Consider the following 97,414-nt stretch of genomic DNA (forward strand, 5'->3'; position numbering starts at 1 on the left):
AGCGCTACATCGCCCGAGACCTCTACCGACGCCTCGAAAACCCACCCCAACCACTTGACGCACCATAGGAGCGTCCCACCCCGCCCACCCCCCACCCCACCCCCACCCCCACCCCGGGCGCAGATTCACGGAAAGAGTGGCTATCCGAGGCCGGATAGCCACTCTTTCCGTGAAACAGGGGCAGCGAGGGGTGGGGAGGGGGCGGGCGGGGTGTGGGTGGGTGGGGAGGGGGAATGCCCCGGTATGCGGCTCACCGGGGTGTCGCGGGGGTCGGCCTGGACCGGGCTCTCGGTCACCACCACGCTGCCCAACCCGAGCACCCGGCCGGGCCTGCGCCTGCCGGGTCGGGTGACGTTGGCCGCCGACGGCGAGGACGTCCTGGTCCGGCACATCCGCCTCGGGCTGGTCACCCAGGTCGAGCCGGAGGACCCGGGGGCGCCGCGCCGGCTGGTGCAGTACCACCAGTGGCCGATCGCGGGCCGGTTCGTGGTGCCGGGCGGGCGGCGGCGGGCGGTGGACTTCGCCGTGCCGCTGCCCTGGGCGACGCCGGTGACGGTGTTCGGCGGGGTGCCGTTGATGACGTTACGCACCGGGCTGCGGACCGAGGTGTCCGTCGACCCGGACCTCGACCAGGGCGAGATGGTGCCGGTCCTGGTGCACCCGCTGCCCACCCAGCAGCACCTGCTCGCCGCGCTGGACACGCTCGGCTTCGTGATGCGGCAGGCGGGACTCCAGCAGGGCCGGCTGCCCGGGGTGGCGCAGACGCTGCCGTTCCAGCAGCGGCTCGGCTTCTGGGCCGCCCCGCTCTACGCCGGCCCGATGACCGAGCTGGAAGTGATCATGCTGACCGACTCGGCCGGCATGGAGGTGTTGTTCTGGCTGGACCGGCGGCTGTCCCTGGCCGGGGTGACCCACCAGAGCATCAGCCGGTTCCGGGTCTGGCACACCGGAGCGGACCAGCGGGACTGGGTGGCCACCGTGGACGGCTGGCTGCGGCACGCCATCGACCGGCACGCCGCAGCCGCCGCGCACGCGGACTGGTCGGCCACGATCCGGGAGTCGGCGCACGTCAGCCGCCATCCCGACCAGCCGGTCGCCCCCGGCTACGGCCTCGGCGGCACGGCCGGCAGCGGGGGCGTCGGCGGCGGTGGCGGCGGCGACGGCACCTGAGGTGTCAGGCGGAAACGGCCGGACGGAGCCGGGCCCGTGCGTCCGGCCACTCCGGCGCGAGCATCGAGTACTGCACGGTGTCCCGCCAGGAGCCGTCGGGGCGCTGCCGGTGGTGCCGCAGCACGCCCTCCCGGGTCGCGCCGAGCCGTTCGATGGCCCGCTGGGAGCGCTCGTTGCGGATGTCGGTGTGCCAGACCACGCGAACCGCGTCCAGCTCCTCGAACGCCCGGGTGAGCAGCAGCAGCTTCGCCTCCGTGTTGACGCCGGTCCGCCACCACGGCCGGCCCAGCCAGGTGTACCCGATCGCCAGCGACCGGCGGACCGGGTCGATCTCGTACCAGGAGGTGGTGCCGACGACGGTGCCGGTGCGGGCGCAGCGCTGCGCCCAGTACACCTGCTCGCCGTCCTGCTGGGCGTCGAGGTAGCCGGCGATGATCCGCCGCATCCCGGCGACGTCGGTCGGCCGCCGATCGCCCAGGTGTCGCCAGACGTCCGGGTCCCCGGTCGCGGCGTTCAGCTCGTCGGCGTGCGCGAGGTCCAGCGGTTCCAGCACGACGTGCTCGCCGCGCAGCACCACCGGATCCCGCCAGGGCGAGCGGGCCGGCCGCAGGTACGCGGGCACCGGCGCGACGACGCCGGCGTCCGGTTCGGGCCGGCCCGGCGTCAGTCGCAGCGGCAGGACCCCGGCCCAGTACGGCAGCTCCGCGTCGGTCGGCTCGTCGTTGACGCCACCGGTGCGCATCCGCACCGACACCTCCCGCAGGGGCAGCGCCAGCACCGCGGTCTCGGCCAGCTCGCGCCGGTTCGGCGGCCGGCTCTCGGTGGACCGGCCGGCGGCCACCTTCTCCACCAGCGCGGTCAGCACCCGGGCCTTCTCGTCGGCGTCGTCGACGAGGCGGGCGGTGCCGTGCGCGACGACCGAGCGGTAGTTGGCGCTGTGGTGGAACTGGGAACGGGCGTAGACCAGCCCGTCGAGGTGGGTGACCGCGACGCTGACCGGCAGCCCGTCCGCGCCCCGGGCGGCGAGCAGCGGCCGGCTGCCGGTGGAGCCGTGCAGGTAGAGCGTGTCGTCGAGGCGGACGTGCAGGGTCGGCAGGACGCGTGGCTCGCCGTCGGAGGTGAACGCCAGCGCGCAGTGGTACGCCTCGTCGAGCAGCGCGTGGGCGGTGGCCCGGTCGTAGTGCATCCGGTCGCGGGTGCGGGTGGCGGTGGTGCGCTCGGTCCGGGGGTACATGCGATCTCCCGATTTTGTTCTAGTACAATCTCCAAACTGTGTCAGCACGTTATCAGATCAGCGGTGCCACGTCGGCGGCCATTTCGGCGAGCGTGGAATCCGCCGTCCGCGCCGGCGCGCTCGCCCCGGGCGACCCGCTGCCCGCGGTCCGGGCGCTCGCCGGCGAGTTGGGCGTCAGCCCGGCCACCGTCGCCCGCGCGTACCAGGAACTGCGACAGCGTGGCCTGGTCGTCACCGCCGGCCGGCACGGCACCCGGGTCCGACCCCGCCCGCCGGTGGCCGCCCGCCGCGCGGCGCTGCTGCCGCCACCGCGCCCCGACACCCGCGACCTCGCCAGCGGCCACCCCGACCGCCGGCTGCTACCACCGCTCGGGCCGCACCTGGCCGCGCTCGCCGCCGGATTCGGGCCCGCCACCGGGTACGCGGACGCCGCCGTCCTGCCCGAACTGGCCGCCGCCGCCCGGGAACGGCTCGCCGCCGACGGGGTGCCGGCCGACGAGCTGACCGTGACCGGCGGCGCGCTGGACGGCATCGAGCGGCTGCTCGCCGCTCACCTACGGCCCGGCGACGCGGTCGCGGTGGAGGACCCCGGGTGGGCCAATCTGCTCGACCTGATCGCCGCGCTCGGGCTGCGTACCGTCGGGGTGCCGGTGGACGACGAGGGCCCGACCGTGGCCGGGGTGCGGGTCGCGCTGGCCGCCGGCGTCCGGGCGCTGGTGGTGACCAGCCGGGCCCAGAACCCGACCGGCGCGGCCGTCTCCGCCGACCGGGCCGAGGCGCTGCGCACGCTGCTCGCCGAGCGGGCCGACCTGCTGCTGATCGAGGACGACCACGCCGCCGAGCTGGCCCGCGTACCCCTGCACCCGCTCGGCGGGGTGACCCCGGCGTGGGCCCTCGTCCGGTCGGTGAGCAAGCCCTACGGGCCCGACCTGCGGCTCGCCGTGCTGGCCGGCGACGAGGCCACGGTGGCCCGGGTGGCCGGCCGGGCGCAGGTCGGCGCCGGTTGGGTCTCCACCGTGCTGCAACACCTGGTCCTGGCGCTCTGGCGCGATCCGGCCACCGCCGCGCTGGTGCGGCGCGCGGCGGACGGCTACGACCGGCGGCGGGACGGACTGGTCACCGCGCTCGCCGCGCGCGGGCTGGCCGCGCACGGGCGCACCGGGATCAACGTCTGGGTGCCGGTGCCGGACGAGACGGTCGCGGTCACCGCCCTGCGCGACGCCGGCTGGTCGGTGGCGCCCGGCAGCCTCTACCGGATCGCCGCGGCGCCCGCCGTCCGGATCACGGTGAGCACGCTCGACGACACCGACCTGCCGCCGCTAGCCGACGCACTCGCCCACGCGGTGCGGCCCGTGAAAGGCGGGGCCCCCTATTAACGCCTTCGGTATAGCAGGGGCCCCCTCTTAACACGCGCGCTGGCAGATGCCGCGTGCCGGACGGCGGAAAGGGTAGAACGGTCCGCATGGCCGAGACCGAGAACGCGCCCGGCGCGCAGGAGTTCATCCCGCCGTCGGCGGACACCATCGACGCGCTGCGGACCGCGGCGGCCGGCTGCCGTGGCTGCGAGCTGTACCGGGACGCGTCGCAGACCGTCTTCGGTCGGGGTGACGAGAGCGCCCGGTTGGTCTTCGTCGGCGAGCAGCCGGGCGACGTGGAGGACCAGCAGGGCCTGCCGTTCGTCGGCCCGGCCGGCCGACTGCTGCGTAAGGCGGTGGACGACGCCGGCCTCGACCCCGGCCAGATCTACCTGACCAACGCCGTCAAGCACTTCCGCTTCGAGCTGCGCGGCAAGCGGCGCATCCACCAGACCCCGGACCGGGTGCACATCACCGCCTGCCGGCCCTGGCTGGTCGCCGAGTTCGCCCGGCTGCGCCCGGAGATCGTGGTGGTGCTCGGCGCCACCGCCGCCAAGGCGCTGCTCGGCCCGACGTTCCGGGTGACGAGACAGCGCGGCGAGCTGCTGCCCTGGCCGGCCGCCGCCCAGCATCCGGAGGACTTCGCGCGGGTGCCGGTGGACCGGTCCGGCGCGGTCGCCGACGCGCCGGACACCCGGCTGCTCGCCACCATCCATCCGTCCGCCGTGCTGCGCGCCGACAACCAGGACATCGCGTACGAGGGCCTGGTCGCCGACCTCAAGGTGGCGGCCGGCGTGCTGCGCTGAGGTCGGCTGCGTTCTTCCGGTTCCCGATTCGAGCGGCGTCCCCGGCATGGACATGCCTACCGGCGCTTGTGGTTCCGGCGCGATCCGGCGGTCTGGCGATCCGGCAGTCTGGCGGTCCGGTCGTGCCGGGAGACCTGTCACCTGAATGCGATATACCTCTGCGTCATTATTATGACTCAGAGGCATACGACGTCGAGGTGATGTCTTCCCGGCCCCTGACACGCCGACCGCACGAACCGCACCCCATCGGCGTGTCGAATCCTGGGAGGCGCGTTGTGCTCAGGCCGGGTGCTGTTCCTTGAGTGCGGCGACGAACGTCTGGAAGGTCTCCGAGGCGAACACCAGCGCCGGCCCCTTTCGGTCCTTGCTGTCCCGGACCGCGACGACACCGGGGAGATCGGCAGCCACTTCCACGCAGTTGCCGCCGTTGTTGCCGCTCTTCGTGCTCTTGTGCCAATGCGCGCTGCTCAGGTCCATGATGCTGCCGCTTCTCTGATCAGGTTGGCCGATTGGGTTCGAGGGAGAGCCTCTCCTACTATGCGTGCCCAGCGTTGCTCCAGGATGCCGACATCCTCCCGGTCCTCAATGATCTGCGCCCTCACCTGGGCGTCGATGTGAGCGACCCGAGTGCCGTCGGGCATCTCGGCCATCGCAAACGGACCCCCCATTCCTGGGTACAGCGGTGAGCCGAGAGGGACAATGTGCACCCGCACAGAGGTCAACTCGGTGCAGGCGAGGATGTGCAGGCACTGCTCGCGCATCACCGAACGGTCCGAGTTGGCCGGACGACGAAGGACCGCCTCGTCCATGACGGCGACAAAGAGCGGAGGCCGGGACCGGCGCAGGATCGACTGGCGCTCGATCCGGGCGGCGGTCAGCGCCTCGACCTCCTCCAGCGTCAGTGACTCCATCGCCAGTGTCGCCCTGGCGTACGCCTCGGTCTGCAACAGCCCGGGCACCCAGGCCAGTTCGAAGCCGCGGAGGGCGAGGGCCTCCCGCTCGATGTCGGCCCACGGCCGGAACCATGACGGCTCGCGTCTCTTGAGTACGTCCGGCCACAGGTCCTTGACGTCCTTGCCGAGGATGGACGCGACCCGGGAGCGGGCCACCGGGCGCGGGATGCGCCCACGGCTGACCCACCGCTGTGCCGTCTTGGGGTCCACGCCGGTCTGCGCGGCAAGGCTCTCCGCAGTCTCCCCGGCCTCGGCCATGGCCGCGATGAGTCCGTGATTCACGGCATCTCCTCAGTGGACGTCCCCGACGTCTCTCGAACATACATCAACGCAGTGTGAGGGTCCTATCACCACGCGGCATCCTGCCGGAAGGCGGCGATGCGGAGGTGCGGAGATGCCCAGGTGGAAGTGGTTCCAACGCGAGAACGAGCCGGTCGACGTGGTGCAGCCGGCCACGGCCTATCCCGACCGGGCCGGCGCCCACGCGAAGCGGACGGAACGGCCCGGGTCGCCACCGGCGCGAGGCCGGTCGGGGGACGCCGAACCCGACCGGCCCGACCGTGGTTGAGCGGCGGCGGGCCGAGCCGCCTCCCGCCCGCTGAGGAGCCGACGGGTCAGGCGCGTCCCTGCCAGGTGCACAGGCAGACCCGGTTGCCGTCCGGGTCGGCGAGCATCCAGAAGTTCGGGGCCTCCGCGTCGCTGACCAGCGTGCCACCGGCCGCGAGCGCCGCCTCGATGCGCGCCGCGACAGCGGCCGGGTCGACCCAGACGTCCGGATGCCAGCGCTGCCGGGGCTCCTCGCCGCCGGACGCCTGGAACCAGATCGTGGGCAGCGCGCCGGCCGGGTCGCGTACCTCGTCGTCGGTGGCGTCCGCGCCGCCCGGTCGCTCCCACGCCAGGATCGCCCGCCAGAACGGCGCGACGGCGGCGTGCTCCGGGCTGTCCAGCGCGAACTCCAGGCGGGACAGCCCGGCCGGGGACGGCGACAGGCCGGCGTCGGCGGCGAGCGCCGAGATCGTCCGGGCCAGGCGCACGTCCCGCCCGGTGACGCCGCCCGCGTCGTGCGACCACAGCCGCACGTCCACGAAGGTGTAGCGCAGGTCCAGGTCGGGATGATGGTCCACCCGCTCGGCCTCCGCGCCGACCGCGGCCACCAACGCCAGCCCGGCCGCGAAGTCGGGGGTACGGATGCGGGTGTGCAACGCGCCCAGCAGGTACGTCCACCCGTCCAGCCCGGCGTCGGCGATCTGTGCTCCGGTCAGCGTGGCCATCGGGTCATCCTGACGCGTGTCCCGCCGACCCGCCACCCCGGGGCACACAGGTTGCGAGCGGCGCTGTGCCGGCCGGGCACGCGCTCACGGCCCTCGCTGCGTTCGCGCATGTGGCCCCTGTCCAGGGTGGGTGAGCGGTGCCAGACTGGCCGCCATGGAGCAGCATCTCTACCAGCCCGTGCACGACGAGTTCCGGGACCTGTGCCGTCGGTTCCTCGCCCGGGAGGCGGTGCCGCACCACGAGCGGTGGGAGGCCGAGGGCGTCGTCGACCGCGCGGTGTGGCGCAAGGCGGGCGCGGCCGGGCTGCTCGGCCCGGACGTGGACCCGGCGTACGGCGGCGGCGGGCAGCGTGACTTCCGGTTCAACGCGGTGCTCGACGAGGAGATCATCGCGGCCGGCTGCACCGGGCTGGGCTTCGGTCTGCACAACGACGTGGTGGCGCCGTACCTGACCGAGCTGACCACCGCCGACCAGCGCAAGCGCTGGCTGCCGGGCTTCTGCTCGGGTGACCTGGTCACCGCGATCGCGATGAGCGAGCCGGGCGCGGGCAGCGACCTGGCCGGCATCCGCACCACCGCGGTCCGCGACGGTGATTCGCTGGTGCTCAACGGCCAGAAGACGTTCATCACCAACGGCGAGCTGGCCGACCTCGTGGTGGTGGTGGTGAAGACCGCCCCGGAGCAGGGCGCGCACGGGGTGAGCCTGGTGGTGGTGGAGCGTGACACGCCGGGCTTCGGCCGGGGGCGTCGGCTGGCCAAGGTCGGGCTGAAGGCCAACGACACCGCCGAGCTGTTCTTCGACGACTGCCGGGTGCCGGCGGAGAACCTGATCGGCGCCGAGAACCAGGGCTTCTACCACCTGATGGCCAACCTGCCCCGGGAGCGGCTGAGCATCGCGGTCGCCGCCGTGGCGGCCTGCGAGAAGCTGCTCGCGCTGACGCTGGAGTACGCCCGCTCGCGGGAGGCGTTCGGCCGCCCGATCGGCTCTTTCCAGCACAACCGGTTCCTCCTGGCCGAGCTGGACACCGAGGTCACCATCGCGCGGACGTTCGTGAACCACTGCGTCGCCGAGCACGACGCGGGTCGGCTCTCGGTGACCGACGCGGCGAAGGCGAAGTGGTGGACCACCGAGTTGCAGACCCGGGTCGCCGACCGGTGCGTGCAACTGCACGGCGGGTACGGCTTCATGGCGGAGTACCCGGTGGCGAAGGCGTGGCTGGACAGCCGGGTGCAGACCATCTACGGCGGCACCACCGAGATCATGAAGGAGATCATCGGCCGCGGCCTCGGCCTGTAGCGAAACCGGGTGCCGGCCGGTCGGTCCGGTGCGGAAGGATGGGGCACCCGTCCCCACCAGGAGCGCCATGGCCACCGACCTGACCGCGCCGGCCCCGCCCCGGCCCGATGTCGCCGCCATCCAGCGGCGTACCCTCCGGCTGCTCTTCCTCACCCAGATCGTCGGCGGCCTCGGCGTGGCCATCGGCATCTCGGTCGGCGCGCTGCTCGCCGCCCGGATCGCCGGCACCGCCCTGGCCGGGCTGGCGCAGAGCGCCGGGGTGGTCGGCGCGGCGCTGCTCGCCGTGCCGGTGACCCGGCTGATGGCGGCGCGCGGGCGGCGCCCCGGTCTGGTCCTGGCCTACCTGGTCGGCGCGACCGGCGGCGTGCTGGTGGTGGCCGCCGCGGTGACCCGTCTGGTGCCGCTGCTCTTCGTCGGCATGCTGCTGTTCGGCGGCGGCACGGCGGCCAACCTCCAGGCCCGCTACTCGGCGGTGGACCTCGCCGAGCCGGCGCGTCGGGGCCGGCAGTTGTCGCTCGTGGTCTGGGCCACCACCATCGGCTCGGTGGCCGCGCCGAACCTCGCCTCGTTCGCCGACGACGCCACCCGGGGCTGGGGCGTGCCGACGCTGGCCGGGCCGTTCGTCTTCAGCGCCGTCGCGTTCGTGCTTGCTGCCGTCGTACTCTTCGCGTTGCTCCGGCCGGACCCGCTGCGCACCGCGCGCCGGCTGGCGGCGGCCGAACCGGCCGCTCCCGCCGGCCCGGACCGGGCGGTCACCCGCCGCGGCGGCATGGTCGCCGCGTGGCGGACGGTACGCCGGCGGCCGGCCGCCCGACTCGGCATCGCCGCGGTCGCGGTGGGGCACCTGGTGATGGTCGCGGTGATGTCGATGACCCCGGTGCATCTCGGCGAGTGGCACTCCGACGCGGACGTGCTGCGGGTGGTCGGCATCGTGCTCAGCCTGCACATCGCCGGCATGTACGCGTTCTCGCCGGTGGTGGGCTGGCTGACCGACCGGCTGGGGCGGCGGCCGGTGATCCTCGGCGGCGTGGCGCTGCTGCTGGCCGCGTGCGCGGTGGCCGGCACCGCCGGGCACCACACCCCGCCGCTCTCGGTGGGGCTGGCGCTGCTCGGGCTGGGCTGGTCGGGCACCATGGTGGCGGGCTCGACGCTGCTGTCGGAGTCGGTGCCCGCCGCCGACCGGCCCGGCGTGCAGGGCCTGTCCGACCTGCTGATGGGGCTGGCCGGGGCGGGCGCGGCGGCGGTGAGCGGGTTCGTCATGCGGGCCGTGGGGTACCCGACGCTCACCCTGCTGGCGGCGATCGCGGTGGTGCCGCTGGTGGCGCTGGCGGTGCGGCGTCCCGGCGCGGAACCACTCGACGAGGAGGGCTGAACACGTGCGGCTGACCGACTTCTGGACGCGTCTGGAGGAGGCGTTCGGGCCGGGCTACGCGGCCAGCATCGCCAGCGACCAGGTGCTGTCGCAGCTCGGCGGGCGGACCGTCGAGCAGGCGCTCGCGGCCGGTGAGGAAACGCACGTGGTGTGGCGCGCGGTGGTCGCCGCGTATCCCGACCGCGTGCCCGCACGACTACGCTGAGCAGCCTTTTCTCTGGTTCCGCGTGTCGCTTGCCCAGTCGTACACCTGTTCGGCTATTGTCCACAGCGGGGTGCTCGTCCACAGCTCACGGCCCGTCGGCTGGTTTTCTGTCGGACCCAGCGCCTAGCGTGTCCCGCGTGACGCGAAGCTCAGGAAAGACGCCGGCGAAGGCAGGGGTGGCAACGATGGCGGCAGGTCCTGACCGGGAGAAGGCGCTAGACCTTGCTCTCGCTCAGATCGACAAGCAGTTCGGCAAGGGTTCGGTGATGCGGCTGGGGGAGCGGCCCGTCGTGCAGACGGCGGTCATCCCCACCAGCTCCATCGCGCTCGACGTGGCGCTCGGCGTGGGCGGTCTGCCCCGCGGCCGGGTCGTCGAGATCTACGGTCCGGAGTCCAGCGGTAAGACCACCGTCGCCCTGCACGCGGTGGCCAACGCCCAGCGGGCCGGCGGCATCGCCGCGTTCATCGACGCCGAGCACGCGCTCGACCCGGAGTACGCGAAGGCGCTCGGCGTCGACACCGACGCCCTGCTGGTCTCCCAGCCGGACACCGGCGAGCAGGCGCTGGAGATCACCGACATGCTGGTCCGCTCCGGCGCGATCGACATCATCGTGATCGACTCGGTCGCGGCCCTGGTGCCGCGCGCCGAGATCGAGGGTGAGATGGGCGACAGCCACGTCGGCCTCCAGGCCCGGTTGATGAGCCAGGCGCTCCGGAAGATCACCGGCATCCTCAACAACACCGGCACCACCGCGATCTTCATCAACCAGCTCCGCGAGAAGATCGGCGTGATGTTCGGCAGCCCGGAGACCACCACCGGTGGTCGGGCGCTGAAGTTCTACGCCTCGGTCCGGCTCGACGTGCGCCGCATCGAGAGCCTCAAGGACGGCACCGACGTGGTCGGTAACCGCACCCGGGTCAAGGTCGTGAAGAACAAGGTCGCCGCGCCGTTCAAGCAGGCCGAGTTCGACATCATGTACGGCAAGGGCATCTCCCGCGAGGGCTCCCTGATCGACGTCGGCGTGGAGCAGGCGATCATCCGCAAGTCCGGCGCCTGGTACACCTACGACGGCGACCAGCTCGGCCAGGGCAAGGAGAAGGCCCGCGAGTTCCTCCGCGAGAACCCGGACGTGGCGGCCGAGATCGAGAAGAAGATCCTGGAGAAGCTCGGCGTCGGCACCGGTGGTGCGGGCGACGCCGCCGGCGGCCCGGAGTTGCCGCCGGTCGACTTCTGATCCGCTGACCAGTGGCAGGACGACGCGCCCGTACGGGACGGGGTTGGGATGCCAGCCCACCCCGTACGGGTGACGCCACCGGCGCGCCCCAGCCCCGCCGTGGCCGCCGTGGTCGCGCGGCGGAGTCCGATCCGGGGGAGGCTCCGGCTCCGCCGCGCGACGAGGCCGAGCTGGCCCGGGAGATCTGCCTGCGGCAGCTCGCCACCCGACCACGGACCCGGGCCGAGCTGGCCGGCGCGCTCGCCCGGCGCGGCATCTCCGAAGAGGTGGCCGAGCAGGTCCTCGACCGTTACGACGAGGTCGGCATCGTCGACGACGCGGCCTTCGCCCAGGCCTGGGTGAGCAGCCGGCACACCGGCCGTGGGCTGGCCCGCCGGGCGCTCGCCAACGAGCTGCGCCGGAAGGGCGTCGACGACGAGCTGGCCGGCGCGGCGCTGGACGGGATCGACGAGGAGGCCGAGGCGGAGACCGCCCGCGCCCTGGTGGACCGGAAGCTGCGCACCGCCCGGGGCGAGCCCGATGCGGTGTTCCGGCGTCTGGTCGGCATGCTGGCGCGTAAGGGCTACCCGGCCGGCGTGGCGATCCGTGCGGTGAAGGACGCGCTGGCCGCGCAGAGCGCCGAGGCGGCGGAGTTCGCCGAGCACATCGACGCCGACGCCCTGGCCGACGCGGAGAACGACCTCGACGCCCGCCGGCACGACTGAGCGTCCGGGCTCGGACGCGATGGTCCGGCGCCAGCGGCGTCCCGGGCGCCATGGCAGAAGGGGTGCACACCGGTGCTGAAGGCGTGTCTGAACGGCGGGCGGCGACGGGACGAGCACCCCGCCGTCCCGCTCACCCCGGCCGAGTTGGCCGCCGACGCCGCCCGTTGCGCGGCCGCCGGGGTGGCCGCGGTGCACGTGCACCCGCGTGACGACAGCGGCGTCGAGTCCCTCGACCCGGCCGTGATCGCCGCGGCGGTCGACGCCGTCCGGGCCGCCTGCCCCGGCCTGCCGGTCGGGGTCAGCACCGGCGCCTGGATCGTGCCCGACCCGGCCGAGCGGGTGGCCGCGGTGCGCGCCTGGACGGTGCGGCCCGACTTCGCCTCGGTCAACGCCCACGAACCGGGCGCGGCGGCGGTCGCGGCGGCCCTGCACGAGCGCGGCGTCATGGTCGAGGCCGGCCTCTGGACGGTGGCGGCGGTCGACGCGTGGCGTCGCTGGCCGACTCCGACCGGCCGGGTCCTCGTGGAGTGCATGACCGAACCGGCGGAGGCGGCGCTCGCCGACGCGGTGGCGATCCTCGCCGCGCTGCCGACCGGGTGCCCGCCGGTGCTGCTACACGGCGAGGGTCCGGCCACCTGGCCGGTGTTCGCCGAGGCGGTCCGTCGGGGCCTGCACACCCGCATCGGCCTGGAGGACACGCTGCTGCTCCCGGACGGCAGCCGCGCGCCGGACAACACCGCCCTGGTCGCCGCCGCCCGGCAGCACGCCCCGGGGGATGGGGTCTGAGCAGCCGGGAAACGTCACGCTAGGATGACAGGCGGCGAGGTTTGTCCGGCCCTGTCCGGCATATTCTCAGCAATCCGTGACGGCTCAACTTCTCTCCGTCCGGGTGGTTTGATCATGACTCCTTGACCGAACGGGTCCTCGCGACCTAGCCTCGCCATACAGGCTCACTTTGCCCGACCAGCGCAGGCTAAGCGCACAACATAGATCGCGTAACAGAACAGCATCATTTTGGCCAGCTTCACCGGCCCTTGACGGCAGCTCCGGACCCGGTCCGGAGCGTCCGACAACTGCAACCGGCCGCCGGCGGTTCCCCCCGAAGGGGCACCGCCGACGGAAAGCTGCCCACAGCCAGCCGCTCCGGTCGGGCGTCCAGAGTCGCAGGCGCGTGCCCGTCGGCGCGTGTCCTGCGGCGCCGACGTTCAGGGGAGGCGGCCATGGCGCGGCGGCACAGGTTCACCGGCGGTCTGCGATGAGCGCCTTCGACGTCGTCCTCCTCGTGGTGGTGCTGCTGCTGGTCGTGGTGGTGGTCGGCGCCGTGCTGTTCGGTGTGCGGGCGCTCCAGCGGCTCAGCGTGGCCCCGGCACCGGAGGACCCGGCCTTCATCGCGGAGAAGGACCGGCAGGAACAGTCCCTGGCCGCGTTGCGTACCGCCGCCGACGAGGTCAACAGCACCATCGACGTGGCGAAGTCGGCCGCCTCCGCGGCCCGGGCCGAGGCGGCTGGCGCGAAGGCCGAGGCGAAGGCCGCCCGGGCGGAGGCACGACGGGTGCTCGACGACGCCCGCGCCGAGGCCGACACCGTGCTGGAGCGGGCGCACAAGCAGGCCGAGGCGGACGCCGAGCAACTGCGTACCACCGCCCGACGCAGCGGCGAGCGGGAGGTCGCGGTGCTCGCCGCCACCACCCGCGAGCAGGCCGCCGAGGTGGAGCGCCGGGCCGCCCGGATGGACGAGCGGGAGCGGCTGCACACCGAGGAGGTGGAACGGCTCGCCGAACGGGAGCGGCAACTCACCGCCGCGACCGCCGCGCTCGCCGCCCGGGAGGCCGCGCTGGCCGAGCGCGAACGGGCGCTGACCGAGGTGGAGGAGCAGCGCCGCCGCGAACTGGAGCGGGTGGCCGGGCTGACTGCCGACGCCGCCCGGGCCGAGCTGGTCGAGTCGATCGAGGGACAGGCGAAGCGGGAGGCCGCGCTGCTGGTCCGGGAGATCGAGTCGGACGCGCGGGGCACCGCCGAGCAGCGCGCCCGGCACATCGTGGTGGACGCCATCCAGCGGGTGGCCAGCGAGCAGACCGCGGAGAGCGTGGTCAGCGTGCTGCACCTGCCCGGCGACGAGATGAAGGGCCGGATCATCGGCCGGGAGGGGCGCAACATCCGCGCCTTCGAGTCGGTCACCGGCGTCAACCTGATCATCGACGACACGCCCGAGGCGGTGCTGCTCTCCTGCTTCGACCCGGTCCGCCGGGAGGTCGGCCGGCTGACGCTGGAGAAGCTGGTGCTGGACGGCCGGATCCATCCGCACCGGATCGAGGAGGTCTACGACCTGGCCCGCCACGAGGTGGAGGAGCTGTGTCACCGGGCCGCCGAGGACGCCCTGGTCGAGGTGGGCATCACCGAGATCCACCCGGAGCTGGTCACCCTGCTGGGCCGGCTGCGCTACCGGACGTCGTACGGGCAGAACGTGCTCAAGCACCTGGTGGAGACCGCGCACATCGCCGGCACCATGGCCGCGGAGCTGCGCCTGGACGTGGCGACCATCAAGCGCTGCGCGTTCCTGCACGACATCGGCAAGGCGCTCACCCACGAGGTGGAGGGCAGCCACGCCATCATCGGCGCCGACCTGGCCCGCAAGTACGGCGAGGCCGAGGACGTGGTGCACGCCATCGAGGCGCACCACAACGAGGTGCCGCCGCAGACCATCGAGGCGGTGCTCACCCAGGCGTCGGACGCCTGCTCGGGCGGGCGGCCCGGGGCCCGGCGGGAGAGCCTGGAGGCGTACGTCAAGCGGCTGGAGCGGATCGAGGAGATCGCGGCCGGCAAGCTCGGCGTGGAAAAGGTCTTCGCCATGCAGGCGGGCCGGGAGATCCGGGTGATGGTCAAGCCGGACGACGTGGACGACATCGGCGCGGCCGTGCTGGCCCGCGACGTGGCCAAGCAGATCGAGGAGGAGCTGACCTATCCGGGGCAGATCCGGGTGACAGTGGTGCGCGAGTCCCGGGTCACCGAGATCGCCCGCTGACGCAACGACGACGGGCGGGTGGGGAGAACCCCGCCCGCCCGTCGCGTGTCCGTCGGATCAGATGAGCTGCGTGGCGCCGGCGCCGCCGTCGGTCTGGGTCGACGGCACCGGCTTGGCCGCGCTGCGCGGCAGCCGGCTCAGCCGCTTCTGCAACCACCAGGCCAGCACCGACAGCAGGCCGCAGATGCTGATGTAGATGGCCGCGATGATCAGGTAGGTCGGCACGTAGGGCAGGCCGAACGCCAGCCGGCCGCCGATCTGCTTGCCGGCGAAGAGCAGCTCCGGGTACGTGATGATGAAGCCGAGCGCGGTGTCCTTGAGCAGCACGACGAGCTGGCTCACGATCGCCGGCAGCATCGAGCGGAACGCCTGCGGCAGCAGGATCAGCCGGAGCACCTGGTTCTTGCGCAGGCCGACCGCGTACGCGCCCTCGGACTGCCCGTACGGCACCGCGTTGATGCCGGCGCGGAAGATCTCCGCCAGCACCGAGCCGTTGTAGAGCGTCAAACCGATGACCAGCGCCCAGAACTTGTCGATCGGCCAGCCGTACTGCAACGGCACGTAGTAGCCGAAGAAGATCAGGATCAGCAGCGGGATGGCCCGGAACAGCTCCACCACGAACGTGGCCGGGCTGCGCAGCAACCACTTGTCGCTGAGCCGGGCGCCGGCGAAGACGGCGCCGAACAGCAGCGCCAGCACGGTGGCGACGGCGGCGGCCTTGAGCGTGGCCCAGAGGCCGGAGAGGATCTCCCGCTGCACCGCGACGTACTGGAACTGCTCCCACTTGCGGGCCTCGAACTGGCCGGTCTGGTCGAACTTGTAGATCACGAACGCGACCAGGGCGACGATCGCGGCGATCGACACGACGCCGAGGACCCGGTTACGCAGCCGGGCCTTCGGGCCGGGAAGGTCGTAGAGGACGCTGCTGCTGCTCATCGGGCCACCGCCCACTTGCGCTCGAGGATCCGCTGGAGCACCACCAGCGGGATGATCAGGACGAGGAAGCCGATCACGATCCAGGTGAGCACGGCGAACTGCGGCTCACCCCGCTCCGACATGTACGCCGGGATGGCGCCGGCCTCCAGCACCGAGAAGCCGGCGGCGATCGTGGTGTTCTTCAGCATGGCGATGAGCACGCTCATCATTGGCGGGACCATGGCCCGCAGCGCCTGCGGCAGCACGATCAGCGTCAGCACCTGGCCGAACGTCATACCGAGTGCTCGGGCGGCCTCGGCCTGGCCGGTGGCGACCGTGTTGACGCCGGAGCGGATCACCTCGCAGATGAACGCCGAGGTGTAGACCGTCAGCGCGATGCAGGCGCTCGGGAAGTAGTCGATGTTCACGTCCAGCTTCGGCACCGCGAAGACGAGGAACGCGAACACCAGGGTCAGCGGCGTGTTGCGGACCAGGTTGACGTAGGTGGCGCCGAACGCCCGCAGGGCGGGGATCGGGGACACCCGCATGGCGCCGAGCAGCGTGCCGAGGACGAGGCTGCCGACGCCGGCGATCAGGAACAGCTTGACGGTGTTGAGGAACCCCTCGCGGAACAGGCTCGCGTTGTCCGTCAGGACGCGGAAGAACTCGCCCATGCCTCGCTCTCAGTCTCTCGGACACCGACCGGGCGGGGAGGAGGACCTCCCCGCCCGGCGCGACGTCGGGTGGCGGACCGTCAGTACCGCTCGAGCTGCGGCGGGGTGGCCGGCGAGCCGGACTTGCCCAGCGTGCCGTCGTAGATCTTCTTCCAGGTGCCGTCGGTGAACGCGGCCTCGATCTGGTCGTTCACGTAGTCGCGCATGGCCTTGTCGTCCTTGGGCAGGCCGATGCCGTACTTCTCGGTGCTGAACGGCTGGCCGACGACCTTGAGCTCGTCCGGGTTCTGCGCGGCGTAGCCCTTGAGGATGGCGTCGTCGGTGGTGACCGCGTCGACCTTCTTGTCGAGCAGCTGCGAGACGCACTCGGAGTAGGTCTTGAACTCGACGATGTTCTCCGGCTCGGTCAAACCCTCGTCCCGGACCTTCTGGATCGGGGTGGAGCCGATGGCCGAGCAGACCTTCTTGCCCTTGAGCGTGTCCTTGCCGGTGATCGACGACTCGTCCTTGCGGACCAGCAGATCCTGACCGGCGACGAAGTACGGGCCGGCGAAGGAGACGTCGTTCTTGCGCTTGTCGGTGATCGAGTAGGTGCCGACGTAGTAGTCGATCTCACCACCCTTGATCGCGGTCTCCCGGTTGGCCGACGCGATCTCCTTGTACTCGATCTTCGCCGGGTCGACGCCGAGCGTGCTGGCGACGTACTGGGCGATCTCGATGTCGAAGCCGCAGCGCTTGCCCTGGGCGTCCTTGTAGCCGAGGTTCGGCTGGTCATACTTGACGCCGACGACGACCTTGCCGGCCGACTTGACCTTCGTGAAGGTCGGGCTGCCGGCGATGGTGGCGTCCGTCTTGGGGGTGAAGGTGACGCCCGAGCTGGTGCAGTTGTCGGACTGCGCCCCGCCGCTGGCGTTGCCGCCACCGCTCGGGGCCGGGTCCCCCTCCTTGCCGCAGGCAGCCGCGGAAAGGGCGAGCGAGGCCATCATGGCCACCGCCGCCACGCGCTTCATACGCATACACATCTCCTTCTTCGACGGAGCCGCCGGGACGACTCCACTACGGACGCTCAGTGCGTGAGGATCTTGGAGAGGAAGTCCTTGGCCCGCTCGCTGCGCGGGTTCGCGAAGAACTCGTTCGGCGGCGCGTCCTCGACGAGCTTGCCGTCGGCCATGAAGATGACCCGGTTGGCCGCGTGCCGGGCGAAGCCCATCTCGTGCGTGACCACCACCATGGTCATGCCGTCGCGGGCCAGCGAGGTCATCACGTCGAGCACCTCGCCGACCATCTCCGGGTCGAGCGCGCTGGTCGGCTCGTCGAAGAGCATCGCCTTGGGCTGCATGGCCAGCGCGCGGGCGATCGCCGCCCGCTGCTGCTGGCCGCCGGAGAGCTGGGCCGGGTACTTGTCCGCCTGGTTGGCGATGCCGACGCGGTCGAGCAGGGCCAGGCCGCGCTCGCGGGCGGCGGCCGGCTTCTCCTTGCGGACCTTGACGGGCCCGAGCGTGACGTTCTCCAGGATGCTCTTGTGCGCGAAGAGGTTGAACGACTGGAACACCATGCCGACCTCGCTGCGCAGCTTGGCCAGGGGCCTGCCCTCGGCCGGCAGCGGCTGCCCGTCGAACGTGATGGTGCCGTTGTCGATCGGCTCCAGCCGGTTGATGGCGCGGCACAGCGTCGACTTGCCGGAGCCGGACGGGCCGATGACCACGACCACCTCGCCCCGGCCGACGGAGAGGGACACGTCGTCGAGCACGTGCAGCGGCCCGAACCACTTGTTGACCCCGTCGAGCACGATCAGCGGGTCGCCCGTCGTCACGATCGTCCACCGTCCCTGTCGTCCGTGCCGGAACAGGGGGTCGGTCGACCCCCGGTTGGGCAACTGTAGGCGGGGTGATGTGGCGGAACGCAACTCAGTTGGTCACGGAGCGGTAACACCGGTCACCGGTGTGCCGGCGGGTCCCAATTCCGTCCCGGCCGGGGCGCCCGATTGGCGACGCCGCCATCTCGCGGAGATCATGGAGCGATGACGTTCCGGCTCACCGAGTACGCCCGTGGCGGCGGCTGCGCCTGCAAGATCCCGCCCGGTGAGCTGGAGGCGATGGTCGCCGGGCTGGGCCCGAGCGGCGGCGCGGCCGAGCTGCTGGTCGGCCTGGAGAATGGCGACGACGCCGCGGTGGTCCGGCTGGACGAGCGTACCGGCCTGGTGACCACCGCCGACTTCTTCACCCCGGTCGTCGACGACGCGTACGACTGGGGCCGCATCGCCGCCGTCAACGCGCTCTCCGACGTGTACGCCATGGGCGGCACCCCGCTCGTCGCGCTCAACCTGCTGTGCTGGCCGCGGGAGGTGCTGCCGCTGGAGCTGGCCCGGGAGGTGCTGCGCGGCGGGCAGGACGTGGCCCGCGAGGCGGGCTGCCACCTGGCCGGCGGGCACAGTGTGGACGACGACGGTCCGAAGTACGGCCTGGCGGTCACCGGGTTGGTCCGCCCGGACGAGTTGATCACGCTGGACGCCGGGCGGGCCGGGCTGCCGTTGTCGCTGACCAAGCCGCTCGGCGTCGGCGTGCTCAACACCCGGCACAAGCAGACCGGGGAGCGCTTCGCGGCGGCGGTCGACTCGATGACCCGGCTCAACCGGGACGCCGCCCGCGCCGCGGTGGCCGCCGGCATCCGCTGCGGCACCGACGTGACCGGCTTCGGGCTGCTCGGGCACGCCTCGAAGCTGGCCCGCGCCAGCCGGCTCACGATGGTGATCGACACCGCCGCGGTGCCGTACCTGGAGGGCGCGCGGGAGGCGCTGCGCGACGGGTACGTCAGCGGCGGCACCCGACGCAACCTGGAGTGGGTGACGCCGTGGACCGACTTCGGCGACGTCGACGAGGCCGAGCGGCTGCTGCTGGCCGACGCGCAGACGTCGGGTGGGCTGCTGGTGGCCGGCGAGGTGCCCGGCGGCACGGTGGTCGGCGAGCTGCTGCCCGCCTCCGACACGTTGATCCGGCTGCGCTGACCGGCGTGGCAGCGGTGCGGACGCGACACCGTACCCGATAAACTGTCATCTTCCCGCTACTCAGGGCAACGTCGCCCAGGGGAAATTTTGCCCGGAATGGTCACAGACCGGTAACTTGCCCCCGGTCGAGGTCAAATGCCCCCCACCATCGTCAGTAAGGCCCGATCCGGAGGCCGGTGGGACGAGCGCAGCGAGGAGGCGGCATGACCGAGCTGTGGAACTGGAGAATCGACGGCAGCGCGCCGGTGGAGGTCTACCCGGCGTTGGCCGAGGCACTCGGCCGGGTGGTGATGCCGCTCGCCGTCGCCGACCCGGTCCGGCTGCCCGCGTACGCGGTGGTCTGCGACGTGTGGGAGGCGCCCGGGGCGTACGGCACCGTGGTCGACTGTTACGGCGTGCCCGAACGCCTGCCCGAGCTGCCCGCCATCGCGGCCCTGGCCCGGGTGCTCGGCCGCAACTGCCTGATGCGCGACGACACGCTCGACGCCGGCCGGCACCTGCTGGTCGCCCCGGACGGCACGATCCGCCCGGTGCACCTCGACGTGGTCGAGACCGACGACGGCGAGGTGCTCAGCGACCAGCGGCTCTGCACGCTCGCCGACCCCGGCTGCCGGGGCTGGTCGCAGTGCCACCGCTCCCGGTGGGCCCCCGACTCGGTCGCCCCCGCGCTGGCCGCCGCCTGACCGGCCCCCACCCCCACCCGCCGGGCGGGGCACGGGGGTGGGGCGGTCCGGGTGGCCCGGATACGCTGTCCGGGTCATGACTACCGCAGCCGCGGGCAGCCCGCGCACCTACCAGGTGCGCACGTACGGCTGCCAGATGAACGTGCACGACTCCGAGCGCATCTCCGGCCTGCTCGAAGACGCCGGCTACGTGCGCGCCGCCGAGTCCGCCGAACAGCCCGACGTGGTGGTGTTCAACACCTGCGCGGTCCGGGAGAACGCCGACAACCGGCTCTACGGCAACCTCGGCCACCTCCGCCCGGTCAAGACGAAGCACCCCGGGATGCAGATCGCAGTCGGTGGCTGCCTGGCCCAGAAGGACCGCGGCGAGATCGTCCGCAAGGCGCCCTGGGTGGACGTCGTCTTCGGCACGCACAACATCGGCTCGCTGCCGGCGCTGCTGGACCGGGCCCGGCACAACGCGGCGGCCGAGGTGGAGATCCTCGAGTCGCTGGAGGTCTTCCCGTCCACGCTGCCGACCCGGCGCGAGTCGACGTACGCGGGCTGGGTCTCCATCTCCGTCGGCTGCAACAACACCTGCACGTTCTGCATCGTGCCGTCGCTGCGCGGCAAGGAGAAGGACCGCCGCCCCGGCGACGTGCTCTCCGAGGTGCGCGCGCTGGTCGCCGAGGGCGTGCTGGAGGTGACGCTGCTCGGGCAGAACGTCAACTCCTACGGCGTGGAGTTCGGCGACCGGTACGCGTTCGGCAAGCTGCTGCGCGCCTGCGGCGACGTCGACGGGCTGGAGCGGGTCCGGTTCACCAGCCCGCACCCGAAGGACTTCACCGACGACGTGATCGCCGCGATGGCCGAGACGCCGAACGTCTGCCACTCGCTGCACATGCCGTTGCAGTCCGGCTCCGACGACGTGCTGCGGGCGATGCGCCGCTCGTACCGGTCGGAGAAGTACCTGGGGATCATCTCGAAGGTCCGGGCGGCGATGCCGGACGCGGCGATCACCACCGACATCATCGTCGGCTTCCCCGGCGAGACCGAGGCGGACTTCCAGCAGACCCTCGACGTGGTCCGGGAGGCCCGGTTCTCGTCGGCGTTCACCTTCCAATATTCCAAGCGCCCCGGCACCCCGGCCGCCACCATGGCCGACCAGCTCCCCAAGCAGGTCGTGCAGGAGCGCTACGAGCGGTTGATCGCCTGTGTCGAGGAGATCACCTGGGCGGAGAACAAGAAGCTGGTCGGCGAGACCGTCGAGGTGCTGGTCGCCGTCGGCGAGGGGCGCAAGGACGAGCGCACCGGCCGGATGTCCGGCCGGGCCCGCGACGGCCGGCTCGTGCACTTCGCCACCGGTGACCTGGCCGGGCGGATCCGCCCCGGCGACATCGTGCACACCACTGTCACGTACGCCGCCCCGCACCACCTCAACGCGGACGGGGCACCGGTGGCGCACCGGCGTACCCGGGCCGGCGACGCGGCCGAGGCGGGACGCGCCCCGCGTACGCCCGGGGTGCTGCTCGGGCTGCCGACGGTCGGCGCGCCGGCCGAGTCGCCCGCCCCCGCCGGCGGCTGCGCCGCCCACTGACCCCGCCCTGACGTTAGGCGGGGCCCCTTTTTAACATCTCGCGTTAAAAAGGGGCCCCGCCTCTACCGAATGCGTTAAGCGGGGCCCCCTCCTTACACCATCAGCAGGCGGTGCCGTTCAGCTTGACGGTGGCGGGGGTGGCGGCGGTGCCGTTGGCGGTGAAGCCGACGGTCACCGAGGCACCCGGCGCCAGCGACGACGCCCAGTTCGGCGCGGCGGCCGTGACCGTGGTGCCGGACTGCGTGACGGTGGCGTTCCAGCCGCTGGCCAGCGTCACCCCGGACGGCCACGTCCAGGTGGCCGACCACGGGTTCAGCGCGGCGGTGCCGGTGTTCTTGACGGTCAGCTCGCCCTGGAACCCGCCGGCCCAGGCGTTGGTCTGCTTGTAGCTGGCGGTGCAGCCGCCGCTGGGCGCCGGCGTCGTCGGTGCCGGCGTGGTCGGTGCCGGCGAGGTGTTCGGGGTGCCGGTCGGGGACGGGCTGCTGGTGCTGCCGCCACCCGTCGGCGGGATCAGGTACGGCTGGAGGATGGCCTGCTTGGCCTGGTTGACGGTGGTCCAGTCGTCGTTGGCGATGCCGCCGGTGTCACCCGAGTTCGGGTTCCACGACCAGTAGGTGAACGACATGCCGTTGACCCCGGTGCCGGTGTAGGCCATCAGGTTCTCCAGCCAGACCTTGTCCTTCGGGTCCTGGAGCGTGGTGCCGAACTCGCCCATCATGATCGGCGCGATGTTCTGCTTGTAGAGGTAACCCCAGTACTTGTCCCAGATCGCCGGCATGTTCGCCGGGTAGCTCGGGTCGTCGAACCAGGCCTGCCGGTAGACCGAGGTGGCGTACTCGTGCGGCGAGTAGACCAGCCGGTTCGCCACGTTCAGCCGCACCGGGAACTGCCCGGCCTTGGACAGGTTGCCGCCCCACCAGCCGCAGTCCTCGTCGTTGCTGGGGTCGTTGTCCCAGACGTTCGACAGGCCGCCGCTCGGGCAGCTCACCCCCTCCACGAAGATCAGCCAGTTGGGCTGCACGCCGAGGATCGCGTTGCCGGCCCGCTCGGCGGCGAGCCGCCAGTCCCGGGCGGTGTCGCCGCAGCCCCAGCAGGCGCCGGTGGCGGCCGGGTTGGTGCCCTCGGCGTGCGGCTCGTTGTGCAGGTCCGCGCCGATCACCGTCGGGTTGTTCGCGTACCGCTGGGCCATCGTCTTCCAGTCGGCGATCCAGGTCGCCTCGGACACGCCCGAGGTGTACCAGAGCGGCGACTGCCCGGCCGAGGTCGGCCGGTGCCGGTCCAGGATGACCCGCATCCCCTTGCTGCCCGCGTAGTCGATGACCTTGTCCAGGATCTGCAACGGGGAGAGCCCGATCAGGTCCGGGTTGACGAAGTCGTTGATCCCGGTCGCTGTCGCGCCGGGCTTGATGGAGTCGTTCGAGTACGGGATGCGCAGCGTGTTGTAGCCCAACCGGGCCATGGTGTCGAGCTGGCCGCGCCACGGGTTGCTCGACCACAGGCCGTGGAACGTCTTGTTGTCGGTCTCCATGCCGAACCAGTTGATGCCGGTCAGCCGGACGGTCGCGCCCGTGCTGTCGACGATCTTGTTGCCGTTGGTGTGCAGGTAACCGGTGCCGGTGCCGCCGGCCGCGGCGACGGCCGGGGTGGTGCTGACGGCCGCGGCGACGAGGATGCCGGCCGCGGCGGTGGCGAGCGCCGTCAGGGCGCCGCCGAGGGCGGTGCGTCGGTGCATGGGAGCTCCACTTCGGATGCCCGCGCCGCTCGGGCGCCGCGGGCGGCAGGACCAGGAGGCCCGACCCGCTCGTCATCGAGTACGCGGACAGCGTCCGCCGGGCCGGTCACGTGGACGGCCAACCGCGGGGGAACACCGGCGCTCCTCGACGGCGATGATCACCCGTCGACGCCCTGCGCCGGCATCACAACCTGACTCCGCCGCCCATTCTGATCAGCCCACCTCGATGCGTCAACACACCACCGCACCCCCGCCCCCCTTTCCACGCTGATTCACGGAAAGAGTGCCTATCCGGCGTGGAATAGGCACTCTTTCCGTGAATGTGCTCGCGCGGGGAGGAGGGAGAGAGAGGGAGGGTCAGCCGGCCTGCTCGGCTAGCTGGAGGAACTGGCGCTTGGACGCCAGCGCCTGCTCGGCCTCCTTGATGCGGCGGGTGTCGCCGGCAGCCTGGGCCCGGGCCAGCCGCTCCTCGGCCTCGGCCACCTGGGCGCGCATTTGCGCCAGCAGCGGATTGTCCTCCTTGGAGGTGCGCCGCCACGCCGAGTCCATCACCTGGCGGACCTTCTCGTCCACCGTCCGCAGCCGGCGCTCCAGGCCGGCGGCCGCCTCGCGGGGCACCCGGCCGGCCTCGTGCCACTGCGCCTGGATCTCCCGCAGCTTCGCCTGGGCGCCCTTCGGGTCGCCGTCGACGTCGAGCGCCTCGGCCTCGACCAGCAGCGCCTGCTTGCGCTCCAGGTTGACCTTCTGCTCGTTGTCCCGCGCCGAGAAGACCTCGCTGCGGCGGGTGAAGAACTCGTCCTGCGCGGCCCGGAACCGTTCCCAGAGCTTCTGCTCGGCCTCCTTGGCGGCGCGCGGCGCGGCCTTCCACTGGGCCATCAGGTCCTTGAGCTGGCCGGCGGTGACGCCCCAGTCGGTGGACTCCTTGAGCTTCTCGGCCTCGGCGACCAGCTCCTCCTTGACCGTCTGCGCCTGCTTGCGCTGCTGGTCGAGGGAGGCGAAGTGGGCGCCCCGGCGCCGGGTGAAGCCGTCCCGCGCGGCGGCGAACCGCTTCCACAGCTCACCGTCGGTCTTCTTGTCGACGCCGCGGATGGTCTTCCACTCGTCGAGGATCTCCTTGAGCCGGTCGCCCGCGGTCTTCCAGCCGGTCGACTCGGCGGCCAGCTTCTCGGCCTCCTCGACCAGGGCGGTCTTGCGGGTCAGCGCCTCGCCCCGGGCGGCCTCCCGGGCGGCCTTGGCCTCGCCGGCCTTCTCCTCGGCGACGGCGGCCAGCTTGTCCAGCCGGGCGGCCAGGGCGTCGATGTCCCCGACCACGTGCGCCTCGGGAAGTGACGCGCGGATCCGGCGGATCGTGGTCAGCGAGTGGCCGGCATCGGCCGCGCCCGAGTTGAGCCGGGCCTCGGTGAGGTCCACCTCGGTCACCAGGTCGGCGAAGCGCCGGGCGAAGTGGGCGAGCCCTTCCTCCGGGGCCCCCGCCTGCCAGGATCCGACCACCCGCTCGCCCTCGGCGGTCTTGACGTAGACGGTGCCGTCCTCGTCGACCCGTCCGAAGGCAGTCCAGTCGCTCATGTGCCCATCCTCGTTCTCCCGGCGCCGAGGGAACAGCCCTCGGTCGCCGCCACGGCGCAGCAAACTTTCTCCCGGCATTGTCACAGGTCCGCCCCCGTCCGTGTCGAGCGCCTGTCGTCGACCGTGACCATACGGTGTCGTACGCCCTCGATGACCGGATCGGCGCGGGACGCACCGGGGTGTCCCGCTAGGTTGGGGTCGTGCCCCTGGTCGCCGCCGCCGTCTGCCCCCATCCGCCGCTGCTCGTGCCCGAGCTGGCCGGCGCCGCCGCACCCGAGCTGGACGATCTGCGGGCCGCCGCCGACGCGGCGGTCGCCCGGCTGCTCGCCGCCGAGCCCGATGCGATTCTGCTCGTCGGCGGGGGACCGGAGACCGTCCGGTTCAACGCCGCCGACTCGGGCTCTCTGCGCGGCTTCGGGCTCGACCGGCCGGTACGGCTGTGGAAGATCTCCTGCTCCGGCGGAGAGGTCCTGCCGCTGAGCCTGACCATCGGCGCCTGGCTGCTGAACCGGTCCGGCACCGGGCTGCCCCGCCTGGCCCGGTCGGTGGCCCACGACGCCGCACCGGCGGAGTGCGCGGCGTTCGGCGCGAGCCTGATCACCGACGACGATCCGCGGGTCGCGCTGCTCGTGCTCGGCGACGGGTCCGCCTGCCGGGGCGTCACCGCGCCGGGGTACGACGACCCGCGCGCGCCCGCGTACGACGAGGTGGTCGCCGCGGCCCTGGCCGGCGCGGACGCCGACGCCCTGCGCGGCCTGGACCCGGTGCTCTCCGCCGAGCTGCGGGTCGCCGGGCGGGCGCCCTGGCAGACGCTGGCCGGCGCGGTGGGCGCGGCGGGCGGCGACTGGCGCGGCGAGCTGAGCTACCACCGGGCGCCCTACGGCGTCGCCTACTTCGTGGCGAACTGGGAGCTGTCATGACCGTCGTCGCGGTGGTCGGGCCGACCGCGGCCGGCAAGTCGGCGCTGAGCATCGCGTTGGCGCACGCGCTCGACGGCGAGGTGGTCAACGCCGACTCGATGCAGCTCTACCGGGGCATGGACGTCGGCACCGCCAAGCTGACCCCGGCCGAGCGGGAGGGCGTGCCGCACCACCTGCTGGACATCTGGCCGGTGACGGAGCCGGCCAGCGTCGCCGAGTACCAGAAGCTGGCCCGCGCGGCGGTCGACGACATCCTCGCCCGAGGACGGGTGCCGTTGCTGGTCGGCGGCTCCGGGCTCTACGTGCGGGCGGTGCTGGAGCAGTTCGAGTTCCCCGGCACCGACCCGGTGTTGCGGGAGCGGCTGGAGGCGGAGCTGGCCGAGGTCGGCCCGGCCCCGCTGCACGCCCGGCTCGCCGCGGCGGACCCGGTGGCGGCGGCCGGCATCCTGCCCGGCAACGGCCGGCGGATCGTCCGGGCGCTGGAGGTGATCGAGCTGACCGGCGCGCCGTTCACCGCGTCGCTGCCGGAACCCACGCCGTACTACCCGTCCGTGCAGCTCGGCGTGGACCTGGACACCGCGACGCTGGACGAGCGGATCGCGCTGCGGGTGGACCGGATGTGGGCCGACGGCCTGGTCGACGAGGTGCGCACGCTGGTCGGCGCGGGGCTGCCGGCGGGCCGGACGGCCAGCCGGGCCCTCGGCTACCAGCAGGTGCTGCGGTTCCTGGCCGGTGAGCTGACCGAGACGCAGGCGTACGAGGAGACGATCCGGGCCACCCGCCGCTTCGTCCGCCGGCAACGCTCGTGGTTCCGGCGCGATCCGCGCGTGCACTGGCTCGACTCGGCCGCCCCCGGGTTCGTCGACACGGCGCTGCGGATCGCCGTCGGGCATCGGGGATGATGGGACCGTGGAGTTCAGCAAGGGGCACGGCACCGGCAACGACTTCGTCATCCTGCCCGACCCGGACGGCACGCTCGACCTGACGCCCGGCCTGGTCGCCGCGCTCTGCGACCGCCGGCGCGGGCTGGGCGGCGACGGCGTGCTGCGGGTGGTGCGCGCCGCGAAGCACCCCGACGGCGCCGCGCTTGCCGGCGAGGCCGAGTGGTTCATGGACTACTGGAACTCCGACGGCTCGTTCGCGGAGATGTGCGGCAACGGGGCCCGGGTCTTCGTGCGCTACCTGCTGGAGCGGTCACTTGTCGCCCCGTCGGGCGGGACGCTGCCGATCGCCACCCGGGCCGGTCTGGTCCGGGCCCGCGTCGAGGGCGCGGACGTGGCGGTCGAGATGCGCCGGCCCCGCCTGCACGACGCGGCCACCGCCACACTGGGCGGGCTGACCCTGACCGGCGCGGCGGTGGACGTCGGCAACCCGCACCTGGTGTGTGCGCTGCCCGCCGCGTTGGACCTGGCCGCCCTCGACCTCACCCGCGCCCCCGAGGTCGATGCCGCGACGTTCCCGGCCGGCGTCAACGTCGAGTTCACCACGCCCGGCGAGCCGGTCGACGGCACCGACGGGCACGTGCTGATGCGGGTCCACGAGCGGGGCTCCGCCGAGACGCTCTCCTGCGGTACCGGCGCGTGCGCGGTGGCGGCGGTGGCGTTGCGGGACATGGGCCGGGAGAACGGCGTCGTGGCCGTGGACGTCCCGGGCGGCCGCCTGACGGTCACCGTGACCGCCGACTCCTGCTGGCTGGCCGGCCCCGCCGTGCTGGTCGCCACCGGCACCCTGACCCGCGCCGCACTGCGTCCCTGACCCGCGCTTCCCCGTCCGGCGCCGGTCGCCCGGGGCGTTGCCCCGCACGGGGGCGTTGCCCCGCACGTTGCCCCGCACGGGGGGGTGTTGCCGCAGCCGGGGCGCTTGCCTCCCACGGGGGCGTTGCCCAGCCGGGAGCGTTTGTCTCGCCGGGTGCGTCGCCCGCCCGGTTGCGTCGCCCCGCCCGGGTGCGTCGCCCCAGCCGGGGGCGTGGCCCGCCCGGGTGCGTCGCCCCCGGCCGCGTCGCCCCCTGGGGGCGGGATTGGTGACGCCGGGTAACGGCCCGGGAGACGGATGGGCTCAGGAGCGATATACCACCTGGTCATATTTATGACGCAGCGGTATATCGCTGCACAGTCGCACCTCTGCCGGCCGCGACACGCCGGCCCACGACACGCCGGCGGCAGCTTAGGCAAGCGACCAGACGGCGCGGCATGCAGCGAAGGCGGGCGTCCAGCGGTGAGGGCGGCGGCGAAGGGCGGGCGGCCAGAGATGGCGCGGCATGCAGCGAGCGGGCGTGGCATGCAGCGAAGGCGGGTGGCGAGGCGGTGGGGGCGGCGGCGGAGGCGGGCGGCCAAGGGTGGGTGGCAGCTGAGGCGGGCGGTGGGGCGGCGGCGAAGGCGGGCGGGGAAGCCGCGGCGGTCGGGGTGGCGCCGTCAGGGGGTGGCGCTGGCGTTGGCGGCGATCTCGGGAAGGTCGGCCGGGCCCGGGTCGGCGGCGGGCGGCGGCGTGACGGCCGGGTTCTGCGCGGCGGCGCGCACCGCGGCGGCCACCGCCGGGGCGACCCGCGAGTCGAACACACTCGGCACGATCACGGTGGGGTTGATCTTGTCCTCGCCGACCACGTCGGCGATGGCGCGGGCCGCCGCGATCGCCATCTCCTCGGTGAACTCCTCGGCGTGCGCGTCGAGCATGCCGCGGAACACGCCCGGGAAGGCGAGCACGTTGTTGATCTGGTTCGGCTGGTCCGAGCGGCCGGTGGCGACCACGGCGGCGTGCTTGCGAGCCTCCCGGGGGTCCACCTCCGGGTCCGGGTTGGCCAGCGCGAAGACGATCGCGTCCTTCGCCATCGCGGCCACGTCGTCGCCGGTGAGCAGGTTGGGCGCGCTCACCCCGATGAACACGTCCGCGCCGCGCACCGCACCGGCCAGGTCGCCGGTGTAGTTCTCCCGGTTGGTGTTCTCGGCCAGCCACTGCCAGGCCGGGTTCAGGTCGGGCAGCCCGCGGTGCAGCGCGCCCTGCCGGTCGTACGCGATGATGTCGCCCACGCCCTGACGCAGCAGCAGCTTCATGATCGCGGTGCCGGCCGCGCCGGCGCCGGAGACCACGACCCGGACGTCCGCGAGCTGCTTGCCCACCACGCGCAGCGCGTTGGTCAGCGCGGCCAGCACGCAGATCGCGGTGCCGTGCTGGTCGTCGTGGAAGACCGGGATGTCCAGCGCCTCGCGCAGCCGGGCCTCGATCTCGAAGCAGCGCGGCGCGGCGATGTCCTCCAGGTTGATCCCGCCGTACGCCGGCGCGATCGCCTTGACGATCGCCACGATCTCGTCGGTGTCCTGGGTGTCCAGCACCACCGGCCAGGCGTCCACGCCGCCGAAGCGCTTGAACAGCGCCGCCTTGCCCTCCATCACCGGCAGCGAGGCGGCCGGCCCGAGGTTGCCCAGGCCGAGCACGGCCGAGCCGTCGCTGACCACGGCGACCGTGTTGCGCTTGATGGTGAGTCGCCGGGCGTCGGCCGGGTTCTCCGCGATCGCCATGCAGACCCGGGCCACCCCCGGGGTGTACGCCCGGGACAGCTCGTCGCGGGTGCGCAGCGCGACCTTCGGGGTCACCTCGATCTTGCCGCCCAGGTGCAGCAGGAACGTCCGGTCGGAGACCTTGCGCACGTCCACCCCGTCGAGCGCGGTGAGCGCGTCGACGACCTGGTCGGCGTGGCCGGCGTCGGCGGTGTCGCAGGTGAGGTCGACGATCACGTTGGTCGGGTCGGAGTCGACCACGTCCAGCGCGGTGACGATGGCGCCGGCCTCGCCCGCCGCGGTGGTCAGTCGACCGATGGAGGAGGCGTCAGCGGGCACCGCGATCCGGATCGTGATCGAGAATCCGGCACTCGGCAGTCGGGTGATGGCCACGAGAAAACAACTCCTCCGTCGACGCTGAGCGGCTCGACTGGCATTTCTACCCGCCCACCCGGGCCGACCGGCATCCGGCCCCACTACCGGTGGGTAGCGCCACGGGCATAACGCGGGTGCGCCCGGCGTTGACACGTGTCAGGATTGCTGTCACGCGCCGAAAATGCTCGGCGATGCACATAACGGACAGGAGACGCGGTTTGCGCGAGCAGGAGACCTTCCACCCCTACGAGGACGACGAGCTCGACACCACCACCGGTGAGTACGAGCTGTCGGAGCGGCAGGCACTGCGGCGGGTCCCTGGCCTCTCCACCGAGCTGACCGACGTCACCGAGGTCGAGTACCGCCAGCTCCGGCTGGAGCGGGTCGTCCTGGTGGGCGTCTGGACGGAGGGGAACCAGTCCGACGCGGAGAACAGCCTCACCGAGCTGGCGGCGCTGGCCGAGACGGCCGGCTCGCAGGTGCTCGAAGGGCTGATCCAGCGCCGCAACCGACCGGACCCGGCGACGTACATCGGTCGGGGCAAGGTCGACGACCTGGGCGCGGTGGTGCTCTCCACCGGCGCCGACACGGTGATCTGCGACGGTGAGCTCTCCCCGTCGCAGCTGCGCAACCTGGAGCAGCGCACCAAGGTCAAGGTGGTCGACCGCACCGCGCTGATCCTCGACATCTTCGCCCAGCACGCCAAGAGCAAGGAGGGCAAGGCGCAGGTCGAGCTGGCCCAGCTCGAATACCTGCTGCCGCGCCTGCGCGGTTGGGGTGAGACGCTCTCCCGGCAGACCGGTGGTAGCGGTCGCGGCGGTGGCGCCGGCGGCGGCGTGGGCCTGCGTGGCCCGGGTGAGACCAAGCTGGAGACCGACCGCCGTCGGATCCGGCACCGCATCGCGCGGCTGCGCCGCGAGATCAAGGGCATGACCACGGTACGCCAGACGAAGCGCGCCCGGCGCTCCCGCAACGCGGTGCCCGCGGTGGCCATCGCCGGCTACACCAACGCCGGCAAGTCCAGCCTGCTCAACCGCCTCACCGGGGCGGGCGTGCTGGTGGAGAACGCGCTGTTCGCCACGCTGGACCCGACCACCCGCCGGGCCACCACCTCCGACGGGCGGCTCTACACGCTCTCCGACACGGTGGGCTTCGTCCGGCACCTGCCGCACCAGATCGTCGAGGCGTTCCGCTCGACGCTGGAGGAGGTCGGCGACGCCGACGTGGTGGTGCACGTGGTCGACGGCACCCACCCGGATCCGGAGGAGCAGGTCCGGGCGGTCCGCGAGGTGCTCGCCGAGGTGGGCGCCGACCGGCTGCCCGAGCTGCTGGTGGTCAACAAGACCGACGCCACGGACGAGGAGACGATGCTGCGGCTCAAGCGGCTCTGGCCGGACGCGGTCTTCGTCTCCGCGCACAGCGGGCGCGGGGTCGACGAGTTGCGCGAGGCGGTCGAGCGGCGGCTGCCCCGGCCTGCGGTCGAGGTCCGCGCGGTGCTTCCGTACGACCGGGGTGACCTGGTGGCCCGGGTGCACCGTCAGGGCGAGGTGCTCAGCACCGCGCATCTGCCCGAGGGCACGCTGCTGCACGTGCGGGTGGGTCAGGCGCTCGCCGCCGAGCTGGCGCCCTACCGCGCGGGTGACCGGCTCGCCAACGACGATCGGGTGGGCGCCGGGCGGTGACCGTCCGGCGTCACCCGCCCGAAACCCGGCTCGTGCGACACTGAGCGCCATGCGGCACGTTGTCTCCTCGGTCACGCTCGCGCTCGGCCTGGTCGGCGCGGTCGTGGCGCCGGCCGGGCCGGCCACGGCGGCCCCCGCCGCGGCCCCGGTGCTGGCCGCGGCTCCCAAGAAGAAGTGCACGGTCGCCGACGACCGGCTCCGCGAGCTGTCCGGCCTGGTCGCCACCGGCAACGGGTACGTCGTCATCAACGACGGCTCCGACGACCCGAGTCGCAAGCGCGTCTTCTACCTGGACGCCAAGTGCAAGGTCGACAAGGAGATCCGATACTCCGGGGACGGCCCGCTCGACACCGAGGACCTGGCGCTCGGGCCGGACCGCAAGACGCTCTGGGTCGCCGACACCGGCGACAACATCGAGAAGAAGACCCGGCGGGAACGCGTCGCGGTCTGGACGATGCCGCTGTCCGGGTCGAAGGATCCGGTGCTGCACCGGCTCGCCTACCCGGGCAAGGAGCCGCACGACGCCGAGGCGCTGCTGGTCGGCGACGACAACCTGCCGCTGGTGATCACGAAGGAGCTCTCCGGCAAGTCGGAGGTCTTCACCCCGACCGCGAAGCTGAAGGCCGCCGGCGACCCCGAGCCGATCCCGATGAAGAAGGTCGGCGAGGTCACGCTGCCGAAGACCAACACCGAGAACAAGTACGGCGGAACGGGACGGTTGCTGGTCACCGGCGCCGCCCGCTCGCCGGACGGCGCCAAGGTCGTGCTGCGCACGTACGCCGACGCGTTCGAGTTCGACGTGGCCGGCGGCGACATCGTCAAGGCGTTGACCAGCGGCAAGCCGCGGGTGACGCCGTTGGCCGACCCGTTCGGCGAGGCGATCTCCTACACCTCCGACGGCAAGTCGTTCGTCACCGTCTCCGACGGCGGCTCGCTCGACCCGACCGACCCGATCGACATCCTCGGCTACACGCCGGCCACCACCGGGGTGGAGGCGTTGCCCAACGGCGGCAAGGTCGAGACCCGGCCGGCCGCCGAGAAGTCCTGGCTGGAAGGGCTGTCGCTCGACGAGATCACGTACCTGATCGCCGCGGTCGGGGTGCTCGGTGCGCTGCTGGTCGGCGCCGGCGTCTTCGGCATCCTGCGGGCCCGGCGCAGGCCGGCGCCCGTCGCGCCGGCCGACGAGTCCGAGCGCAGCGACGAGTTCCCGGTGAGCGGCGGCTTCCCGCCCGGCAACCGGCCGGACGCACCACCACGCGGCGGGGTCTACGGCGGCGCGCAGGGCGGTGGCGTCTACGGCGGCGCCGCGGCCGGGGAGCGCCCGGCCGGCGGGGTGTACGGCGGGGGCCGCCCCCAGGGCGGCGCCGTGTACGGCGGCGGTGCCCAGGGCAGCGGTCGGCCCCCGAGCGGCGGCGCTGCGCCGGGTGGCGGCCGTGGCCAGGTCGGCGTCCCCCAGGGCGGCGGCGGTCCGCAGGGCGGCGGTGCCTCTCCGGGCGGCGGCCGACCGGGCGGTGGCGCTTCCCCGGGCGGCGGCGACCGGTCGGGCGGGGGGCGTCCCCAGGGTGGCCGGCCGCAGGGCGGTGGCGGTGCCCCGGGCGGTGGCGTCTACGGCGGCGGTGGCGGTGGCACCGGCGGCGAGCGGGGCGGTTCGGGCGGCGGCGTCTACGGCGGCGGCGGGGGAGGCGGCCAGGGTGGTGCGCGTCCGGCCGGCCGCAGTGGCGGTCCGGGTGGCGCGGGTCACCGCGGGCAGCCCGGTGGTGGCCGGCGGGGTGACGGCGGCCGGGCCGAGCCGCCGCGACGCGACCCCCGGGATCCGCGCGGCGGTCGCCGCGACGACGGCTACGGCGAGCGCGGTCAGTACGGGCCGGTCCCCGGCGGCCGGGAGCCCCGGGGCGACCGCTACTGAGCACGACGCGAACGAGGGGTGACCGGCCACCGGTCACCCCTCGTGCGTCAGTCGGCCGGTCAGATCCGGCGCAGCACCGCCACCACGCGGCCCATGATGGTGGCGTCGTCGCCCGGGATCGGGTCGAAGGCCGGGTTCTGCGGCATCAGCCAGACGTGCCCGTCGCGGCGGCGGTAGGTCTTCACGGTCGCCTCGCCGTCGAGCATGGCCGCCACGATGTCGCCGACCTCGGCGTTGGGCTGCTGCCGGACGACCACCCAGTCGCCGTCGCAGATCGCCGCGTCGAGCATCGAGTCGCCCTTGACCTGGAGCATGAAGACCTCGCCCTCACCGACCAGCTCGCGGGGCAGCGGGAAGATGTCCTCCACGGCCTGCTCGGCGAGGATCGGCCCACCGGCGGCGATCCGGCCCAGCATCGGCACGTACGCCGGGGCGGGACGCTGCGCGCGGGCGGCCTCGTCGTCGACGTCGCTCGGGGCCCGGACGTCGACCGCGCGTGGCCGGTTCGGGTCGCGGCGCAGGAAGCCCTTCTTCTCCAGCTCCTTGAGCTGGTAGGCGACGCTGGACGGGGAGACCAGGCCGACCGCCTCGCCGATCTCGCGGACGCTCGGCGGGTAGCCGTGGCGCTCGACCCAGGTGCGGATGAACTCCAGGATCCGGCGCTGCCGGGCGGTGAGGTCGACCGTGGCCGGGTCGGGGAAGGCGCTGACCACCGGTGTGACCGGACGCACGGCGGGCTGGGCGGCCCGACTGCGCGCGGCGCGGGGTCGGCGGGTCGCCGGCGGCCCCGCCCCGTCGATCGGCTGCGGGTTCTTCTGCCGGCTGGCCCGGTCCTCGGTCACGTCCGTCCTCCCTGGTCGGCGCTGGGTGCCTCGTCGGCTCGTGGTGCGTGTGGTCCGACCGTATAGGTGAGATCGGCCATTTTCAAACATCTGTACGACCTGCTGTTGGCGTGTCGCGCCGAAATCCTGGATTTCCGAACGCTTGTTCTGATAAATGGTACGCCGCACTCGAACGGGTGTTCCATCCCGACGCCCCGTGACCGGGGGTGCCGGGTCGGCGTTGGGCTCCTCGACGGGTGACGCGCCGGACACGCCGACCAACTTGACCTCACTGGGGGGACGGCATACGGTCAACCCCTAGATGTAGTAGTCACACGGGCGTAAGTTGCCTACAGGTTGGGTTTCCACTACCGAACGCACTCCCGCACCGCACATCCGGCGACGGTCATCCACGATGGCTCCGCCTGGTCGACGCGTGCCCGGGAGTCGGTAGGTGTGCCCGTGGTCGATGAAGGAGGTCGGGCGATGCGGTGTCCGTACTGCCGGCACGCCGACTCCCGGGTCGTCGACTCGCGGGAGGCCGACGACGGCCAGCTCATCCGGCGGCGGCGGTCCTGCCCGGAGTGCGGCAAGCGGTTCACCACCGTCGAGGAGGCGGTGCTCGCGGTGGTCAAGCGCAGCGGGGTGACCGAGCCGTTCAGCCGCACCAAGATCATCGGTGGGGTGCGCAAGGCGTGCCAGGGCCGGCCGGTCGACGACGACTCGATCGCGCTGCTGGCACAGAAGGTCGAGGAGACCGTACGCGCCAAGGGGGCGGCGGAGATTCCCAGCCACGACGTGGGGCTGGCCATCCTCGGCCCGCTGCGTGACCTCGACGAGGTGGCCTACCTGCGGTTCGCCAGCGTCTACCGGTCGTTCGACTCGCTCGCCGACTTCGAGCGGGAGATCGAGACGCTGCGGGCCGCCGCGCGCGCCCGGGGGGGCGCGGACACGCCGGCGGGCGACACCGCCGGCGCGATCAACTGACATCTCTGATTCTGACAGGTTCGACCAGGCGCGGTGGGTGACCGTGCCGACGAGGGGGCGAGGGCGTGACGACCAGCAAGTCACGGAACAAGGCGGGGGCGGGGCTGAAGACCGAGCGCGTCTGGACGACCGAGGGGGTGCATCCCTACGACGAGGTCGCCTGGGAGCGCCGCGACGTCGTCATGACGAACTGGCGGGACGGCTCGATCAACTTCGAGCAGCGCGGGGTGGAGTTCCCCGAGTCCTGGTCGGTCAACGCGGCCAACATCGTGACCACGAAGTACTTCCGGGGCGCGGTGGGGACCCCGGAGCGGGAGTGGTCGCTCAAGCAGCTGATCGACCGGGTGGTCGACACCTACCGCACCGCCGGTGAGGAGTACGGCTACTTCGCCTCCCCGGCCGACGCCGAGGTGTTCGCGCACGAGCTGACCTGGATGCTGCTGCACCAGGTGTTCAGCTTCAACTCGCCGGTCTGGTTCAACGTCGGCACGCCGTCGCCGCAGCAGGTCAGCGCCTGCTTCATCCTGGCCGTCGACGACTCGATGGACTCGATCCTCGACTGGTACAAGGAAGAGGGGCGGATCTTCCAGGGCGGCTCGGGCGCCGGGGTGAACCTCTCCCGCATCCGGTCCTCGAAGGAGCTGCTCTCCTCCGGCGGCACCGCCTCCGGTCCGGTCAGCTTCATGCGCGGCGCGGACGCCTCCGCCGGCACCATCAAGTCCGGTGGCGCCACCCGGCGGGCCGCCAAGATGGTCATCCTCGACGTGGACCACCCGGACATCGAGGAGTTCGTGGCGACCAAGGCGCGCGAGGAGGACAAGATCCGCGCGCTGCGGGACGCCGGGTTCGACATGGACCTGGGCGGCGCCGACATCGTCAGCGTGCAGTACCAGAACGCCAACAACTCGGTCCGCGTCTCCGACGAGTTCATGACCGCGGTGGAGAACGGCGGCGGCTTCGACCTGCGCGGCCGGCTCGACGGGCAGACCATCGAGACGATCGACGCCAAGAAGCTGTTCCACACCATCTCCCAGGCCGCCTGGGAGTGCGCCGACCCGGGCCTCCAGTACGACGACACCATCAACGACTGGCACACCTGCCCGGAGACCGGGCGGATCACCGCGTCGAACCCGTGCTCGGAGTACCTGCACCTGGACAACTCCTCGTGCAACCTGGCCTCGTTGAACCTGATGAAGTTCCTCCGGGCCGACGGCGGCTTCGAGGTGGAGAAGTTCGTCCGGTCGGTCGAGTTCGTCATCACCGCGATGGACATCTCGATCTGCTTCGCCGACTTCCCGACCGAGAAGATCGGCGAGACCACCCGCGCCTACCGGCAGCTCGGCATCGGGTACGCCAACCTGGGCGCCCTGCTGATGGCCACCGGCCTGCCCTACGACTCGGAGCAGGGGCGGGAGGTGTCCGCGGCGATCACCTCGCTGATGACCGGCACCGCCTACCGCCGCTCCGCCGAGCTGGCCGGCATCGTCGGCGCGTACGACGGCTACGCCCGCAACGCGGAGCCGCACAAGCGGGTCATGCGCAAGCACGCCGCCGCCAACGACAGCATCCGGCCGACCGGCACCGTGGGCACCGCCGTGCAGCGCGAGGCGACCAAGCAGTGGACGCTGGGCAACAAGCTGGGCGACAAGAACGGTTGGCGCAACTCGCAGGCCAGCGTGCTCGCCCCGACCGGCACCATCGGCCTGATGATGGACTGCGACACCACCGGCGTCGAGCCGGACCTGGCGCTTGTCAAGTTCAAGAAGCTGGTCGGCGGCGGCTCGATGCAGATCGTCAACCAGACCGTCCCGCGCGCGCTGCGCAGCCTCGGCTACCCCGAGGAGCAGGTCGAGGCGATCGTCGAGCACATCGCCGACCACGGTCACGTGGTGGACGCCCCCGGCCTGAAGCCGGAGCACTACCCGGTCTTCGACTGCGCCATGGGCGAGCGGTCCATCGCGCCGATGGGTCACGTGCGGATGATGGCGGCGGTCCAGCCGTTCATCTCCGGCGCCATCTCCAAGACGGTCAACATGCCGGAGCAGGCCACCGTCGCGGACGTCGAAAAGATCTACTTCGAGGGCTGGAAGCTCGGCCTGAAGGCGCTGGCGATCTACCGGGACAACTGCAAGGTGGGTCAGCCGCTCTCGGTCGCCAAGCCGAACAAGGCCGTGGTCGAGGCGGCCGTCGAGGCCGCGGTCGAGGCCGCCGCCGTCGAGAAGGTCGTGGAGAAGGTCGTCGAGTACCGCCCGGTGCGCAAGCGGCTGCCGAAGAAGCGCCCGTCGCAGACGGTCTCCTTCTCGGTCGGCGGCGCCGAGGGCTACCTCACCGCCTCGTCCTACCCGGACGACGGCCTCGGCGAGGTCTTCCTCAAGATGTCGAAGCAGGGCTCGACCCTGGCCGGCGTGATGGACGCCTTCTCGGTGGCCATCTCCATCGGTCTCCAGTACGGCGTCCCGCTGGAGACGTACGTCAGCAAGTTCACCAACATGCGCTTCGAGCCGGCCGGCATGACCGACGACCCGGACGTGCGGATGGCCGCCTCGGTGATGGACTACATCTTCCGTCGCCTGGCGCTGGACTTCCTGCCGTACGAGCGCCGCGCGGAGCTGGGCATCTTCACCGCCAAGGAGCGGGCCGCCCAGCTCCGGGCCGAGGCGGAGGCGGAGGCGAGCGGTGCGGACCTCACCGCGATGGCCGCCTCCGCCCCGGTCGAGGCGCCCGAGCCGAAGATCGGCCCGGTGGCCCAGCCGGCACAGGAGACGGCGAATGTCGCCGCCGCCAAGCCGGCGCCGGTGGTGGGCTCCAGCACCGAACTGCTGGAGGCCGTGATCGGCAAGGCCGCGGACGCGCCGCTCTGCTTCACCTGCGGCACCAAGATGCGCCCGGCCGGTAGCTGCTACGTCTGCGAGGGCTGCGGCTCCACCAGCGGTTGCAGCTGACAGTTCCACCGCACGTCCGGCGAGCGCGGCAGGGGGTTCCCTGCCGCGCTCGCGGCGTTCGTGCCCGCCCGCGCGGTCGGGGAGCACATGGCCGGGGACGCCTGTCGAGCTGAGCGCGGAAACGACTCACCGGCGCCCCGGACGCCGGCCCGGTCGGCGCCCGGCCCGATCCCACCAGGCAGTGGGGACAGTCACAGACCCCGGGCGCGCGGCGAACTGCGATGCTCGGGGGATGAGTACCGCCGACACCTACCGGATGTTCGCCGACCGCGAGGCGCGCGACGTGTCCCCGGCGTACGAACGGTTGTCGAGGGCCGTGGCGCGCGACCCGGAACTGCTCGCGATGCTCGACACGTTGCCGCCGGCGAAGCGCCAGCCGAACCTGCTCTTCGGTGTGGTCCGGTTGCGCGGCGGCCCGGTGGACGACCCGGCGGCGTTCCGCGCGCACGTGCTGGCGCACTGGCCGGAGATCGCGGCGCAGATGCGGGTCCGGGCCACGCAGACCAACGAGGCCGGCCGCTGCGCGGTGCTGCTGCCGGTGCTCGCCGCGTTGCCGCAGCCGCTGGCGCTGCTGGAGGTGGGCGCCTCCGCCGGCCTGTGCCTCTACCCGGACCGGTACGCCTACCGCTACGGCGACCGACGGATCGGCGACGGCGAGCCGGTGCTCGACTGCACGCTCACCGGCGTCACCCCGCCGGACCGGCGGCCGGAGGTGGTGTGGCGGGCCGGGCTCGACATGAACCCGCTCGACGTCACCGACCCGTCGGACCTGGCCTGGCTGGACGCGTTGATCTGGCCCGAGCACACGCACCGGCGCCGACGGCTGCGCGCGGCGGCGGCGGTCGCCGAGGCCGACCCACCGCTGCTGGTCCGCGGTGACCTGGTCGACGACCTGCCGGCGCTGGCGGCTCGCGCCCCGGCCGGCGCGACGCTGGTGATCTTCCACAGTTCGGTGCTCTACCAGGTGCCGCCGGCCCGCCGGACGGCCTTCACCGAGCTGGTCCGGACGCTGCCCGGGCACTGGATCGCCAACGAGGACCTGACCGTGCTGCCGCGGGCGGGCGTCCCCGACCCGCCGGACGGCGGCTTCCACAACCTGCTCGCGCTCGACGGCCGACCGCTGGCCTGGACGCGGGGCCACGGGCAGGCGGCCACCTGGTTCGGCCCGGTCCGGCCGTGACCGCGCGCCCGGCCGCCGTCGACGCGTTCACGCGGGAGGTGGCGGCGCTCGGCTGGGTTTCCGACCTGCTGGTGGCCGGGTCGCTCGCGACCGGTGACTACCGACCCGGCGTCAGCGACCTGGACCTGGTCGCGGTCGCGGACGGACCGGTCGACGCGACCCGACAGGACGAACTGGCCGCCCTGCACCGCCGGTTCGACGCCGGCCCCGCCGCCGGGTTGAACCTGGGCTGCGTCTACGTCGAGGCCGCCACCGTCCGCGACCTCGGGGCACGCCATCCCACCTGGACGCACGGGCAACTCGTCCAGCGGATCCTCTCCGGCATCACCCGGGCCGAGCTGGTCCGGCACGGCCACGCCCTCCTCGGCCGGCCACCGGACGCGGTGCTGCCACCCATGACCGACGACGACGTGCGCGCCGCGGCCCGCGCCGAACTGACCGGCTACTGGGCCTGGGCGGCCCGCCGGCCGTGGTTGTGGCTGGACCCCGACCTCGCCGACCTCGGGCTCACCTCGATGGCCCGGGGACGGCACGCGCTGCGGCACGGCGACCTGATCGGCAAGAGCACGGCGATCGCCGCCGTCGCCGCGCCGTCCTGGCTGATCGACCAGGTGGGGGCCCGCCGCCGGGGCGAGCGGGTCACCTCACCCCGGCTCCGTACCGCGCTCATCGCCTGGTCGGACGCTCGCCGGACCGTCGCCACGGCCCGGCGCGAACCGGACCGGCCGGCCGACCCGAGCGGCGGCTGACCGCCGACCCAGCTCAGCTCGGCAGCGAGTCGACCGCGGCGGCGAGCACCCCGCGCAGGTCGGCCTCCGCGCCGGCCGGCAGCGTCTTCGGCTCGACCACCTGGTACGCGACGCGCACCTCGTACCTGTCACCCCGCCAGGCCCAGCCGTCGAACCGGGTCTCCCCGCCGTCCCACGGGCGCACCGCCACGCAGGAGTTGTCGCCCGGCCCGTCGCCGGTCAGGTCGCTCCCGATCCGGGCGCACCGGTCCCGCCGCCACCGGTCGTCGTACATGCCCTCGGCGTCGACGGCCACGGTGACGGCCAGGTCGCCGCGCATGGCGGTGCCACTGGTCAGGTCGACCGCGCACTCCCGGGAGCCGCTGCGGTCACCGAGGTTCGCCGAGGCGCTGGGTGACGCGCCCGGCGCGAGCCGGCTCAGCAGGTCGGCCGGGAGCAGCGCGCAGGGGTCGCGCAGTTCGTCAGGCGTCGCCGTCTCGTCGGTGCCGCAGCCGGCGACGGCCAGCAGTGCGCCGGTAACCACGATCGCCGCGGCCGATCTCGTCATCTGTCCTCCTTGGACGGTCGCGGCGACGGTAACAGCGCCACGCCACCCCGAATCGCGCGGTCCACACCCGCCCACATCCCGACCACCCACCCACCCACCCACCCACCCGTCCGCCCTGTTTCGCGGAAAGCGTGGTCATCCGGGCCCGAATGGCCACGCTTTCCGAGAAAGTGAGCGTGGGGGTGGAGGGATGGGATGGGGTGGGGCGGAGCGGGGCCGGTAGGGTCGCGGGGTGGTCGAACCGCGTTGGCTCAGCGAGACCCGGGACGCCTACGACACCGTCGCCGAGGACTACGCGCGGCTGCTGCCGGACGTGGTGGAGCCGCCGCTGGACCGGGCCGTGCTGACCGCGTTCGCCGAGACGGTGGGGCCGGGTCGACCGGTGCTGGAGGTCGGATGCGGCACCGGCCGGGTCACCGCCCACCTGCGCCGTCTCGGCCTCGACGTGGCCGGCGTCGACCTGTCGCCCGGCATGGTGGCGGTGGCCCGCCGGAACCACCCGGGGCTCTGCTTCGAGGTCGGCTCGATGACGGCGCTGACCGCGCCGGACGCGTCCCTGGCCGGCCTGGTCGCCTGGTACTCGATCATCCACCTCCCGCCGGTGCTGCTGCCCGAGGTGCTCGCCGGCTTCCACCGGGTGCTCGCTCCCGACGGTCACCTGCTGCTCGCCGTCAAGGTCGGCGACCGGCTCGACCGCCGGGAGCAGGCGTACGGCCACGCCGTCGGGTTCGACGTGCACTGGCTGCCGCCGGAGCGACTGGCCGAGCAGCTCGCCGCGGCCGGGCTGGCCGCGCGGGCCACGGTGGTCCGCGAACCGGTCGGCGCCGAGCGCCAACCGCAGGCGTTCCTGCTCGCCCAGCGCCCGGCGGCCTGACCCGGTCCGTCAGCGTTTCCGTGGCGTCACCGACACCTGCTCGGCGATCGCGATCACCTGCTCCACGGTGAGCCGCAACGGCGCCTGCAGGTCGACCACCGCGCCGCCCGCCACCTCGGTCTGCAGGAACCACATCTCCTCGGTGCGAACCAACCGAGCATCGCGCCCACCGATCGTTACCGGTCGCTCCTCCACCGCCCCCATCACGGTGTGCATCAGGTCCGGGTCGCGGCCGGCCACCACCTGGACGGTGAGCGTGTCGTCGGGAGACGCGCCGCGCAGCGTGAGAATGGTGTCGTCCTTGAACGCGGCGATCTGCCATCCGCGGGGCGCGAGCCGCACCCGCAGGGGCACCGGCTGCGGTTCGTCGACGAGGTCCCGGGCCAGCCGCAACAGCGCGTCGTCCTCGGCGAACCGGCCGTTGCCGGTCAGCGACACCCACTGACCCGGCTTCCGTTCCCACACGACATCGAGTCGGCGCGGTTCAGCGGGATCCGGTTCCTCGAAGAGTTCGGCCGGCCGGCCGGCGATGGTGACCGTACGCCACGTCTTCGCCAGTCGAGCCGGCCGGCTGGCCCACACGAAGAGGTAGACGTCGTCGGCGGCGCTGCGGGAGAGGTAGACGGCGAGGAACTGACCGGGGGCGTAGCTGTAGACGGGTGGCCCCAGCGCCGCCGGCCGCGACCGCAGCGTCAGCGGGAACTCGGGCACGGTCACCGCCACCAGCGTGATCGGCTCCGCCGTGCGGTCGGCCGGGCGGCCGATCGGGCCCGCCGTGAGACCGACGCCCGCCGCGCTCGCTACCGTCGCCGCGGCGGCCGCCACCAGGAGGGTACGTCGTCGCAGCGGCAGGACGGCCGGCCGTGCCGGAGCGGCCGTGAACTCGTTGACGAGGCGGTTACGTGCCTGGCTCAGCGTTTCCGGGGACGGCGCCGGGGCGTCCGGCCCGTGCGTCCGCAGCAGCGTGATCTCGTTCATGTCGGCTCCTCCACGGTGAGCGCGAGACGGGTCAGCCGGCGAGCCCGGTGCAGGCGGGACCGGACGGTGCCCACCGGAACGTCGAGCACGGCCGCGATCTGCTCGTACGACAGGTCCGCCCAGGCGGTGAGCAGCAGGACGTCCCGGTCCCGCCGGTGCAGCGAGGCGAGCGCCGAGGCCAGGTCACGCCGCAGGGCCTGGGCGTCCAGCCGGTCGATCGCGTCCTCGACCCCCGGTGGCGCCGGCTCATCGGCGGCGAACCGGGCCAGCGCCCGGTAGCGGCGCTCCTCCGAGCGCACATGCCTTCGCAGCAGGTTGGTGGCGATCCCGAACAGCCACGGCCGCACCCCGACGTCCGGCCGGTAGCCGGCCCGCTGCCGGAACGCCACCAGGAACGTCTCGGCCAGCAGGTCGTCGGCCGGCGGACCGATCCGGCGGGCGAGATAACGGTGTACGGCGACGGCGTGCCGGTCGAACAGCGGCGCGAACCGGTCCGGCGTGGTGACGGAATCGCGGATCAGGTCGTCGTCAGGCGGCCGGGCCGTAGGCTGTCCCCGTTCGTGGGCCTGGGCCCGATGCATGCTTGTCACATCCGTTCATGCCCGATCGCCGCGATCCGGTTCACGGCGCACCGCGCGCCGGCCGTAGTGTCCCTCCAGGACGGCCTACGAGGCGGGAGGCGCCAGCGTGAGCATCACCCTGTTCACCCTCGGCGGGACCATCGCGATGGCCGGCGCCGGCGCCGGGGGAGTGGTCACCCGGCTCACCGGCGCCGACCTCACCGCCGCCGTACCCGGGCTCGCCGACATCCCGCTCGACGTGCGCGACGTCGAGGCGGTGCCCAGCGCCGCGCTCGCGTACCGGCAGATCCTCGACCTGGTGGACGCGGCGGCTGCGGCGGTCGACGGCGGGGCGACCGGCGTGGTGGTCACCCAGGGCACCGACACGCTGGAGGAGACCGCGTTCCTGGCCGATCTGGTCTGGTCGCGCGCCGCGCCGCTGGTGTTCACCGGCGCGATGCGCAACCCGACGCTGGCCGGCCCGGACGGGCCGGCGAACCTGCTCGCGGCGGTCCGGGTCGCCGCAGCGCCGGCCGCGCGGGACCTCGGCGTGCTGGTCGCGATGAACGACGAGATCCACGCCGCGCGGTTCGTCCGCAAGACCCACAGCACCGGTACGGCCACGTTCGCCTCGCCGGACGCCGGGCCGCTCGGGCACGTGATCGAGGGGCGGGTACGCGTGCTCACCCGGCCGCCCCGGCACGCGCCGCTGCCGGCGGTGGGCCGCGACCGGCTGGCCGCGATCCGGGTGGCGCTGCACACGGTCACGTTGGACGACGACGTGGCGCTGCTCGACGCGCTCGCCGCCGGTCGGGACGGGCTGGTGGTGGCCGGGTTCGGGGTGGGGCACGTGCCGCCGGCGTTCGCCCCGGCGCTGGGCGCGCTGGCCGGACGGATGCCGGTGGTGCTGACCTCGCGCGCCGGGGCCGGGTCGGTGCTGCGGGACACCTACGGCGCGGTCGGCTCGGAGCGGGACCTGCGGCGGCGCGGGCTGGTCGACGGCGGGCTGCTCCACCCGTACAAGGCGAAGGTGCTGCTGCGGCTGCTGCTCGCCGCCGGCGCGGACTCCGGCGCCGTCGCCGAGGCGTTCGCGCTTCACGGCTGAGGGGTGTTAAGCGGGGGCCCCGCCTATGCGGAAAACGTTAACCGGGGGCCCCTCCTTACACTCCAGCGGTGAGTGACGAGCTGGCGGACCGTCCGTTGACCGAGCCGCACCCGTCGCGGCTGCCGCTCGCGCATCCGGGGCGGGCGCGGATCCTGGCGGCGCACGCCGCCGCGCTGGCCGCCGGGGAGGCCGGCTACCCGGATCCGGAGACCGGCCTCTTCGTGCTCAGCGCCGGCTTCCTGGCCCGCCGGGGCACGTGCTGCGGGCGAGGATGCCGGCACTGCCCGTACGTGGCCGATTAGGGCCTTCCGTCCCTGTCGTCCGCGCCGTACGGTGTCCGACGGAACTCCGGCGGGCCGGCCCCGCCGCCGACCGCGGAGGTCTTCCCGTGCGCGCCCGTAGTACCTGGCTGGCCGCCTCGGCCGTCCTGCTCGCCGCCGGCTGCGCCGACGACAGGTCCCCGGTGGCCGTGCCGGCGCCCCCGCCACCGGCGGCCGAGGTCGCCGCCGCCTCCTCCGGCGGGGCGTGCCGGCTGCTCGACTTCGGGGTGATCGCCGAGCACACCGGCGGCACGTTCGACGTGGCCGCCGCCACCGACCAGGGCGACACGCACACCTGCGTGGTCCGTGCCCAGGGCGCGGTGCTGCCCGAGTTGACGCTCGCGGTGACGGACACGTCGATCGACGCGGCGACGTTCACCGCCGACGTGCAGCCCCGCGGGGCGACGAAGGTCACCAAGCTCGGCAAGATCGCTTACTGGCGGACGCTGCCGAGGACCGCGCACAGCGGCCCGGCCGCCGAGGTGGGCTGGCTGGCCACCGAGGACCGGCTCGCCAGCCTGCGCTGGACCAGCCCCGAGGGGACCGCCGCGGCGGAGGTGGCGCAGGCGACCGGAAAGCTGGTCGCGCTGGCCAAGGTGATCGACACCCGGCAGTTGTGAGCCCCGCCGGGCCGGTCAGCGGGCCGTGGTCCGGCCGGTCAGCTCAGCGGGCCGTGGTCCGGCCGGTCAGCTCAGCGGGCCGTGGTCCGGCCGGTCAGCGGGCCGCGACGAAGACGCGGGAGGCCACCTCGCGGGGCAGCCGCACCCGGTCGCCGGAACGGTCGATGGAGACACCGTCGCGCTCCTGCGCCACGGTGACGGTCGCGCCCGGGTCGACGCCCGCCGCGTGCAACTGCCGGAGCACGTCCGCGTCGGTCTGCACGCTCTCGCAGATCCGCCGCACCACCACCGAGCCGGACAGGCCCGGGAAGGCCAGGTTCCGCTCGCTCTCGACGGTCTCGGCCGGCGGCTGGCCGGGGTCGCCCAGCTCCTCCAGCCCCGGGATCGGGTTGCCGTACGGCGACCGGGTCGGGCGGTTGAGCAGGTCGTAGACCCGCTTCTCCACCGCGTCGCTCATCACGTGCTCCCACCGGCAGGCCTCCTCGTGGGCCTCCTCGTAGGGCATCCCGATCACGTTGACCAGCAGCAGCTCGGCCAGCCGGTGCTTGCGCATCACCGAGACCGCGGTGCCGCGGCCCAGCGCGGTGAGGGCCAGGTGCCGGTCGCCCTCGACGGTGAGCAGGCCGTCGCGCTCCATCCGGGCGACGGTCTGGCTGACGGTCGGGCCGCTCTGCCGCAGCCGCTCGGCGATGCGGGCGCGCAGCGGCGGCACACCTTCTTCCTCCAGCTCGAGGATGGTGCGCAGGTACATTTCGGTCGTATCGACCAGTGAGTGAGCGTTTATCTTTATCACCCGTAAGCGAGGAACGAACCGGAATCTCCAGTGTCTCACGAGCCGCCCTTGAGCTGCCAACACCACGACCGGCCCCGGCCCGGGCCGAGCGGTCCGGGCCGCATCGGCGCCGGATGGTGTTGACTGGGCCGCATGTCCGGAACCGCAGAGTTGTTGGTCGAGCCGGACCGGCTCGCCGCCGAACTCGACCGCGCCGACCCGCCCGTCCTGCTCGACGTCCGCTGGCGGCTGACCGGCCCGCCCGGCCGCGACGACCACGCCGCCGGCCACCTGCCCGGCGCCGTCTTCGTCGACCTGGACACCGAGCTGTGCGGGCGTCCGGGCGCCGCCGGGCGGCACCCGCTGCCCGACCCCGCCGCGTTGCAGGCCGTGCTGCGGGCAGCCGGCGTCCGCGCCGGTCACCCCGTGGTGGTGTACGACGGCGGCGACGGGATGTCCGCCGCCCGGGCCTGGTGGACGCTGCGCTGGGCGGGGCACCGGCCGGTGCGGGTGCTGCACGGCGGCTTCCCGGCCTGGGCCGCCGCCGGCCTGCCGGTGGACACCGCGACGCCCGAGCCCATGCCCGGCGACGTGACCGTCACCCCGGGCGCGTTGCCGGTGCTCGACGCCGGGCAGGCCGCCCGGCTCGCCGCCGCCGAGGACGCGGTGCTGCTCGACGTGCGGGCCGCGCCGCGCTACCGGGGCGAGAACGAGCCGGTGGACCCGGTCGCCGGGCACGTGCCGGGCGCGGTGAACCTGCCCGCCCCGGAGTACGTGACCCAGGGCCGGTTCCCGGCCGCGGAGGCGCTGCGCGCGCGGTTCGCCGAGGCGGGGGTGCGCGGGGACGCGCCGGTCGGGGCGTACTGCGGCTCCGGGGTGACCGCCGCGCAGACGGTGCTGGCGCTGCACCTGGCCGGCCGGCCGGACGCGGCGCTGTACGTGGGCTCGTGGAGCGGCTGGGTGGCCGACCCGGACCGTCCGGTGGCGACCGGTGGCGCCGCGGGTCGGTGAGTGCGCAGTTGGTGGGCGCGTCCGCGCGCACGTGCGACGATGGCCGCATGCCCGACGACACGGTGGTGGTGTGGGACTCCGCCCTCCTCGCCTACGACATGGGGGACCACCCCCTCGACCCGGTCCGCGTCGAGCTGACCATGGCGCTCGCCCGCGAGCTGGGCGTGCTCGACCGACCGGGCGTGCGCCTGGTCAGGCCGGAGCCGGCCGACGACGCGCTGCTCACCCGGGTGCACGATCCGGCCTATCTGGACGCGGTCCGGGCCGCGCCGGGTGACCCGCTCTTCGCCGGCTTCGGGCTCGGCACCTCGGACAATCCGGTCTTCGACGGGATGCACGAGTCGAGCGCGCTGATCGCCGGCGCCACCGTGGCCGCCGCCGAGGCGGTCTGGCGGGGTGAGGCGCGGCGCGCGGTGAACGTGGCCGGCGGCCTGCACCACGCCATGCCGGCCCGGGCGGCCGGCTTCTGCGTCTACAACGATCCGGCGGTGGCCATCGCCCGCCTGCTCGACCTGGGCGCGGAGCGGATCGCGTACGTCGACGTGGACGTGCACCACGGCGACGGGGTGCAGGAGATCTTCTACCGGGACCCGCGGGTGCTCACGGTCAGCCTGCACGAGACCCCGCTGGCGCTCTTCCCCGGCACCGGTTTCCCGGACGAGACCGGCGGGCCCGGCGCGGAGGGCAGCGCGGTCAACGTGCCGTTGCCGCCGGGGGTCGGCGACGCCGGCTGGCAGCGCGCGTTCCACGCGGTGGTGCCGTCGGTGCTGCGCGCGTTCCGGCCGCAGGTGCTCGTCACCCAGTGCGGGGCGGACGGGCACCGCAGCGACCCGCTGGCCGACCTGCACCTGTCCGTGGACGGGCAGCGGGCCACCTACCGGGCGTTGCGGGCGCTCGCCGACGAGCTGTGCGAGGGCCGCTGGGTGGCCACCGGCGGCGGCGGTTACGCGCTGGTCGAGGTGGTGCCCCGGGCCTGGACGCACCTGCTCGCGGTGGCCACCGGTGAGCCGCTGGACCCGGCCACGCTCACCCCGCCGGGCTGGCGGGAACTGGCCGCGCGCCGGCGGCCCGGGCACGACATCCCGCTGCGGATGACCGACGACGTCGATCCGGAGTACCAGCCCTGGCAGCCCAGCGGCGAGCCGAACGCGGTGGACCGGGCGGTCGCGGCCACCCGCAAGGCCGTCTTCCCGCTGCTCGGGCTCGACCCGCACGATCCGCGCGACTGAGCGGCGGTGGGGAGGACCGACCGGTGACCACAGTCGAACAACCGGTGGACGTGCTGCTCAGCGACGGCACGACCGTCCAGCTCCGGCAGATCCGCCCGGACGACGCGGCGGCGATCGTGGCGATGCACGCCCGGTTCTCCGAGCGCACCCGCTACCTGCGGTACTTCTCGCCGTATCCGCGCATCCCGGAGCGGGACCTGAAGCGCTTCGTCACGGTGGACCACCGCGACCGGGAGGCGTTCGTGGTGCTGGCCGGCGAGCGGATCGTGGCCGTCGGCCGGTACGAGCGGCTCGGTCCCGCCTCGCCGGAGGCCGAGGTGGCGTTCGTGGTGGAGGACGCCTACCAGGGGCGGGGCATCGGCTCGGTGCTGCTGGAGCACCTCGCGGACGCGGCCGGCCGGCACGGCATCGGGCACTTCGTCGCCGAGGTGCTGCCGGCGAACGGGACGATGCTGCGGGTCTTCGCCGACTTCGGTTACCAGGTGCAGCGCCAGTACGCCGACGGCGTGGTGCACCTGAGTTTCCCGATCGCGGCGACCGAGGCGACGCTCGCGGTGCAGCGTGGCCGGGAGCACCGCACCGAGGCGCGGTCCATCGCCCGGCTGCTCGCCCCACGAGGCATCGCCGTCTACGGCGCCAGCACCACCGGCCAGGGCGTCGGCGCGGCGCTGCTCGGGCACCTGCGGGACGGCGGGTTCACCGGCGCGCTCGTCCCGGTGCACCCGAGCGCGGCGACGGTGGCCGGGCTGCCGGCGTACCGGTCGGCGGCCGACGCCGGTCTCGACGTCGACCTGGCCGTGGTGGTGGTCGCGCCGGACGCGGTGCACGACGTGGTGCGGGACGCCGCCCACGCGGGCGCGCACGGGCTGGTGGTGATCTCGGCCGGGTTCGCCGAGGCCGGCCCGGCCGGGGCGGCGGCGCAGCGGGCCCTGGTCCGGGCCGCGCACCTGGCCGGCATGCGGGTGGTCGGCCCGAACTGTCTCGGCGTCGCCAACACCGACCCGGCGGTACGCATGAACGCCACGCTCGCGCCGGCGCTGCCGGCGCCCGGGCGGGTGGGCGTGTTCAGCCAGTCCGGCGCGTTCGGGGTGGCGTTGCTGGCCGAGGCGTCCCGGCGCGGGCTCGGGGTGTCGAGTTTCGTCTCGGCCGGCAACCGGGCCGACGTGTCCGGCAACGACCTGTTGCAGTTCTGGCAGGACGACCCGGGCACCGACGTGATCACGCTCTACCTGGAGACGTTCGGCAATCCGCGCAAGTTCGCCCGGTTGGCCCGGCACATCGGCCGGAGCAAGCCGGTGGTGGCGCTGGCGTCGCTGGCCCGGTCGCCCGGGGTGGGCGAGGCGCCGGCGCTGGACGCCGCCGCGGTGAGCGCGCTGTTCGCGCAGTCCGGCGTGCTCCGGGTGGACACGGTCGCGGAGCTGCTCGACGTGGGTGTGCTGCTGGCCCACCAGCCGCTGCCGGCCGGACGGCGGGTCGCCGTGGTCGGCAACTCGTCGGCGTTGACGGGGTTGGCCGCGACCGCCGGCGCCGGGCAGGGGCTGACCGTCGTCGACGGGTACCCGCACGACGTCGGGCCGACCGGCGGCGCGGCCGCGTACGCCGCCGCGCTCGCCGCCGCGGCGGCGGACGACCGGGTGGACGCCGTGGTGGCGGTGTTCGCGCCGCCGCTGCCCGGTCAGCTCACCGATCCGGAGGCGGATTTCGCGGCGGCGCTGCCGGACGCGCGGGCCACCGGCAAGCCGGTGGTGGCGACGTTCCTCGCCGGGCGGGCGCCGACCGGGGTGCCGACGTACCCGAGCGTGGAGGAGGCGGTGCGGGCGCTGGCCCGGGTCACCCGGTACGCGGACTGGCTGCGTCGGCCGCCGGGTGTGCTGCCCGAGCTGGCCCGGGTCGACCGGGCGGCCGGGCAGGCGGCGTGGGGCCCGGACGGGGCGGATCCGGCGATGCTGCTCGCCGCGTACGGGATCGACGTGGTGGCGTCCGTGCCGGCCGGTTCGGCCGAGGCGGCGGTGGCGGCGGGGGAGCGGCTCGGCTGGCCGGTGGCGCTCAAGGCGGCCGCCCCGGGGCTGCGCCACCGCCTGGACCTGGGCGCGGTCCGGCTCGACCTGGCCGACGCCGGGGCGGTGCGCCGCGCGTACGCCGAGATGGCTTCGGGGTTCGGCGCGGAGGTGCTGGTGCAGCCGATGGTGCCGCCGGGTGTGGCGTGCGTGGTGGAGCTGGTGGAGGATCCGGCGTTCGGCCCGGTGGTCGGGTTCGGGTTGGGCGGGGTGGCGACCGAGCTGCTCGGCGACCGGGCCTGGCGGGCGGTGCCGCTGACCGACCGGGACGCCGCCGAGTTGGTCGACGAGCCGCGCGCCGCGCCGCTGCTGCACGGGCACCGGGGGGCCGCCCCGGTGGACCGGGCGGCGCTCGTCGACCTGCTGCTGCGGGTCGGGCGGCTGGCCGACGAGCAGCCCCGGGTGCGTGCGCTGCGGCTCAACCCGGTGCTGGCCCGTCCGGACGGCATCTCGGTGCTGCACGCCACCATCCGCACCGGCCCGGATTCACCGCGCCCCGACACCGGCCCCCGCCGCTTGTAAGGCGGGGCCCCCGGTTAACGCCTCCGGTGGAGAAGGGGCCCCTTCTCACCGGGGATCACGCGCGACAGGCCCCGGCGAACCGCCGGGGCCTGTCGGGGCTTGGTGCTCGGGTCAGCAGGCGTACGCCTCGAGCCGGTTCGCCCGCTCCGGGTCGCGCAGCTTGAGCAGCGTCACCTTCTCGATCTGCCGGATCCGCTCCCGGGACAGCCCGAACTCACGGCCCACCTCGTCCAGGGTGCGCTGCCGGCCGTCGTCCAGGCCGAAGCGCAGCCGGATCACGGCCTGCTCCCGCTGGGAGAGGGTGGCCAGCACGATCCGCACCTCGTTGCGCAGCTCGCCGTTGGCGGCGGCGTCGCCCGGCTCGGTACGCGGGTCGACGGCGGCGACGAAGTCGCCGAGCGCGCTCTCGCCGTCCTCGCCGACCGCCTGGTCCAGGCTCACCGGCTCCCGGTCGAACGAGATCAGCTCGATCACCTGGTACTCGGGGACCTCCAGCGCGGTGGCGACCTCGGCGACGGTGGGCTCGCGACCCAGCGTCACGGACAGCTCGCGGCGTACCCGGACCATCCGGTTGACCTGCTCGACCATGTGCACCGGGATGCGGATGGTGCGGGCCTGGTCGGCCATGGCGCGGGTGATGGCCTGGCGGATCCACCAGGTGGCGTACGTGGAGAACTTGAAGCCCTTGGTGTAGTCGAACTTCTCGACCGCGCGGATGAGGCCGAGGTTGCCCTCCTGGATCAGGTCGAGGAAGGCCATCCCGCGCCCGGTGTAGCGCTTGGCGATGCTCACCACCAGGCGGAGGTTCGCCTCCAGCAGGTGGTCCTTGGCGGCGCGTCCCTCGGCCGCGACCAGCGCCAGGTCCGCGCGCAGGTCGGCGGAGACCGGCGTGCAGGTGGCGAGCTTCTCCTCGGCGAAGAGGCCGGCCTCGATCCGCCTGCTCAGCTCGACCTCCTGCGCCGCGGTGAGCAGCTTGGTGCGGCCGATGCCGTTCAGGTAGGCCCGGACCAGGTCGGTGGAGACGCCGCGGTCGTCGGTGGCGTCCAGGTCCGTGAGGGTGACGTCCATGTCCTGGTGCTCGATCATCTGCTGGGTCATCTCTGTCTCTCCCCGTGTCCTACGTGCCGTACCGGCCCGTGCCGCCGGCGCGGTGGGGGCCGGTGACAAACAGCTTCGCAACCGGGGCGTGAGACGGGAGTGAGGCGATCGGGGACCCGACACGAATCCGGGGGGAACGTGGGGTGTCGCTTGTCCCGTCCGGCTACCGTGCCAGCGAACCGGCCGGCAGGGCCGGGGACGAACCGGCGATCGGAGAACTCAGGTGGTCTTCAAGCGGCTCATGCAGGCGATGGGGGTGGGCGGGCCGTCGGTGCAGACGGTGCTGGCCAACCCGAACTGCCGTCCCGGCGGTCAGCTGGAGGGCCGGGTCCAGGTGGTCGGCGGCGACCACCCGGCGGACGTGAGCTGGATCTCGCTCGGCCTGCTCACCCGGGTGGAGGTGGAGAGCGGCGACTCGGAGTACAACACCAACCAGGAGTTCGGCCGGATCCAGCTCACCGGCGCGTTCCAGCTGGCGCCGGGGCAGCGCCACGACGTGCCGTTCCGCTTCCAGGTGCCCTGGGAGACGCCGCTGACCGACCTGTACGGCCAGCACCTGCACGGCATGACCATGGGGCTGCGGACCGAGCTGGAGGTGGCCCGGGCGGTGGACTCCGGTGACCTGGACGCGGTCGCGGTGCACCCGCTGCCGGCCCAGGAGCGGCTGCTGGAGGCGCTGCTGCGGTTGGGCTTCCGGTTCGCCCGCGCCGACGTCGAGCGGGGCCACATCTACGGCGTACGCCAGCAGTTGCCGTTCTACCAGGAGATCGAGTTCTATCCGGCGCCGCAGTACGCCGGCGCGATGAACCAGCTCGAGGTCACCTTCGTCACCGACCCGCAGCAGGTGCAGGTGGTGCTGGAGATGGACAAGCGGGGCGGCCTGTTCACCGAGGGTCGGGACGCGTTCGGCCGGTTCACCGTCGACCACGCCACGGCGGACCGCACCGACTGGGCCGCCCAGCTCGACGGCTGGCTGCGCCAGTCGTTGTCCCGGCGGGGCCTGTTCTTCTAGGCGGCGACGCGGGCGCTCACAGGTCCAGCAGGAGCGAGCGGGGGCCGACGTTGACGCTCTCCACCAGCATGTGGGTGCGGAACCGACCGGTCGCCACCGTCGCGCCGCGGGCGCGCAGCTCCTCGACCACGGCGTCGACGAGCGGCTCGGCGACGTCCGCCGGGGCAGCGGCGGTCCAGCTCGGCCGTCGGCCCTTGCGGGCGTCGCCGTAGAGCGTGAACTGACTGACCACGAGCAGCGGCGCCCCGGTGTCCGCGGCGCTGCGCTCGTCGTCCAGGATGCGCAGCTCGTGCACCTTGCGGGCCATGGCGGCGGCCACCTGCCGGGTGTCGGCGTGGGTGACGCCGACCAGCACCAGCAGCCCGTCGGTGATCTCGCCGACCACCGCGCCGTCGACCGTGACGGAGGCCCGGGCGACGGTCTGCACCAGCGCCCGCATCAGTCCGTCACCGGCTCGACGAGACCGCGCTCGACCAGGTGCGCCACGATCGGGCCGGCCGCCTCGGCCAGCTCGTCCGGGGCCACGTCGTGCGCGGCGGCGAGCAGGGCGAGCTGGTCGCGCAGCGGCAGCCGGCCGTCCGCGCCGCCGACCAGGGCGAGCACCAGCGGGTCGATCTCCTCGGACCAGCGCAGGCCGCGCGGCGCGGCGAGGACCTGCCGGTCCACCGCCCAGCCGTCGTCGCCCATGGTGGCCTCCTGGCGGAGCTGGAGCCCGTCGGCGGCGCGGTAGCGGGCGGCCAGCAGCCCGTCGGTGTCCCGGGCCCGCAGCCAGTCCTGCCTGTCGAACCATTCGGCGATCCGGTCGCCGAGCGGTGGTTCGACCCGCTGGCGCAGATCCTCGACCCGGACGATCGGCTGCTCGTGGCCGGCCCGGCGCAGCGACACGAGGCCGAAGCCGATCGCCTCCACCTTGTGCGCGTCGAACCAGTCCAGCCAGGCTTCCATCCGCTGCGGGTCGGCGCTCTCCCCGACGTCGGTGAGCCAGAGGTTCACGTACGCCATCGGGTCGGCCACCTCGCGCTGGATGACCCAGGCGTCCAGCCCGGTGCCGGCGAACCAGCCGGTGACCCGGTCGGCCCAGTCCTCGCCGGTGACGTGCACCCAGTTCGCCAGGTACTGCATGGTGCCGCCGTCGGTGAGCAGGTGCGGCGCGGCGGCGGCCAGCTCGGCGCCGATCGCGTCGCCGACCCGCCCGGAGTCGCGGTAGACGTGGGTGGTGGTGCCCGGGCCGACCACGAACGGCGGGTTGCTGACCACCAGGTCGAAGCGGCGCCCGGCGACCGGGGCGACCAGGTCGCCGCGGAGCAGCTCCCAGTCCTGCCCGTTGAGCGCGGCGGTGGTGGCGGCGAAGCGAAGCGCCCGCTCCGAGACATCGGTGGCGGTGACCCGGCGGGCGTGGGTGCCCAGGTGCAGCGCCTGCACGCCGGAGCCGGTGCCGAGGTCCAGCGCGGTCTCCACCGGGCGGCGTACGGCGGCGCCGATCAGGGTCTGGGTGGCCCCGCCGATGCCCAGCACGTGCTCGGCGTGCAGCGGCCGGCCGGGTCGGGCGCTGGCCGGCACGTCGGCGAGCACCCACCAGTCGTCGGCGTACGGCTCCAGGTCGACGCCGGCGCGCAGGCCGTCGCCGTGCCGCTCGACGATGCCGCCGGCGAGCGCCTCGTCCACGGTCAGCGGCGCCAACGCGGCGGCCACCACCGGCTCCGGCTCGGTGCGGTCGCAGATGAACACCCGGATCAGCGTGCCCAGCCGGTCGCGGTCCTCGGTGGCGCGCAGCGCGGCCCGGTAGTCGTTGCGGGCGACACCGCCGGTGGCCTGCGAGCCGAGCCGCCCGGCGATGCCGTTGGCGGTGAAGTCGGCAAGCGTCAGTGCGGTGCGCAGCGCGTCGACCCCGGCGGGGGAGAGCAGCATGTCGTGACGGTCCACGTGGCCATCCTGCCCCGACCGCCGCCCGGCGCGACGCGCACCCGCCGGATCCGGCCGGCAGACGGTATTACCCGGCAACTATCTCTTTCATGAGCATCGATGTGTGGTTAGCATTCCCGTCAACATCCGTCGATGGGCGGCCCGCCGGCCACGAACCGGCCCGCCCGGTAGGGAGCCAGACGATGCCCGACGTGTCCGTTCCCCGGCGTCGCGTGCTGCACGCGCTCGCCGTCACGGCCGCCGCCGCGGCCCTCACCGCCGCCGCCTCCACCCCGGCCCTCGCCGCGCCGACCGGTCAGGTCCGGTTCGCCGGCGCCGCCGACGCCGTCAGCGGCAGCTACCTGGTCGTGCTCAAGGGCGACGCGGTCGGCGCCGCGAACAGCCGCACCGCGCGTACCGCCGTGCCGGAGCGGGCCGCCGGCCTGGCGAAGCGCTACGGCGGCAGTGTCGCCACGGTGTGGAGCGCCGCGCTCACCGGCTACAACGCGAAGATGAGCATCGGACAGGCGCGCCGGCTGGCCGCCGACCCGGCCGTCGCGTACGTCGAGCAGGACCGGCGGGTGACCGTCCAGGGCACCCAGACCGGCGCCACCTGGGGGCTGGACCGGATCGACCAGCGCAGCCTGCCGCTCAACAGCACCTACACCTACCCGAACACCGCCACCAACGTGCGCGCGTACATCATCGACACCGGCATCCGGACCACGCACAGCCAGTTCGGCGGCCGGGCCACCTGGGGCACCAACACGGTGGACAGCAACAACACCGACTGCAACGGCCACGGTACGCACGTCGCCGGCACGGTCGGCGGCAGCACCTACGGCGTGGCCAAGGGCGTCCGCCTGATCGCGGTCAAGGTGCTCAACTGCTCCGGCAGCGGCAGCACCGCCGGCGTGGTCAACGGCGTCAACTGGGTCACCTCGAACGCGGTCAAGCCGGCGGTGGCGAACATGAGCCTCGGCGGCGGCGTCAGCACCACGCTGGACAACGCGGTGGCCAACTCGATCAGCTCCGGCATCACGTACGCGCTCGCGGCCGGCAACTCCAACGCCAACGCCTGCAACTCCTCGCCGGCCCGGGTCGCCTCGGCGATCACGGTGGGCTCCACCACCAGCAGCGACGCGCGGTCGTCCTTCTCCAACTACGGCACCTGCGTGGACATCTTCGCGCCGGGCTCGTCGATCACGTCGTCGTGGAACAGCAGCGACAGCGCGACCAACACCATCAGCGGCACCTCGATGGCGTCGCCGCACGTGGCGGGCGCCGCGGCGCTGGTGCTGTCGGCGAACCCGTCCTACACCCCGGCGCAGGTGGCCAGCTACCTGACCAGCAACGCCACCACCGGCAAGGTGACCAGCCCGGGCACGGGCTCGCCGAACCGGCTGCTCTTCGTCGTCAACTGACACCCGTCGGCTGACCGCGGCCCGGTGGACCCGAGTGGAGTCCACCGGGCCGCGTCGTGCCGGGTGTCGGAGAGTCGGCGGCGGGAGCAGTGGCCGGAGCGGCAGGATGGGGGCATGACGCTCTCCCTACCCATCGACCCGCAGGCCAACGAACTGCTGCGGCGCGACCCGCTGGCCCTGCTGCTCGGGATGGTGCTGGACCAGCAGGTGCCGATGGAGAAGGCGTTCTCCTCGCCGTACGTGCTGGCGCAGCGACTCGGCCACGAGCCGGACGCCCGGGAGCTGGCCGGGTACGACCCGGACGCGCTGGTGGCGCTGTTCGCCCGGCCGCCGGCGCTGCACCGGTTCCCGAAGGCGATGGCGGCCCGGGTGCAGGAGGTCTGCCGGGCGCTCGTCGAACGCTACGACGGCGACCCGGCGCGGCTCTGGTCGGAGGCGGCCGACGGCGCGGAGCTGCTGCGCCGGGTCGGCGAGCTGCCCGGCTTCGGCCGGCAGAAGGCGCAGATCTTCGTGGCGCTGCTCGGCAAGCGGTTCGGGGTCGCCCCGGCGGGCTGGCGCGAGGCGGCCGGCGCCTACGGCGAGGCGGAGGCGTACCGGTCGGTTGCCGACGTGACCGATCCGGAGTCGCTGGGCCGGGTGCGCGAGTTCAAGCAGCGGATGAAGGCGGAGGCGAAGGCCGCGAAGGGCTGACGCGTGAGCGAGCAGCGGGGCGGGGGGCTGCTGCGCACCAGGTCCAGCCCTGGACGGGCGACCTTCCTGGAACTCTTCTTCGACCTGGTGTTCGTGTTCGCGCTGACCCGGGTGTCGCAGCGGCTGGTGGCCGACGTCGACGGCGGGCACCTGGCGGCCGGCGTCGGCCGGACGCTGCTGCTCTTTCTGGTGCTCTGGCACGTCTGGACCATCACCACCTGGGTGACCAGCCGCTACGAGCCGGAGCGGGTGGTCATCCAGGCGGTCGTGGTCGGTGTGATGTTCGGCAGTCTGGTGCTCGGGGTGACGCTCCCCCGCGCGCTGGAGGAGCGGGCGATGACGTTCGCGCTCGCGTACGTGGTGATGATGGTCGCGCGTCCGCTGGTGCTGTTGGTGGCGCTGCGCGGGCATCCGCGGCGAATGGTGCCGGTGCGGCTGGTCGGGTGGGCCGTGGCGACCACCCCGCTCTGGCTGGCCGGCGCGCTGGTGCCCGACCTGCGCCTGCCGCTGTGGGCGGTCGCGCTGGCGGTGGACTACCTGGGCACGTTCCTGGGATGGCCGCTGCCCCGGCTCGGTTCGTCCCGCATCCGGAGCTGGCTGGTCGCCGGGGAGCACCTGGCCGAGCGCTACCAGCAGATCTTCCTCATCGCGCTCGGCGAGTCGATCCTGGTGATCGGGGTGTCCTACAGCGGGGAGCAGTTCTCCGGGCGGTCGGCCGCCGCGTTCGCGCTGGCGTTCCTGGTCACCGCGTTGCTCTGGCGGATCTACTTCCACCGGGCCGGGCACCTGCTCGCGGAGGCGTTGCGGCTGGCCGGCACGCCCGGGCGGCTGGCTGAGTCGGCCGCCCAGACCCACCTGTTCATGGTGCTCGGGGTGCTCGTCTCGGCGGTCGGCTACGAACTGGTCATCGCCCACCCGTACGACGCGGCGGATGCCCGCTGGCTGGTCTTCGTGGTGGGCGGCCCGGCGCTGTTCCTGGCCGCCCGGTCCCGCTTCGAGTACGAGATCTTCGGCCGGGTGTCCCGCTCCCGGCTGGTCGGGCTGGCGGGCCTGCTGCTGCTCGCGCCGGTGCTGACGGCCGGCCCGGTCCTGCTGGCGCTCGCCGTGGTGGCCGGCATGCTGGCGCTTGTCGCGCTCGCCGACGTGTGGCACGCCCGGGGTGGGCCGCCGGAGTCGTCGGCATCGCCGGTCGGGCGGGAGGCGCTCGGCAAGGCCGGCCCCGAGGCGTGAACCGGGCCCGCGAGCCCCGCGGTCGCGAACCGAGGTGACGCGTGAGAGCTCAGGCGGCGGTCGGGCGGGACAGCGAGGCCAGCGCGCGGCGGACGTCGGCCAGCGAGACCGTGGCCGAGTCGTCCAGGTCGGCCAGGCCCGCCTCGATCCACTGCCGCATCAGCGTGGTCACCCCGATGCCACGCGCGTCGGCGGCGGCCCGGACCCGTTCGTACGTCTCCAGCGGCAGGCGTACCGACCGGCTGACCATCGGCACGTCGGTGTCGGGGGTGGGCAGTTGCGCCGGCGACGTCTCGTCGATCAGGTCGGCGAACGCGTCGCCGCCGGCGTGGAACCGCTTGGTCGCCTCGTCACGGTGCATGGTGACCGCCTCCTCGTCGGCGTGCCCTCCGCACCGCCTCGTCGTAGCGCTTGGCCTCGACGTCGCTCAGCTCGCGGGCGGAGAGGATGTCCCAGTCGTTGTCGGTGCCGTCTGCCTCGGCCAGCAGCACGGCGAGGCGCCGGCCGCGGTGGTCGGTGGCGTAGACCACCATCACGTCGTCACCCAGGTGCCGGATGACCCGGCGGTTGCTGTGCAGGGCCTCCCAGACTTCCCCGGGTGTGACGTCGTAGACCCGCAGGTTCGCCAGCGCCTCGTCGGTGAAGCTGAACCGGTTGGCCACGAGCGGAGCGTACCACGCACGTAACACGTCACCGGATAGTCGCCGATCACCTGCCCCGAGTGACAGGATGGGCGGTGTCCCCTCGTAGGAGGTCCGTGGTGAAGCGTCAGGCCTACCAGCCGATCCTGATCACCGACGCCCGGCGCAGCCAGGACGACCAGCTCAGCAGCCGGCAGAAACGCTATGTGCTGATGATGGGCATCCGGGTCGCCTGCATCGTCGTGGGCGCCGTCCTGGTCGGCGTCAAGGCCCCGCTGCTCTGGCTGTGGCTGCCGCTGTGCGCGCTCGGCATGGTGCTCATCCCGTGGCTCGCGGTGCTGCTGGCGAACGACCGCCCGCCCAAGGAGGAGCACCGGCTGGCCAACCGGTTCCAGCCCCGGGGCCGCGACGAGACCCCGCCGATGGCGCTCTCCGCCGAGGAACGCCCGCACAAGGTCATCGACGCCGAGCCCTGACCGGTCGCGACCACGCTCCGTGACGCCGGACCGGAGAGTTCGCCGACAGACCGATATGCCTCTCAGGCATAAATATGACCAGAAGGCATATCGGCCGTCATTCACACCCGGTTCCGAGCCCGGCACGCCAGGCCCGGAACCCGATCACCGCGCGCCGGCCCGGCCGCCCGCCTGCCGCCCAAGCACCCGACCGTTACGTGTCCGGCCGCCCGTCACGCGCCCGGCCGGGCGCCGACCGTGGTCACGGCCAGAGCGCCGAGGTCGCCGGCCCGGGCCAGCGCCGCCCGGGGGTCGGCCCCGGCCAGCCAGGCGGTGAGCAGGCCGGCCGCGAACGCGTCCCCGGCGCCGGTGACGTCCACCACGGCCACCCCGGGCGCCGGGGCCGTCTCCACCCGGCCGCCGCGCTCCACCCAGACCGCCCCGGCCGCGCCGCGCTTCACCACCACCCGGTGCGCCACCGAGGTCAGCGCCCGGCCCTGCGCCGCCGGATCCAGGCCACCGGCCAGCACGGTCGCCTCGTCCGTGTTGACAAGCAGCAGGTCGACGTCGCGTACCCAGGTCAGGAACGCCCCGCCGACGCGCCGCAGCGGCGCCGCGGAGGCCGCGTCGACGCTGACCGTCAGCCCGCGCTCGCGGGCGACGGCCAACGCGCGCAGCCCGGCGCCGCGCGACCCGACGTCCAACAGGGTGTACGCGGACAGGTGCAGATGCCCGACGTCGGGCGCCGCCGCCAGGGCGGCCTCGACGTGCCGCGCGGTCAGCCGCAGGTTCGCGCCGCGCTGACTGACCATGGTGCGCTCCCCACCGTGGGTGAGCACGATCACCGTGCCGGTCGGGTAGCCCTCGTGCCGCTCCACCGCGCAGTCCACCCCGATCCCGGTCAGCTCGGCGACCCGGTCCCGGCCGGTCTCGTCGTCGCCCACGGCGGCCACCAGCGTCACGGCCGCGCCCTGGCCGGCGAGCCAGGCCGCGGTGTTGGCCGCCTGCCCACCGCCGCTGAACCGGATCCCGGCCGCGGTGTCCGAGCCGGTCGCGAGCGGCCCGGACAGCATCGCGACCACGTCCGTGATCACGTCGCCGACGACGGCGATGCCGGGCACCCCGCTCGTACCGGGCCGACCGGACATGTGCTCCCGGCCCTCGCTGCGCTCGGTGCGTTCGCTCATGCGGTGCTGGTTGGGCATGCCCTCACGGCCCTCGCTGCGCTCGGTGCGTTCGCTCATGCGGTGCTGGTTGGGCATGCCCTCACGGCCCTCGCTGCGCTCGGTGCGTTCGCTCATGCGGTGCTGGCTGGGCATGCCCTCACGGCCCTCGCTGCGCTCGGTGCGTTCGCTCATGCCGGGCCGGCGGCGGGTCGGGTCGCCGCGGCGACCGCGATGCGCGCCGCCAGGTCGGCGTTGCGCAGGATGATCCGGACGTTCACCGCCAGGCTGGCGCCCTCGGTGGCGGCGTGGAAGTGGGCCAGCAGGAACGGGGTCACCGCCTTGCCGGTGATCCCCTCCCGGGCCAGCGCCGCCAACCCGTCGGCGAGCGTGCGGTCGTGCAGCGCCGGGTCGAGCTGCTCGTCGGCCGGCAGCGGGTTGGCCACGATCAGCCCGCCGGTGTGCACACCCTGCTCGGCGCGGGCGGCCAGCACGTCGGCCACCCGCTCCGGCGAGTCCACCGACCAGTCCAGGTCGAAGCCGGCGTCGGTGAGGTAGAAGCCGGGGAACCGGCGGGTGCGGTAGCCCACCACGCCCACCCCCAGCGTCTCCAGCCGCTCCAGCGTGGCGCCCACGTCCAGGATCGACTTCACGCCGGCGCAGACCACCGCGATCGGCGTGCGGGCCAACGTGACCAGGTCCGCCGACTCGTCGAACGTGTGCGCCGCCTCCCGGTGCACCCCGCCCAGCCCGCCGGTGGCGAACACGCCGATGCCGGCCGCCGCCGCCACCGCGCTGGTGGCGGCCACCGTGGTGGCGCCGTCCGCGCCGGTCGCCGCCGCCGGCGCCAGGTCGCGGACCGAGAGCTTGCTCACGCCGTCGACCGTGGCGAGCCGGGTGAGTTGGGCGTCGTCGAGCCCGACCCGCAGCTCGCCGCCGACCATGCCGATGGTGGCCGGGACCGCGCCCGCGTCCCGGACCGCCTGCTCGATCTGCCGCGCCACGCGCAGGTTGTCCGGGCGGGGGAGGCCGTGCGACACGATGGTGCTCTCCAGCGCCACGACCGGCCGCCCGGCCCGCAGGGCGTCGGCCACCTCACCACCGAGACTGATGCGAAAGTTGGTCACTTCCGTTACGGTACGGGCCGCCCGCCGGAGGGCCGTGGTGGACCCGACCCGGCCGGCCTGCAAAACTGGGAAGCCGGAGGTGGGGACGTGAGCACTGAGATTCTGGAGCGCCCGGAGCAGAAGGAGGCCGACACCGGCCCCGAGATGTTCCACTACGTGCGCAAGGACAAGATCGCCGAGAGCGCGGTCATGGGCACGTACGTCATCGCGTTGTGTGGGGAGACCTTCCCGGTGACCAAGGCCGCCAAGCCCGGTTCACCGGTCTGCCCGAAGTGCAAGGAGATCTACGAGTCCTGGGGCGAGTGATCGCGGGCGGCTCCGCCGCCCGCCCACGTAACCTGCGCCGGTGACCACCTCCACCGCCCTGCTCCTCGCCGACCTCACCGGCGTGGCGGTCTTCGCCGCCTCCGGCGCCTCCGCGGCGGTGGCCAAACGGCTCGACCTGTTCGGGGTGGTCTTCGTCGGTGTGGTCGCCGCCCTCGGCGGCGGCATCTTCCGTGACCTGGTCATCGACGAGGTGCCCCCGCTGGCGTTCGCCGACTGGCGGTACGCGGTCACCGCGGCCGTCACCGCCGCCGCCGTGTTCCGGCTGCACCCGCAGCTCGCCCGGCTGCGCACCACCGTGCTGGTGCTGGACGCCGCCGGGTTGGCCCTGTTCACCGTCACCGGCACGCTCAAGGCGCTCGACGCGCACGTGCCGGCCGTCGGCGCCTGCATGATCGGCATGCTCACCGCGATCGGCGGCGGGCTGGGCCGCGACCTGCTCACCGGCGAGATCCCGGTGGTGCTGCGCCGGGAGATCTACGCGGTGGCCGCGCTCGCCGGCTCGATCGCGGTGACGGTGCTGTCGACGTACGGGCAGGCCACCACCGGGCCGCTGACCGGCGCCGCGGTCTTCGTCTTCGGGCTGCGGCTGATCTCGCTGCGCCGGCGCTGGTCCGCCCCGGTGCCGATGACGCGCCCGCCCCGCACCGGCACCCGGGGACCACTGCCCTGATCCGTCCCGACCGGAGTGGCCGGATGTGACCAGCGTGGCGTCGGGTGGGGCGGAACGGCCCCGCTGGTTATGCTGAGTCGGCCTTCGCGGCACGGATGCGCGAGGGCGTTTTCATGGGCGGCGGCCCCCGTGGCCCCGGTCGGGCCCGTCGCCGTCCGCGGCGGAGAGGAGCTACCCGTGCCACCGCGGTTGCCGGCGCTCGACACGTTCCCACCACTGCGTTCCTGGCAACGCAAGGCGATGGTGGAATACCTGCGCCGCCGGGCCGAGGACTTCACCGCGGTCGCCACCCCCGGCGCCGGAAAGACCACCTTCGCCCTGCGGATCGCCGCCGAGCTGCTCGCCGACGGCACCGTCGAGGCGGTCACCGTGGTCGCGCCGACGGAGCACCTGAAGACCCAGTGGGCGGAGGCCGCGGCCCGGGTCGGCATCCAGCTCGACGCCGCGTTCCGCAACGCCGACCTGCACTCCGCCGCCGACTTCCACGGCGCGGTGGTCACGTACGCCCAGGTCGGCATGGCGCCGCAGGTGCACCGGCGGCGCACCATGACCCGGCGGACGCTTGTCATCCTCGACGAGATCCACCACGCCGGCGACGCCCGCACCTGGGGCGACGGCGTCAAGGCGGCGTTCGAACCCGCGGTACGCCGGCTGATGCTCACCGGCACGCCGTTCCGTTCCGACGACAACCCGATCCCGTTCATCAGCTACGAGCGCGGCGGGGACGGGCTGCTGCGCTCCCGCGCCGACTCGGTCTACGGCTACGCCGACGCGCTGCGCGACGGCGTGGTCCGGCCGGTGCTGTTCCTGGCCTACTCCGGGGAGACCCGGTGGCGCACCAACGCCGGCGACGAGCTGGCCGCCCGGCTCGGCGAGCCGATGACGCAGGACCTGATCGCGCAGGCGTGGCGGACCGCGCTGGACCCGGCCGGCGACTGGATGCCACAGGTGCTGCGCGCCGCCGACGCCCGACTGAGCACGCTGCGCGCCAACGGCATGCCGGACGCGGGCGGCCTGGTCATCGCCACCGACCAGCAGGTCGCCCGCGCGTACGCCAAGCTGCTGGAGCAGGTGACCGGTGAGAAGGCCGCCGTGGTGCTCTCCGACGACCAGGGCGCGTCCGCGCGGATCGCGACGTTCGCGGCCTCCGAGCAGCGCTGGCTGGTCGCGGTGCGGATGGTGTCCGAGGGCGTGGACATCCCCCGGCTGGCCGTCGGCGTGTACGCGACGAGCGCCAGCACCGCGCTCTACTTCGCGCAGGCGATCGGCCGCTTCGTCCGGGCCCGCCGCCCGGGCGAGACCGCCTCGGTCTTCCTGCCCAGCGTGCCGCACCTGCTCGGGCTGGCCAGCGAGATGGAGATCGAGCGGGACCACGTGCTCGGCAAGCCCAAGGACTCCGACGGCTTCGACGACGACCTGTTGGAGCGCGCCCAACGCGACGACGGGGCCAGCGGCGAGCTGGAGAAGCGGTTCGCGGCGCTCTCCGCCACCGCCGAACTGGACCAGGTGATCTTCGACGGCGCGTCGTTCGGCACCGCCGCCCAGGCCGGCACGCCGGAGGAGGAGGAATACCTCGGCCTCCCGGGTCTGCTCACCGCCGACCAGGTGTCGCTGCTGCTGACCAAGCGGCAGGCCGACCAGCTCGCCGCGCAGAAGCGCCGGGCGGCCCAGCGGGCCGCTGAGCCGGCCGCTGCGGCCCCGGCGGCGGCGCCCCCACCGATGAGCGCGGCCCAGCGTCGGGTGGCCCTACGGCGGCAACTGAACGCCCTGGTGGCCGCCCGGCACCATCGCACCGGCCAGCCGCACGGCAAGATCCACGCCGAGCTGCGCCGGCTCTGCGGCGGCCCGCCGAGCGCCCAGGCGACGATCGAGCAGCTCGAGGAGCGCATCGCCACCGTGCAGACGTTGTGACAGAAACCGGCCGGAGGCACCTCGTGCGGTTGCCTCCGGCCGGTTATGTCGAGTTACTCGTTGTCTGTCGGACTCAGTTCGCCATGAGATCGGTGCCGCGCCAACTGAACTCCGGGTCCGTCGCGTACCGCACGGTGATCTTCACGAGATCCTCCGCGTACTTGTTCGCGTGGTGCCCACAGAACACCAGCTCGCTCCCACCCGAGAGGGTGATCCGGAGCTTGCCGGCAGCATTACAGCGGTCGCACCGTTCATCGGTGGCCGGGGGGCTCACCGTCTCGGGCGGCGGCGTGAGGGTCGGGGTCATCGCCTTCCTCCTCTGGTCGTCACCGATGAACACACTCGTCGGTCGTTGCTCACCTATCCTGCAACACCCATCTCGGGCCCTGCCTTCCCTGTGTGCCCGCGGGGGACCGAGGTCACACCTGGCGTGGAAGACAGTGTGCCGTGCACCAAGGGTGCCACGTCAACGATCACAAACAGGCAACCGACCGATCAAGGATCGGCGTTCTACGGGTGGTGATCAAACCGACACGTCCGGTTGACGTGTGCGGTCAGTCCAGGTAGTCGCGGAGCACCTGGGAGCGCGAGGGGTGCCGCAACTTGGACATGGTCTTGGACTCGATCTGCCGGATGCGCTCCCGGGTCACGCCGTACACCTGGCCGATCTCGTCCAGGGTGCGCGGCTGGCCGTCGGTGAGGCCGAAGCGCAGGCGCACCACGCCCGCCTCACGCTCGGACAACGTCTGGAGGACCTGCTGGAGCTGGTCCTGGAGCAGCGAGAACGACACCGCGTCGACCGCCACGACGGCCTCGGAGTCCTCGATGAAGTCGCCGAGCTGGCTGTCCCCCTCGTCACCGATGGTCTGGTCGAGCGAGATGGGCTCCCGGGCGTACTGCTGGATCTCCAGCACCTTCTCCGGTGTGATGTCCATCTCCTTGGCCAGCTCCTCCGGAGTGGGCTCGCGGCCCAGATCCTGGAGCAGCTCGCGCTGTATCCGGCCGAGCTTGTTGATCACCTCGACCATGTGCACCGGGATACGGATGGTGCGGGCCTGGTCGGCCATGGCGCGGGTGATGGCCTGGCGGATCCACCAGGTGGCGTACGTGGAGAACTTGTAGCCCTTGGTGTAGTCGAACTTCTCGACGGCCCGGATGAGGCCGAGGTTGCCCTCCTGGATCAGGTCGAGGAAGGCCATGCCGCGCCCGGTGTAGCGCTTGGCCAGCGAGACCACGAGTCGGAGGTTCGCCTCCAGCAGGTGGTTCTTGGCCCGCTCGCCGTCCCGGGAGATCCACATCAGGTCGCGCTGCAGATCGCGGACCAGCTTCTCCTCGCCCTCGTCGGCGGCGCGCAGCCGCTCGGCGGCGTAGAGGCCGGCCTCGATCCGCTTGGCGAGCTCGACCTCCTGCTCGGCGTTGAGCAGCGGCACCTTGCCGATCTGCTTGAGGTAGGCCCGGACCGAGTCGGCGGAGGCGGTCAGCTCGGCGTCCCGACGCGCCTGCTTGAGCGCCTCGGACTCCTCGTCGTCCCACTCGAAGTCGTTGTCGGTGGCGGAGTTCGCGGCGTCGGTCTCGGCGGCCTGGGCCAGCTCGGCCGGCTCCTCGACCACCACGTCCTCGATCTCGGCGGCCAGCTCCTCCGGGTCGACCTCACCCTCGGCGCCCTCGCCGGCCTTCGCCGGCTTCGCCGCGGCCGTCTTGGCGGCCACGGTGGCCTTGGTGGCCCGGGTCGCCTTGGTGGCCTTGGCCGGGACGGCGGCCTTGCCGGCCACCTCGGCGGTGGTGCCGGCGACCTTGCGGGCCGTCGCCTTCCGGGGCGCCGGCGCGGGGGACTCGTCGGCGGCGGGTGCCTGTTTGGGGGCGGGCGCGGCCGCCTTCTTGGTGGTCTTGGCGGTGGTGGCCCGGGAGGCCGGGGTGGCGGACCGGGCCGCGGCGACCCGGCGGCGGGTGCTCGCGGAGCCGTCCACCACGACCGTCACGCCTGCCTCGGAGAGCGCGCGGAGGATCTTCTTGGCCTGGGCCGGGGTCACCTCAGCGGACTCGACGGTGCGCGCGAGCTGGGCCGACGTGAGCTGACCGCCGGCGCTCTGGGCGTGGGCGATCAGGGTGTCGGTGAGCGAGCGAACGTCGGCGCCGGTCTGGCGGGGTTCTGTCACGAATGACCTTCCGGAGGCGAAGAGCGAGCACGGCCGGGTCGTCCGGCGCAGCACGGGGCCGTGTCGGGCGAGTCGTTGAGGGACCCCCGTGTCCCGGTCCGTCCGGTCGTTGGCGGTCCGTGGCGCGTGGGCAGGGTGAATTGTAACGCCGTCTGCCGCGATCATCCTGCGCAGCACGGCGTACCGGCGGTCCGGGACCGCCGATTCGACGCAGATGTGGACTTTGTAAGGATGATACCCACGCACGGCCAGGCCGGTCCGGGCCGCGCGGGAAGGGGACGAACATGATCGCCTCGGCGCCCACGCCGCGGGAATTGCTCACCATCGCCGTCGAGGTGGCCCGGGACGCCGCGGCCACCGCCCACCGGATGCGCGCCGAGGGCGTCTCGGTGGCCGCGACCAAGAGCACCGCGACCGACGTGGTCACCGCCGCCGACCGGGCGGTGGAGCGGCAGGTGCTGGCCGCGTTGCGGGACCGGCGGCCCGCCGACGCGGTGCTGGGCGAGGAGTACGGCGGGGCCGGTCCGGTCGCGGGGGACGGGGTGCGCTGGATCGTCGATCCGATCGACGGCACCGTCAACTACCTCTACGGGCTGCCCTACTGCGCGGTCTCGCTCGCCGCCGAGGTGGCCGGCGAGGTCGTCGCCGGCGTGGTGCGCAACGTGTTCACCGGCGAGGAGTGGACCGCGACCGCGGGCGGCGGCGCCTGGCGGGACGGTCGGCGGCTGCGCTGCTCCGCCGAGGCCGATCTCGGGCAGGCGCTGGTCGCCACCGGCTTCGGGTACGACGCGGGCCGCCGCGCGCACCAGGCGCGGGTGGTCGCCGAGCTGATCCCGCACGTGCGTGACATCCGCCGGATGGGTGCGGCCGCGCTCGACCTCTGCCTGGCCGCCGAGGGACGGGTGGACGCGTACTTCGAGAAGGGGCTGGCCGCCTGGGACCTCGCCGCGGGCGGGCTGGTCGCCCGGGAGGCCGGGCTGCTGGTGACCGGCCTGTCCGGCCGGCCGGCCGGACCGGACCTGGCGCTCGCCGCGCCGCCCGCGCTGCACGGCCCGCTGCACACCCGGCTCGCCGACCTGGACGCCGCCGGCGGGCCGTGACGACCGGTCACCCACCCCACGGGTACGCGACGAGGGCGGCCTCCCGAACCGCGGAGACCGCCCTGCGTCGTCGTCGGGCCGGCGGACCGGCCCACGGGTCACTTCTCGACCGGCATCGGGCACGTCTCGGGCGGCGCCTCGGGAGCGCCCAGGTCACCCAGTGACTGGTTCACCTCGGTGGTGGTGGCCAACTGCTGGAACCCGTTGCCGAGGACCACGTCGACGGTGTCGTCCTTGCGGTCCGGCAGGAACACCCGCTCGGCGTTGTTGAGGAAGTAGGCCCGGAGCAGGTGGGCCGAGCCGACGCCCTTGGGGCCGAAGCGCAGCACCGCCACGCCGTCGACCTCCTTCGACTCGTTGCCGACCTTCTTGACCTGGAACTTGCGGTTGCGGAAGTCGTCCGCCACGCCGCCGGCCCGGCCGGACTCGTCGGTGGCGTTGTAGACGTTGATCTTCACGTCCTTCTGCTCGCGCAGTCGCAGGTCGACAAGCGGCCAGCCGTCGGGGCAGTCGGCGGCGGTGCCGGCCGTGCCCTGACTGTCCTTGACCACGGCGACGACCACGAAGACCAGGGCGATGACCGCCAGCAGTCCGACGACAACGAGTGCCCGCACTCGCGCAAAACTCATCCTGGGCGCTCCCCGGACAGTGATTGGGTGGCGGCGGCCGGCGCGGTCGGGCCGCGTCTGTCGACCGTCGGAGTACGCCGCTGAGGTTAACCCTTGTCCGGCTCCCGCGTGGAAACAGTCCGACATGCCGGCGCGCCACGGGGGGAACGGGTAGGACTACCCCTATCTTCGTGTCGCCTGAGTCACATTGGGAACAACTTCGGGCGCAGGGGCGTACATCTCTCCCGCGAGGGCGGTATACATGCCTCGCCCAAAGGGGGGGTAAGGTTCCGCGCTCGCCGGAGGGTTCCGCTCCGGCGAACCCGGCCCACCGGTCGTCGGGTCGGGTGCCCGACACAGTTGGTGGCCGGCCAGGGGAACCGAAACGGCGTCGTCCGGCGTTACAACCGGCAGCGACCATATCGATATTGGAGAGTGAAACCGATGGCCACCGACTACGACGCCCCGCGTCGCGACGAGGTCGACCTCGGCGAGGACAGCCTCGAGGAGCTCAAGGCCCGGCGGGTCGACTCACAGTCGGGCGCCGTGGACGTCGACGAGGCCGAAGTGGCCGAGAGCTTCGAGCTGCCCGGCGCCGACCTGGCCGACGAGGAGCTCACGGTCAAGGTGCTCCCGATGCAGCAGGACGAGTTCCGGTGCGCGCGTTGCTTCCTGGTCCACCACCGCAGCCAGCTCGCGGTGGAGCGCAACGGCGACCTGATCTGCCGAGAGTGCGTCTGATCCCGAGCCGGGACACCGGCGGCGGCCTCCTCGTCGGGGCCGCCGCTGTTCGAGCCGCCGTGCGCCGGTGGCCGGAAGCTGCTTGACTCGTACGGGCGGCTGCCGGCCGCGCGGAGCAGGAGGGCGGACGGGTGAGCGAGCGCAGCGAGCGGGATGACCGGACGGGAGTCCCGGAGACGGGACCGACACCGTCCGTCCCGGACCCGACCACCGTTCCGGCGCGCGCGGAGGAGACCGCCGGACCGGCCGCGACGCCGACCGGCGAGGAACTGGGCGCCACGGTCGCGGCCCTGACCGCCGACGACATCGCCCCGGCCCGCCGCCGGCAACTGCTGGTCCGGCTGGTCGGCCAGGCCCGGGCGCGCGGCCTCACCGACCTGTTCAAGCCCAAGGCCGCGCTGCGCTGGATGACCGAGACCGTCGCCGAGGTCGCGCCGCACGTGCCGATCCGTGACCTCGCCACGCTGCGGCGGCACTTCCCCGGCCTGGACGACGACGCGCTCGCCGACCGGCTGGTCCGCAACGCGTCCCGGGCCACCGCCGGGGTCGGCGCGGCCGGTGGTGGGGTCGCCGCGGTCGAGTGGGCGGTCACGCCCACCCTGCTCTCCGCCCCGATCCTGCTGGCCGCCGAGACGGTCGCCGTGGTGGCGATCGAGTTGAAGCTCATCGGGGAACTGCACGAACTCCACCGGATGCCGCTGCCCACCGGCGGTACCGCGCGTGCCGTGGCGCTGGTGCAGTCCTGGGCCGGCCAGCGGGGGATCAACCCGATGATGCCCGGCGTCGGGGTGAGCGCCGTGCTGGGCACCGCCGCCCGCCGCGAGCTGCGGGACAGCATGCTGCGTCGCTTCGGCCGCAATCTCACCACGCTCGGGCCGTTCCTGACCGGCGCCGCGGTGGCCGGCTACCTCAACCGGCGGGCCACCCGCACGCTCGGCGAGCAGCTCCGCAAGGACCTCCGGCACACGTCCCGCGGCCTGCCCCACAAGCGGGGCTGACGGCCGGGACGGGAGCGGTCAGGCCGTGTCGCGGGCGGCCAGCAGCGCGGTCGCCAGCTCCACCGGGTGCCGGGTGCTGACCACCCAGAACGGGGTGGGGTCCGCCGGGTCGTCCAGCACCACCTGCACGGCGCCGCCGATCCAGGGGCGCTGCACCACGAACGCGAGCGGATCGGCGCCGACGCCGAGCACCTCGCGCCGGCCGGCCGCGTCCAGCGGCACCGCGTCCGCCACGTGGCGCACCGGGAGGTGGGCGTCGTCGACCCGCAGCTCGCCGTCGCGTACCTCGACCCGGATCCGGCCCAGCCACCACAGGGCGGCCACCGTGCCGGGGATCAGCAGCACGAACGGCAGCCAGGCCCGGAAGCCGGTCGCGCCCAGCCACAGCTCGGCGGCGAGCAGCCCGGCCACGGCCAGCCCGGCGGGCCAGGCCCACCAGGGCAGCCCCAGGCGCTCCGCGTACGGCGCGGGGGTGGCCGTCGGGGCGGCCGGGGATGACGACTGACGCACACTGCGAGGGTACGGCGCGTGGCGGGCCGGCCAACCGGCAGGATGGCAGGGGCACCCCGAGGACCGGACGGAAGAGGATGACCGTGACAGATGTCGTACCCGTGCCCGTACGGCGGCTCGACCCGGAGCTGCCGCTGCCGGCGTACGCCCATCCCGGCGACGCCGGCGCGGACCTGGTGGCCGCCGCGGACGTGGAGCTGCCGCCCGGCGGGCGCGCGTTGGTGCCCACCGGCGTGGCGCTGGCGCTGCCGGAGGGGTATGTCGGACTGGTCCACCCCCGGTCGGGGCTGGCCGCCAGGCTCGGCGTGACGGTGCTCAACGCGCCCGGTACGGTCGACGCCGGCTACCGGGGTGAGATCCTGGTCAACCTGATCAACCATGATCGGGACACGCCGGCGCGGATCAGCCGGGGCGACCGGATCGCGCAGCTGGTGGTCCAGCGGGTCGCCCGGGCCGAGTTCCGGCCGGTGGCCGAGCTGCCCGGCTCCCGGCGCGGGACCGGCGGGCACGGGTCCACCGGCGGGCACGCCGGGCTGGTTCCGGCTCCGGGCGGCGGGCAGAGCGAAGAGGTGGCAGGGTGAGTGCGAACAGCGGAGGGTGGGCGCAGTGATCTTCTCCCGGAAGCGGGCCGACGAGGCGCGGCACGCGCGTGACAACGGGGTCCTCGACGCCGGGGAGACCCCGGCGGCGCCGGCTCGTGGCCCCTACGACGTCAGCGAGGCGCCCGACGCGCCCCGGCTCGACCTGGGCAGCATCCAGATCCCGGCGGTGCCGGACGTGGAGGTGCGGGTGCAGGCCGACCCGCAGGGCGTGATCCAGCAGGTGGTGCTGGTGCACGGGCAGAACGCGTTGCAGCTCGGCGTGTTCGCCGCGCCCCGCTCGGAGGGCATCTGGGACGAGGTGCGCGAGGAGATCCGCACCTCGCTGCTGAACGACGGCGCCGCCGCCCAGGAGGTCGAGGGGGAGCGCGGCACCGAGCTGCGGGCCCAGGTCCGCACCCCGGACGGCGTGACCGACCTGCGGTTCATCGGCATCGACGGGCCGCGCTGGATGGTGCGGGGCGTCTTCCAGGGCCAGGCGGCCGTCGACCCGGCCGCCGGCGGCCCGCTCGCGGCCTGCCTGGACGGCCTGGTGGTGGACCGCGGCCAGGAGGCCAAGCCGGTCCGCGAGCCGCTGCCGCTGCGGCTGCCGCGCGAGGTGGCCGAGCAGCAGGCCGCCGAGCAGCAGGCGGCCGGTCCGCAGGAGGTCTGAGACACGCGCCGGGCCCGGTCCCGTCGGCTCCGAGCCGGCGGGACCGGGCCCGCGGCGTGTCCGCCCGGCGTGCCGCCGGTCCCGCACGCGGGCCGGACCGGCGTACGCTGGCGGGACGGTTCCGCCATCCGCGGGACCCCGGTGCGGAGAGGTGACGCGGAGGTCATGACGACCGACCAGGGCCGGGTGTCGCTGCGGCGGCTGCTGCAACGGTTCACCGCGAGCGAGGCCGAGATCGAGGCGCAGGAGCTGCGTCGGGAGAGCGCCGAATCCGGCGGCACCCCCACCCACCAGTGCAACCGCGGCCAGGTGGTCTCGGTGGCCGGGCGGCTGCGCACCGTGGTCTACACGCCGCGCACCAACCTGCCCACGCTGGAGGCCGACCTCTACGACGGCAACGACGTGGTCACCCTGGTCTGGCTGGGCCGGCGGCACATCGCCGGGATCGAGCCGGGCCGGCACCTCACCGCCCACGGCCGGGTGGCCGTGCGGGACGACCGCAAGGTGATCTACAACCCGTACTACGAGCTGGAGCCGCCGAAGTGACGACCGGACAGCAGCACACCCCGTCGGGCCTCGACCCGCAGGACGAGGAGCGGCTGCCCAGCATCGCCGAGCAGATGGCCGACCAGCTCGGCGGCTGGCGCGGCCTGGTCGAGTCGAGCATCCCGGTGGTGGTCTTCGTGATCGCCAACGTGGTGGGCGAGCTGCGCCCCGCCGTGATCGCCTCGGTCGCGGTGGCGCTGCTGATCGCCGTGCTCCGGCTGATCCAGCGCCGGCCGGTGCGACACGCGGTCAACGGGCTGTTCGGCGTCGGCATCGGCGCGGCCATCGCCTGGCGGACCGGCAACGAGCGGGACTTCTACCTCCCCGGCATCCTCTACGGCATCGGCTACGGGCTGGCGCTGCTGCTCTCCGCCGCGATCCGGCAGCCGCTGGTCGGCTGGATCTGGTCGGTGCTGGTCGCCAAGGGCCGCTCCGAGTGGCGCGACGACCCCAAGCTGGTGCGCACGTTCACCCAGCTCACCGTGCTCTGGGGCGTGGTCTGGCTGGCCAAGGTCGGCGTGCAGGCCGGGCTCTACCTGGCCCACCAGGACACCGCGCTCGGCGTGGCCCGGCTCGCCCTGGGCTACCCGCCGTACGCGCTGCTGCTGCTGATCACGGTCTGGGTGGTGCGCCGGGTCACCCGGGAGGGCGCCGGCGCCACCCCGCTGCCCGGCGCCTGAGCCCGCTCAGGAGCGCTCGCGCAACCGGTCGGTGCTCTCCGGCCCGAGGATCACGGCGCGCACCTCGTCCTCCACCTCGGCGGTGCACACGAACACCAGCTCGTCGCCGGCCTCGATCGGGTCGTCCGGGGTGGGCACCAGCACCCGCTTGCCGCGCAGGATCGCCACCAGCGCCGCGTCCCGGGGGATCGGCACCGCGTGGATCGGCTGCCCCACGTAGGGCGCGGTCGGCGGCAGGGTGATCTCCACCAGGTTCGCCTCGCCCTGCCGGAACGTCATCAGCCGGACCAGGTCCCCGACGGTCACCGCCTCCTCGACCAGCGCGGCCATCACCCGCGGCTTGCTGACCGCGACGTCCACGCCCCACTGCTCGGTGAACAGCCACTCGTTCTCCGCCCGGTTGACCCGGGCCACCACCCGGGGCACCGCGAACTCGGTCTTGGCCAGCAGCGAGACCACCAGGTTGACCTTGTCGTCGCCGGTGGCCGCGACCACCACGTCGCAGCCGGCAACGTTGGCCTCCTCCAGGCTGGCCAGCTCGCACGCGTCGGCGAGCACCCAGTCGGCGGTGGGCACCCGGTCGGGCCGCAGCATCTTCGGCTGCCGCTCGATCAGCATCACCTGATGGCCGTTGTCGATCAGCTCCTGGGCGATCGAGCGGCCCACGTTGCCGGCGCCGGCGATGGCGATCCGCATGACTCAGTGCCCCCCTTCCGGCGGCGACGCCGCCACCGAGGTGACCGAGGCGACGATGTCGTCGGTCACCAGCATGAAGACCTGGTCGCCCTCCTGCACCACGGTGGAGGCGGTGGGCAGCGTGCCGATCCCGAAGCGGGTCAGGTAGGCGACCCGGGCGCCGGCGGACTCCTCGAGCTGCCGCAACGGCCGGCCGATCCAGTCCTTGTGCACCGGCACCTCGACGATCGACACGGTGCTGGTCAGATCGCGGAAGATCTCCACGTTCCCCTCGGGGACCAGGTGGCGCAGCATCCGGTCGGCGGTCCACCGGACGGTCGCCACGGTCGGGATGCCGAGGCGCTCGTAGACCTGGGCGCGGCGCTGGTCGTAGATCCGGGCCGCCACCCGGGAGACGCCGAACGTCTCGCGGGCCAGCCGGGCCGAGATGATGTTGGAGTTGTCGCCGCTGGAGACCGCGGCGAACGCGTCGGCCCGCTCGATGCCGGCCTCACGCAGCACCTCGCCGTCGAAGCCGGCGCCGGTGACCGTGATGCCGGCGAAGTCGGGCCCGAGTCGGCGGAACGCGTCCGCGTCCTGGTCGATCACCGCCACCGAGTGCCCCCGGGACTCCAGGCTGTGCGCCAGGGTCGACCCGACCCGGCCGCAACCCATGATCACGACATGCACGGTGTCCGCTCCTCCCACGGTGCCGCCCGCCGACCCGTCGTCTGCGAGCCTGCCACGTCCCCGCGCCCGGCGGGGCACCGACGGTACCGCGCGGGCGCGAGCGGCGGTGATCAGCCACCCCACCGTCCCGTGCCGGGTGCCCGTACGCTTGTCGGTTGTGGCCAGCCCCACCTCGCTGCTGAAGCGACTCCTCCTCGGTCGACCGTTCCGGTCCGACCGCCTCCAGCACACCCTGCTGCCGAAGCGCATCGCGCTGCCGGTCTTCGCGTCCGACGCGCTCTCCAGCGTGGCGTACGCGCCGGACGAGATCCTGCTGACGCTCTCCATCGCGGGCGCGTCCGCGTTCTTCTTCTCGCCGTGGATCGCGCTCGCCGTGGTCGTGGTGATGCTCACCGTGGTGGCGAGCTACCGGCAGAACGTGCACGCCTACCCGTCCGGCGGCGGCGACTACGAGGTCGCCACCGTCAACCTCGGTCCGCGGGCCGGGCTCGCGGTGGCCAGCGCGCTGCTCGTCGACTACGTGCTGACGGTCGCCGTGTCGGTCTCCTCCGGGGTGGCGAACCTCGGCTCGGTGGTGCCGTTCGTGGCCACCCACAAGGTGCTCATCGCGGTCAGCGCGGTGGTCCTGCTCACCGCGATCAACCTGCGTGGCCTGCGCGAGTCGGGCACCGCGTTCGCCATCCCCACCTACGGCTTCGTCATCGTCATCGTCGGCATGCTGCTGACCGGGTTCGTGCGGATCTTCGTGCTCGGCGACGACCTGCGGGCGCCCAGCGCCGGCCTGGAGATCCGGGCCGAGCACAGCGTCACCGGGTTCGCGCTGATCTTCCTGCTGCTGCGCACGTTCTCCTCCGGCTGCGCGGCGCTCACCGGCGTGGAGGCGATCTCCAACGGCGTACCGGCGTTCAAGTCGCCCAAGTCGAAGAACGCGGCGACCACGCTGCTGCTGCTCGGCGGCATCGCGGTCGCCATGCTGGTCGGCATCATCGCGCTGGCCCGCCGGACCGGCCTCCAGTACGTCGAGAGCCCGAGCCAGATCGTCTCCGGCCCCGACGGGTACGTGCAGAAGACGGTCACCACCCAGCTCGGCGAGACCGTGTTCGGCGGCGGGTCGGTGCTGCTCTACGTGGTCGCCGGGATGACCGCGCTGATCCTGTTCCTGGCCGCGAACACCGCGTTCAACGGCTTCCCGGTGCTCGGCTCGATCCTGGCGCAGGACCGCTACCTGCCGCGCCAGCTGCACACCCGGGGCGACCGGCTGGCGTTCTCCAACGGCATCGTCTTCCTGGCCGTCTTCGCGGTGGTGCTGATCGTCGGCTTCCAGGCCGAGGTGACCCGGCTCATCCAGCTCTACATCGTCGGCGTGTTCGTCTCGTTCACGCTGTCCCAGCTCGGCATGATCCGGCACTGGAACCGGCACCTGCGCACCGAGCGCGACCCGGAGGCCCGGCGGCGGATGATCCGCTCCCGGGCGATCAACGCGTTCGGCATGGCCATGACCGGCGTGGTGCTGGTCATCGTGCTGGTCACCAAGTTCCTGCTCGGCGCGTGGATCGCGATCGTCGCGATGGCCGTGATGTACGTGGTCATGCTCGGCATCCGCCGGCACTACGACCGGATCGCCGCCGAGCTGGAGCCGACCGAGCAGCGGGCCGTGCTGCCCGCCCGCAACCACGCCATCGTGCTGGTCAGCAAGCTGCACCAGCCCACGCTGCGGGCCGTCGCGTACGCCCGGGCCACCCGGCCGGACACGCTCACCGCGGTGACCGTCAACGTGGACGAGAAGGACACCCGCGACCTCCAGGCCGACTGGGAACGGCGGGAGCTGCCGGTGCCGCTGACCGTGATCGACTCCCCGTACCGGGAGATCACCCGGCCGATCCTCAACTTCGTCTCCTCGGTCCGCCGGGAGTCGCCGCGCGACGTGGTCACCGTCTTCATCCCGGAGTACGTGGTGGGCCGTTGGTGGGAGAACCTGCTGCACAACCAGAGCGCGCTGCGGCTCAAGGGCCGGCTGCTGTTCGAACCGGGCGTGATGGTGACCAGCGTGCCCTGGCAGCTCGCGTCCACCGCCAGCAAGAACCTGGACCGCCTGGACGCCACGCTCAGCCGCGGGCCGGCGCGCGGTCCCCGGGTCGCGCCGCGCAGCACCCTGCCGCCGCCGGTCGACGCCACGCCCGCCGGCGAGCAGGGCGAGCGCTCGTGAGCGCGAGGAATGAGCCGGTCCTGCGAGCCCCGCAGTCGCGAACGAAGACGATGCCGTGAGCGCGAGGAGTGAGCCGGTCCTGCGAGCCCCGCAGTCGCGAACGAAGACGATGCCGTGAGCGCGCCGGAACGCCCCGGGCTGGTGGAGGCCGAGCGGGTCGAGCTGACCGTCGACGCGGTCGCCCCCGGCGGGCACTGCGTGGCCCGGGTCGGCGGCCAGGTGGTCTTCGTCCGGCACGCGCTGCCCGGCGAGCGGGTGGTGGCCGAGGTGACCGAGCTGCACCGGGGCTTCGCCCGCGCCGACGCGGTGCAGATCCTCGACGCCTCGCCGGACCGGGTCACCCCGCCCTGCCCGTACGCCCGGCCGGGCGGGTGCGGCGGCTGCGACCTCCAGCACGTCGCCCCGGCCGCCCAGCTCGACTGGAAGCTCGCCGTGGTGCGCGAGCAGCTCACCCGGCTGGGCCGGCTCACCGACGCGCAGGTGGACGCGCTCGGCGTCCGGGTCGAGGCGCTGCCCGGCGGGCCGCTGGGCTGGCGCTCCCGGGTCCGCTACGCGGTCGACGCCGCCGACCGGGCCGGGCTGCTCAAGCACCGCTCGCACGAGGTGGTGCCGATCGACAGCTGCCTGATCGCCCATCCGGCGATCCGGGAGCTGCCGGTGCTGCCGCCCACCGGGGCGCGCTGGCCGGACGCCGACGCGGTGGAGGCGGTCGCCAGCAGCGGCGGGGACGTCGCCGTGGTCGCGTACGCCGACGGGGTGCCGACCGCCGTGCGCGGGCCGGAGCGGGTCCGGGAGGCGGCGGCCGGGCGGTCGTTCACGCTGCCCGCGTCCGGCTTCTGGCAGGTGCACCCGGCGGCGGCGGACGCCCTGGTCGGCGCCGTGCTGGACCTGCTCGACCCGCGGCCCGGCGAGACCGCCTGGGACCTGTACGGCGGGGCCGGGCTGTTCGCCGCCGCGCTCGCCGGCCGGGTCGACGGGGCCCGGGTGACGGTCGTCGAGTCCGCCCCGGACGGGGTGGCCGCGGCCCGGACGAACCTGGCCGACCTGGCCGCCGTGGAGGTGGTCGCGGCCCGGGTGGAGACCGCGCTGGCCCGCCGCCGGGTCACCGGGCCGGTCGACCTGGTGGTGCTCGACCCGCCGCGCTCCGGCGCGGGCGCGGCGGTGGTCCACGGCGTGGTGGCCGCCGACCCGCGGGCGGTGGCGTACGTGGCCTGCGACCCGGCGGCCTTCGCCCGGGACGTGCGCACGTTCGCCGAGGCGGGCTGGCGGCTGGCCGCGCTGCGCGGGTTCGACCTGTTCCCGATGACCCAGCACGTCGAGCTGGTCGGCCTGTTCCTGCCCCCGGCGCGTTAAGCGGGGGCCCTTCCTCTACCGGATCCGTTAAAAGGGGGCCCTTCCTTGCGCATCGTCGGGTTGATGTCGGGGACGTCGTACGACGGGGTGGACGTTGCCGCGGGGGAGTTCACGCTCGACGGGGACACGCTGCGGTTGCGGCCGCTCGGGCACCGTGAGCTGGCGTACCCGGGCGACCTGCGGGCGCAGATCGAGGCGCTGCTGCCGCCGGCGGCCACCACGATCGAGGCGGTCTGCCGGCTCGACAACCGGCTCGGCGACGTGTTCGCCGAGGCGGCGGCCGTCGGCGTCGAGCTGGCCGGCGGCGCCGTCGACGCGGTGGTGTCCCACGGCCAGACCGTCTTCCACTGGGTCGAGGCCGGCCGGGCGCGCGGCACGCTCCAGCTCGGCGCGCCGGCCCGGGTCGCCGCGCGCGTCGGCGTACCGGTGCTGCACGACCTGCGCTCGGCGGACGTGGCGGCCGGCGGGCAGGGCGCGCCGCTGGTGCCGGCGTTCGACGCGCTGCTGCTCGACGCCGCCGCCGGCCCTCGGGCGGCGTTGAATCTCGGCGGGATCGCGAACCTCACCGTGGTCGCCCCCGGGGCGCCGGTCCTCGGGTACGACGTGGGCCCGGCCAACGCGCTGCTGGACGCCGCCGCCCGGCGCTTCCTGGGCCGCCCCTGCGACGTCGACGGGGCGCGCGCCGCCGCCGGCCGGGTGCACGGCGCGCTGCTGGATCGGCTGCTCACCGAGCCGTACTATGCCGCGCCGCCGCCCAAGTCGACGGGCAAGGAGCTGTTCCACGGCGGCTACCTGGACGCCGCGCTGGCCGCGCTCGGCGAGCCGGTGGCCGCCGACGACGTGCTGGCCACGCTCACCGAGCTGACCGCCCGCACGGTCGCCGACGCGTGCGACAGGCACCGCGTCACCGAGGTGGTGGCCGCCGGTGGGGGAGTGCGTAATCCCACACTCCGGGCCCGGCTGGCCGCGCTCGGCGCCGGCCGCTGGCGGCTGCGGACCACCGACGAGCTGGGCGTCCCGGCGCAGGCCAAGGAGGCGTACGCGTTCGCGCTGCTGGGCTGGCTGAGCTGGCACGGGCTGCCCGGCGCGGTGCCGTCGGTGACCGGCGCGTCCCGGGCCGCGGTGCTCGGCTCCTGGACCCCGGCCGGCCCGCCGTTCGGGGCGCCGACCCCGACGCCACCGCGTCGGCTGACGGTGGCGTCCTGAGCCACGGCTCGGCTGCGGACTGTGCCACGACGGATAGACTCTCCGGTCATGAGTGTTGAAGAGGGCACGGCAAACCACGGTCGGCTGCTGGGCACCGTCCGTGGCCCGCAGGACGTGAAGCGGATGACCGACGAGCAGCTGGACATCCTCGGCGCCGAGATCCGTGACTTTCTGATCGCCAAGGTCTCCCGCACCGGCGGCCACATCGGCCCCAACCTCGGCGTCGTCGAGCTGACGCTGGCCATGCACCGGGTGTTCGACTCCCCGCGCGACCGGCTCCTCTTCGACACCGGCCACCAGGCGTACGTGCACAAGATCCTCACCGGCCGGCAGGAGGGCTTCGACAAGCTCCGCCAGCGCGGTGGCCTCTCCGGCTACCCCAGCCAGGCGGAGAGCGAGCACGACCTGATCGAGAACTCGCACGCCTCCACCGCCCTGTCGTACGCCGACGGCCTGGCCAAGGCGTACGCGCTGCGCGGCGAGAAGCGCTCCGTGGTGGCCGTGGTCGGCGACGGCGCGCTCACCGGCGGCATGTGCTGGGAGGCGCTCAACAACATCGCCACCGCCGGCAACCCGCTGATCATCGTGGTCAACGACAACGGCCGGTCCTACTCGCCGACCATCGGCGGCCTCGCCGACCACCTGTCGTCGCTGCGGCTCAACCCCGGCTACGAGAAGGTGCTCGACACCGTCAAGGACGCGCTGGGCAACACGCCGTTCGTCGGCAAGCCGATGTACGAGGTGCTGCACGCGGTCAAGAAGGGCATCAAGGACGCGGTCGCCCCGCAGGCCATGTTCGAGGACCTCGGCATCAAGTACGTCGGCCCGGTCGACGGCCACGACGTGCCGGCGGTCGAGGCGGCGCTGCGCGCGGCGAAGAACTTCGGCGGCCCGGTGATCGTGCACGCGGTCACCCGCAAGGGCTACGGCTACCGTCCCGCCGAGGACGACGAGGCCGACTGCCTGCACGGCCCCGGCGGCGCCTTCGACGTGGAGACCGGCCAGCTGGTCGCCGCGCCGTCGGTGAAGTGGACCCACGTGTTCGCCAACGAGCTGGTGGCGATCGCCGACGAGCGCCCCGACGTGGTCGGCATCACCGCCGCCATGGCCGAGCCCACCGGCATCGCCACGCTGGCCCGCAAGTATCCGGAGCGGGTCTACGACGTCGGCATCGCCGAGCAGCACGCCGCCACGTCCGCCGCCGGCCTGGCCATGGGCGGCCTGCACCCGGTGGTCGCGGTCTACGCCACGTTCCTCAACCGGGCGTTCGACCAGGTCCTGCTGGACGTGGCGATGCACAAGCTGCCGGTCACGTTCGTGCTGGACCGGGCCGGCATCACCGGCCCGGACGGGCCCAGCCACTACGGCATCTGGGACATGTCGGTCTTCGGCGTGGTGCCCGGCCTGCGGATCGCCGCGCCCCGCGACTCGGCCACCGTGCGTGAGGAGCTGCGCGAGGCGATCGCCGTCGACGACGGCCCGACCATCCTGCGCTTCCCGAGCGGCACCGTCGCCGCCGACCTGCCGGCCGTGCGCCGGGTCGGCCCGGTCGACGTGCTGGCCGAGTCGGCGCGTACCGACGTGCTGCTGGTCGCGGTCGGCTCGTTCGCCGGCCTCGGCATGGAGGTCGCGTCCCGGGTCGCCGAGCAGGGCTACGGCGTCACCGTGGTCGACCCCCGCTGGGTCCGGCCGATCCCGGCCGAGCTGGTCGAGCTGGCCGCCGGACACCGGCTCGTGGTCACCGTCGAGGACGGCGTCCGGGTCGGCGGCGTCGGCTCCGCGCTGGCCCAGGCGATGCGCGACGCCGACGTCCGCGTGCCGGTCCGCGACCTCGGCGTACCCGCCGGCTGGCACCCGCACGGCACCCGCGCGCAGATCCTCGCCGACCTGGGGCTGACCGCACAGGACGTGGCGCGCGACGTCACCGGCTGGATCTCCGGCCTGGACGCCGCCCCGGTCGACCCGGCCACCGACGGGGCCACCGCGCAGAACTGATCCCGGTCACGTGTCCGGGCGGTCCCGCTGTCGCGGGGCCGCCCGGACGCTGTCCCCGGAGATCCCCCGCGCTCCCACGAGGCACCCGCCGCTGATGCCGTGATCATGAGGTTGACGGCGATGTCGATCTCCGTTGGTGCCGCCAACTTCATGATCACCCTTCCCTCCCGGGTGGGGGTCAGCGGGGGGAGGAGAGGGAGCGGTACCAGGTTTTTTCGGTGCCGGCCAGGCTGAACGTCTGCTTGGCGTCGGTCTGCTCGACCACCACCAGGCCCGGACGGTCGACCAGGCGGGTGGTGCCGGGCGGCGCGGCGAACGAGGCGTCCCGGGTGCGCCAGGTGAGCACCGCGAGCGGCTGGCCCGGCACCGGCAGGGGGTACGCCTGGAGCGTGGTGGACCGGTCGGCTGGGGAGACGACGGGCGCACCGCCGCCGGCCGGGCGGTAGAGCACGGCGGTCATCGTCCCGGTGGGACTGTCCCAACTCAACTGCTCCAGGTCGCCCGGCTCCCCGCCGCCGAGCGCCACCTCGCCCAGCGAGCGCGTGGCGATCTTCGCCATCGGCCAGGACTCGGGCACCGAACGGGGCGCCTCCCGGTCGCCGAGACGGCGCGGGACGCTGCCGAACGGGCCCCGTCCGCCGGTCAGCGCGCAGGTGTCCAGGCCGGTCAGGGCGCGTTTGCCGGCACCGGTCTCGTCGCGCACCAGCGGGTAGCGGGGCGCTTCGGTGGCCGTACCCAGGTCGAGGACGCGGTCCGCGGCCCGGCCGCGCGGCAGCGACGGCGTGGGCCGCAGCGTCGCGGTCAGCTCGACGGCCCGGCAGGCCGGCACCGCGACCGGCTCGGTGATGCCGTCGGCGCCGGGCACCGTGCGGCCGTCCGGGCCGAGCAGGCGCTCGACGCGGGCGGAGGTGAGGTAGCGGCGCCCGGTGGGTTGCCGGACCGGCAGCACGTCGGCGTAGACCAGGTAGCCGGCCTCGGTGTACTCGGTGGCGTGCGACACCCGCCACCGTTGCCCGTCCCGGTCCAGTTGCAGCAGCCAGGAGGCGGACTCGCCGGGCACGTCGGCGGCGACCAGGGCCAGCGGCGCGCCGGCCACCTCGCCGGAGAAGAGGATGCCGGAGGAGGGCAGGTGGACCCGGTCGTCGACCGGCGAGCGCCAGTCACGCACCGCAGCGGTGATCGCGGCGGTGGCGGCGGCGTCACCGGCGAGGCTGCCGCGCGGCGGCCAGACCGGGAGCGAGCCGTCCAGGCTGTCGTAGCCGACCCGCAGGGCCGCCGACTGCCGCTCGGTCACCGGCCCGCAACCGGCTGTGGCCAGCGCCAACGCTGCCAGCGCGGCACCCGTCACCGCGTTTCGGCGGGCTGAAAGCACAGTGATCCCCTCGCCGGTCGTCGGTCGGAAGCCCACATGGTACGAGACGTCCCGCCTCCCGGCCGCGCCCGGCTCACCCGTTCGTCGCGGAACGTGACGTGCGATTCGTGGCTCAATATCCGGCTCCGGTAGACTCCGCCGACTGTGACGCCTGCCGAGACCCGCGGCGCCTCGACGCCGGCCGCCGCCGCCCCGACGGGCTCCCGATCCGTCACCCTCGACCCCCCACCGCCGGTCACCCGGACCGAACCGCCGGCCGCACCCCCCACCGAGGACGCCGCGCCGGCCGCCCGCCGCCGGTGGCGGTGGCGGTGGACGCGCCGCCGCATCGACCTGGTGGTGTACGCCGCCTTCCTGCTCGCCGCGATCTGGGTGACCAGCGGCATCTGGGCCGACCCGGCCGGTCGGGTGGCCGCGCTCTACAGCAGCGACCCGGCCCAGGTGCAGTTCTTCCTCGCCCACTCGGTGCGGGTGGTGCTGCACGGCGAGTTCCCGTTCTTCACCGAACAGTTCAACTACCCCGACGGGGTCAACCTGATGGCGAACACCGCCATCCTGGCGCTCGGCATCCCGATGGTGCCGGTGACGCTCCTGTTCGGACCGGCGGTCTCCTTCGTCACGCTTGTCACGCTCGGCCTGTGCGGCACCGCCGCCGCCTGGTACCGGGTGCTCTCCCGGCACCTGGTCCGGCACCGGCCGGCCGCCGCGGTCGGCGCCTGGTTCTGCGGGTTCTCACCGGCGATGCTGTCGCACGCCAACTGGCACCCGAACATCATCAGCCAGTTCCTGCTGCCGTTCATCGTCTGGCGGGTGCTGGTGCTGACCCGGTCGGCCCGGCCGGTCCGCGACGGCGCGCTGCTCGCCCTGCTGGTCGTCGTGCAGGCGTTCATCAACGAGGAGATCCTGCTCTTCACCGCGCTGGCGCTCGGGGTGTTCCTGATCGCCGTGCTGGTGCAGCAGCGGGACCGGTGGGCCACCGCGTGGCGACCGCTCGGCACCGGGCTGGCGGTCTGCGCGGTGCTGGCCGGCGCGCTGCTGGCGTACCCGCTCTGGGTGCAGTTCGCCGGCCCGATGGCGTACCACGGGCTCAGCGACGCGGTCCGCGACTACGGCAACGACATCGCCGCGTTCGTCGCCCCCGGCTCGCCCACGTTCGGCGGCAACGAGCGGGCCAACGTCAACCTGGCCCCGAACTACTCGGAGGAGAACGCGTTCTTCGGCTGGAGCCTGTCGCTGCTGGCCGTCGGCATCGTGGTCTGGCTGCGCCGGGACGTGATGGTCCGGGCGCTGGCCGCGACCGGGCTGTTCTTCGCGGTGCTCTCGCTCGGTGAGCGGATCTCCTGGTGGGACCGGGAACTGGTGACCGGCCCGTGGGACCTGCTGGTGCGGCTGCCGCTGCTGGACGCCGTGGTGCCGACCCGGTTCGGCCTGATCACCACCGTGACGGTGGCGATCCTGCTGGCGTACGCGGTGCGCAGCGCCTGGGTCCTGCGCGGCGTCCAGCGGCGGACCGCGCGGACGCTGACCGCCGCCGGCCTGGTCTTCGCGCTGCTGCCGATCGCGCCGATGCCGCTGCGGGTCACCACCCGCCCACCGGTGCCGGAGTTCATCACCGCCGACCGGTGGCGGCAGTACGTCGGGCCGGACCAGACGCTGGTCTCCGTGCCGGTGCCGGCGATGGGCAACACCGACCCGATGCGCTGGGCGGCCAGCACCGACCTGGCGTTCAAGATCCCCGGCGGCTACTTCCTCGCGCCGCGCAACGGCGTCACCGGCGACCCGGGCCGCTTCGGCGGCCGGCGCAGCGGCATCGGCGAGCTGCTCGCCGACGTGGCGTCCACCGGGCGTACGCCGAAACTCGACGACCGGCAGCGCCGTCGCTTCCTGGACGAGCTGCGGCACTGGAACGCGGCGGTGGTGGTGCTGCCGCTGGACGAGCAGAACGCCGAGCCGCTGCGGCGCACCGTGGAGCAACTGGTCGGGCCGGCCCGGCAGGAGCTGGACGTGTGGGTGTGGGACGTCCGGACACTGACCGACCGGTCCGCCTGAGCCCGGCGGCCCGCCCCGGGCCCGCGCCCCGGCGGCGGTGGCCCCGGCCGGTCGACGCGCTCGTGGTGGCCGGCTACCTCGCCCTGGCCGTGCTGCTCACCGCCGACCAGTGGCGCCGCCCGGAGCGGCTGTTCCACCAGGCCGGCGACCAGATGCTGTTCGAATGGATGCTGGCCCGGGCCGCCCGCGCGGTGACCGACGGCGAGAACCCGCTGCACAGCGCCGCGCTGAACGTCCCGCACGGGGTGAACCTGATGGCCAACACCTCGGTGCTCGGGCTGGGCGTGCCGCTCACCCCGGTCACCGTGGCGTTCGGCAGCCAGGCCGCGTTCCTGGTCGCGGTGGCGCTCAGCCTCGCCGGCACCGCCACCGCCTGGTACGCGCTGCTGGCCCGCCGGCTGGTCCGCTCCCGGGCCGCCGCCGCGGTCGGCGGGCTGGTCTGCGGGTTCGCCCCGGGGATGGTGGCGCAGGCCGGGGCGCACCTGCACATGGCCGCCCAGTTCCTGGTCCCGGTGATCCTCGCGCTGGTGTTCCGGCCGGCCACCGACCGGATCCGGCGCGACGGCGTGCTGCTCGGGCTCGCGGTCGCGTACCAGGTCTTCCTCGGCGAGGAGGTGCTGGTCTTCCTGGCGCTGGCCGCCGGCGTGCTGGCCGGGGCGTACGCGCTGGCCGACCGGGACACCGCACGCCGGCTGGCGCCCGTGGTGGCGCGCCGGCTGGGCCTCGGCGCGCTGGTCGCCGGCGTGCTGCTGGCGTACCCGCTGTGGGTCCAGTTCCTCGGCCCCGGCCACTACACCGGGATGCCGTTCCACACCCGCGGCTACCGGCTCGACCTGGTCTCGTTCACCGCCACCGCGCGGCAGACCGTGGGCGGGGACGGCCACCGGGCCGGGCTGCTGTCGCCGAACCCGACCGAACAGAACTCGTTCTTCGGCCCGTCCCTGCCGTTGCTGGCGCTACTGGTGGCGGTGCGGCTGTGGCGGCGGCCGCTGGTGCGCGCGCTCGCCGCGTGCGGCCTGCTGTTCGCGCTGCTGTCGCTCGGCACCACGATTGTCGTGGGGCGGCACGACACCGGGCTGCCCGGCCCGTACCGGCTGCTCGCCGGCGTGCCACTGCTGGACCTGGTGGTGCCGGCGCGGTTCGCGCTGGTCTGCGTACCGGTGCTGGGGGTGCTGCTGGCGCTGGCGGTGGACCGCGTCCCGGAGGGCACCGCACGCGGGCGGGCGCTGTGGGCCGGCGCGGTGGCCGCCGCGCTGCTGCCGCTCGTCCCGACCCCGATCCGCACCGTGCCGGTCCCGCCGGTGCCGGCCGTGGTGACCGGCGGCGGCTGGCGGGCGTACGTTCCGCCGGGCCGGACGCTGGTGCCGGTGCCACCGGTCACCGGCGCGGCGGTCAGCCCGGCCATGTTCTGGTCGGCGCGCGCCGGGCTGGCCTTCGACGCGCCGGGCGGCTACTTCATCGGGCCGCGCTCGGCCGTCGACCCGACCGCCAGGTGGGGCGCGCCGGACCGCCCCACGTCGTTGCTGCTGCGCCGGGCCGCCGAGACCGGCCAGGTGCCGCCGGTGGGCGACGCGGAACGCCGGCAGGCGGTCGAGGACCTGCGGCACTGGCGGGCGGCGGCGCTGGTGCAGGCCGACTCGTCGCCCGGCGACCCGGTACGGGTCACCGTGGACGCCCTGGTCGGGCCCGGACGGGACGTCCCCGGTGGGCACCTGTGGGACGTCCGCGCGCTGCTCGGTGGCTGACCGCCCGCGCCGCCGGTTAGGCGGGGGCCCCGCTTAACGCGGGTGTTAAGCGGGGCCCCCGCCTCTACCGAAAACGTTAAGCGGGGCCCCCGCCTTACACGCGGTCGCGCACGTCCCAGAGCCAGACGTCGTCGATCCGCTGCGGGGGGCCGAGCAGCGCGGTCATCAGGTCACGCAGCACCGCCTCGCGCGGCCCGGCGCCGAGCACCACCACCGACGCCCGCCAGAAGCGCAGGTCCTCGACGGCCTGCCGGCGGTTCTCCGCGGTGATCTCGGGCAGTTCGTTGCGGTCCATGGTGGCGTAGATCAGCGTGCTGGTCGGGCGGTTCGGGGCGCCGAACACGCCCTCGCCCAGCTCGTTCGGGCCGATGAAGTAGCCGCCCGGGATGGGGAACTCCTGCCCGGTCAGCGCGCTCCAGCGCAGTGTCGGCAGCCCGTGCACGTTGCTCGGGATCGGCACCGGCACCAGCGTCCGGCCGGCCGGCACGAACGGCCGCCAGCCACCGGCGGTGATGAAGTGCGGCGGCGGGTCCATCCGCTGCGCCGGCAGGGGGCGCGGGACCAGCGGCAGCAGGGCGGCCACGATCGCGGCGTACCCGACCAGGCGCAACGCCCGCCGCCGGCCGGATGCGGTCCGGCCCGCGTCGGTCCGTGCGTCGGTCGGGTCGTTGTCGTGGTCGCCGGGGCGGGGTGCGGGCACCGGGGCGGTCCCGGGCCGGCCGGCCCGGGACAACGCGTCCCAGGCCAGCGCGAGCAGCACGCCGACGGCGGCCACCACCACCAGGCTCAACCGGGTCGGCATCATCATCTCGACGAGCGGCAGGTCGTCCGGCACGTACGCCCACGGGCCGGCCACGCTCGTCTCCGCGCCGTCGAACCGCACCACCGGCCCGATCGAGGCGATCGTGAAGAGCACCACCAGCACGGCCAGGATCCGGGCCGGCACCGACCGGCGGACCAGCAGCGCCAGCGCGGCCAGCGCGACCAGCACCAGCGGCCAGCCGAACCAGGTGTTCTGCTCGGTCAGGCCGATGGTCTTCTCCACCGCCTCGTCCCCGGCCACGGTGTCCCGGGCGAACGTGACGAAGGCCATCAGGTCCTCGCCCCAGTTGTGGAAGACGCCGCCCTGCAACCCCCGGTAGGACTGCGGGCCGTTGAACTGGAACCAGATCGGGTACGCGGTGAGCAGCAGCGTCACCCCGCCGCCGACGGAGATCGCGGCCAGGAAGGACCCGGCCCGCGCCCGCGTCTCGCGCGGCCGTTGCACCGCGTACGCCAGCACGACGACCAGGCAGGCCAGCGCCGTGAGCAGCAGCATCTCCTCGTTGATGAAGATCTGGTACGCCACCAGCAGCCCGAGCGCCACCCCGTTACGTCGCCAGCGGCCCGGCTCGCCGAGCCGGAGCACCCGCGCCACGATCAGCGGGAGCAGGAAGTTCGACACGAAGTTCGGCTGCCCGTTGGCGTGGTGCACGATGCCCGGGGCGAACCCGAGGAACGCGCCGCCGACGAACGCCGCCCCCCGGGAGCGGACCAGGTGCCGCGACAGCGTCCAGTACGCCGTCGCGGCGGTCGCCGACAACGCCGCGCCCAGGTAGAGCGCGTACATCACCTGTGGACCGAGCAGCATGGTCAGCGGCGCGAGCGGCAGCGTCACCCCGAGCAGCGAGGTGTTCGCCATCATGTTGACCCCGTCCGGCGCGTTCTGCCGGGCGGTGAACAGCGGGTTCTCCAGGTGCCGCACCGAGTACGCGCCGTGCGCGAACAGCCACTCGAACCAGCTGTGGTCGGTCGGCAGGTGCGAGGACACCCGGTGCTGCACGTCGCCCCAGTAGTTGAGGCAGACGAGAACGCCGAGCAACGCATAGGCTCCGAGGGCCAGCAGGTCGGCGCGAGCCGGCCGGCGACGGGGTCGTCGCGGCGGATCCGCCGGGACGGCGTCCACCTCGACGGATGAGGAGTTCAGCGAGGGGTCCACCACCGGCACGGCCACGACGGGCCATCGTACAGGCGGTCCGGCGTCGGTCCGGTCACGGTCGGGCGGCGGTCCGGCGGCGCGGAAAAGGGGTGGTCGTGACCGTCATCGATCTGGGCGACCTGCGCGGCGACGACACGCCGCCCGACACCGTGCCCCGCCCGCCGCGGGCGGTCGGCCGCCCGTTCCGCGTCGTGGTGGTGCTGCTGGTGGCGCTTGTCACGCTCGCCGCCGCCGCGCCACCGGCCCGGTCCGGGCCGGTCACGATCCCCGGCGGCACCGGGGCCTCCGCGTTCCTCTCCGACGACCGGGTGTACGTGGTGCGGCGCGCCGCGTCGGAACCCGGCTGGGACCTCGTCGCGTACCGGGTGGGGCGGGAGCGGTGGCGGGCCCGGGTGGACGGCGTCGACGACGTGGTCGCGGTGTGGGAGCAGGGCGGGCGGGTGCTGGCCCTCGGGCCGGCCGGAAACGGTGCCCGCTGGGAGACGACGGTGTTCGACGCGGGCACCGGCGCGCCGCGCTGGCGGCAGGACGGCGTGGTGTTCCCGGCCGGCGACGCGCTGCTGCTGCGCCCGTCCGGCGGGCCGGGCCCCCAGTCGGTCCGCCGGTTGGCGGTGGCCGACGGGCGCACGCTCTGGACCGTGCCCACCACCGGTCGGGACGTGCAGTTCAGCTACGGCCGGTCCGGGGTGGACCGGATCCTGCTGCTGCCGGCCGCCGGCGAGACGGTGGTGCTGGACGCGGCGACCGGCGCCCGGCTGGCTGCCCGCGACCTGCATCCGGGGGAGGTGCCCGGCGCGCGTGCCATGCAGGGCGCGGGCCGGCTGTTCCTGGAGACCCGGTTGGCCGGCGACGTCGTCACCGCCTTCGAGATGGACACGCTCCGGCCACGCTGGACCGCCGACCTGCCGCTCGTCGGTTACCTGGAACCGTGCGGGGACCTGCTCTGCGCCGGCCGGCAGACCGGCGGGATGTGGGCGCTGGACCCGGCCACCGGCGCGGTGCGCTGGGCCAGCGACCTGTGGTCGAGCGTGCTCCGGGCCGAGGGCGGACGCCTGCTGGTGGCCGCCGGCCGGGAGGGGGGCGAGGGCCTGTCGGTGCTGGCGGAGTCGGACGGGCGGTTGATCGCCGAGGTCGGCGACTGGGACGTGCTCCCGCAGGGCGAGACCGGGGGTCGGCTGTTCCTGACCCGGCCGCTGGGCGGCGACCGGAGGCTCCTCGCCGAGCCGGATCTCTCCGGCGGCCCACCCGTGGTGCGGGACGTGCTGACCGGCGCCGACTGCACCGTCGGCCAGGTGCTGCTGGTCTGCCGGGAGCGGGGCGGCGACTTCACCGTACGGCGGCTGCCGTGAGCCCGGTCATCGAGCTGGGCGAGCTGCGCCGCCCCGAGGACGACGACGAGCCGCTGCCCGCGCCGCCGCGGCGCCCGCCGGGCCGGGTCGCCCGCGCGGTGGCGCTCGGGTGCCTGCTGCTGCTCACGCTGGCCGGCGCGGCGGCGCCGGCCCGGCCGCCGGCACCGGTGCGGGTGCCCGCCGCGCCGGGTGCCCTCTTCGTGGTGCTGGCGGGCCGGCTGATGGTGGCGGACGGTCCGAGCGCGCTCCACCAGGGCGGTCGGGTGGTCACCGGCTACCGGCTCACCGCGGGCGCGCCGGCGTGGCGGTTCGCGTTGCCCGCCGGGGACCACGTGCTGGGGCTGACCGGCGCGGTCGGCGGCCTGCTGGTGTCGAGCAGCCCGACCGGGGTCGGGGACGCGCGCGCCACGCTGCTCGACCCGGCGACCGGCGCGGTGCGCTGGCAGCAGGCCGGCTACCCGGTCCCGACCGCGTCCGGCGGGGTGCTGTTCGAGAATCCCCGGCCGGGCGGAACGGGCCGGGTGCTCGCCGTCGACCCGACCTCCGGCGCGACGCGCTGGTCGCTGGCGGTGCCCCCGCAGGGGGTGGCGTACCGGCGGGACGACCGGGGAGTGACGCAGCTCCTGCTGATCGAGCCGGACGGCCGGGTCGCGGTGCACGACGCGGACTCGGGCGCCCGGGTGCGCGCCGGTCGGGTGTCGTCCGCGCCGGACGGGGTCGCCTACCGGTTCGCGCAGGTCGTCGCCGGTCTGCTGCTGGTCGAGGGCGCCTCCGGCGAGATCACCGCGTACGGGGTGGACCGGCTGGACCGGCGCTGGAGCGTGCCGGTGGACCCGCGCGCCGGGTCCTGGTTCACCGACTGCGCCGGCATGGTCTGCCTGCGGGACCAGGTCGGCGACGCGCAGGCGCTCGACCCCGCCACCGGCCGCCCGGCCTGGACGGACGAGCGGTGGGCGGGGTTCGGCCCGGTCGGCGACCGGCTGATCGCCGCCGAGGCGGGGGACGGGCCGGAACTGGAGTTGTCGGTGCTGGAACCGGCGACCGGCCGGGTGCTCGGGCGGCTGGGCCGCTGGCGGGTCAGCGGGCGGGACGACGGGTCCGGCCGGTTGCTCGGGCTGCTCGGGCTCCGGCACCTCGCCGGGGACCGGACGCTCGTCGGTGAACTGGACGTGCCGGCCGGCGAGGCGCGACCGCGGGCGGTCCTGCCCGGCTCCTGGGCCGAGTGCGCGGACGCCGGGGCGGCGTTGGTGTGCCTGCGCCCGGCCGGCGGGCTGGCGGTGTGGCCGGCGCGCCGGTGATCACCAGTTGGCCTGGGCGGGCGGCGCCGGCAGCGGCACCGTCTCCGGCCGCAGCACGTACGCGATCCCACCGCTGCCCGCCTGCCAGGCCGCCTCGAACGGCGCGCGCGGCACGGTCCGGCGGACCCGTTCGTCGTCCGGCGCGTACGGGTCGTTGAGCACCGGGTCGCCGTCGGTGGTGAAGCCGGCCAGCACGATCAGGTGGCCCCGGGTGTCGTAGTCCAGCCCGGGGACCTGCCCACGGGTGAACGCCGCCGAGACGACCAGCGGGATGCCGGCGGCCACGAACCGTTCCGCCTCCGCCAGCGAGCGCAGCCGGGTGACGAACGCGTCCACCCCGTGCGTCGCCGCGTACGCGGTGTTGAACGGCCAGTTCCCGGCCCCGGCGTACGCGTGGTCGTAGCAGTGCCGCGCGGCGTGCACCACCACCGGGCGGGGGCCGGGCGGGTCGACCCAGGCGTACCGCTCCGGGGTGGGGCCGGCACCCCAGAAGTCCAGCACCATCGACACGCAGGTGGGGCTGCACCAGGAGTCGCCACCGCCACCCCAGCGGGTCTCCCCGCCGGCGTGCAGCCGCTGCGCGTAACGCGGCACGTCCAGCACCCGCCCCCACGCCCGGCCCGCTGCCCCGGCGTCGTCGGGCGCGCCCCCGCCGGCCGGGCCGCTGTCGACGTGCCCGGGCGGCGGGGACGCCGGGACGTGACTGCCGGCGCTGGCCACCACGCCGACCGTGCGCAGCACCGGGCCGGCCGGCGCGTCGGGCCGGCGGAGCAGCGTCACCCGGACCTGCCAGCCGGTCACCCGTGCCCCGGTCACCCGCAGCGTGTCCGCGTCGACCCGGGCCCGGTCGTCGGACTGGCCGGGCACCGAGGCGCGGCGTACCGTGCCGTCGTCGGCCGCCCAGTGGCCCAGCTCGTACCAGCCGGTGGTGGCCGCGTCGCCGGCCCAGCCGCGTACCTCCACCCGGAGCCAGCAGCCGGGCGGCGTGTCGGCGGTCCAGGACGGCACCAGCTCGGCGGCGGCGAAGCCGACCTCCGTCACCGGCGAGGTCCAGGTTCCGGCGGCGGCCCCGGAGACCGGATCGGGGCGTGCCGGCCGGCCGGCCGCCGCGTCGGGCGTGGACCCGTCCGCGTCGGGCCCGGGGCCGTGCGCGTCGGGCGTGGACCCGTCCGCGTCGGGCGTGGGGCTGTGCGCGGCGGCCCCGGGGCCGTCCGCGTCGAGCGTCAGCCCGGCCGGGCCGGCGGAGAGTCCGGCGGCGTGACCCAGGTCCCGGTCCGCCGGGAAGCGGAAACGGCGGTACGCGACGTCCCGGCCGGGGGCGGCGGCGGTCATCGGCGGCTCCACTCGGCTCGACCCGGCCGGCAGCCGGGACGGTGGGCGATCGTTGCCGGCGAGCATCGCGTACCCGAAGGTTTTCTGCAACGGCGGGCCGTGCCGTCCGGTTGGCGCCGCGCACTAGGTTGTGGGAGGTCACGAGGCGGGAGGCCGGAATGCGGGTACTGGTGGTCGAGGACGAGCGCAACCTCGCCGACGCGATCGCGCGCGGGCTGCGCAAGCGCGGCATGGCGGTGGATGTCGCCTACGACGGCGACGCCGGGCACGAGGCGGCGTTCGTCACCCGCTACGACGTGGTGGTCCTGGACCGGGACCTGCCCGGCGTGCACGGCGACCGGATCTGCGCCGACCTGGCCGCCTCCGGCACGCTGACCCGGGTGCTCATGCTGACCGCGAGCGGGACCGTCGCCGACCGGGTCGAGGGCTTGCAGCTCGGCGCCGACGACTACCTGGCCAAGCCGTTCGCCTTCGACGAGCTGGTGGCCCGGGTGCAGGCGTTGGGCCGGCGGGCCACCCCGGCCGCGCCGCCGGTGCTGGCGGTGGCCGACCTGGAACTCGACCCGGCCCGGCGGGTGGTGACCCGGGCCGGCGTGCCGCTCGACCTGACCAACAAGGAGTTCGGCGTGCTCGCCGAGCTGCTCCGGGCCCGCGGCGCGGTGGTGTCCAGCGAGGAGCTGCTGGAACGGGTCTGGGACGCCAACACCGACCCGTTCACCACCATCGTCCGGGTCACCGTGATGACGCTGCGCAAGAAACTCGGGGACCCCCCGCTGATCGACACCGTGGTCGGCGCGGGCTACCGGATCGAGCGCGCCAAGTGACCTCCACGCGGGTACGGCCGACGCTGCGGCTGCGGCTGACGCTGCTCAACGGCGTGCTCCTGGTCGGCGCCGGCGCGATCCTGGTGCTGCTGGCCTGGCTGCTGGTCCGGGACGCGCTGCGCCCCACCGACGAGCTGCTGCCCGGCACCACAGTGGTGCTCACCGACGGCCGCACCCTCGACGCCGGGCAGTGGCAGCGGCAACTGGTCGACTCCGCGTCCCGGGAGCTGCTGTTCAAGGGCCTGCTGGCGCTGCTGGCGATCAGCGTCGTCGGGGTGGCCGGGGCGTACCTGGTGGCCGGCCGCGCGCTGCGCCCGCTGCACCAGGTCACCGCCACCGCCCGCCGGCTCGGCGAGACCACGCTCGACGAGCGGATCGGGTGGTCCGGCGCGGACGACGAGGTGGCCGAGCTGGCCGAGACGTTCGACGCGATGCTGGACCGGATCACCGCCGCGTTCGAGGCGCAGAAGCGGTTCGTCGCGAACGCCTCGCACGAGCTGCGGACCCCGCTGGCGGTGATGCGTACCGAGATCGACGTGACGCTCAGCGACGACGACGCGGACCTGGCCGAGTACCGGCGGATGGCCGGCGTGGTGCGGGAGGCGTCCGAGCGGGCCAACGGCCTGGTGGACGCGCTGCTGGTGCTGGCCCGCAGCGAGGCGCAGACCGGCCGGCGGTTGGCCCGCCGCGCCGAGTGCGACCTGGCCGTCGGCACCGCCAACGCGCTCTCCGCGGTGGCCCGCGAGGTGGAGCGGATCGGCCTGCGGGTGCACACCTCGCTGCGTCCCGCGCCGGTGGTCGGCGACCCGGGGCTGCTCGACCGGCTGGCCGGCAACCTGGTGGAGAACGCGGTCCGCTACAACCACCTGCACGGCCGGATGTGGGTGCGCACCGGCACCGACGGGCAGCGGTCCTGGTTGGTGGTGGGGAACACCGGCTTCGAGGTCGCCCCGGCCGAGGTGCCCGGCCTGTTCGAGCCGTTCCGGCGCGGCGGGCAGGAACGCACCGGGGCGCGCGGCTCCGGTCTCGGCCTGTCCATCGTCCGGGCGGTCTGCGACGCGCACGGCGGCACGGTGAAGGCGGTCCCGCAGCCCGGCGGCGGCCTCGAGGTGACCGTCACGCTCCCGTCGGCCGACCCGCCGGCGGCCACCTGACCGCCGATCCGCGACCGCCCGGCCGGGCATCCGCCCTCACCTGTTCGTGCGGCCGGGCGCGCTGTCCCGCCCGCCCGCGGCGGTGGTCGGGCGTGGCGGCGCGGTGGTCGGTCAGAAAGCTTGCCGCGCGCTGGACGTCGCCGCGGGCGTGGCTCAGGGTGAGCGGTGCGACACGCCTCACCGCCCGACCTACGGAGCTGCCCGTGACCCACCCCTCGCCGCCGCGCCGCCGCGCCCTCGCGGCCCTCGCCGTCGTCGCGTTGACCGCGGCCGGCCTGGCCCCGGCCGCCCCCGCCGGCGCCGCGCCCAACCACACCACAGTGGTCAAGGACGTCCCGGCCACCACCTCGCCGGACATCATGGACGGCACCGTCGACGCGATCCACGACGCCGGCTCGAAGATCATCGTGGCCGGCTCGTTCAGCACCGTGCAGAACCGCAACTCCGACACCGACATCACCCGTAACTACCTGCTCGCCTTCGACAAGGCCACCGGCACGGTCGACACCGCGTTCGCGCCGTCGGTCGACAACGAGGTGTACGCGGTCGTCGCCGGCCCGACCGCCGGCACGGTCTTCGTCGCCGGCAAGTTCAACACCGTCAACGGGGTGACCCGGCGCAAGGTGGCCCTGCTCGACGTCGCCACCGGCGCGCTGGTCACCAGCTTCACGCCGCCGGCGTTCAATGGGCTGGTCAACGACATCGCGCTGGCCGGCACCCGGCTGCTGGTCGGCGGCATCTTCACCACCGCCGGCAACCCCAACCCGCGTGGCGGGCTGGCCTCGCTCAACGCCACCACCGGCGCGGTGGACAGCTACCTGACCACCGCGCTCACCGAGCACCACAACTACGACGGGGTCAGCGGCTCCAACGCCGGCGTCGGGGTGGAGAAGATGGCGCTCGCCCCGGACGGCACCAGGCTCGTGGTGATCGGCAACTTCAAGAAGGCCGACGGGGTGCTGCACGACCAGATCGTCCAGCTCGACCTGGGCGCCACCGCCGCCACCGTGGCGGACTGGAACACCAGCCGTTACACGCCCCGCTGCAAGTGGCAGGCGTTCGACTCGTACATGCGGGACATCGCGTACGCGCCGGACAGCAGCTACTTCGTGGTGGTCACCACCGGCTCGCCGTACGGCGGCACGCTCTGTGACGCCGCGGCCCGCTTCGAGGGCGGCACGACCGCCACCGACGCGCAGCCCACCTGGATCGACTACACCGGCGGCGACACGTTCCTCTCGGTCGCGGCCAGCGAGCAGGCCGTCTACGTGGGCGGCCACTTCCGCTGGCTGAACAACAGCGCCGGCGGCGACAACGCCCGGGCCGGCGCGGTCGGCCGGGCCAGCATCGCCGCGCTCGACCCGCGTACCGGCCTGCCGCTGTCCTGGAACCCGGGCCGCCACCCGCGCGGCATCGGCGCCTCCGAGATGCTTGTCACCCCGGCCGGGCTGTGGGTCGGCGGCGACACCTCGTGGATCGGCAACTTCCAGTACCGCCGGGAGCGGATCGCGTTCTTCCCGCTGGCCGGCGGCACGGCCCCGCACCCGACCACCGAGCCCACCCTGCCCGGCACGGTCTACCAGGCCGGCGTGCCGAAGCCCACCAACGTGCTGTACCGGGTCAACGCGGGCGGCCCGCTGGTCGCCGCCACCGACGGCGGACCGGACTGGGCGGCCGACGACGGCGGCAACCCCAGCCCGTACCACAACAGCGGCAGCTCCGCCGCCGGCTTCGCCGCGGTGGGCGCGCTGGACACGACCGTGCCGACCGGCACCCCGGCCGCGCTCTACAGCGACGAACGGTACGACCCGGCCGGCGCGCCGGAGATGACCTGGCAGTTCCCGGTGCCCACCGGCACCGAGGTGCGGGTCCGGCTCTACCTGGCCAATCGGTACGACGGCACCGCCGCCGTCGGCGCCCGCGTCTTCGACGTGGCGCTGGAGGGCGCCACCGTGCTCGACGACCTCGACCTGTCCGCCGCCGTCGGGCACAACGTGGGCACCATGCGCGAGTTCACCGTGGTCAGCGACGGCAGCGTCGACCTGGAGTTCCGCCACGTGGTGGAGAACCCGCTGATCGACGGCATCGAGATCGTCAAGACCGGCGCCCCGCCGGCCGGCACCGGCGACGAGGTGCAGTCCCGCTCGTACGACGGGACGACCACGGTCGGCGCGCCGAGCCCGGTGGCGAACCCGGACGGCACCGCCTGGTCCACCGCGCGGGGCGCGTTCTGGGTCGGCGGCACGCTGTTCTACGGCATGGACGGCGCGCTGTGGCGGCGTACGTTCGACGGGACCACGTTCGGCACGCCGTCGCTCGTCGACCCGTACCACGACGCCTACTGGGACGCGGTGGTGACCGACTCCGGGCCGGCCGACCAGACGTACGCCGGGGTGACCACCGGCTTCTACGCCGAGATCCCCAACGTGACCGGCATGTTCCACTCCAGCGGTCGGCTCTACTACACGCTCGCCGGGCAGAGCGGCCTGTTCTGGCGCTGGTTCACCCCGGACAGCGGCACGGTCGGCGCGGACCGGTTCACGGTGGCCGGCGCGGGCGGGCTCGCCGACGCGGGCGCGGTGTTCCTGGCCGGCGGCACGCTCTACAAGGTCAACCGGAGTACCGGTGACCTGTCGGCGACGGACTGGCTCAACGGTGCACCGACCGCGACGTTCACCGTGCGCAGCGGCCCAACCGTCGACGGCACCGACTGGCGCGCCAAGGCGGTGTTCCTCGCCCCCTGAGCGGTGCAAGGAGGGGGCCCCGCTTAACGCTTTCGGTAGAGGCGGGGGCCCCGCTTAACACCCACCTGTTAAGCGGGGCCCCCGCCTTGCGGGCCGGCCGGTCGGGCTGGCACGATCGGGTGAGTCAGCCGAGAGGTGGAAGGGGGTGTGGTGATGTCCGTTCTCAACAATCCCGCGCCCCGCGTTCCCCGCTGACCCTCGCACTCCGCCGGGGCGCATCCCCATCGGAGGAAGCATCGTGAGTGCACACGTCCACTGCGTGACCGTGGAGTCCGACGACCCGTACGCCCTGGCCGGATGGTGGGGCCGCGTGCTCGACCGCGAGCGGCACGCCGACGACCACCCGGGTGACCCGGAGGCGGTCCTCGTCTCGCCCGACGGGCACGGCCCCGACCTGCTCTTCGTCGAGGTGGGTGAGCGCCACGGCAAGGGCGCGTTCCACCTCGACCTCCAGCCGGCCGAGGGTACCCGGGACACCGAGGTCGTCCGGCTGCGCGAACTCGGCGCGACGCTTGTCGCCGACCGGCGCCGACCGGACGGCAGCGGCTGGGTGGTGCTCGCCGACCTGGAGGGCAACGAGTTCTGCGTGTGCCGCTCCACGGCGGAACGCGCCGCGTCGGCCTGACCCGGAAACGGCGCCGGGCCGCGTCGGCCTGACCCGGAAACGGCGCCGCGCCGCGTCGGCCTGACCCGGAAACGGCGCCGGGGCCCCCCCCCCCGCGGGGGGCCCGCGCGCCCCGGCGGGTGACTGTGGGGGAAGTGACGGGTAACGGTGTCAACCC

General features: G+C 73.9%; 88 protein-coding genes and 1 pseudogene. 57 read left to right on the forward strand and 32 right to left on the reverse strand.

Annotation, left to right across the window (positions count from 1 at the left end; translation table 11 throughout):
• Window positions 1-243 precede the first annotated feature (243 nt).
• Window positions 244-1,170: a sporulation protein gene (locus ACLQ2W_RS29560; protein ID WP_425790620.1), complete on the forward strand. Its 927-nt coding sequence runs from the start codon at window positions 244-246 to the stop codon at window positions 1,168-1,170.
• A gap of 4 nt (window positions 1,171-1,174) precedes the next feature.
• On the opposite strand, the gene ACLQ2W_RS29565 is transcribed toward ACLQ2W_RS29560, so the two are convergent.
• Window positions 1,175-2,404, reverse strand: coding sequence for a bifunctional pyridoxamine 5'-phosphate oxidase family protein/GNAT family N-acetyltransferase (locus ACLQ2W_RS29565; protein WP_425790622.1), 1,230 nt, complete (start codon window positions 2,402-2,404; stop codon window positions 1,175-1,177).
• 38 nt (window positions 2,405-2,442) lie between these two features.
• Here ACLQ2W_RS29565 and ACLQ2W_RS29570 point away from each other — a divergent pair, with 38 nt between their 5' ends.
• Window positions 2,443-3,780 carry an aminotransferase class I/II-fold pyridoxal phosphate-dependent enzyme gene (locus ACLQ2W_RS29570; RefSeq protein ID WP_425790624.1) on the forward strand — a complete coding sequence of 446 codons (1,338 nt, stop codon included), beginning with the start codon at window positions 2,443-2,445 and terminating at the stop codon, window positions 3,778-3,780.
• 86 nt (window positions 3,781-3,866) lie between these two features.
• On the forward strand, window positions 3,867-4,565 hold the full coding sequence (locus ACLQ2W_RS29575; protein ID WP_425790626.1) for a UdgX family uracil-DNA binding protein: 699 nt from the start codon (window positions 3,867-3,869) through the stop codon (window positions 4,563-4,565).
• 279 nt (window positions 4,566-4,844) lie between these two features.
• Here the strand turns inward: ACLQ2W_RS29575 and ACLQ2W_RS29580 are convergent, their stop codons facing one another.
• Window positions 4,845-5,042, reverse strand: a complete 198-nt coding sequence (locus ACLQ2W_RS29580; protein WP_425790628.1) for a DUF397 domain-containing protein — start codon at window positions 5,040-5,042, stop codon at window positions 4,845-4,847.
• Window positions 5,033-5,800 carry a DUF5753 domain-containing protein gene (locus ACLQ2W_RS29585; RefSeq protein WP_425790630.1) on the reverse strand — a complete coding sequence of 256 codons (768 nt, stop codon included), beginning with the start codon at window positions 5,798-5,800 and terminating at the stop codon, window positions 5,033-5,035. The genes ACLQ2W_RS29580 and ACLQ2W_RS29585 overlap by 10 nt, the downstream gene beginning before the upstream one ends.
• A gap of 112 nt (window positions 5,801-5,912) precedes the next feature.
• Between ACLQ2W_RS29585 and ACLQ2W_RS29590 the strand changes: the two genes are divergently transcribed.
• Window positions 5,913-6,086, forward strand: coding sequence for a hypothetical protein (locus ACLQ2W_RS29590; protein WP_425790632.1), 174 nt, complete (start codon window positions 5,913-5,915; stop codon window positions 6,084-6,086).
• Window positions 6,087-6,132: 46 nt separating this feature from the next.
• On the opposite strand, the gene ACLQ2W_RS29595 is transcribed toward ACLQ2W_RS29590, so the two are convergent.
• Window positions 6,133-6,789, reverse strand: coding sequence for a 4a-hydroxytetrahydrobiopterin dehydratase (locus ACLQ2W_RS29595; RefSeq protein ID WP_425790634.1), 657 nt, complete (start codon window positions 6,787-6,789; stop codon window positions 6,133-6,135).
• Window positions 6,790-6,943: 154 nt separating this feature from the next.
• On the opposite strand from ACLQ2W_RS29595, the gene ACLQ2W_RS29600 reads away from it, so the two are divergent.
• From ACLQ2W_RS29600 to rny, 7 genes and pseudogenes are all read left to right on the forward strand, one after another.
• A complete protein-coding gene (locus tag ACLQ2W_RS29600) occupies window positions 6,944-8,086 on the forward strand; it encodes an acyl-CoA dehydrogenase family protein (RefSeq protein WP_405092969.1) in 1,143 nt (380 codons plus the stop codon).
• Window positions 8,087-8,153: 67 nt separating this feature from the next.
• A pseudogene (locus tag ACLQ2W_RS29605) lies at window positions 8,154-9,472 on the forward strand (MFS transporter).
• A complete protein-coding gene (locus tag ACLQ2W_RS29610; protein WP_018785963.1) occupies window positions 9,463-9,663 on the forward strand; it encodes a DUF3046 domain-containing protein in 201 nt (66 codons plus the stop codon). The pseudogene ACLQ2W_RS29605 and the gene ACLQ2W_RS29610 overlap by 10 nt, the downstream one beginning before the upstream one ends.
• 185 nt (window positions 9,664-9,848) lie before the next feature.
• Entirely contained in the window at window positions 9,849-10,898 is a 1,050-nt protein-coding gene (recA, locus tag ACLQ2W_RS29615) for a recombinase RecA (RefSeq protein WP_107159085.1), read from the forward strand.
• Window positions 10,899-10,909: 11 nt separating this feature from the next.
• Window positions 10,910-11,602: a regulatory protein RecX gene (locus ACLQ2W_RS29620; protein WP_425790637.1), complete on the forward strand. Its 693-nt coding sequence runs from the start codon at window positions 10,910-10,912 to the stop codon at window positions 11,600-11,602.
• Between the two features lie 72 nt (window positions 11,603-11,674).
• Complete coding sequence (locus ACLQ2W_RS29625; RefSeq protein ID WP_425790639.1) at window positions 11,675-12,388, forward strand: 3-keto-5-aminohexanoate cleavage protein; 714 nt, start codon at window positions 11,675-11,677, stop codon at window positions 12,386-12,388.
• A 469-nt stretch (window positions 12,389-12,857) separates the two neighbouring features.
• The gene (rny, locus tag ACLQ2W_RS29630; RefSeq protein WP_425790641.1) at window positions 12,858-14,624 is read left to right on the forward strand and encodes a ribonuclease Y; all 1,767 of its coding nucleotides are present in this window, start codon (window positions 12,858-12,860) and stop codon (window positions 14,622-14,624) included.
• Window positions 14,625-14,681: 57 nt separating this feature from the next.
• On the opposite strand, the gene ACLQ2W_RS29635 is transcribed toward rny, so the two are convergent.
• The 4 genes from ACLQ2W_RS29635 to ACLQ2W_RS29650 form a co-directional block, all read right to left on the reverse strand.
• Window positions 14,682-15,560, reverse strand: a complete 879-nt coding sequence (locus ACLQ2W_RS29635; RefSeq protein ID WP_425790643.1) for an amino acid ABC transporter permease — start codon at window positions 15,558-15,560, stop codon at window positions 14,682-14,684.
• Entirely contained in the window at window positions 15,557-16,213 is a 657-nt protein-coding gene (locus ACLQ2W_RS29640; protein ID WP_425790645.1) for an amino acid ABC transporter permease, read from the reverse strand. Before ACLQ2W_RS29640 ends, ACLQ2W_RS29635 begins: the two co-directional genes overlap by 4 nt.
• 80 nt (window positions 16,214-16,293) lie before the next feature.
• Window positions 16,294-17,229, reverse strand: a complete 936-nt coding sequence (locus tag ACLQ2W_RS29645; RefSeq protein ID WP_425790647.1) for a glutamate ABC transporter substrate-binding protein — start codon at window positions 17,227-17,229, stop codon at window positions 16,294-16,296.
• 50 nt (window positions 17,230-17,279) lie between these two features.
• The gene (locus ACLQ2W_RS29650) at window positions 17,280-18,026 is read right to left on the reverse strand and encodes an amino acid ABC transporter ATP-binding protein (protein ID WP_405092976.1); all 747 of its coding nucleotides are present in this window, start codon (window positions 18,024-18,026) and stop codon (window positions 17,280-17,282) included.
• A gap of 207 nt (window positions 18,027-18,233) precedes the next feature.
• Here ACLQ2W_RS29650 and selD point away from each other — a divergent pair, with 207 nt between their 5' ends.
• From selD to miaB, 3 genes are all read left to right on the forward strand, one after another.
• Window positions 18,234-19,217, forward strand: coding sequence for a selenide, water dikinase SelD (gene selD, locus ACLQ2W_RS29655; protein ID WP_425790649.1), 984 nt, complete (start codon window positions 18,234-18,236; stop codon window positions 19,215-19,217).
• Window positions 19,218-19,420: 203 nt separating this feature from the next.
• Window positions 19,421-19,900: a hypothetical protein gene (locus tag ACLQ2W_RS29660; protein WP_405092978.1), complete on the forward strand. Its 480-nt coding sequence runs from the start codon at window positions 19,421-19,423 to the stop codon at window positions 19,898-19,900.
• 76 nt (window positions 19,901-19,976) lie between these two features.
• The gene (gene miaB, locus ACLQ2W_RS29665) at window positions 19,977-21,476 is read left to right on the forward strand and encodes a tRNA (N6-isopentenyl adenosine(37)-C2)-methylthiotransferase MiaB (protein WP_425790652.1); all 1,500 of its coding nucleotides are present in this window, start codon (window positions 19,977-19,979) and stop codon (window positions 21,474-21,476) included.
• 100 nt (window positions 21,477-21,576) lie between these two features.
• On the opposite strand, the gene ACLQ2W_RS29670 is transcribed toward miaB, so the two are convergent.
• Together ACLQ2W_RS29670 and ACLQ2W_RS29675 are read right to left on the reverse strand one after the other, a co-directional pair.
• Window positions 21,577-23,208: a cellulase family glycosylhydrolase gene (locus tag ACLQ2W_RS29670; RefSeq protein ID WP_425790654.1), complete on the reverse strand. Its 1,632-nt coding sequence runs from the start codon at window positions 23,206-23,208 to the stop codon at window positions 21,577-21,579.
• A gap of 357 nt (window positions 23,209-23,565) precedes the next feature.
• Entirely contained in the window at window positions 23,566-24,774 is a 1,209-nt protein-coding gene (locus tag ACLQ2W_RS29675; protein WP_405092981.1) for a DUF349 domain-containing protein, read from the reverse strand.
• A gap of 200 nt (window positions 24,775-24,974) precedes the next feature.
• On the opposite strand from ACLQ2W_RS29675, the gene ACLQ2W_RS29680 reads away from it, so the two are divergent.
• Genes ACLQ2W_RS29680 through dapF form a run of 3 tightly spaced genes read left to right on the forward strand, consistent with a single transcriptional unit; the run spans window position 24,975 to window position 27,449 of the window.
• Window positions 24,975-25,694, forward strand: a complete 720-nt coding sequence (locus ACLQ2W_RS29680; protein ID WP_425790656.1) for a hypothetical protein — start codon at window positions 24,975-24,977, stop codon at window positions 25,692-25,694.
• Window positions 25,691-26,596, forward strand: coding sequence for a tRNA (adenosine(37)-N6)-dimethylallyltransferase MiaA (miaA, locus tag ACLQ2W_RS29685; RefSeq protein WP_425790658.1), 906 nt, complete (start codon window positions 25,691-25,693; stop codon window positions 26,594-26,596). The genes ACLQ2W_RS29680 and miaA overlap by 4 nt, the downstream gene beginning before the upstream one ends.
• A gap of 7 nt (window positions 26,597-26,603) precedes the next feature.
• On the forward strand, window positions 26,604-27,449 hold the full coding sequence (gene dapF / locus ACLQ2W_RS29690; RefSeq protein ID WP_281935410.1) for a diaminopimelate epimerase: 846 nt from the start codon (window positions 26,604-26,606) through the stop codon (window positions 27,447-27,449).
• Window positions 27,450-28,105: 656 nt separating this feature from the next.
• Here the strand turns inward: dapF and ACLQ2W_RS29695 are convergent.
• Window positions 28,106-29,578, reverse strand: coding sequence for an NAD-dependent malic enzyme (locus ACLQ2W_RS29695; protein WP_281935408.1), 1,473 nt, complete (start codon window positions 29,576-29,578; stop codon window positions 28,106-28,108).
• 200 nt (window positions 29,579-29,778) lie between these two features.
• On the opposite strand from ACLQ2W_RS29695, the gene hflX reads away from it, so the two are divergent.
• Window positions 29,779-31,242, forward strand: coding sequence for a GTPase HflX (hflX, locus tag ACLQ2W_RS29700; RefSeq protein WP_425790660.1), 1,464 nt, complete (start codon window positions 29,779-29,781; stop codon window positions 31,240-31,242).
• 49 nt (window positions 31,243-31,291) lie between these two features.
• Window positions 31,292-33,148, forward strand: coding sequence for a hypothetical protein (locus ACLQ2W_RS29705; protein ID WP_425790662.1), 1,857 nt, complete (start codon window positions 31,292-31,294; stop codon window positions 33,146-33,148).
• 59 nt (window positions 33,149-33,207) lie between these two features.
• On the opposite strand, the gene lexA is transcribed toward ACLQ2W_RS29705, so the two are convergent.
• Window positions 33,208-33,990, reverse strand: a complete 783-nt coding sequence (lexA, locus tag ACLQ2W_RS29710; RefSeq protein ID WP_396776038.1) for a transcriptional repressor LexA — start codon at window positions 33,988-33,990, stop codon at window positions 33,208-33,210.
• 465 nt (window positions 33,991-34,455) lie between these two features.
• On the opposite strand from lexA, the gene nrdR reads away from it, so the two are divergent.
• The 4 genes from nrdR (at window position 34,456) to ACLQ2W_RS29730 (ending at window position 39,827) form a co-directional block, all read left to right on the forward strand.
• Window positions 34,456-34,956: a transcriptional regulator NrdR gene (gene nrdR / locus ACLQ2W_RS29715; protein WP_107159129.1), complete on the forward strand. Its 501-nt coding sequence runs from the start codon at window positions 34,456-34,458 to the stop codon at window positions 34,954-34,956.
• Window positions 34,957-35,021: 65 nt separating this feature from the next.
• Window positions 35,022-37,898: a vitamin B12-dependent ribonucleotide reductase gene (locus ACLQ2W_RS29720; RefSeq protein WP_425790664.1), complete on the forward strand. Its 2,877-nt coding sequence runs from the start codon at window positions 35,022-35,024 to the stop codon at window positions 37,896-37,898.
• A 232-nt stretch (window positions 37,899-38,130) separates the two neighbouring features.
• A complete protein-coding gene (locus ACLQ2W_RS29725) occupies window positions 38,131-39,078 on the forward strand; it encodes a DUF2332 domain-containing protein (protein WP_425790666.1) in 948 nt (315 codons plus the stop codon).
• The gene (locus ACLQ2W_RS29730; RefSeq protein ID WP_425790668.1) at window positions 39,075-39,827 is read left to right on the forward strand and encodes a nucleotidyltransferase domain-containing protein; all 753 of its coding nucleotides are present in this window, start codon (window positions 39,075-39,077) and stop codon (window positions 39,825-39,827) included. The genes ACLQ2W_RS29725 and ACLQ2W_RS29730 overlap by 4 nt, the downstream gene beginning before the upstream one ends.
• A 13-nt stretch (window positions 39,828-39,840) precedes the next feature.
• Here ACLQ2W_RS29730 and ACLQ2W_RS29735 read toward each other — a convergent pair whose 3' ends face one another.
• Entirely contained in the window at window positions 39,841-40,374 is a 534-nt protein-coding gene (locus tag ACLQ2W_RS29735) for a hypothetical protein (protein WP_425790670.1), read from the reverse strand.
• A 232-nt stretch (window positions 40,375-40,606) separates the two neighbouring features.
• On the opposite strand from ACLQ2W_RS29735, the gene ACLQ2W_RS29740 reads away from it, so the two are divergent.
• A complete protein-coding gene (locus tag ACLQ2W_RS29740) occupies window positions 40,607-41,248 on the forward strand; it encodes a class I SAM-dependent DNA methyltransferase (RefSeq protein WP_425790672.1) in 642 nt (213 codons plus the stop codon).
• 9 nt (window positions 41,249-41,257) lie between these two features.
• On the opposite strand, the gene ACLQ2W_RS29745 is transcribed toward ACLQ2W_RS29740, so the two are convergent.
• Together ACLQ2W_RS29745 and ACLQ2W_RS29750 are read right to left on the reverse strand one after the other, a co-directional pair.
• On the reverse strand, window positions 41,258-42,226 hold the full coding sequence (locus ACLQ2W_RS29745) for a hypothetical protein (protein ID WP_425790674.1): 969 nt from the start codon (window positions 42,224-42,226) through the stop codon (window positions 41,258-41,260).
• Window positions 42,223-42,807: an RNA polymerase sigma factor gene (locus ACLQ2W_RS29750; protein ID WP_425790676.1), complete on the reverse strand. Its 585-nt coding sequence runs from the start codon at window positions 42,805-42,807 to the stop codon at window positions 42,223-42,225. The genes ACLQ2W_RS29745 and ACLQ2W_RS29750 overlap by 4 nt, the downstream gene beginning before the upstream one ends.
• A 106-nt stretch (window positions 42,808-42,913) precedes the next feature.
• On the opposite strand from ACLQ2W_RS29750, the gene ACLQ2W_RS29755 reads away from it, so the two are divergent.
• From ACLQ2W_RS29755 to ACLQ2W_RS29765, 3 genes are all read left to right on the forward strand, one after another.
• Window positions 42,914-43,891, forward strand: a complete 978-nt coding sequence (locus ACLQ2W_RS29755; RefSeq protein WP_425790678.1) for an asparaginase — start codon at window positions 42,914-42,916, stop codon at window positions 43,889-43,891.
• A gap of 68 nt (window positions 43,892-43,959) precedes the next feature.
• Entirely contained in the window at window positions 43,960-44,193 is a 234-nt protein-coding gene (locus ACLQ2W_RS29760; RefSeq protein WP_425790680.1) for a DUF5522 domain-containing protein, read from the forward strand.
• A gap of 86 nt (window positions 44,194-44,279) precedes the next feature.
• Window positions 44,280-44,831, forward strand: coding sequence for a hypothetical protein (locus tag ACLQ2W_RS29765; protein ID WP_425790682.1), 552 nt, complete (start codon window positions 44,280-44,282; stop codon window positions 44,829-44,831).
• Window positions 44,832-44,925: 94 nt separating this feature from the next.
• Here the strand turns inward: ACLQ2W_RS29765 and ACLQ2W_RS29770 are convergent, their stop codons facing one another.
• The gene (locus tag ACLQ2W_RS29770; protein WP_107159149.1) at window positions 44,926-45,624 is read right to left on the reverse strand and encodes a metal-dependent transcriptional regulator; all 699 of its coding nucleotides are present in this window, start codon (window positions 45,622-45,624) and stop codon (window positions 44,926-44,928) included.
• Window positions 45,625-45,756: 132 nt separating this feature from the next.
• Here ACLQ2W_RS29770 and ACLQ2W_RS29775 point away from each other — a divergent pair, with 132 nt between their 5' ends.
• Genes ACLQ2W_RS29775 through ACLQ2W_RS29785 form a run of 3 tightly spaced genes read left to right on the forward strand, consistent with a single transcriptional unit; the run spans window position 45,757 to window position 50,422 of the window.
• Window positions 45,757-46,614, forward strand: a complete 858-nt coding sequence (locus ACLQ2W_RS29775) for a sulfurtransferase (RefSeq protein ID WP_425790684.1) — start codon at window positions 45,757-45,759, stop codon at window positions 46,612-46,614.
• Window positions 46,615-46,661: 47 nt separating this feature from the next.
• Window positions 46,662-47,843: an acetoin utilization protein AcuC gene (locus ACLQ2W_RS29780; protein WP_425790686.1), complete on the forward strand. Its 1,182-nt coding sequence runs from the start codon at window positions 46,662-46,664 to the stop codon at window positions 47,841-47,843.
• Window positions 47,844-47,866: 23 nt separating this feature from the next.
• Window positions 47,867-50,422 (forward strand): GNAT family N-acetyltransferase, encoded by a 2,556-nt coding sequence (locus ACLQ2W_RS29785; protein ID WP_425790688.1) that lies wholly within the window; start codon window positions 47,867-47,869, stop codon window positions 50,420-50,422.
• 111 nt (window positions 50,423-50,533) lie between these two features.
• On the opposite strand, the gene sigB is transcribed toward ACLQ2W_RS29785, so the two are convergent.
• Window positions 50,534-51,520, reverse strand: a complete 987-nt coding sequence (sigB, locus tag ACLQ2W_RS29790; RefSeq protein WP_281935362.1) for an RNA polymerase sigma factor SigB — start codon at window positions 51,518-51,520, stop codon at window positions 50,534-50,536.
• A 223-nt stretch (window positions 51,521-51,743) separates the two neighbouring features.
• On the opposite strand from sigB, the gene ACLQ2W_RS29795 reads away from it, so the two are divergent.
• A complete protein-coding gene (locus tag ACLQ2W_RS29795) occupies window positions 51,744-52,532 on the forward strand; it encodes a sporulation protein (RefSeq protein ID WP_405093001.1) in 789 nt (262 codons plus the stop codon).
• Window positions 52,533-52,548: 16 nt separating this feature from the next.
• Here the strand turns inward: ACLQ2W_RS29795 and dtd are convergent, their stop codons facing one another.
• On the reverse strand, window positions 52,549-52,971 hold the full coding sequence (gene dtd / locus ACLQ2W_RS29800; protein WP_425790691.1) for a D-aminoacyl-tRNA deacylase: 423 nt from the start codon (window positions 52,969-52,971) through the stop codon (window positions 52,549-52,551).
• Complete coding sequence (locus tag ACLQ2W_RS29805) at window positions 52,971-54,455, reverse strand: DUF7059 domain-containing protein (protein ID WP_425790693.1); 1,485 nt, start codon at window positions 54,453-54,455, stop codon at window positions 52,971-52,973. The genes dtd and ACLQ2W_RS29805 overlap by 1 nt, the downstream gene beginning before the upstream one ends.
• Before the next feature lie 182 nt (window positions 54,456-54,637).
• On the opposite strand from ACLQ2W_RS29805, the gene ACLQ2W_RS29810 reads away from it, so the two are divergent.
• The 3 genes from ACLQ2W_RS29810 (at window position 54,638) to ACLQ2W_RS29820 (ending at window position 57,778) form a co-directional block, all read left to right on the forward strand.
• Window positions 54,638-55,858, forward strand: a complete 1,221-nt coding sequence (locus ACLQ2W_RS29810) for a S8 family serine peptidase (protein WP_425790695.1) — start codon at window positions 54,638-54,640, stop codon at window positions 55,856-55,858.
• A 114-nt stretch (window positions 55,859-55,972) separates the two neighbouring features.
• Entirely contained in the window at window positions 55,973-56,548 is a 576-nt protein-coding gene (locus ACLQ2W_RS29815) for an HhH-GPD-type base excision DNA repair protein (RefSeq protein ID WP_107159164.1), read from the forward strand.
• A gap of 3 nt (window positions 56,549-56,551) precedes the next feature.
• Window positions 56,552-57,778 carry a low temperature requirement protein A gene (locus ACLQ2W_RS29820; RefSeq protein WP_425790697.1) on the forward strand — a complete coding sequence of 409 codons (1,227 nt, stop codon included), beginning with the start codon at window positions 56,552-56,554 and terminating at the stop codon, window positions 57,776-57,778.
• Window positions 57,779-57,827: 49 nt separating this feature from the next.
• On the opposite strand, the gene ACLQ2W_RS29825 is transcribed toward ACLQ2W_RS29820, so the two are convergent.
• Complete coding sequence (locus ACLQ2W_RS29825) at window positions 57,828-58,139, reverse strand: hypothetical protein (RefSeq protein ID WP_107159166.1); 312 nt, start codon at window positions 58,137-58,139, stop codon at window positions 57,828-57,830.
• On the reverse strand, window positions 58,129-58,440 hold the full coding sequence (locus tag ACLQ2W_RS29830) for a hypothetical protein (protein WP_233219766.1): 312 nt from the start codon (window positions 58,438-58,440) through the stop codon (window positions 58,129-58,131). The genes ACLQ2W_RS29825 and ACLQ2W_RS29830 overlap by 11 nt, the downstream gene beginning before the upstream one ends.
• Window positions 58,441-58,538: 98 nt before the next feature.
• Here ACLQ2W_RS29830 and ACLQ2W_RS29835 point away from each other — a divergent pair, with 98 nt between their 5' ends.
• A complete protein-coding gene (locus ACLQ2W_RS29835) occupies window positions 58,539-58,895 on the forward strand; it encodes a DUF3099 domain-containing protein (protein WP_107159170.1) in 357 nt (118 codons plus the stop codon).
• Window positions 58,896-59,107: 212 nt separating this feature from the next.
• On the opposite strand, the gene ACLQ2W_RS29840 is transcribed toward ACLQ2W_RS29835, so the two are convergent.
• Both ACLQ2W_RS29840 and ACLQ2W_RS29845 read right to left on the reverse strand, forming a co-directional pair.
• A complete protein-coding gene (locus ACLQ2W_RS29840) occupies window positions 59,108-60,022 on the reverse strand; it encodes a carbohydrate kinase family protein (RefSeq protein ID WP_425790835.1) in 915 nt (304 codons plus the stop codon).
• A 206-nt stretch (window positions 60,023-60,228) separates the two neighbouring features.
• On the reverse strand, window positions 60,229-61,164 hold the full coding sequence (locus tag ACLQ2W_RS29845; protein ID WP_357296772.1) for a pseudouridine-5'-phosphate glycosidase: 936 nt from the start codon (window positions 61,162-61,164) through the stop codon (window positions 60,229-60,231).
• Between the two features lie 87 nt (window positions 61,165-61,251).
• Here ACLQ2W_RS29845 and ACLQ2W_RS29850 point away from each other — a divergent pair, with 87 nt between their 5' ends.
• The 3 genes from ACLQ2W_RS29850 (at window position 61,252) to ACLQ2W_RS29860 (ending at window position 64,072) form a co-directional block, all read left to right on the forward strand.
• Window positions 61,252-61,470: a DUF3039 domain-containing protein gene (locus tag ACLQ2W_RS29850; protein ID WP_107159174.1), complete on the forward strand. Its 219-nt coding sequence runs from the start codon at window positions 61,252-61,254 to the stop codon at window positions 61,468-61,470.
• 40 nt (window positions 61,471-61,510) lie between these two features.
• Window positions 61,511-62,161, forward strand: a complete 651-nt coding sequence (locus ACLQ2W_RS29855) for a trimeric intracellular cation channel family protein (RefSeq protein WP_425790701.1) — start codon at window positions 61,511-61,513, stop codon at window positions 62,159-62,161.
• 177 nt (window positions 62,162-62,338) lie between these two features.
• Window positions 62,339-64,072 (forward strand): DEAD/DEAH box helicase, encoded by a 1,734-nt coding sequence (locus ACLQ2W_RS29860; protein WP_425790703.1) that lies wholly within the window; start codon window positions 62,339-62,341, stop codon window positions 64,070-64,072.
• Between the two features lie 73 nt (window positions 64,073-64,145).
• Here ACLQ2W_RS29860 and ACLQ2W_RS29865 read toward each other — a convergent pair whose 3' ends face one another.
• Both ACLQ2W_RS29865 and ACLQ2W_RS29870 read right to left on the reverse strand, forming a co-directional pair.
• The gene (locus ACLQ2W_RS29865; RefSeq protein ID WP_425790704.1) at window positions 64,146-64,379 is read right to left on the reverse strand and encodes a DUF7455 domain-containing protein; all 234 of its coding nucleotides are present in this window, start codon (window positions 64,377-64,379) and stop codon (window positions 64,146-64,148) included.
• A gap of 247 nt (window positions 64,380-64,626) precedes the next feature.
• Window positions 64,627-66,228 carry an RNA polymerase sigma factor gene (locus ACLQ2W_RS29870; protein ID WP_425790706.1) on the reverse strand — a complete coding sequence of 534 codons (1,602 nt, stop codon included), beginning with the start codon at window positions 66,226-66,228 and terminating at the stop codon, window positions 64,627-64,629.
• 284 nt (window positions 66,229-66,512) lie between these two features.
• Between ACLQ2W_RS29870 and ACLQ2W_RS29875 the strand changes: the two genes are divergently transcribed.
• Entirely contained in the window at window positions 66,513-67,328 is an 816-nt protein-coding gene (locus ACLQ2W_RS29875) for an inositol monophosphatase family protein (protein ID WP_425790707.1), read from the forward strand.
• A 98-nt stretch (window positions 67,329-67,426) separates the two neighbouring features.
• On the opposite strand, the gene ACLQ2W_RS29880 is transcribed toward ACLQ2W_RS29875, so the two are convergent.
• Window positions 67,427-67,942, reverse strand: coding sequence for a LytR C-terminal domain-containing protein (locus ACLQ2W_RS29880; protein WP_425790836.1), 516 nt, complete (start codon window positions 67,940-67,942; stop codon window positions 67,427-67,429).
• A 438-nt stretch (window positions 67,943-68,380) separates the two neighbouring features.
• Here ACLQ2W_RS29880 and ACLQ2W_RS29885 point away from each other — a divergent pair, with 438 nt between their 5' ends.
• Together ACLQ2W_RS29885 and ACLQ2W_RS29890 are read left to right on the forward strand one after the other, a co-directional pair.
• Window positions 68,381-68,677, forward strand: a complete 297-nt coding sequence (locus ACLQ2W_RS29885) for a DUF4193 domain-containing protein (RefSeq protein WP_013284790.1) — start codon at window positions 68,381-68,383, stop codon at window positions 68,675-68,677.
• Between the two features lie 269 nt (window positions 68,678-68,946).
• Window positions 68,947-69,675, forward strand: coding sequence for a hypothetical protein (locus ACLQ2W_RS29890; RefSeq protein ID WP_425790838.1), 729 nt, complete (start codon window positions 68,947-68,949; stop codon window positions 69,673-69,675).
• Between the two features lie 18 nt (window positions 69,676-69,693).
• On the opposite strand, the gene ACLQ2W_RS29895 is transcribed toward ACLQ2W_RS29890, so the two are convergent.
• Window positions 69,694-70,185, reverse strand: coding sequence for a DUF3093 domain-containing protein (locus ACLQ2W_RS29895; RefSeq protein WP_396776093.1), 492 nt, complete (start codon window positions 70,183-70,185; stop codon window positions 69,694-69,696).
• An 83-nt stretch (window positions 70,186-70,268) separates the two neighbouring features.
• Here ACLQ2W_RS29895 and dut point away from each other — a divergent pair, with 83 nt between their 5' ends.
• The 4 genes from dut to ACLQ2W_RS29915 all read left to right on the forward strand — a co-directional run bounded on the left by dut (window position 70,269) and on the right by ACLQ2W_RS29915 (window position 72,662).
• Window positions 70,269-70,766, forward strand: a complete 498-nt coding sequence (gene dut, locus ACLQ2W_RS29900) for a dUTP diphosphatase (protein ID WP_425790839.1) — start codon at window positions 70,269-70,271, stop codon at window positions 70,764-70,766.
• Between the two features lie 25 nt (window positions 70,767-70,791).
• Window positions 70,792-71,436 (forward strand): DUF3710 domain-containing protein, encoded by a 645-nt coding sequence (locus ACLQ2W_RS29905; RefSeq protein ID WP_405093012.1) that lies wholly within the window; start codon window positions 70,792-70,794, stop codon window positions 71,434-71,436.
• A 165-nt stretch (window positions 71,437-71,601) separates the two neighbouring features.
• Window positions 71,602-71,982, forward strand: coding sequence for an OB-fold nucleic acid binding domain-containing protein (locus ACLQ2W_RS29910; protein WP_107159277.1), 381 nt, complete (start codon window positions 71,602-71,604; stop codon window positions 71,980-71,982).
• Window positions 71,979-72,662 (forward strand): DUF3159 domain-containing protein, encoded by a 684-nt coding sequence (locus ACLQ2W_RS29915; protein ID WP_405093013.1) that lies wholly within the window; start codon window positions 71,979-71,981, stop codon window positions 72,660-72,662. Before ACLQ2W_RS29910 ends, ACLQ2W_RS29915 begins: the two co-directional genes overlap by 4 nt.
• 6 nt (window positions 72,663-72,668) lie before the next feature.
• Here the strand turns inward: ACLQ2W_RS29915 and ACLQ2W_RS29920 are convergent, their stop codons facing one another.
• Window positions 72,669-73,358: a potassium channel family protein gene (locus tag ACLQ2W_RS29920; RefSeq protein WP_396776100.1), complete on the reverse strand. Its 690-nt coding sequence runs from the start codon at window positions 73,356-73,358 to the stop codon at window positions 72,669-72,671.
• Window positions 73,359-73,361: 3 nt separating this feature from the next.
• Complete coding sequence (locus tag ACLQ2W_RS29925) at window positions 73,362-74,027, reverse strand: potassium channel family protein (RefSeq protein WP_425790710.1); 666 nt, start codon at window positions 74,025-74,027, stop codon at window positions 73,362-73,364.
• Window positions 74,028-74,184: 157 nt separating this feature from the next.
• Between ACLQ2W_RS29925 and ACLQ2W_RS29930 the strand changes: the two genes are divergently transcribed.
• From ACLQ2W_RS29930 to dxs, 4 genes are all read left to right on the forward strand, one after another.
• Entirely contained in the window at window positions 74,185-76,233 is a 2,049-nt protein-coding gene (locus ACLQ2W_RS29930; protein ID WP_425790712.1) for an APC family permease, read from the forward strand.
• 114 nt (window positions 76,234-76,347) lie between these two features.
• Window positions 76,348-77,586: a class I SAM-dependent RNA methyltransferase gene (locus ACLQ2W_RS29935; protein ID WP_425790714.1), complete on the forward strand. Its 1,239-nt coding sequence runs from the start codon at window positions 76,348-76,350 to the stop codon at window positions 77,584-77,586.
• Window positions 77,587-77,649: 63 nt separating this feature from the next.
• A complete protein-coding gene (locus tag ACLQ2W_RS29940; protein ID WP_425790716.1) occupies window positions 77,650-78,792 on the forward strand; it encodes an anhydro-N-acetylmuramic acid kinase in 1,143 nt (380 codons plus the stop codon).
• A 48-nt stretch (window positions 78,793-78,840) separates the two neighbouring features.
• Window positions 78,841-80,787 (forward strand): 1-deoxy-D-xylulose-5-phosphate synthase, encoded by a 1,947-nt coding sequence (gene dxs, locus ACLQ2W_RS29945; RefSeq protein ID WP_425790718.1) that lies wholly within the window; start codon window positions 78,841-78,843, stop codon window positions 80,785-80,787.
• A gap of 178 nt (window positions 80,788-80,965) precedes the next feature.
• Here the strand turns inward: dxs and ACLQ2W_RS29950 are convergent, their stop codons facing one another.
• Window positions 80,966-82,159 (reverse strand): hypothetical protein, encoded by a 1,194-nt coding sequence (locus ACLQ2W_RS29950; protein WP_425790720.1) that lies wholly within the window; start codon window positions 82,157-82,159, stop codon window positions 80,966-80,968.
• Window positions 82,160-82,486: 327 nt separating this feature from the next.
• Here ACLQ2W_RS29950 and ACLQ2W_RS29955 point away from each other — a divergent pair, with 327 nt between their 5' ends.
• Together ACLQ2W_RS29955 and ACLQ2W_RS29960 are read left to right on the forward strand one after the other, a co-directional pair.
• Window positions 82,487-84,208: a hypothetical protein gene (locus ACLQ2W_RS29955; RefSeq protein WP_425790841.1), complete on the forward strand. Its 1,722-nt coding sequence runs from the start codon at window positions 82,487-82,489 to the stop codon at window positions 84,206-84,208.
• Window positions 84,166-85,953, forward strand: a complete 1,788-nt coding sequence (locus ACLQ2W_RS29960) for a hypothetical protein (protein WP_425790722.1) — start codon at window positions 84,166-84,168, stop codon at window positions 85,951-85,953. Before ACLQ2W_RS29955 ends, ACLQ2W_RS29960 begins: the two co-directional genes overlap by 43 nt.
• A gap of 94 nt (window positions 85,954-86,047) precedes the next feature.
• Here the strand turns inward: ACLQ2W_RS29960 and ACLQ2W_RS29965 are convergent, their stop codons facing one another.
• Window positions 86,048-87,931, reverse strand: coding sequence for a hypothetical protein (locus ACLQ2W_RS29965; protein WP_425790843.1), 1,884 nt, complete (start codon window positions 87,929-87,931; stop codon window positions 86,048-86,050).
• Window positions 87,932-88,026: 95 nt separating this feature from the next.
• On the opposite strand from ACLQ2W_RS29965, the gene ACLQ2W_RS29970 reads away from it, so the two are divergent.
• Window positions 88,027-89,280 (forward strand): PQQ-binding-like beta-propeller repeat protein, encoded by a 1,254-nt coding sequence (locus ACLQ2W_RS29970; RefSeq protein ID WP_425790724.1) that lies wholly within the window; start codon window positions 88,027-88,029, stop codon window positions 89,278-89,280.
• Complete coding sequence (locus ACLQ2W_RS29975; protein ID WP_425790726.1) at window positions 89,277-90,578, forward strand: PQQ-binding-like beta-propeller repeat protein; 1,302 nt, start codon at window positions 89,277-89,279, stop codon at window positions 90,576-90,578. Before ACLQ2W_RS29970 ends, ACLQ2W_RS29975 begins: the two co-directional genes overlap by 4 nt.
• Here ACLQ2W_RS29975 and ACLQ2W_RS29980 read toward each other — a convergent pair whose 3' ends face one another.
• Complete coding sequence (locus ACLQ2W_RS29980; RefSeq protein WP_425790728.1) at window positions 90,579-91,910, reverse strand: C39 family peptidase; 1,332 nt, start codon at window positions 91,908-91,910, stop codon at window positions 90,579-90,581.
• Window positions 91,911-92,068: 158 nt separating this feature from the next.
• On the opposite strand from ACLQ2W_RS29980, the gene ACLQ2W_RS29985 reads away from it, so the two are divergent.
• The 4 genes from ACLQ2W_RS29985 (at window position 92,069) to ACLQ2W_RS30000 (ending at window position 97,257) form a co-directional block, all read left to right on the forward strand.
• The gene (locus ACLQ2W_RS29985) at window positions 92,069-92,734 is read left to right on the forward strand and encodes a response regulator transcription factor (protein WP_405093026.1); all 666 of its coding nucleotides are present in this window, start codon (window positions 92,069-92,071) and stop codon (window positions 92,732-92,734) included.
• The gene (locus ACLQ2W_RS29990; RefSeq protein WP_425790730.1) at window positions 92,731-93,888 is read left to right on the forward strand and encodes a sensor histidine kinase; all 1,158 of its coding nucleotides are present in this window, start codon (window positions 92,731-92,733) and stop codon (window positions 93,886-93,888) included. Before ACLQ2W_RS29985 ends, ACLQ2W_RS29990 begins: the two co-directional genes overlap by 4 nt.
• A gap of 203 nt (window positions 93,889-94,091) precedes the next feature.
• A complete protein-coding gene (locus ACLQ2W_RS29995; protein ID WP_425790732.1) occupies window positions 94,092-96,632 on the forward strand; it encodes a malectin domain-containing carbohydrate-binding protein in 2,541 nt (846 codons plus the stop codon).
• A 238-nt stretch (window positions 96,633-96,870) separates the two neighbouring features.
• On the forward strand, window positions 96,871-97,257 hold the full coding sequence (locus ACLQ2W_RS30000; RefSeq protein WP_425790734.1) for a VOC family protein: 387 nt from the start codon (window positions 96,871-96,873) through the stop codon (window positions 97,255-97,257).
• Window positions 97,258-97,414 lie beyond the last annotated feature (157 nt).

It is taken from the genome of Micromonospora sp. DT227 (assembly GCF_049841835.1).
In the GTDB taxonomy this organism is placed as follows: Bacteria; Actinomycetota; Actinomycetes; order Mycobacteriales; family Micromonosporaceae; genus Micromonospora.

Bases quoted from the DNA above. Each gene is read 5' to 3' on its own strand.
- ACLQ2W_RS29675 (WP_405092981.1), bottom strand. From the start codon at position 24,774: ATGAGCGACTGGACTGCCTTCGGACGGGTCGACGAGGACGGCACCGTC.
- ACLQ2W_RS29885 (WP_013284790.1), top strand. From the start codon at position 68,381: ATGGCCACCGACTACGACGCCCCGCGTCGCGACGAGGTCGACCTCGGC.
- ACLQ2W_RS29745 (WP_425790674.1), bottom strand. From the start codon at position 42,226: ATGAACGAGATCACGCTGCTGCGGACGCACGGGCCGGACGCCCCGGCG.
- ACLQ2W_RS29825 (WP_107159166.1), bottom strand. From the start codon at position 58,139: ATGCACCGTGACGAGGCGACCAAGCGGTTCCACGCCGGCGGCGACGCG.
- ACLQ2W_RS29735 (WP_425790670.1), bottom strand. From the start codon at position 40,374: ATGACGAGATCGGCCGCGGCGATCGTGGTTACCGGCGCACTGCTGGCC.
- ACLQ2W_RS29580 (WP_425790628.1), bottom strand. From the start codon at position 5,042: ATGGACCTGAGCAGCGCGCATTGGCACAAGAGCACGAAGAGCGGCAAC.
- ACLQ2W_RS29725 (WP_425790666.1), top strand. From the start codon at position 38,131: ATGAGTACCGCCGACACCTACCGGATGTTCGCCGACCGCGAGGCGCGC.
- rny (WP_425790641.1), top strand. From the start codon at position 12,858: ATGAGCGCCTTCGACGTCGTCCTCCTCGTGGTGGTGCTGCTGCTGGTC.
- ACLQ2W_RS29600 (WP_405092969.1), top strand. From the start codon at position 6,944: ATGGAGCAGCATCTCTACCAGCCCGTGCACGACGAGTTCCGGGACCTG.
- ACLQ2W_RS29985 (WP_405093026.1), top strand. From the start codon at position 92,069: ATGCGGGTACTGGTGGTCGAGGACGAGCGCAACCTCGCCGACGCGATC.
- ACLQ2W_RS29810 (WP_425790695.1), top strand. From the start codon at position 54,638: ATGCCCGACGTGTCCGTTCCCCGGCGTCGCGTGCTGCACGCGCTCGCC.
- ACLQ2W_RS29815 (WP_107159164.1), top strand. From the start codon at position 55,973: ATGACGCTCTCCCTACCCATCGACCCGCAGGCCAACGAACTGCTGCGG.
- ACLQ2W_RS29780 (WP_425790686.1), top strand. From the start codon at position 46,662: ATGCCCGACGACACGGTGGTGGTGTGGGACTCCGCCCTCCTCGCCTAC.
- ACLQ2W_RS29875 (WP_425790707.1), top strand. From the start codon at position 66,513: ATGATCGCCTCGGCGCCCACGCCGCGGGAATTGCTCACCATCGCCGTC.
- ACLQ2W_RS29980 (WP_425790728.1), bottom strand. From the start codon at position 91,910: ATGACCGCCGCCGCCCCCGGCCGGGACGTCGCGTACCGCCGTTTCCGC.
- miaB (WP_425790652.1), top strand. From the start codon at position 19,977: ATGACTACCGCAGCCGCGGGCAGCCCGCGCACCTACCAGGTGCGCACG.
- ACLQ2W_RS29565 (WP_425790622.1), bottom strand. From the start codon at position 2,404: ATGTACCCCCGGACCGAGCGCACCACCGCCACCCGCACCCGCGACCGG.
- sigB (WP_281935362.1), bottom strand. From the start codon at position 51,520: ATGACCCAGCAGATGATCGAGCACCAGGACATGGACGTCACCCTCACG.
- recA (WP_107159085.1), top strand. From the start codon at position 9,849: ATGGCGGCAGGTCCTGACCGGGAGAAGGCGCTAGACCTTGCTCTCGCT.
- ACLQ2W_RS29920 (WP_396776100.1), bottom strand. From the start codon at position 73,358: ATGCGGATCGCCATCGCCGGCGCCGGCAACGTGGGCCGCTCGATCGCC.
- ACLQ2W_RS29910 (WP_107159277.1), top strand. From the start codon at position 71,602: ATGACGACCGACCAGGGCCGGGTGTCGCTGCGGCGGCTGCTGCAACGG.
- ACLQ2W_RS29595 (WP_425790634.1), bottom strand. From the start codon at position 6,789: ATGGCCACGCTGACCGGAGCACAGATCGCCGACGCCGGGCTGGACGGG.
- ACLQ2W_RS29645 (WP_425790647.1), bottom strand. From the start codon at position 17,229: ATGCGTATGAAGCGCGTGGCGGCGGTGGCCATGATGGCCTCGCTCGCC.
- dxs (WP_425790718.1), top strand. From the start codon at position 78,841: ATGAGTGTTGAAGAGGGCACGGCAAACCACGGTCGGCTGCTGGGCACC.
- ACLQ2W_RS29560 (WP_425790620.1), top strand. From the start codon at position 244: ATGCGGCTCACCGGGGTGTCGCGGGGGTCGGCCTGGACCGGGCTCTCG.
- ACLQ2W_RS29590 (WP_425790632.1), top strand. From the start codon at position 5,913: ATGCCCAGGTGGAAGTGGTTCCAACGCGAGAACGAGCCGGTCGACGTG.
- ACLQ2W_RS29750 (WP_425790676.1), bottom strand. From the start codon at position 42,807: ATGCATCGGGCCCAGGCCCACGAACGGGGACAGCCTACGGCCCGGCCG.
- ACLQ2W_RS29705 (WP_425790662.1), top strand. From the start codon at position 31,292: ATGCGGCACGTTGTCTCCTCGGTCACGCTCGCGCTCGGCCTGGTCGGC.
- ACLQ2W_RS29660 (WP_405092978.1), top strand. From the start codon at position 19,421: ATGACCGAGCTGTGGAACTGGAGAATCGACGGCAGCGCGCCGGTGGAG.
- miaA (WP_425790658.1), top strand. From the start codon at position 25,691: ATGACCGTCGTCGCGGTGGTCGGGCCGACCGCGGCCGGCAAGTCGGCG.
- nrdR (WP_107159129.1), top strand. From the start codon at position 34,456: ATGCGGTGTCCGTACTGCCGGCACGCCGACTCCCGGGTCGTCGACTCG.
- ACLQ2W_RS29940 (WP_425790716.1), top strand. From the start codon at position 77,650: ATGTCGGGGACGTCGTACGACGGGGTGGACGTTGCCGCGGGGGAGTTC.
- ACLQ2W_RS29670 (WP_425790654.1), bottom strand. From the start codon at position 23,208: ATGCACCGACGCACCGCCCTCGGCGGCGCCCTGACGGCGCTCGCCACC.
- ACLQ2W_RS29640 (WP_425790645.1), bottom strand. From the start codon at position 16,213: ATGGGCGAGTTCTTCCGCGTCCTGACGGACAACGCGAGCCTGTTCCGC.
- ACLQ2W_RS29775 (WP_425790684.1), top strand. From the start codon at position 45,757: ATGTCCGGAACCGCAGAGTTGTTGGTCGAGCCGGACCGGCTCGCCGCC.
- ACLQ2W_RS29635 (WP_425790643.1), bottom strand. From the start codon at position 15,560: ATGAGCAGCAGCAGCGTCCTCTACGACCTTCCCGGCCCGAAGGCCCGG.
- ACLQ2W_RS29865 (WP_425790704.1), bottom strand. From the start codon at position 64,379: ATGACCCCGACCCTCACGCCGCCGCCCGAGACGGTGAGCCCCCCGGCC.
- ACLQ2W_RS29575 (WP_425790626.1), top strand. From the start codon at position 3,867: ATGGCCGAGACCGAGAACGCGCCCGGCGCGCAGGAGTTCATCCCGCCG.
- dtd (WP_425790691.1), bottom strand. From the start codon at position 52,971: ATGCGGGCGCTGGTGCAGACCGTCGCCCGGGCCTCCGTCACGGTCGAC.
- selD (WP_425790649.1), top strand. From the start codon at position 18,234: ATGACGTTCCGGCTCACCGAGTACGCCCGTGGCGGCGGCTGCGCCTGC.
- ACLQ2W_RS29840 (WP_425790835.1), bottom strand. From the start codon at position 60,022: ATGTCCGGTCGGCCCGGTACGAGCGGGGTGCCCGGCATCGCCGTCGTC.